This window comes from Comamonas sp. w2-DMI, assembly GCF_040187735.1.
GTDB lineage: Bacteria > Pseudomonadota > Gammaproteobacteria > Burkholderiales > Burkholderiaceae_C > Comamonas > Comamonas terrae.
In genome coordinates this window covers 1-113,252 of sequence record NZ_JBANEL010000012.1, presented here as the reverse complement: position 1 = coordinate 113,252, position 113,252 = coordinate 1, and the positions used below count along the sequence as shown (strand labels likewise).

At 67.2% G+C, this 113,252-nt stretch carries 93 protein-coding genes, 2 tRNA genes and 2 pseudogenes (1 of these 97 running past the window's edge); 37 read left to right on the top strand and 60 right to left on the bottom strand.

The window, feature by feature from the left end; genetic code table 11:
* The 3 genes in view from flhF to V8Z74_RS14210 are tightly spaced (at most 5 nt apart) and all read left to right on the top strand, a layout consistent with a single transcriptional unit that may run on beyond the window.
* Positions 1-560, top strand: the 3' portion of a protein-coding gene (gene flhF, locus V8Z74_RS14220; protein WP_349709700.1) for a flagellar biosynthesis GTPase FlhF. Its footprint begins 1,021 nt before the window's first position; 560 of the gene's 1,581 nt are visible here — the last part of the coding sequence; its start codon lies off the left edge, out of view; its stop codon occupies positions 558-560.
* On the top strand, positions 553-1,431 hold the full coding sequence (locus V8Z74_RS14215; protein ID WP_349709699.1) for a hypothetical protein: 879 nt from the start codon (positions 553-555) through the stop codon (positions 1,429-1,431). The genes flhF and V8Z74_RS14215 overlap by 8 nt, the downstream gene beginning before the upstream one ends.
* 5 nt (positions 1,432-1,436) lie before the next feature.
* Complete coding sequence (locus V8Z74_RS14210) at positions 1,437-2,153, top strand: RNA polymerase sigma factor FliA (RefSeq protein ID WP_066479924.1); 717 nt, start codon at positions 1,437-1,439, stop codon at positions 2,151-2,153.
* 235 nt (positions 2,154-2,388) lie between these two features.
* Here the strand turns inward: V8Z74_RS14210 and V8Z74_RS14205 are convergent, their stop codons facing one another.
* The 12 genes from V8Z74_RS14205 to flgB form a co-directional block, all read right to left on the bottom strand.
* The gene (locus V8Z74_RS14205; RefSeq protein WP_349709698.1) at positions 2,389-3,657 is read right to left on the bottom strand and encodes an HDOD domain-containing protein; all 1,269 of its coding nucleotides are present in this window, start codon (positions 3,655-3,657) and stop codon (positions 2,389-2,391) included.
* Between the two features lie 35 nt (positions 3,658-3,692).
* A complete protein-coding gene (flgL, locus tag V8Z74_RS14200) occupies positions 3,693-4,901 on the bottom strand; it encodes a flagellar hook-associated protein FlgL (RefSeq protein ID WP_066479930.1) in 1,209 nt (402 codons plus the stop codon).
* A gap of 80 nt (positions 4,902-4,981) precedes the next feature.
* Positions 4,982-6,943: a flagellar hook-associated protein FlgK gene (gene flgK / locus V8Z74_RS14195; protein WP_349709697.1), complete on the bottom strand. Its 1,962-nt coding sequence runs from the start codon at positions 6,941-6,943 to the stop codon at positions 4,982-4,984.
* Positions 6,940-7,971: a flagellar assembly peptidoglycan hydrolase FlgJ gene (gene flgJ / locus V8Z74_RS14190; protein WP_349709696.1), complete on the bottom strand. Its 1,032-nt coding sequence runs from the start codon at positions 7,969-7,971 to the stop codon at positions 6,940-6,942. Before flgJ ends, flgK begins: the two co-directional genes overlap by 4 nt.
* Positions 7,968-9,137 carry a flagellar basal body P-ring protein FlgI gene (locus tag V8Z74_RS14185; protein ID WP_066479948.1) on the bottom strand — a complete coding sequence of 390 codons (1,170 nt, stop codon included), beginning with the start codon at positions 9,135-9,137 and terminating at the stop codon, positions 7,968-7,970. Before V8Z74_RS14185 ends, flgJ begins: the two co-directional genes overlap by 4 nt.
* 20 nt (positions 9,138-9,157) lie before the next feature.
* On the bottom strand, positions 9,158-9,874 hold the full coding sequence (locus V8Z74_RS14180) for a flagellar basal body L-ring protein FlgH (protein ID WP_066479951.1): 717 nt from the start codon (positions 9,872-9,874) through the stop codon (positions 9,158-9,160).
* 167 nt (positions 9,875-10,041) lie between these two features.
* On the bottom strand, positions 10,042-10,824 hold the full coding sequence (gene flgG / locus V8Z74_RS14175) for a flagellar basal-body rod protein FlgG (RefSeq protein WP_066479953.1): 783 nt from the start codon (positions 10,822-10,824) through the stop codon (positions 10,042-10,044).
* Positions 10,825-10,956: 132 nt separating this feature from the next.
* Complete coding sequence (gene flgF / locus V8Z74_RS14170; protein WP_066479955.1) at positions 10,957-11,697, bottom strand: flagellar basal-body rod protein FlgF; 741 nt, start codon at positions 11,695-11,697, stop codon at positions 10,957-10,959.
* Between the two features lie 38 nt (positions 11,698-11,735).
* Complete coding sequence (gene flgE / locus V8Z74_RS14165) at positions 11,736-13,016, bottom strand: flagellar hook protein FlgE (protein ID WP_066479958.1); 1,281 nt, start codon at positions 13,014-13,016, stop codon at positions 11,736-11,738.
* Between the two features lie 31 nt (positions 13,017-13,047).
* Positions 13,048-13,710: a flagellar hook assembly protein FlgD gene (locus tag V8Z74_RS14160; protein WP_349709695.1), complete on the bottom strand. Its 663-nt coding sequence runs from the start codon at positions 13,708-13,710 to the stop codon at positions 13,048-13,050.
* Positions 13,711-13,726: 16 nt separating this feature from the next.
* Complete coding sequence (gene flgC, locus V8Z74_RS14155; protein WP_349709694.1) at positions 13,727-14,131, bottom strand: flagellar basal body rod protein FlgC; 405 nt, start codon at positions 14,129-14,131, stop codon at positions 13,727-13,729.
* A 27-nt stretch (positions 14,132-14,158) separates the two neighbouring features.
* Entirely contained in the window at positions 14,159-14,572 is a 414-nt protein-coding gene (flgB, locus tag V8Z74_RS14150) for a flagellar basal body rod protein FlgB (protein ID WP_066479971.1), read from the bottom strand.
* Between the two features lie 309 nt (positions 14,573-14,881).
* Between flgB and flgA the strand changes: the two genes are divergently transcribed.
* The 3 genes from flgA to V8Z74_RS14135 all read left to right on the top strand — a co-directional run bounded on the left by flgA (position 14,882) and on the right by V8Z74_RS14135 (position 16,429).
* Positions 14,882-15,607, top strand: a complete 726-nt coding sequence (flgA, locus tag V8Z74_RS14145) for a flagellar basal body P-ring formation chaperone FlgA (RefSeq protein ID WP_349709746.1) — start codon at positions 14,882-14,884, stop codon at positions 15,605-15,607.
* A gap of 97 nt (positions 15,608-15,704) precedes the next feature.
* Complete coding sequence (gene flgM, locus V8Z74_RS14140; protein ID WP_066479985.1) at positions 15,705-16,019, top strand: flagellar biosynthesis anti-sigma factor FlgM; 315 nt, start codon at positions 15,705-15,707, stop codon at positions 16,017-16,019.
* Between the two features lie 38 nt (positions 16,020-16,057).
* Entirely contained in the window at positions 16,058-16,429 is a 372-nt protein-coding gene (locus V8Z74_RS14135; protein ID WP_066480255.1) for a hypothetical protein, read from the top strand.
* Between the two features lie 141 nt (positions 16,430-16,570).
* On the opposite strand, the gene V8Z74_RS14130 is transcribed toward V8Z74_RS14135, so the two are convergent.
* The gene (locus V8Z74_RS14130) at positions 16,571-18,037 is read right to left on the bottom strand and encodes an aminotransferase-like domain-containing protein (protein WP_349709693.1); all 1,467 of its coding nucleotides are present in this window, start codon (positions 18,035-18,037) and stop codon (positions 16,571-16,573) included.
* Positions 18,038-18,435: 398 nt separating this feature from the next.
* On the opposite strand from V8Z74_RS14130, the gene V8Z74_RS14125 reads away from it, so the two are divergent.
* Positions 18,436-19,620, top strand: coding sequence for an aminotransferase-like domain-containing protein (locus tag V8Z74_RS14125; protein WP_066479995.1), 1,185 nt, complete (start codon positions 18,436-18,438; stop codon positions 19,618-19,620).
* Positions 19,621-19,694: 74 nt separating this feature from the next.
* Positions 19,695-20,663: a PhzF family phenazine biosynthesis protein gene (locus V8Z74_RS14120; RefSeq protein ID WP_349709692.1), complete on the top strand. Its 969-nt coding sequence runs from the start codon at positions 19,695-19,697 to the stop codon at positions 20,661-20,663.
* A gap of 699 nt (positions 20,664-21,362) precedes the next feature.
* On the opposite strand, the pseudogene V8Z74_RS14115 reads toward V8Z74_RS14120, so the two are convergent.
* The 3 genes and pseudogenes from V8Z74_RS14115 to V8Z74_RS14105 form a co-directional block, all read right to left on the bottom strand.
* Positions 21,363-21,935 (bottom strand): annotated as a pseudogene (locus V8Z74_RS14115) (ABC transporter ATP-binding protein); the annotation flags it as partial.
* A gap of 208 nt (positions 21,936-22,143) precedes the next feature.
* Positions 22,144-23,792: pseudogene (locus V8Z74_RS14110) on the bottom strand (ABC transporter permease).
* A gap of 190 nt (positions 23,793-23,982) precedes the next feature.
* Entirely contained in the window at positions 23,983-25,020 is a 1,038-nt protein-coding gene (locus V8Z74_RS14105; RefSeq protein WP_349709691.1) for an extracellular solute-binding protein, read from the bottom strand.
* 288 nt (positions 25,021-25,308) lie between these two features.
* Here V8Z74_RS14105 and V8Z74_RS14100 point away from each other — a divergent pair, with 288 nt between their 5' ends.
* The 3 genes from V8Z74_RS14100 to V8Z74_RS14090 all read left to right on the top strand — a co-directional run bounded on the left by V8Z74_RS14100 (position 25,309) and on the right by V8Z74_RS14090 (position 27,696).
* A complete protein-coding gene (locus V8Z74_RS14100; protein WP_349709690.1) occupies positions 25,309-25,983 on the top strand; it encodes a histidine phosphatase family protein in 675 nt (224 codons plus the stop codon).
* 97 nt (positions 25,984-26,080) lie between these two features.
* The gene (locus V8Z74_RS14095; RefSeq protein WP_349709689.1) at positions 26,081-26,590 is read left to right on the top strand and encodes a hypothetical protein; all 510 of its coding nucleotides are present in this window, start codon (positions 26,081-26,083) and stop codon (positions 26,588-26,590) included.
* A 107-nt stretch (positions 26,591-26,697) separates the two neighbouring features.
* Positions 26,698-27,696, top strand: a complete 999-nt coding sequence (locus V8Z74_RS14090) for a Bug family tripartite tricarboxylate transporter substrate binding protein (RefSeq protein WP_349709688.1) — start codon at positions 26,698-26,700, stop codon at positions 27,694-27,696.
* Positions 27,697-27,814: 118 nt separating this feature from the next.
* Here V8Z74_RS14090 and V8Z74_RS14085 read toward each other — a convergent pair whose 3' ends face one another.
* Positions 27,815-28,693 (bottom strand): creatininase family protein, encoded by an 879-nt coding sequence (locus tag V8Z74_RS14085; RefSeq protein WP_349709743.1) that lies wholly within the window; start codon positions 28,691-28,693, stop codon positions 27,815-27,817.
* A 95-nt stretch (positions 28,694-28,788) separates the two neighbouring features.
* Here V8Z74_RS14085 and V8Z74_RS14080 point away from each other — a divergent pair, with 95 nt between their 5' ends.
* Positions 28,789-30,444 carry an MATE family efflux transporter gene (locus V8Z74_RS14080; RefSeq protein WP_349709687.1) on the top strand — a complete coding sequence of 552 codons (1,656 nt, stop codon included), beginning with the start codon at positions 28,789-28,791 and terminating at the stop codon, positions 30,442-30,444.
* Here V8Z74_RS14080 and V8Z74_RS14075 read toward each other — a convergent pair.
* The gene (locus V8Z74_RS14075) at positions 30,431-31,405 is read right to left on the bottom strand and encodes a Bug family tripartite tricarboxylate transporter substrate binding protein (protein ID WP_349709740.1); all 975 of its coding nucleotides are present in this window, start codon (positions 31,403-31,405) and stop codon (positions 30,431-30,433) included. The genes V8Z74_RS14080 and V8Z74_RS14075 overlap by 14 nt on opposite strands.
* A 308-nt stretch (positions 31,406-31,713) precedes the next feature.
* Here V8Z74_RS14075 and V8Z74_RS14070 point away from each other — a divergent pair, with 308 nt between their 5' ends.
* Both V8Z74_RS14070 and V8Z74_RS14065 read left to right on the top strand, forming a co-directional pair.
* On the top strand, positions 31,714-33,969 hold the full coding sequence (locus V8Z74_RS14070) for a protein-disulfide reductase DsbD family protein (RefSeq protein WP_349709686.1): 2,256 nt from the start codon (positions 31,714-31,716) through the stop codon (positions 33,967-33,969).
* 240 nt (positions 33,970-34,209) lie between these two features.
* Positions 34,210-34,722 carry a hypothetical protein gene (locus V8Z74_RS14065; RefSeq protein WP_349709685.1) on the top strand — a complete coding sequence of 171 codons (513 nt, stop codon included), beginning with the start codon at positions 34,210-34,212 and terminating at the stop codon, positions 34,720-34,722.
* A gap of 54 nt (positions 34,723-34,776) precedes the next feature.
* Here V8Z74_RS14065 and V8Z74_RS14060 read toward each other — a convergent pair whose 3' ends face one another.
* Complete coding sequence (locus V8Z74_RS14060; RefSeq protein ID WP_349709684.1) at positions 34,777-35,637, bottom strand: GNAT family N-acetyltransferase; 861 nt, start codon at positions 35,635-35,637, stop codon at positions 34,777-34,779.
* 235 nt (positions 35,638-35,872) lie between these two features.
* Between V8Z74_RS14060 and hemE the strand changes: the two genes are divergently transcribed.
* The 3 genes from hemE to V8Z74_RS14045 all read left to right on the top strand — a co-directional run bounded on the left by hemE (position 35,873) and on the right by V8Z74_RS14045 (position 41,238).
* A complete protein-coding gene (gene hemE, locus V8Z74_RS14055; protein WP_349709683.1) occupies positions 35,873-36,973 on the top strand; it encodes a uroporphyrinogen decarboxylase in 1,101 nt (366 codons plus the stop codon).
* 764 nt (positions 36,974-37,737) lie between these two features.
* Positions 37,738-39,906 (top strand): replication restart helicase PriA, encoded by a 2,169-nt coding sequence (gene priA, locus V8Z74_RS14050; protein WP_349709682.1) that lies wholly within the window; start codon positions 37,738-37,740, stop codon positions 39,904-39,906.
* Positions 39,907-40,116: 210 nt separating this feature from the next.
* Positions 40,117-41,238, top strand: coding sequence for an asparaginase (locus V8Z74_RS14045; RefSeq protein WP_066480054.1), 1,122 nt, complete (start codon positions 40,117-40,119; stop codon positions 41,236-41,238).
* A gap of 570 nt (positions 41,239-41,808) precedes the next feature.
* Here V8Z74_RS14045 and V8Z74_RS14040 read toward each other — a convergent pair.
* Positions 41,809-42,759 (bottom strand): AEC family transporter, encoded by a 951-nt coding sequence (locus V8Z74_RS14040; protein WP_349709681.1) that lies wholly within the window; start codon positions 42,757-42,759, stop codon positions 41,809-41,811.
* A gap of 179 nt (positions 42,760-42,938) precedes the next feature.
* On the opposite strand from V8Z74_RS14040, the gene V8Z74_RS14035 reads away from it, so the two are divergent.
* Genes V8Z74_RS14035 through V8Z74_RS14025 form a run of 3 tightly spaced genes read left to right on the top strand, consistent with a single transcriptional unit; the run spans position 42,939 to position 46,761 of the window.
* Positions 42,939-45,011: an ATP-dependent helicase gene (locus V8Z74_RS14035; RefSeq protein ID WP_349709680.1), complete on the top strand. Its 2,073-nt coding sequence runs from the start codon at positions 42,939-42,941 to the stop codon at positions 45,009-45,011.
* A gap of 10 nt (positions 45,012-45,021) precedes the next feature.
* Entirely contained in the window at positions 45,022-45,543 is a 522-nt protein-coding gene (locus tag V8Z74_RS14030; RefSeq protein ID WP_349709679.1) for a hypothetical protein, read from the top strand.
* Between the two features lie 6 nt (positions 45,544-45,549).
* On the top strand, positions 45,550-46,761 hold the full coding sequence (locus V8Z74_RS14025) for a phospholipase A (protein ID WP_349709678.1): 1,212 nt from the start codon (positions 45,550-45,552) through the stop codon (positions 46,759-46,761).
* Between the two features lie 218 nt (positions 46,762-46,979).
* On the opposite strand, the gene V8Z74_RS14020 is transcribed toward V8Z74_RS14025, so the two are convergent.
* From V8Z74_RS14020 to V8Z74_RS13990, 7 genes are all read right to left on the bottom strand, one after another.
* Complete coding sequence (locus tag V8Z74_RS14020; RefSeq protein ID WP_066480263.1) at positions 46,980-47,372, bottom strand: RidA family protein; 393 nt, start codon at positions 47,370-47,372, stop codon at positions 46,980-46,982.
* 2 nt (positions 47,373-47,374) lie between these two features.
* The gene (locus V8Z74_RS14015) at positions 47,375-47,827 is read right to left on the bottom strand and encodes an acyl-CoA thioesterase (RefSeq protein WP_349709677.1); all 453 of its coding nucleotides are present in this window, start codon (positions 47,825-47,827) and stop codon (positions 47,375-47,377) included.
* 10 nt (positions 47,828-47,837) lie between these two features.
* Positions 47,838-49,454 (bottom strand): benzoate-CoA ligase family protein, encoded by a 1,617-nt coding sequence (locus V8Z74_RS14010; RefSeq protein ID WP_349709676.1) that lies wholly within the window; start codon positions 49,452-49,454, stop codon positions 47,838-47,840.
* Positions 49,455-49,469: 15 nt separating this feature from the next.
* The gene (locus V8Z74_RS14005) at positions 49,470-50,636 is read right to left on the bottom strand and encodes an acyl-CoA dehydrogenase family protein (protein WP_349709675.1); all 1,167 of its coding nucleotides are present in this window, start codon (positions 50,634-50,636) and stop codon (positions 49,470-49,472) included.
* Position 50,637: 1 nt separating this feature from the next.
* A complete protein-coding gene (locus tag V8Z74_RS14000; protein ID WP_349709674.1) occupies positions 50,638-51,492 on the bottom strand; it encodes an enoyl-CoA hydratase family protein in 855 nt (284 codons plus the stop codon).
* Between the two features lie 151 nt (positions 51,493-51,643).
* Positions 51,644-52,411: an SDR family NAD(P)-dependent oxidoreductase gene (locus V8Z74_RS13995; protein WP_349709673.1), complete on the bottom strand. Its 768-nt coding sequence runs from the start codon at positions 52,409-52,411 to the stop codon at positions 51,644-51,646.
* 135 nt (positions 52,412-52,546) lie between these two features.
* Positions 52,547-54,868, bottom strand: a complete 2,322-nt coding sequence (locus V8Z74_RS13990) for a bifunctional salicylyl-CoA 5-hydroxylase/oxidoreductase (protein WP_349709672.1) — start codon at positions 54,866-54,868, stop codon at positions 52,547-52,549.
* Positions 54,869-54,985: 117 nt separating this feature from the next.
* Between V8Z74_RS13990 and V8Z74_RS13985 the strand changes: the two genes are divergently transcribed.
* Both V8Z74_RS13985 and V8Z74_RS13980 read left to right on the top strand, forming a co-directional pair.
* The gene (locus tag V8Z74_RS13985) at positions 54,986-55,561 is read left to right on the top strand and encodes a MarR family winged helix-turn-helix transcriptional regulator (protein WP_349709671.1); all 576 of its coding nucleotides are present in this window, start codon (positions 54,986-54,988) and stop codon (positions 55,559-55,561) included.
* A 65-nt stretch (positions 55,562-55,626) separates the two neighbouring features.
* A complete protein-coding gene (locus V8Z74_RS13980) occupies positions 55,627-56,058 on the top strand; it encodes a hypothetical protein (protein ID WP_349709670.1) in 432 nt (143 codons plus the stop codon).
* 55 nt (positions 56,059-56,113) lie between these two features.
* On the opposite strand, the gene V8Z74_RS13975 is transcribed toward V8Z74_RS13980, so the two are convergent.
* Positions 56,114-56,626: a universal stress protein gene (locus tag V8Z74_RS13975; RefSeq protein ID WP_349709669.1), complete on the bottom strand. Its 513-nt coding sequence runs from the start codon at positions 56,624-56,626 to the stop codon at positions 56,114-56,116.
* A 121-nt stretch (positions 56,627-56,747) separates the two neighbouring features.
* Here V8Z74_RS13975 and tgt point away from each other — a divergent pair, with 121 nt between their 5' ends.
* Positions 56,748-57,920, top strand: coding sequence for a tRNA guanosine(34) transglycosylase Tgt (gene tgt, locus V8Z74_RS13970; protein WP_349709668.1), 1,173 nt, complete (start codon positions 56,748-56,750; stop codon positions 57,918-57,920).
* A gap of 63 nt (positions 57,921-57,983) precedes the next feature.
* Here tgt and V8Z74_RS13965 read toward each other — a convergent pair whose 3' ends face one another.
* Entirely contained in the window at positions 57,984-58,934 is a 951-nt protein-coding gene (locus tag V8Z74_RS13965) for a LysR family transcriptional regulator (protein ID WP_349709667.1), read from the bottom strand.
* 113 nt (positions 58,935-59,047) lie between these two features.
* Between V8Z74_RS13965 and V8Z74_RS13960 the strand changes: the two genes are divergently transcribed.
* Positions 59,048-60,163 (top strand): aryl-sulfate sulfotransferase, encoded by a 1,116-nt coding sequence (locus V8Z74_RS13960; RefSeq protein WP_349709666.1) that lies wholly within the window; start codon positions 59,048-59,050, stop codon positions 60,161-60,163.
* A 23-nt stretch (positions 60,164-60,186) separates the two neighbouring features.
* Entirely contained in the window at positions 60,187-61,191 is a 1,005-nt protein-coding gene (locus tag V8Z74_RS13955; protein WP_349709665.1) for a Bug family tripartite tricarboxylate transporter substrate binding protein, read from the top strand.
* 29 nt (positions 61,192-61,220) lie between these two features.
* Here the strand turns inward: V8Z74_RS13955 and V8Z74_RS13950 are convergent, their stop codons facing one another.
* From V8Z74_RS13950 to V8Z74_RS13940, 3 genes are read right to left on the bottom strand one after another with little or no spacing between them, the layout of a single operon-like run.
* Entirely contained in the window at positions 61,221-62,231 is a 1,011-nt protein-coding gene (locus V8Z74_RS13950; protein ID WP_349709664.1) for a Bug family tripartite tricarboxylate transporter substrate binding protein, read from the bottom strand.
* Between the two features lie 22 nt (positions 62,232-62,253).
* Positions 62,254-62,985, bottom strand: coding sequence for a hypothetical protein (locus V8Z74_RS13945; RefSeq protein ID WP_349709663.1), 732 nt, complete (start codon positions 62,983-62,985; stop codon positions 62,254-62,256).
* On the bottom strand, positions 62,982-64,013 hold the full coding sequence (locus tag V8Z74_RS13940) for a zinc-dependent alcohol dehydrogenase (RefSeq protein WP_349709662.1): 1,032 nt from the start codon (positions 64,011-64,013) through the stop codon (positions 62,982-62,984). The genes V8Z74_RS13945 and V8Z74_RS13940 overlap by 4 nt, the downstream gene beginning before the upstream one ends.
* A gap of 129 nt (positions 64,014-64,142) precedes the next feature.
* Here V8Z74_RS13940 and V8Z74_RS13935 point away from each other — a divergent pair, with 129 nt between their 5' ends.
* The gene (locus V8Z74_RS13935) at positions 64,143-65,063 is read left to right on the top strand and encodes a LysR substrate-binding domain-containing protein (protein ID WP_349709661.1); all 921 of its coding nucleotides are present in this window, start codon (positions 64,143-64,145) and stop codon (positions 65,061-65,063) included.
* Here V8Z74_RS13935 and V8Z74_RS13930 read toward each other — a convergent pair.
* From V8Z74_RS13930 to V8Z74_RS13920, 3 genes are all read right to left on the bottom strand, one after another.
* A complete protein-coding gene (locus tag V8Z74_RS13930; RefSeq protein ID WP_349709660.1) occupies positions 65,025-66,131 on the bottom strand; it encodes a serine endopeptidase in 1,107 nt (368 codons plus the stop codon). The genes V8Z74_RS13935 and V8Z74_RS13930 overlap by 39 nt on opposite strands.
* 69 nt (positions 66,132-66,200) lie before the next feature.
* A complete protein-coding gene (locus tag V8Z74_RS13925) occupies positions 66,201-66,983 on the bottom strand; it encodes a DUF2145 domain-containing protein (protein WP_349709659.1) in 783 nt (260 codons plus the stop codon).
* A gap of 37 nt (positions 66,984-67,020) precedes the next feature.
* Positions 67,021-67,443 (bottom strand): hypothetical protein, encoded by a 423-nt coding sequence (locus V8Z74_RS13920; RefSeq protein ID WP_349709658.1) that lies wholly within the window; start codon positions 67,441-67,443, stop codon positions 67,021-67,023.
* A 197-nt stretch (positions 67,444-67,640) separates the two neighbouring features.
* On the opposite strand from V8Z74_RS13920, the gene V8Z74_RS13915 reads away from it, so the two are divergent.
* Entirely contained in the window at positions 67,641-68,411 is a 771-nt protein-coding gene (locus V8Z74_RS13915) for a DUF3047 domain-containing protein (protein WP_349709657.1), read from the top strand.
* Between the two features lie 4 nt (positions 68,412-68,415).
* Here the strand turns inward: V8Z74_RS13915 and V8Z74_RS13910 are convergent, their stop codons facing one another.
* Positions 68,416-70,344, bottom strand: a complete 1,929-nt coding sequence (locus V8Z74_RS13910) for an MFS transporter (protein WP_349709656.1) — start codon at positions 70,342-70,344, stop codon at positions 68,416-68,418.
* A 116-nt stretch (positions 70,345-70,460) separates the two neighbouring features.
* On the opposite strand from V8Z74_RS13910, the gene V8Z74_RS13905 reads away from it, so the two are divergent.
* Both V8Z74_RS13905 and V8Z74_RS13900 read left to right on the top strand, forming a co-directional pair.
* Complete coding sequence (locus V8Z74_RS13905; protein WP_066480157.1) at positions 70,461-71,192, top strand: helix-turn-helix domain-containing protein; 732 nt, start codon at positions 70,461-70,463, stop codon at positions 71,190-71,192.
* A 271-nt stretch (positions 71,193-71,463) separates the two neighbouring features.
* The gene (locus tag V8Z74_RS13900) at positions 71,464-71,835 is read left to right on the top strand and encodes a YXWGXW repeat-containing protein (RefSeq protein ID WP_349709655.1); all 372 of its coding nucleotides are present in this window, start codon (positions 71,464-71,466) and stop codon (positions 71,833-71,835) included.
* A gap of 56 nt (positions 71,836-71,891) precedes the next feature.
* On the opposite strand, the gene V8Z74_RS13895 is transcribed toward V8Z74_RS13900, so the two are convergent.
* A complete protein-coding gene (locus V8Z74_RS13895; RefSeq protein ID WP_349709654.1) occupies positions 71,892-72,089 on the bottom strand; it encodes a hypothetical protein in 198 nt (65 codons plus the stop codon).
* 104 nt (positions 72,090-72,193) lie between these two features.
* Here V8Z74_RS13895 and V8Z74_RS13890 point away from each other — a divergent pair, with 104 nt between their 5' ends.
* The 3 genes from V8Z74_RS13890 to V8Z74_RS13880 all read left to right on the top strand — a co-directional run bounded on the left by V8Z74_RS13890 (position 72,194) and on the right by V8Z74_RS13880 (position 75,972).
* Positions 72,194-73,126, top strand: coding sequence for a Bug family tripartite tricarboxylate transporter substrate binding protein (locus tag V8Z74_RS13890; RefSeq protein ID WP_245633404.1), 933 nt, complete (start codon positions 72,194-72,196; stop codon positions 73,124-73,126).
* Between the two features lie 197 nt (positions 73,127-73,323).
* On the top strand, positions 73,324-74,796 hold the full coding sequence (locus V8Z74_RS13885; protein ID WP_349709653.1) for a SidA/IucD/PvdA family monooxygenase: 1,473 nt from the start codon (positions 73,324-73,326) through the stop codon (positions 74,794-74,796).
* A gap of 18 nt (positions 74,797-74,814) precedes the next feature.
* Positions 74,815-75,972, top strand: coding sequence for a CMD domain-containing protein (locus V8Z74_RS13880; RefSeq protein WP_083526695.1), 1,158 nt, complete (start codon positions 74,815-74,817; stop codon positions 75,970-75,972).
* 103 nt (positions 75,973-76,075) lie between these two features.
* Here the strand turns inward: V8Z74_RS13880 and V8Z74_RS13875 are convergent, their stop codons facing one another.
* From V8Z74_RS13875 to V8Z74_RS13860, 4 genes are all read right to left on the bottom strand, one after another.
* Positions 76,076-77,344: an FIST signal transduction protein gene (locus V8Z74_RS13875; RefSeq protein ID WP_066480169.1), complete on the bottom strand. Its 1,269-nt coding sequence runs from the start codon at positions 77,342-77,344 to the stop codon at positions 76,076-76,078.
* Between the two features lie 70 nt (positions 77,345-77,414).
* Positions 77,415-78,290 (bottom strand): PhaM family polyhydroxyalkanoate granule multifunctional regulatory protein, encoded by an 876-nt coding sequence (locus tag V8Z74_RS13870; protein ID WP_349709652.1) that lies wholly within the window; start codon positions 78,288-78,290, stop codon positions 77,415-77,417.
* A gap of 245 nt (positions 78,291-78,535) precedes the next feature.
* A complete protein-coding gene (locus V8Z74_RS13865) occupies positions 78,536-79,060 on the bottom strand; it encodes a copper chaperone PCu(A)C (protein WP_066480172.1) in 525 nt (174 codons plus the stop codon).
* Between the two features lie 77 nt (positions 79,061-79,137).
* Positions 79,138-79,563: a hypothetical protein gene (locus V8Z74_RS13860; protein WP_349709651.1), complete on the bottom strand. Its 426-nt coding sequence runs from the start codon at positions 79,561-79,563 to the stop codon at positions 79,138-79,140.
* 121 nt (positions 79,564-79,684) lie between these two features.
* Here V8Z74_RS13860 and V8Z74_RS13855 point away from each other — a divergent pair, with 121 nt between their 5' ends.
* The 5 genes from V8Z74_RS13855 (at position 79,685) to V8Z74_RS13835 (ending at position 84,569) form a co-directional block, all read left to right on the top strand.
* Positions 79,685-80,335 (top strand): glutathione S-transferase, encoded by a 651-nt coding sequence (locus V8Z74_RS13855; RefSeq protein WP_066480179.1) that lies wholly within the window; start codon positions 79,685-79,687, stop codon positions 80,333-80,335.
* A gap of 49 nt (positions 80,336-80,384) precedes the next feature.
* Positions 80,385-80,798, top strand: coding sequence for a VOC family protein (locus V8Z74_RS13850; protein WP_349709650.1), 414 nt, complete (start codon positions 80,385-80,387; stop codon positions 80,796-80,798).
* A gap of 227 nt (positions 80,799-81,025) precedes the next feature.
* Positions 81,026-83,191, top strand: coding sequence for a TonB-dependent siderophore receptor (locus tag V8Z74_RS13845; protein ID WP_349709649.1), 2,166 nt, complete (start codon positions 81,026-81,028; stop codon positions 83,189-83,191).
* 50 nt (positions 83,192-83,241) lie between these two features.
* Positions 83,242-84,381: a PepSY-associated TM helix domain-containing protein gene (locus V8Z74_RS13840; RefSeq protein WP_349709648.1), complete on the top strand. Its 1,140-nt coding sequence runs from the start codon at positions 83,242-83,244 to the stop codon at positions 84,379-84,381.
* Positions 84,378-84,569: a hypothetical protein gene (locus V8Z74_RS13835; protein ID WP_349709647.1), complete on the top strand. Its 192-nt coding sequence runs from the start codon at positions 84,378-84,380 to the stop codon at positions 84,567-84,569. Before V8Z74_RS13840 ends, V8Z74_RS13835 begins: the two co-directional genes overlap by 4 nt.
* Positions 84,570-84,653: 84 nt before the next feature.
* On the opposite strand, the gene recD is transcribed toward V8Z74_RS13835, so the two are convergent.
* The 19 genes from recD to V8Z74_RS13740 form a co-directional block, all read right to left on the bottom strand.
* Entirely contained in the window at positions 84,654-86,747 is a 2,094-nt protein-coding gene (gene recD, locus V8Z74_RS13830) for an exodeoxyribonuclease V subunit alpha (protein ID WP_349709646.1), read from the bottom strand.
* A gap of 407 nt (positions 86,748-87,154) precedes the next feature.
* Positions 87,155-90,949, bottom strand: a complete 3,795-nt coding sequence (recB, locus tag V8Z74_RS13825; RefSeq protein ID WP_349709645.1) for an exodeoxyribonuclease V subunit beta — start codon at positions 90,947-90,949, stop codon at positions 87,155-87,157.
* Entirely contained in the window at positions 90,946-94,509 is a 3,564-nt protein-coding gene (recC, locus tag V8Z74_RS13820) for an exodeoxyribonuclease V subunit gamma (RefSeq protein ID WP_349709644.1), read from the bottom strand. The genes recB and recC overlap by 4 nt, the downstream gene beginning before the upstream one ends.
* 268 nt (positions 94,510-94,777) lie before the next feature.
* Entirely contained in the window at positions 94,778-95,182 is a 405-nt protein-coding gene (locus tag V8Z74_RS13815) for a group III truncated hemoglobin (protein ID WP_349709643.1), read from the bottom strand.
* A 179-nt stretch (positions 95,183-95,361) separates the two neighbouring features.
* A tRNA-Phe gene (locus tag V8Z74_RS13810) sits at positions 95,362-95,437 on the bottom strand.
* 77 nt (positions 95,438-95,514) lie between these two features.
* Positions 95,515-96,183: a response regulator gene (locus tag V8Z74_RS13805; RefSeq protein ID WP_066480221.1), complete on the bottom strand. Its 669-nt coding sequence runs from the start codon at positions 96,181-96,183 to the stop codon at positions 95,515-95,517.
* A gap of 48 nt (positions 96,184-96,231) precedes the next feature.
* Complete coding sequence (locus V8Z74_RS13800; RefSeq protein WP_349709642.1) at positions 96,232-98,541, bottom strand: ATP-binding protein; 2,310 nt, start codon at positions 98,539-98,541, stop codon at positions 96,232-96,234.
* A complete protein-coding gene (locus V8Z74_RS13795) occupies positions 98,541-99,089 on the bottom strand; it encodes a DUF4390 domain-containing protein (RefSeq protein ID WP_349709641.1) in 549 nt (182 codons plus the stop codon). Before V8Z74_RS13795 ends, V8Z74_RS13800 begins: the two co-directional genes overlap by 1 nt.
* 64 nt (positions 99,090-99,153) lie before the next feature.
* Positions 99,154-100,536 (bottom strand): 16S rRNA (cytosine(967)-C(5))-methyltransferase RsmB, encoded by a 1,383-nt coding sequence (rsmB, locus tag V8Z74_RS13790; protein ID WP_349709640.1) that lies wholly within the window; start codon positions 100,534-100,536, stop codon positions 99,154-99,156.
* A gap of 221 nt (positions 100,537-100,757) precedes the next feature.
* Positions 100,758-104,984 carry a DNA-directed RNA polymerase subunit beta' gene (gene rpoC / locus V8Z74_RS13785; RefSeq protein ID WP_066480229.1) on the bottom strand — a complete coding sequence of 1,409 codons (4,227 nt, stop codon included), beginning with the start codon at positions 104,982-104,984 and terminating at the stop codon, positions 100,758-100,760.
* A 20-nt stretch (positions 104,985-105,004) separates the two neighbouring features.
* The gene (gene rpoB, locus V8Z74_RS13780; protein ID WP_349709639.1) at positions 105,005-109,117 is read right to left on the bottom strand and encodes a DNA-directed RNA polymerase subunit beta; all 4,113 of its coding nucleotides are present in this window, start codon (positions 109,115-109,117) and stop codon (positions 105,005-105,007) included.
* A gap of 276 nt (positions 109,118-109,393) precedes the next feature.
* On the bottom strand, positions 109,394-109,771 hold the full coding sequence (gene rplL, locus V8Z74_RS13775; protein ID WP_003065690.1) for a 50S ribosomal protein L7/L12: 378 nt from the start codon (positions 109,769-109,771) through the stop codon (positions 109,394-109,396).
* 37 nt (positions 109,772-109,808) lie between these two features.
* The gene (gene rplJ / locus V8Z74_RS13770) at positions 109,809-110,321 is read right to left on the bottom strand and encodes a 50S ribosomal protein L10 (RefSeq protein WP_066480243.1); all 513 of its coding nucleotides are present in this window, start codon (positions 110,319-110,321) and stop codon (positions 109,809-109,811) included.
* 230 nt (positions 110,322-110,551) lie between these two features.
* Positions 110,552-111,247, bottom strand: coding sequence for a 50S ribosomal protein L1 (gene rplA, locus V8Z74_RS13765; RefSeq protein WP_066480244.1), 696 nt, complete (start codon positions 111,245-111,247; stop codon positions 110,552-110,554).
* On the bottom strand, positions 111,248-111,679 hold the full coding sequence (gene rplK, locus V8Z74_RS13760; RefSeq protein ID WP_066480245.1) for a 50S ribosomal protein L11: 432 nt from the start codon (positions 111,677-111,679) through the stop codon (positions 111,248-111,250).
* 128 nt (positions 111,680-111,807) lie between these two features.
* Positions 111,808-112,395 (bottom strand): transcription termination/antitermination protein NusG, encoded by a 588-nt coding sequence (nusG, locus tag V8Z74_RS13755; RefSeq protein ID WP_066480250.1) that lies wholly within the window; start codon positions 112,393-112,395, stop codon positions 111,808-111,810.
* Entirely contained in the window at positions 112,395-112,778 is a 384-nt protein-coding gene (secE, locus tag V8Z74_RS13750; RefSeq protein ID WP_066480253.1) for a preprotein translocase subunit SecE, read from the bottom strand. Before secE ends, nusG begins: the two co-directional genes overlap by 1 nt.
* Before the next feature lie 88 nt (positions 112,779-112,866).
* Positions 112,867-112,942 (bottom strand) — tRNA-Trp (locus V8Z74_RS13745).
* Between the two features lie 9 nt (positions 112,943-112,951).
* The coding region (locus tag V8Z74_RS13740) for an EF-Tu C-terminal domain-related protein (RefSeq protein WP_502879543.1) at positions 112,952-113,252 on the bottom strand (301 nt) is incomplete at its 5' end.

Genomic DNA, 113,252 nt, shown 5'->3' with positions numbered 1-113,252 from the left:
TCACGCTGGACACCTACCGCATCGGCGGCCACGAGCAGCTGCGCGCCTATGCCCGCATGCTGGGCATGGTGGCCCACCAGGCCCATGACAAGGCCGCGCTGCAGGACCTGCTGGGCCTGCTCGAAGGCAAGAAGATGGTGCTGATCGACACCACGGGCGTGGCCCCGCGCGATCCGCGCAAGGACGAGATCATGGACGTGCTGGACCTGCCCGGCGTGCAGCAGTTGCTGGCCGTCAACGCGGCCGCCCAGGGCGATGCGCTGGACGACGTGATGCAGGCCTTCAAGGCCCGCGGCTCGCACCAGGCCGTGCTGACCAAGGTGGATGAGGCCGTCAAGCTAGGCCCCTCCATCGACACGCTGATCCGCCACCAGATCCAGCTGCGTGGCGTGACCAACGGCCAGCGCGTGCCCGAGGACTGGGAACGCGCCAGCGCCCAGGCCCTGGTCTCGACCTCCATGCGCGCCAGCGCCAAGTCAGCCTTCGACCCCAAGACCCTGGATCTGGACTTCTTCTTCACGCCGTCCGCATCGCACGCCGCCGAGGCCGCCCATGCTTGAGCACTACTCGCCACCCCACCAGGGCATGGGCCTGCACCTGCAGGCCGACAGCGCCGGCACGGCGGGGCTGCGCGTGCTGGCCATGGTGCACAGCGCCGACAGCGCCGCTGCCGAGCAGGCCGTGCTCTGGCCTCTGTGCGCCCAGTTGCAGCGCCTGGGCCAGACCGTATTGGTGCTGGACGGCAGCCAAAGCGAATCCTTCCAGACGCCGGGCATGGCCCAGCTGCTGGAGCGCTCGGCCTGGCATGCCCAGATGGGCCTGCGCAGCATGGCCGAGGCAGCCGAAACCCGTTCCATCGCCACCCTGCCCGCCCGCCAGGGACTGGCACGCCTGCGCGCGACGGCGCAGGAGCTGGGCATGGAGCCGCTGGTAGCCCTGCAGCGCTACGTGCGCGGCTACACCACGGTGCTGATCTATGCCGACGCCAAGGCTCTCACGCCCCTGCTGCAGGGCCAGAACCTGCAGCCGCTGCTGGTCGTTCCGCCCGATGCCGAACAGCTCGTCGACAGCTACCGCCAGCTCAAGACCCTGGCCGTCTACGCCGGAGTGGAGTGCACGCTGGCCGCGCTGGAAGCGCCGGCCGCCGCCGACGGTCCGGCGCGCTACGACTGGAGCCGCAAGCAAAGCAGCGTGCTCACCGATGCGCAGAAATCCCAGATCCGCCTGCAGCGCCTGAACGCGCTGCTGCAGTGCTCGCAGCGCCACCTGGGCGATGCGCCCGTGCTCATGCGCCTGCGCTGGCGCCAGACGCGCGACCTGCATCAGCTCACGCTGCACATGCTCAAGACCGCCTGCATTCTGCCTTTGCACGAGCATTCCGTGCCAAGGCTGGGTACGGGCGCCTGTGCCCCTCTTGCCTGGAGCCATTGAACCCCATGTACACCGCCAAAGGCCAACTCGACCGAGACGCACTGATCCGTCAGCACGCGCCGCTCGTGCGTCGGATTGCCCTGCACATGATTGCCAAGCTGCCTCCCAATGTGGAAGTGGATGATCTGATCCAGGTCGGCATGATTGGCCTGGCCGAAGCGCTGTCGCGCTTCGAAAGCGAGCAAGGCGTGCAATTCGAAACCTTCGCGAGCCAGCGCATCCGAGGCGCCATGCTGGACGAACTGCGCGAGGGCGACTGGATGAGCCGCAGCTCGCGCAAGAGCCAGAAGGAGATCGAGCAGGCGCTCAACCGGCTGGAGCAGCGCCTGTGCCGGCCGCCACTGGAATCCGAGATCGCGGCCGAACTCAAGATGAGCCTGGACGAATACCAGTCCCTGCTGGGCAAGGTGCGCGGCACCCAGCTCGTGTACCTGGAGGACATGGCACCCAGCGGCGAGGACGGCGACGACTATCTGGAGCGCCATGTGGCCGACAGCGGCGCCGATCCGTTCTCGCAGCTGCGCGACCAGCGCCTGCGCTCGGCCCTGGTGGATGCCATCAAGGCCCTGCCCGAGCGCGAGCAGTATGTGATGGGCATGTACTACGAGCACGACATGAACCTCAAGGAGATCGCCGCCGTCCTCGGTGTCACCGAGTCCCGCGTCTGCCAGCTGCACAGCCAGGCGATTGCGCGGCTGCGCACCAAGATGCGCGCGCATTGACATGGCTGGCAGCAGAAAGAAAAGGCACCCTCGGGTGCCTTTTCTTTGGGCGAGCCTGGTGGCGCGCCTTGTATCCGAATCTGTTGAGCGCTTGTTTTCAGACAGGCTGGGGCGGCCAACTGCGCCGGCTCTCGCACCCGGCTTCAGAGAAAGAATCTCCGCAGGCTTGAAAGAGAGCCATGGTCCCAGCCTAGCAATCGCTCAGGACCCGTTCCAGCCAGAAACATGCAGGCAGTCAGGCCGCCTTGGCCGCAGCCGGCATGCCCAGGCGCAGATCGCCGAGCATGCGCAGCAGGATGCGGTTGAGGTCCTCGGTTTCCCACTCATGCTCCTCGCGCAGCTGGCGGATGGGAGCCGCTTCGGGCGACTCCAGCGCCATGGCCATGGCCAGGGAGCCTGAGTAGGGGCCGGTGCGCGCAATGACGGCATCGAAGATGCGATCCGACAGCGGCATGCGGCGCAGCGTGGTGTTCAGGGGTTCGTGCAGCAGCAGGTCGAGCTGGGAGAACAGCGCGCACAGATACATCTCGCGCTGCAGCTCCAGGCCGACGCCGGCCTCGATCAAATGCTCGGCCAGGCGCGCACGCAGCACCATCTGGGTGCGCAGCGGCACCAGATCTTGCTCCGTGCAGGCGTGGGGCAGCTGGTCGGCCAGCCAGCGCTGCAGCGTGCCCAGGCCCAGCATGACCAGGCCGCGGCGCAGCGAGTCCACGCCGCGGCGCAGGCCCAGGGCCGCGGAGTTGGTGTAGAGCATGAAGCGGTAGGCCAGCACCGGGTCCTCGGCAAGGAGGTGTTCCAGCGTGTCCATGGACTGCTCTTTGTCGATGGCCTGCATCAGCTTGAGCAGGTTGTCACGCGCAGGCTGGGGCTGTTGCAGCCGGAAGGCCTGCACGGTATCGGCCACGGGCCAGCCGGCCACGGCGCCGGCTTCCTGCACGTCCAGGCAGATGCGGGCCAGAGCCAGGCTCTTGAGGCCCTCGTACATCTGGCCGCCGAGCAGCTGCAGCGGGCGAACGGACAGTTGCGTGGGCTCCTGCTGCGCCATGAACTGGGCCACCTGCGCGGATGGCATGTTGGGCACGCCCTCGGCGCCCTGCAGCGGCAGGCTCAGGAGACTGCTGGCGAAAAGTCGGGCCGCATCGGGCTCGGGCACCGCGTCCAGCGAGCCTCCCCAGACCAGCATCAGACCGCGAGCCCTGGCCTGCAGGACCAGCTCGTAAATGCCTTCGTCCTGCAGCAGCCAGTCGCCGCGCACCTCGATCCAGGGGCTGCCCTGGGGCGCATGGACCAGCAGGTCGCACAGCGTCTGGCGGGACTGGGGCGACAGCAGCAGCGGCGGCGCCTGCTCGCTCCACAACTCCTGGAGGATGCGCAGCAGATGCTGCATATCGGCCGGCTCGCCCGGATCTTCGTGCAGATAGAGCTGTACGCCAGCCAGACGCCGCTGGCGGTTCCACAAGGGCCGATAGCCAAGGGTCAGGGCGGACAGTGCAGACTGGGTCATGGAGATGCGGAAGAGACAGCTGGCTGATCGTAGCTTCAGCTGATGTAGTTGAACAGTGACAGCTTCTGGATGGAAGCGTAAGACTGTAGCGCAGCCTGCAGACCTGCCTGCTGAACCTGCGCATCGGAAATCGCCTGCACCATATCCATATCCTCTGCCTGGGAGCGTAGCCCTTCCTGGGTCAGCGCCTGGTCCTTCATATCAGACTCCAGTCGGTCGGCACGGTTGAGCTGGTCACCGGCAAAGCTGCGCACCGCCTGCATGCGGCTCATGCCGGCGTCCAGTTCACTCAAGCCACGCTTCAGTCCACTTTGCAGACGGCCGGGGTCGGACCGTCCGGCTTTCACGTCGGCAATGACCTGGTCCAGTACGCTGAACAAGTCGGTGGGATCATTCTGGTTGGGCGCCAGAGTGAAGCTGTCGCCGGTGGCCGGCTCGCCCGATATGGCAACAGACATGCCGCCCACAGTGATTGCCGCACCAGATGTATAGGGGCTGGGAGGACTGGTGACGTTGGTGGCCATATTGGTGGTCGTATACGTCACGGCGCCAGTAACAGGATCTTTGGTGAAGGCAATGGTGTAGTTGTCCTTGACCAGACTGGGATCCGTGACCGAACCAATATCGGCGCTCACGGAGCCTGGCGCGGCATTGCGGGTAATGCTGAATACGCCATTGCCCTTGGGGACACTGAACCAGGCCGCATGGCCATCCAGTGCAGTGGGCAAGCCATTTTCGCCGCCACTGCTCTGGCCCGGCTGAAGTTGCTCGACGGACCCAGGGCTGCCATTGGCAATAGGCACATCAAAGCTGCCCAGGCCACGAAAAAGAGGAAGGCCGCTGGCATCCTTCGTATTGGCATAACTGAAGACCTGATCGCGCAGGCTCGATAGCTGCTGCGCCAGTGCATTCAACGCATCCTGGTCGTATGAGCCATTGCCGGCCTGGATGATGCGCTCGCGGAAGTCTCCGAGCGTGTCATAGGCCTTGCCCAGAATGGACTCACCCTGGGCGATGATGTCGCGCTGTGCGCCAAGCATGCGCTGGTCCGTCTCCGAGCGGGTGATACGAGTGCGTGCGCGCTCGGCCTGCGCGGCTCCCACGGGGTCATCGCTGGGGCGCAGAACGCGCTTGCCAGCCGTTGCCTTGTTGATCAGATCCGCCAAATCGCTCTGGCGTGCCCCAATGTTGCGCAGGGTGCCGTCATACATGTTGGCGGTACCCAGACGGGCAATGGTATTCATACGGAAATCTCCTGAAAAAAGCGCCACGCTTGGCTTAGCCAGATTGCGGCCGTTGCCCCCAAGAGGGCCGCTAGCATGCCTCAGCGGCCTACGGTTTGCAGCACGCTGTCGAAAATGCCCTGGGCGACTTGCAGCATCTTGGCGGAAGCTTGGTACGCCTGCTGGAACTGCAACAGCTTGGCAGCCTCTTCGTCCAGGTTGACTCCCGACACGGCCGTGCGATCGGACTCCAGGTTCTTGGCGATGGTTTCCGAGAGTTGGGCCGTGTATTTGGCGCTCTGCGTACGCGTGCCGACCTGCGCCATGGCGATGGAGAAGCCATCGCTCAAAGTGGTGGAGCCATCGAACAGCTTGGCGTCACGCAGAGCCAGGAATGCGCCGGCATTACCCGTGTCGCGCTGCCAAGCCGTTCCGTACTGGGGATCGGTGGCCTTTCCCAGCGTGACCTTGTCGCTGCCTGTTCCATTCAGGTTTGGCGTGCCATTGAGGGTGACCATCAGCCCCGGGCCGACCTGTATAGGCTCGCCAGAGCGGAATTTGCCGGTAGCCGGTATGCCGGCGGGCGGCGGCGTGATGGTGTACTCCACCTCACCCGCAGCATTCTTGCCGAACGAAATCTCGGCTCCTGCAAAAGTGGAGAAGTCAAAGCCCGCACTGACCTGGATGCCTCCCATCTGCAAGGCAGCATCGCCCAAAGACGTGATGCGCGCCGCCACGGGATTGGCCGCGGCCAAGTCGTTGGGCGCAAACACGGCAGCCTGGATATCGTGGGCTGCCGCAGCCATGGGGCGAAACAACACGGACTGGCCTGCATTGCCATCCGCCTGCAAATCGAACCGCAAGCCGTCGATGGTCTTGCTGGAGAGGTCGGCCAGATCGTTGAACGCCGTCGTCTGCCCGTCGGACAGCCGGATCACGCGGCCTTTGGGAGCATCATTGCCAAAAACGATCTGATAGTCCGATGCCTTGAGCTGGCTGGCGTCAGTCACCGTGACCTGCGGAGTATTCGGTGCTGTCCACTGCGAGCCGGTCGTGTATCCCTGGCTGGTCAAGGGGAGCTTGAACAAATCGCTGCCTGGCTGGCCCGACATTGTCAGTCCCAGCCGGTTTTGCTCGTTCAGCGCGCCACCGATGGCTTGTGCCATGCGACCCAGCAGATTGCGGCCTTCCGTCAGATCGCTGTTCTGGAACTGCAGCAGTCCGGAAATCTCGCCGCCTCCGAGCATACTGGCGGTCAGCGCCACCGGCTGTCCGTTGGGCGATTGGAAGTACAGCCCCATCTTGCCGCTGCCCGGAAATTCGGGCGTCTCTTTGGCTGTCAGCTGACCCGCGTTGCTTCCCATCACAAGCGGCTGGCTATTGGCCACGAACAGGGAAATGCTCCCGTCCTCGGCGGAGATCTGCGTGGTCTGCACGAACTTGTTGATCTCACGAACCAGTTGGTCGCGCTGATCCAACAAATCGTTCGGTGTATTGCCTGTCGCCAAGGCCCGGCTGATCTGGCCGTTGAGTGCAGCGACTTGGCCCGCCAGGCTATTGACCTGGGAAACATCGCTCAGCATCTGCTGCTTGGCGTTGTAGTCCAGTTCATCAAGCTGGCTGGATGCCGAACGGAAACGTGCCGCCACTTCATTCATGCGGGTCAGAATGACCTGGCGCACCGAAATGTCGGTAGGCGTGTTCGCCACATCGCCAAAGGCGTTCATCATGTCGTTGATGGCGGCTCCCAGCCCGCTCTTACCGCCCGTGAAAATGTCCTGCATCTGCGCCAGCGACTGGTAGCGGATGGCATCGCCTGCGCTGACCGAGCCGGCCAAGGCAGCCTGGCGCGACAGCAGGTCGTTGTAGTTGCGAACGATGGTGGAGACATCCACGCCGTTGCCGATGTAGCCGGAGCCCCGGTCCTGGCCGTCCGAGGTCTTGAGGGCCACGGACTGGCGCGAGTAGCCGGCCGTGTTGACATTGGCGATGTTGTGGCCCGTGGTCTGCAGGGCAAGTTGGTTGGCCATCAGGGCGCGCGCGCCGACATTCAACAGGCTCATGATTGGTTCTCGTTGGGTTGGGACTTGGCCGCCAGGGCGGGCGAGGTGGCGGTGGGAGCGGCCGGCGCCGGGACGCCGGCCTGCGCCACGCTCAGGATGGCGCGGCTGAGCTTGCTGGCATAGGCCGGGTCTGTGGCGTAGCCGGCCTTTTGCAGCTCGCTGGCATAGGCCAGGGGCGAGCCCGTCTGGCCCATGGCCTTCTCGTAGCGCGGGTTGGTGCCGATCAGGCGCGCATAGTCGCGGAACGAGTCCTCGTAGGAGTCGTAGGCGCGGAACTTCGCCGTGACCTTGCGCGGCGTGCCGTTGATGTATTCGGTGGTGGTGACCTCGGCCACCTTGCCGGTCCAGCCTGCACCGGCCTTGATGCCGAACAGATTGAAGGAATTGCTGCCGTCCTTGTTGCGGATCTCGCTCTTGCCCCAGCCGGTCTCGTGGCCGGCCTGGCCCAGCATGAAATGGGCGGGAATACCGCTTTCCTTGGCCACGCGCGCGGCCGCCGGGGTGTGGTGGGCGACGAAGTTGTCGCGGCCCTTGGGCGCCGGCGCATAGGCATCGATGGACCGGGCTGCGCCGGGCCCGACGCCCGTGCGTGCGCCGCTGCGCACACCGCTGTAGGCACCGTCGCCGCTGAAGCTGCGCCAGGCATTGCGGCTCAGGCTCAGCGTGGAAGGCACGGACAGCTCCGCGTCGTCGGCAGCCTCGGTGCCCATGGTGCGCGCCAGCTGCTTGGTGATGGCGTCGGTCAGTCCGCCGGGCTGGCCGGACATGGCCACCGACAGCTGCTGGTCCAGCAGGTCGGTGCTCAGGTTGCCCTGGGCGCTGTCGAGCAGACCGGACTTCATGGTCGCCTCGCGCATGCTCTTGATCATCTCGCGCATGAACAGCGACTCGAGCTGCTTGGCTGTCTCGCGGGCGGCCTGCGGGCTGTTGTCGCCGGCGGCCGCCTTGAGCGCGTTGAGCGAACGCGCATCCGCCGCCAGCGCATTGCCGGCCGCCAGCGAGGATGTGTTGGGCAGGGCAATGCTCATATCACTTCCAGTTCGGCATTGAGGGCGCCTGCGGCCTTGATGGCCTGGAGGATGGCCAGCAGGTCCTGCGGCGTGGCGCCCAGGGTGTTGAGGGCACGCACCACGTCGGTGAGCTGCGGAGAGGACGGCATGTTGATGACCTTGCCGGGCTCCTGGCGCACCTGGATGTCGGATTTCTGCGCCACCACGGTCTGCCCCTGCGAGAAGGGACCGGGCTGGCTGATGACGGGCGTGGTGCTGATGGTGATGGACAGGTTGCCGTGGGCGATGGCGCAGGGGCCCAGCGTCACGGCCTGGTTGAGCACGATGGAGCCGGTGCGCGCATTGATGACCACCTTGGCGCCGGGCTTGGAAGTCTCGATGGGCATCTCCTCGATCTCGGCGATCATGCGCACGCGGGCGCCCGTCTCCTGCGGTGCCAGCACGCGCACGGTGCGGCCGTCCATGGCCGTGGCGGTGCCGGCGCCCATGCGCTGATTGATGGCGCGCACCACCCTGTCGGCAGTCTGGAAGTCGGTGGCATTGAGCCCCAGCGTGATGGTGTTGCCCTCGGCCAGCGGCGTGGGCACGGAGCGCTCGACCTGAGCGCCCTGGGGCACGCGGCCGGCGTTCAGATGGTTGACCTGGACCTTGGAGCCCCCGGCTGCAGCGCCGGCGCCGCCGACCACCACATTGCCCTGGGCCAGCGCATAGATCTCGCCGTCGGCGCCGCGCAGCGGCGTGGCCACCAGCGTGCCGCCCTTGAGCGACTTGGCATTGCCCATGGACGAGACATTCACGTCGATGGCCTGGCCGGGCTGGGCAAAGGCCGGCAGCTCGGCCGTGACGATGACGGCAGCCACATTCTTGAGCTGCAGCTGGCCCGCATTGCCCGTGGCCGGCAGGGCAATGCCCATTTGCTCGAGGTAGTTGGACAGCGCCTGCTTGGTGTAGGGCATCTGCGTGGTCTGGTCGCCGGTGCCGTCCAGGCCCACGACCAGGCCGTAGCCGGTCAGCTGGTTGCTGCGCACGCCCTGCACGGCAGCGACTTCCTTGATGCGGGTGGCATGCACGGGCAGGGTCGGCATGCCGGCGCCCAGGGCGGCTGCGATCCACACGGCGGTGCGGGCCGCACCGGCAAGTTTCGGTGCCGGGCGCATTTTCAGGAGCATGGACAGTACTTTCATACCGTCCATTCTCGGGAGAATCAGAACGGCATAACGTTCAAAAAGAACCGTGACAACCAGCCAATTGACTGGGCTTCGCCGGCCTGCCCGCGGCCGCGCGATTCCACGCGCAGATTGGCCACCTGGGTCGACGCCACGGTGCTGCCGGGACGCAGCGAACGCGGGTCCACGGTGCCCGTGAAGCGCAGCACATCCACGTTGTGGTTCACGCCAATCTGCTTCTCGCCGGCAATGACCAGATGGCCGTTGGGCAGCACGTCGACCACGGTGGTGGCGATGGAGCCCGTGAAGTTGTTGTTGCTGGTGGTGGCGCCCGAGCCCTTGAAGTCGGTATCGCTCTTGACGCCCAGCGTCAGCGCATCCTTGATGGTGTTTTCGGCACCGCCCTTGAACAGCGGCACGGCGCTAAGGCCGGTGCTCATGTCGTTGGTCCGGCCCACCTTGGAATCCGAGCTCTGGCTGGCAGAGACGCGCTCCACGATCTGCACGGTCACCGTGTCGCCGACCATGCGCGCGCGCTGGTCCTCGAAGATGGGACGATAGCGGCTGGCATTGAACAGGCTGCCCGTGGGCGTATGCGCCACCTGCTCGCGCGGCTGCAGCACGGGTGGCGCGGTGGATGGCATGTCCACGGGCGGCGGCGGATTGAGCGTGGCGCAGCCGGCGGTGACCAGCAAGGCACCGAGGGCCGCGGCGGTGCGCAGCGATGCCGGAAGCGAAGGGACGGAAAGGGTCATGGTGGCAAGTCCTTGGCAGCGGCAGGCCGCACCTGCCCGGGGATAGCGTGGATCGCTATCGATAAAAGAGCGTTCTGCGCCAGCAGCACGCCACTCCTGAAACCGAAACCTCTTGAAATGAAAAATCATTCGGCGCAGGCAGCTCATGGTTTCATAGCACCCGGCGATCAGAGCTGGGCCAGCTTGGCCAGCATCTGGTCACTGGTCTGGATGGCCTTGGAATTCATCTCGTAGGCGCGCTGGGTCTGGATCATGGTCACCAGCTCCTGCACCACGTTCACGTTCGAGGCTTCCAGGTAGCCCTGCTGGATGGTGCCCAGGCCGTTGAGGCCGGGCGTGCCCTGCTGGGGCTGGCCCGAGGCGGCAGTCTCCGTGTAGAGGTTCTGGCCGCGCGGCTCCAGGCCGGCCGGGTTGATGAACTGGCTCATGGCGATGTTGCCGACCTGCTGGGGCGCGGCCTGGCCCGGCATGGTCACGCTGACCACGCCGTCGGCGCTGATCGACACCTTGGTCGCGCCCTGGGGGATGGTGATGCCGTTGGCCACGGGATAGCCGCTCGATGTCACCAGCTGGCCCTGGGCGTTGACCTCGAACGAGCCGTCGCGCGTATAGGCGATGGTGCCGTCGGGCATGTTGACCTCGAAGAAACCGTTGCCGTTGATGGCCACGTCCAGCGCATTGTTGGACTGCTGCAGGCTGCCCTGCAGGAAGTTGCGCGAGGTGGCCACGGTGCGCACACCCAGGCCCAGGTGCAGGCCGGTAGGCAGCTGGTTCTGCTCGGTGGCCTGGGCGCCGGACTGGCGCAGGTTCTGGTAGATCAGGTCCTCGAACACGGCGTTGGCACGCTTGTAGCCCGTGGTCGAGACGTTGGCCAGGTTGTGCGAGATGACGTCCAGCTGGGTCTGCTGGGCTTCCATGCCGGTCTTGGAGATGAACAGCGAATTGATCATGATTCTTTCCTTTCGGTGGGCCGTAGGCAGTCTGGTAACTGGGCGCTTTCCAAGCCGGAGACGCCGAGCAAGAGCCGCCTCGCGGCGAGGGCGTCGTTCCCCTTGGGGGAAGGCGCGCAGCGACTCAGGGGGTCATCCATTCACGCTCAGCAGCTGGCTGGCGGTCTTGTCGTTGGTTTCGGCGGTCTGCATCAGCTTCATCTGCTGCTCGAACTGGCGCGAGGCGGCGATCATGCCGACCATGGTCTCCACGGAATTCACGTTGGAGCCTTCGATGGAGCCCGAGAGCAGGCGCGCGTTCTCGTCGTTGGGCAGGGCATCGCCCTGGGCCGCGCGGAACAGGCCGTCGTCGCCGCGGGTCAGCGGCGCATCCTCGGGCGGGGTGACCAGCTTGATGCGGCCCACGGCCACGGGCAGCTGGTTGCCGGTCTTGGCGGTGAGCGTGCCGTCCGAACCCAGGGAGATCGTGGACTCGGGCGGGATGTCGATGGGCGCACCGCCGTCCGACAGCACGGGCATGCCGTTGCTGTTGACCAGCTGGCCTTCGGGCGAGATTTCGAACACGCCGTTGCGCGTATAGGCCTCCTGGCCGTCCAGTCCCTGCACCGCGAACCAGGCGCGCCCCATGGCCATGGCGTCCAGCGCGCGGCCGGTGCGCTGGGCGGGGCCGGGCGTGTCCACGTAGCCGGAGGTGGCCTCCAGCGCGAACACGCGCGTGCCCGAGCCGCTGCCCTGCAGGGGCACCGAGCGGAACGTGGACATCTCGGCCCGGAAGCCGTTGGTGCCGGCGTTGGCCAGATTGTGGGCCAGCACGGCCTGCCGCTGGGCCGCCGCGTTGGCGCCCGTCATCGACGTATAAATAATGCGGTCCATGCTGGATCTCCTTGCTCTGCTCGGTCAGCGGTTCAGTCTTAGCGCAAGTTCACCAGGGTGGAGAACACCTGGTCCTGCGTCTTGATGGTCTGGGCATTGGCCTGGTAGGAACGCTGGGCGGTCATCATGTTGACCAGCTCGGCGGTCAGGTCCACGTTGGACTCCTCCAGCGCGCCGGCCTGCAGCGAACCGAAGGTGCCGCTTTGCGCGGAGCCGTTGAGGGCCGGACCGGAATCGGCCGTGGCCACCCATTTGTTGTCGCCCACCGAGGCCAGGCCCTGGGTGTTGGTGAAGGCTGCCAGGGCCAGCTGGGCCTCGGTGCGTGTCACGCCATTGGAATAGGTGGCCACGATGGAGCCGTCCTTGCTGACATTGACGCCGGTCATCACGCCCGCCGTGTAGCCGTCCTGCTTGAGGTTGCTGACCGCGAACTTGGTGCCGAACTGGGTCATGCCGCCCAGGTCGAAAGCCACCGGGAAGGGCGTGCTGCTGCCGCCGCTGCCTGCGACATTGAACGTCAATGCGGTTCCGGCTGCCGTGGCAGGCGCGTTGCCCGTCACGCCGGTGAGCTTGCCGCTGGTGTCGAAAACGGCGGTGCCGATGGGCGTGGCCGTGACCGGAGGTGTGGCCGTGGGGTCGTCCAGCTGGTTGTAGATGGTCCAGGTATTGGTTGCCGCATCCTTTTCGAAATACAGGTGGACGGGGATCGCGGTACCCAGGGAGTCGTAGACGTTGAGCGAGGTGCCGTAGGTGGCGCGCGGCGTCGCCTCGATGGGCGGCGTCGCCGTGGGGTCGCCGGCGGCGACCGTCGCGCGGGCATCCAGGTTCAGCTCCACATTCACCTTGCCGGTCTGCTTGGCCGGAATCGGCTGGCCGGTGGGGAAGCTCAGGGGCACGGGCGTGGCGCCGGCCATGGGCTTGCCCGTGGTCGGGTCCACCAGGTAGCCCATGACGTTGTCGCCGGACACGGTCTTGAGGTTGCCGGCCTTGTCCAGGCCGAAGTTGCCGGCGCGCGTATAGGCCGTGCTGCCGTCGGGCTGCCTGACGATGAAGAAGCCGTTGCCGTTGATCGCGATGTCCAGGCTGTTGCCCGTGGTGGAGATCGCGCCCTGGCGGAACTGCTGGGACACGCTGGCCACGTTCACGCCGATGCCGCTGGTCTGGCCGCTGGCCGAGCCGATGGCACTGGCCACCATTTCGGCGAAGTCTGCGCGCGAGGACTTGAAGCCCGTGGTGTTGGCGTTGGCGATGTTGTGGCCGATGACGTCCAGGTTCTTGCTGGCGGCATTCAGGCCGGAGAGGCCTTGTTGGAAACCCATGGTGTTCTCCTGAGAACGATTGGTCGGTGGTTCAGTAGACGGCCTTGACGCCGGAATAGGCCACGCTCTGGCCGTTGTCCAGTTCCAGCGTCAGGCTGCCGTTGGTCGCGCCGGTGGCGATCACGGCATGCGGCGCCAGCGTGGTGGAGCCCACGGCTGTCGTGCCGTTGGTGGCCGTCACGCTGTAGCGCAGCTGCGAGGTATCGCCGCTGTACTTGCCTTCGGCCTTCCAGGTGAAATAGTTGCGGCCGGACTGGCCCTCGCCCAGGTCGATGGTGTCCACCAGTTCGCCGGTGGCCGTGGTGATCTGGACCTTGACGCTGGCGGCTGCGCCGTCCAGGTCGAAGGCCGCGGTGTGCGTGCCGTTGGCGGCCACGCCCAGCGTGTTGCCCTCGGTCAGCACGGTGCGGCCGATCATGGACGTGCCCTGCAGCACCTGCATGGCCGTGAACTGGCCGGCCATGGTCTGCATGGTCTGGTTCAGCTGCTGGATGCCGGTCACGGTGTTGATCTGCGCCATCTGCGAGGTCATCTGCGCGTTGTCCATGGGATTCATGGGGTCCTGATTGCTCAGCTGGGCCACCAGCAGCTTCAGGAAGCGGTCCTGCGCCTCGTTGGGGTCGGTGACCGCGGACTTGCTGTTGCCCGTCGTGCTGGTGGAGGTGGTATCCACGCTGCCTGCGCCGTAAATCATGCTCTGGCTCCCGGGCTCACTGGCCCATCTGCAAAGTCTTGAGCAGCAGCGTCTTGGCCGTGTTCATGACTTCCACGTTGTTCTGATAGGAGCGCGAGGCCGAGATCATGTTGACCATCTCGTCCACGGCGCTCACGTTGGAATGGGTGACATAACCCTCGGCATCGGCCAGCGGATGGCTGGGGTCATGGATGCGGCGGCCGGGCGTGTTGTCCTCGCTGATGGCCTTGACCTGCACGCCGGCCGAGCCGTCGTTGCCCATGGGCACGGTCTGGAACACCACCTGGCGCGCCTTGTAGGCATTGCCGTCCGGCCCGGCCACGGCGTCGACGTTGGCCAGGTTGGAGGCCACCACGTTCAGGCGCTGGGACTGCGCGCTCACCGCGCTGCCGGAGATGTTGAAGATGGAGAACATGGACATGGAAAAACTCCTGGTTCGGGCAGCCGCTTACTGGCCCTGGATGGCGCTGAGCATGGTCTTGGCCTGGCCGTTGATGAAGCGCAGCGTGGCTTCGTAGCGCACGGCGTTGTCCACGAAGTTGGCGCGTTCGCGGTCCAGGTCCACCGTGTTGTTGTCCATGCTGGGCTGGGATTGCACCGAATAGCCCAGCTGGCTCTTGCCCAGTTCGCCCGTGGCGGCGGCCGGCAGCGGCATGTGGCCGGCGTGGGTCGCGCTGGCCAGGGTCAGCGGCGAAGGGCCGCTGGTGGCCGAAAGCAGGGCTTCGCGGAAATTGAAGTCGCGCGCCACATAGCCGGGCGTGTCTGCATTGGCAATATTGCTGGCAATCGTGCGCTGGCGCTCGGCGCGCAGCAGCAGCGCCTTGCTCTGGAAATCCAGTCGTTCGGTCATTTTGTTCAGCATGGTGGCCTCGCTTCGAAGTTCTGCATGCCAGGGCCCTGGTGTTGGCGCCTGCGCATGGTGGCAGCCCGCAGACTGCGGCATGCGTCGATTATGGAAATCGGACCGCGGCGCTAAAGCGCGAAGAAAGCGGTTTTGCTCGCCCACTTCCATCCATTGGCGCCGCGCCGCGCGCCTATATTTGCGGCACAGGCTGAGCAAGCTGCACCTCTCCGGAAGCCCTGCCTGCCCGCCGACGAATTTGCCTGCCGCAACCCGGCTATCCAGGAGTAACCGATGCCCGTTCCCAGCCCGTTCCTGCCCACCGCCGCCATGCAGCGCCTGCGCCGCATGGCCGTGGGCTGCGCGCTGGGCCTGCTGGCAGCGGCAGGCGCCTGGGCACAGCAGGACGGCATCACCCAGCTCAACCAGATCAGCCAGCGCTTCCTGGACGAAGCCCTGCACCAGGGACAGGAAACCCCGGCCGGCGGCGCCAGCATGCCGCTGCGCATGGAGGTGCAGCTGGGCCAGCTGGACTCGCGCCTGCGCCTGGCGGCCTGCGCCAGGGTGGAGCCTTATCTGCCGGCCGGCAGCCGCCTGTGGGGCCGGACCCGGCTGGGCCTGCGCTGCCTGCAGGGCGCCGTGCCCTGGAATGTGTTTTTGCCGATCACGGTCAAGGCCTGGGGCCCGGCCTGGGTGCTGCAGACGGCCGTGCCGGCCGGCAGGACCCTGACCGCCGAAGATGCCGTGCAGGGCGAGGTGGACTGGGCGGAAGACTCCGCGCCGGTCTTTGCCAATGCCCAGGACTGGGTGGGCATGGTGGCCGCGCGCCCCCTGGCCTCAGGCCAGGCGCTGCGCCAGAACATGCTGCGCCCGCCGCCGCTGTTTGCCGCCGGCGCACAGGTGCAGGTCATGGTCAACGGCGGCGGATTCGCCGTTTCCGCCTCGGGCAAGGCCATGGCCGCTGCCGGAGCAGGTCAGACCGTGCGGGTTCGCATGGATAATGGGCGCCTTGTTTCGGGGACCGTAAGCCCCGAAGGCGTCGTCCTGGTCCAATAAAAGCCCTTGCCGTGCAAAAAAGTCCTCAAGTTTCACGCGACGTGGTCGAAAGCAAGGCTACAGCGCCCTACGCCGCCAGGGCGATTGGAGAATCACCATGAAAATAGGTAACCAGACGGATTTGCTGCAGGCTGCGCAGATCGCCAAGCAAGCCCCCAAGTCCGCGACCACCGTCGCCACCGAGGAATCGAGCAAAGCCCTGCCCGAGCGTGCCGCCGGCGTGCCCGTGTCGTTTTCCTCCTCGGCCCGCGCGCTGGACACCCAGACCCGCAGCAATGCAGACTTCGACGCCGACCGCGTGAAGGCCATGCGCGAAGCGATCGCCAATGGCACGTTCCGCGTCAATGCCGACGCCGTGGCCGACAAGCTGCTGGCCAATTCCGAGGAATTCCTCGTCCACGGCCGCGCCTGAGGCGCAGCCTCTTCTTGTTCACCAGGACAGACCAGACCATGACCCTGCAAGAAATGCTCGACTCGCTGGACGCGGTGGTTCAGACGGCTTCGGCATCGCTGCAAGGCTCGGACGCGGCGGTCCTGGAGCAGGCCAGCACCCGCCTGCGCGATGCCATGGTGGCCTTTTCCCAGCTGGCGCGCCGTTTTTCCGCCCAGGACTGGACGCCGGAGTTGCGCGAGCGCGCCCGGCGCGTGGGCGACGAGCTGACGCTGATGCGCGACCAGATGGCCCGCCTGTCGGTCCTGGCCCAGCGCCGCGCCCAGGCCCTGGTGCCCATGGCCGGCGATGACACCACCTACGAAAGCAGCCTGCGCGCCAGACCCCAGGCAGGCCCGGGCCGGGCGCGCATCTACCACGCGGCCAGCTGAGCCGCCCGCGGCCTGACCCATGAGAAAGCCCTGCATTGCAGGGCTTTGTTTTTGATAGCTGCCAGCGCTTGGCCTGCAAGGGATTGGGTCACTTTTTTACGCAATTCCTGCATACCACCCCCTCGTGTCCGGCGGCCGCCCCTACTTGCCGCCCGCAGCGCCCATGTCCGCCACCACGCGCGCGAACACGCGCCAGAACCCCGCTTCCTGCGTGGTGGCGAAATTGATCCGCATGCAGGTGCTGGGGCTGCGGCTGGCATGGAACATGGCGCCCGGCGCGATCAGGTAGCCCTCGTCGAGCAGGCGCTGGGCCAGCGCCTCGGTATCCACGCCCGTATCCACCCAGCCGAACAGTCCGGCCGGCTCGGCCACGAAGCGGCAGCCCGCCTGCTGGGCCAGCGCCACGCTGCGCGTGCGCGCCTGGGCCAAGCGGCGGCGCAGGCGCTCGGCATGGCGGCGCAGCTGGCCCTGCTCCATGCACAGCGCCAGCGCCTGTTCCATGGGTGTGGGCGAGGACAGCGTGGACAGCAGCTTGGTGTCCAGTAGCCGCTCCATCAGCCCTGGCGGCGCGGCCAGATAGCCGATGCGCCAGTTGGGCACCAGCACCTTGGCGAAGCCGCCCACGTAGATGCTGTGCTGCAGACGGTCGAGCACGGTCACGCGCGGCGCGTGCTCGGGAGCGATATGGCTGTAGGTATCGTCCTCGACCACATAGAAGCCGTGGCGCTGCGCCAGCTGCAGCACCTCGTGCGCGCTGGCCGCCGAGAGGCTGTAGCCCGTCGGGTTGTGCAGCACGCTCACGCTCACATAGAGCTTGGGCGCCAGGGTCTCGCAATAGCGCTGCATCACGGCCAGGTCCGGCCCTTCGGGACCGCGCGGCACGGGCAGCACGCGCATGCCCATGGCGGCCAGGCGCGCGTATTCCACGGCCCAGCCCGGCTCCTCCACCATGACCGGATCGCCGGGCTGCAGCAGGGCGCGGCTCACGATGTCCAGCGCCTGGGTGGCGCCCATGGTGGTCATGATCTGGGCCGGCGATGCGGCAATGCCCAGGTTCAGCAGGCGGCGCGCCAGCGCCTCGCGCAGGCTGCTGTCGCCCATGGGCTCGCCATAGCGCACCAGGGAGCCGCGCAGGGCCTGGCCGCTGCTGACCTTGCGCATGGCCGCCGCCAGAAAGCCGGCGTCCAGCCATTCGGCCGGCAACACGCCGGCGCCCGGCTGGGGCTTGCCGTCCACACGCTCCACGAACATGCCGCGTATCAGCATGGAGGCGTTGATGCGCGTGCCCGGCGGTACGCCCATGGGCATGGCCGTCTTCCTGTCGGCGGCAGCTGGCGCCGCCCCTGCCGGGCCCGCCAGGGGCTTTTGCGCAAGATCCCGCACGAAAAAGCCGCGCTGCGGGCGCGCTTCCACCAGCCCTTGCGCCTGCAACAGGTCGTAGGCGGCCACCACCGTATACGGGCTCACGCCCTGCTGGCGTGCGCTTTCGCGCACCGAGGGCAGGCGCGTGCCGGCCGGCAGCAGGTGCATGCGTATGCGCTCGGCCAGGCGCTCGGCCAGCTGCTGAGTCAGGGTCTGCGAGGACTGGCGGGACAGGGAGACGGGCATGGCGACAGACAGACAGACAGATGTGGAAAAGAGCCCCCATGCCTGCTCACTGCGTGGGCGGCTATTCCCCGGGGGAATCGCTTCTTGCCGAGGGAGCGGCAGGGCGGCAACCGGCAGGAAACTGTACCGAAACAAATACCAATACAGAAGGCATGATTGTGAACCTGTCTGTATTGGAACTGTAATGGTCAAAGTTTTACATTGATCCGGACAAGTTGGATGCCGATCGCGCCAACCGCCGCCCGCCATCCATCTATTGGCCTACAGCCCCACAAAGGCAAGCCGCAGGCGACACAATAAGCTCCTTGAGCCTGCGCAATGCGCAGGCATGCAACACATACCGGCCGGCCCTGCCACCTCTGGCGGCAGGATGGCCGCACCCAAGTAGACAACTGTTTATGACGACATGGACGCTGGCAGAACGTGCTGCCAAGATGAACTCCTCCGCAATCCGCGAGATCCTGAAGCTGACGGACCGCCCCGGCATCATCAGCATGGCCGGCGGCCTGCCCTCGCCCAAGGCCTTTCCGCTGGAAGCCTTCACCGCCGCCTGCCAGGCCGTGATGCAGCGCGACGGAGCCGCCGCCCTGCAGTACTCCACCACCGAAGGCCTGCCGGCGCTGCGCCAGGCGATTGCCGACTTCCTGCCCTGGAACGTGGACCCCGAGCAGATCCTGATCACCACCGGCAGCCAGCAGGCTCTGGACCTGATCGGCAAGGTGTTCCTGGACAAGGGCAGCCGCATGCTGGTGGAAAAGCCCACCTACCTGGGCGCGCTGCAGGCCTTCACGCCCATGGAACCCGTGGCCGTGGGCGTGGACAGCGATGACGAGGGCATGCTGATCGAGGACTTCGCCAAGCAGGTCGGCACGGGCGCCGGCAAGGCCCGCCTGGCCTATGTGCTGCCCAACTTCCAGAATCCCACGGGCCGCACCATGAGCGATGCGCGCCGCCAGGCCCTGGTCGAGAAGGCCCGCGAGCTGAACATTCCGCTGATCGAGGACAACCCCTACGGCGACCTCTGGTACGAAGAGCAGCCGCCGCTGCCCCTGGCCGCGCGCAACCCCGAGGGCGTGATCTACATGGGCTCGTTCTCCAAGGTGCTGGCCCCGGGCCTGCGCATCGGCTTCATCGTCGCGCCCAAGTCGGTCTACGGCAAGCTCACCCAGGCCAAGCAGGCCGCCGACCTGCACACCCCCAGCTTCAACCAGCGCGTGGTGGCCGAGGTCATCAAGGACGGCTTCCTTGACCGCCATGTGCCCACCATCCGCGCCATGTACAAGGTGCAGCGCGACGCCATGCTGGCCGCGCTGGAGCGCGAGATGAGCGGCCTGAATGTCAGCTGGACGCGCCCCGTGGGCGGCATGTTCCTGTGGGTGAGGCTGCCCCAGGGCATGGATGCGCAGACGCTGCTGGCCGCTGCCGTGGAGCGCGGCATGGCCTTCGTGCCCGGTGCCCCCTTCTTCGCGGGCGATGCCCAGGGCAACACGCTGCGCCTGTCCTACGTGACCGTGACGCCCGAGCAGATCGACAAGGGCATTGCGGCATTGGCTTCGGCCATTCGCAGCCAGCACGCCGCATAAGATCCGGGCAACGCCTATCCTGCAAGCCGGCTCTGCCGGCTTTTTCGTCTCCACCTTCCTATCGCTTGACGGCCATGACCTCTGCCACCTCCCCTGCCCTGCGCCAGCGCCCCTTCATGACCGTGGACGTTTTCACGGCCGTTCCCTACCGCGGCGCGCCGCTGGCCGTGGTGCTGGATGCCGAAGGCCTGAGCGATGCGCAGATGCAGGACTTCGCCAGCTGGACCCAGCTGTCGGAAACCACCTTCCTGCTGCCGCCCACGCCGGCCGGCCGCGCCCAGGGGGCCGACTATCGCGTGCGCATCTTCACGCCCATGGGCGAGCTGCCGTTTGCCGGCCATCCCACGCTGGGCAGCTGCCATGCCTGGCTCGCGCACGGCGGCACGCCGCAGTCGGAGGCGTTCATCGTGCAGGAATGCGCCAAGGGACTGATCGCCATCCGCCGTACCCACGCGAGCACCCGCAGCGGCCTGGCCTTTGCCGCCCCCTCCCTGCAGGCCCTGCCCCTGCCCGCCAGCCTGCCCCATATCTACACCGCCCTGGGCCTGGAGCCCGCGCAGGTGCTGGATGCCGCCCTGCTGGACAACGGCCCGCAATGGCTGTGCCTGCTGCTGGACAGCACGGACACCGTGCTGTCGCTGCAGCCCGACATGGCCCGCCTACATGCGCTGGGCTGCAAGATCGGCGTGGCTGCGCTGTACCAGGAGGACGACGCCACCCCGCTGATCGGCCGCGCCTGCCGCGAGGCCGAGGCCTTCTCCACCGGCCTGCGCGCCGGCCTGGACAGCAGCCTGCCCCGGCAGGCCCAGCTGGAAGTGCGCGCCTTCATCCCGCCCAGCGTGGAAGACCCGGTGACGGGCAGCCTCAATGCCTGCCTGGGCCAGTGGCTGACGGCCCAGGGCCGGCTGCAGACGCCCTACATGGCCAACCAGGGCGCCTGCCTGGGGCGCGACGGCTGGATTTCGGTGCAGCATGACGATGAAGGACAGCTGTGGGTGGGAGGGGATGTGGTGAGCTGTGTGCAGGGGAGTGTTCTGCTGTAGCCGGATTCACTGCTGGCGGCATGCCAATGTTTTGGACAGGGGCCGGGTCTCGCCCCGGCAGGCGAGGTACTTTCTTGTCGCACGACAAGCAAGTACCCAAAGAAACGTGCCCCATTGCCTGCGACCCTGCGCTTCGCTCCGGGCAAACCTGCGTCACCCGATTCAGTCTGCGGTGCGCCCCAACTCACTGCGCGCTACGCGCTTCGTTCAGACAAACGGGCGCAAGCCAGATGACGATGCAACGCTGTCCTTCGGCAGCGTTGCCCGCAGCCTGAACCGGGTGCCGCAGGCGCAGCCAAAGGGGAAATGCGAACGGCCTGCAAGAGCCGTGACGGCGAGGCGCGCAGCGGCGGCCAGGCCGAGCGCAGCGATGGCTCGCATGGATGTCCGCCCTTTTTGGCTGCGCCTGTGGCGCCCGGTACTTGCTGCGGGTGGCTGTGCCGCAGGACACAGCCACTTCGTGCTCTGGCTTGCGGCCGCTTGTCTGAGTGGCGCGCCACAGGCGCAAAACGAGTTGGGCCGCACCGCAGCAAGTGCCGGGCGACACAGGTTGCCCGCAGGCGCAACCGGAGGGTCGCAGACAGCAGGGCCGGTGCTTTGCCTACTTTCTCACAAGAAAGTAGATCGCCTGCCGGGGCGAGTCCCGGCCTCTGTCTTTAAAACCGGCAAAAAGGGCTGATTTGGATACATTGGCCCTGCTCAATGCACCGGCGTCATCACGCAAATCTGGTCCGCCATCGCCTCGGCCTCCGCCGCATGGTGCGTCACCAGCACCGCCGTCTGCCCCGCAGCGCGCAGGATGTCGCGCACCTCCACGGTGAGGCGTTCGCGCGTGGCGGCGTCGAGGTTGGAAAACGGCTCGTCCAGCAGCAGCAATGCCGGCGACGGTGCCAGCGCGCGGGCCAGGGCGATGCGCTGCTGCTGGCCGCCGGAGAGCTCGTGCGGAAACTTGGCGCCCGACTGGGCCAGGCCCACCACGGCCAGCAGCTCCTGAACGCGGGCCGACTGCGCGGCGCGGTCCAGGCGGCGCAGGCCGAAGGCCACGTTCTGCGCGGCCGTCAGGTGAGGGAACAGCCCGTACTCCTGGAACATCATGCCCACGCGGCGCCGCTCGGGCGGCAGGTGGGCGCCGGGCCCGGACAGCAGCGCCTGGCCCAGCCGTATGCTGCCCGAGACCACGGGCTCGAAGCCGGCGATGGCGCGCAGCACCGAGGTCTTGCCGCAGCCCGAAGGGCCGAGCAGGCTGGCGATATGGCCGGCCGGCACATCCAGGGCGAAATCACGCACCACGCTGTGCGGGCCCTGGGGCGTGGCATAGGCCAGGTGCAGCTGTTCGATATGCAGGGAGGCGTTCATGGAAAGTTCGGCAGTTTCAACAAATGGATAGCAGGCAGCGCACGTCAAATAAAGATTTCCAGGTTGATTCGCAAAGAAACCATTGCTCTTCAGGCGCTCAAAGCTATCAAGAACAAAGCATTCTCTACCGGCGCATGCGCAACTGCGAACGCGCCAGCAGCACCACGGGCACAAGGCCCGCGACAACGATGCACAGCGCGGCAATCGCGCCTTCCTCATAGGTGCCGCGCGCGCCTCGGCGTACAGCCAGGTGGCCAGGGTATCGAAGTCGGCGGGGCGCAGCAGCAAGGTGGCCGGCAGTTCCTTCATCGCATCCACGAAGACCAGCAGCGCACTGGTGGCGATGGCGGGGCGCAGCAGCGGCAGGTGCACGCGGCGCAGCGTGCCGGCGGTGTTTTCGCCCAGCAGGCGCGAGGCCTGCTCCAGCGTGGGCGGAATGCGCGCCAGGCCTGCCTCGATGCCGCCCACGGGCATGACCAGGAAGCGGATCACGCAGGCGGCCACCAGCACCATGCCCTGGCCCATGAGCGGCAGGCCGTCCATGCCGAACAGGCGGGCAAAGCCGGCATCGAGCGCCAGCGCGGGCGTCAGCAGCCCGATCGCCAGCACCGTGCCGGGCACGGCATAGCCCAGGGCCGCCACGCGCGCGGGCCAGCGCGCCGGCGAGCGCGTGCTGATGCCGGTGCGCGTGGCCCAGGCCACGACCAAGCCTGCGGCCACCGACAGCAGCGTCACGCCCAGCGCCAGGCCCAGCGTGTTGCCCAGGCTGGCCCACAGGCCGGCGGAAATGCCCGCGCCCTGGCGCAGGCGCTTGAAGGTCTCCCAGGTCAGATAGGCCGCGGGCGCGGCAAAGCCGATCAGCACCGGCAGCGCGGCCGCGGCCGTGGCGCCCCAGGCCAGCGGCCCGTGCAGGCGGCGCGGCTGAATGGCGCGCATGCGCTGGGCCGAGGCAAAGCGCTGGCGGCTGCGGCCCTGGCGCTCCAGCCAGACCAGCAGCACCACGGCCAGCAGCATGGAACAGGCGATCTGCGCGGCGCCGGCCAGGTCGGAACGCGTGATCCAGGTGGTGTAGACCGAGACCGTGAGCGTGTTCACGCCCAGGAATTCGGAGGCGCCGATGTCGTTGAGCGTCTCCAGCAGCGCCAGGCTCAGGCCCACGGCCAGCGCGGGCCGCGCCATGGGCAAAGCCACGCGGCAAAACGCCCCCCAGCGCGTCTCGCCCAGCGAGCGCGCGGCCTCCATCAGATGGGCGGGCTGGGTCATGAACATGGCGCGCGCCGTCATGTACACATAGGGATAGAGCACAAAGCCCAGCACGAAGATGGCGCCGCCCATGGAACGCAGGTCGGGCAGGCGCCACTGGCGCGGGCTGTCGTAGCCCAGCAGCCAGCGCAATGCACCCTGCACCGGTCCGATCGGATGCAGCAGGTCCAGATAGGCGAAGGCCACGATATAGGCGGGCATGGCCAGCGGTAGCAGCAGCGCCCAGTGCAGCAGTCCGCGCCCCGGAAACTCGCAGGCCGTGACCAGCCAGGCGCAGCCGGTGCCGACCACCAGCACCAGCAGCCCCACGCCGGCCAGCAGCAGGCCGGTGTTGAGCGCGGCATCGGGCAGCACATGGCGGGCCAGGTGCTGCCAGTGCGCAAAATCGGCGCCCAGCGCCAGCCAGCCCAGCGAGACCATGGGCGCCAGCACGCCCAGGGCGATCAGCCAGGTGGCGCCCTGCCATACAGGCCCAACGGGCCTGAGCCCTGAACGAAGAAAAGAAACCATCAACTGCGAAAGAAAAACCGCCGCATCCAAAAACCAAAAAGCTGCGCTCATACAGAACGCAGCACTCGACCAAGCACACCCCACATCAGGGACAGCGAGCAAGGGCCGCCCCGCAGCGAGGCGGTCGTCCCCCTCCCCTAGCGCAAAGCGCGTAGAGAGAGGGGGAAGGCGCACAGCGACTCAGGGGGAGTTACTTGTCAAACCCGACCTTGTCGACCAGCGCGCTGGCCTGCTTGCGGTACCTGGCGATCTCGGGCAGCGGCAGCGCATCGACCTTCAGCTCGCCGATGTGCCGGGCCACGACGGGGTCCAGCGCCACGCCCTTGCGCACCGGGTGCTCGTAGTTGGCCTGGGCATAGAGGTTCTGCGCGGGCTCGGAGACCAGGAACTCCAGCAGCTTGACCGCGCTGTCCTTGTGCGGCGCATGCCGGGCGACCGAGGCGCCGCTGATGTTCACATGCGTGCCGCCGTCCTTGCTGCCCGCAAACGTGGGCTTGATGACCTTGATGGCATCGCCCCACTTGCGCGCGTCCGTGCCTTCCCTGGCCGCCTTCATATGGCCCACGTAGTAGGTATTGGCCAGGCCGATGTCGCAGATGCCGCCCAGGATGTCGCGCGCCACATCGCGGTCGCCGCCCGTGGCCTTGCGCGCCAGATTGGCCTTGACGCCGCGCAGCCACTGCTCGGTGCGGCCCTCGCCGTCATGCGCGATCATGGCCGCGATCAGGGCCGTGTTGTAGGGATGCTGGCCCGCGCGGATGCAGACCTTGCCCTTCCACCGGGGATCGGCCAGGTCTTCGTAGCGGAAGCTGTTGAGCGGCAAGTCCTTTTCCGCATAGAGCACGCGGGCGCGCATGGACAGCGCGAACCACTGGCCGTCGGCACCGCGCAGCTGGGCGGGAATGGCTGCCTCCAGCGCTCGGGAGTGAACGGGCTGGGTCACGCCGCCATCCACCAGGTCCAGCTGGTTGCCGATGTCCGCGGTCATCAGCACGTCGGCCGGGGAACGCTCGCCCTCGGCCTTCACGCGCTCGAGCAGGCCGTCCTTGACGAACACGGTCTTCACGCCGATCTGGGTCTTGGCCGTGAACGCGGCCAGCAGCGGCTGGACCAGTGCGGGCTCGCGCGTGGTGTAGAGCGTGAGCTCCTCCTGCGCGGCATGGGCGAAGGCCAGGGGCGCGCACAGGCCGGCAACGGCGGCCAGTGCAGACAGGGGTCGTCGGAACATTCGGTTCTCCAGGAAAGCGCAAAGGTCAGCGCACAAGAAAGAACACGCCCCGCCTCGGACGGGCGCGGCAGCACGGGCTGCGGGGCAGCAGCCCGTGCCGTGGCCGGTCGTGAAAGCGGAGCGTGTTGTTATGTTTTTGAGAATGGCTCTCAGTTATCTTAACCTGTCGCCTGCCCCGGGCCCGGCATCCGGCCGGAAAACCCATGCGGGATAGCCCCTGTCGCCCGCGCGCCAGCCGGTCGCCCGCATGACAGCGCGGCCCGCGGGCCGCGCAACACAATCCGCGCCATGGGAACCCTCTATCTTGTGCGCCACGGCCAGGCCTCGTTTGGCGCCGATGACTACGATCAGCTCAGTGCGCGCGGCCGCGAGCAATCCGTGCGGCTGGGCGAGTACTGGCGCGAACGGGGCCTGACATTCGACACCGTCTTCACGGGCACCCTCAAGCGCCACCGGCAGACGCTGGAAGGCATCGTCCAGGGCCTGGGCGGCCTGGACACCCCCGTGCAGGCCGTGCCGGGGCTCAACGAATACGACAGCGATGCGCTGCTCAAGGCCATCCATCCCATGCCCCTGCCCAAGGCCGATACGCCCGAGCTGTTCCGCCACCATTTCCGCCTGCTGTGCGATGCGCTGGCCCAGTGGATGGGCGGCACCATCAGCCCCCAGGGCATGCCCGACTGGGACACCTTCTCGGGTGGTGTGCACCAGGTGCTGGAGCAGGTGCGCCACCAGTATTCGGGCGGCAATGTGCTCATCGTCAGCAGCGGCGGCCCCATTTCCACGGCCGTGGGCCAGGTGCTGGGCACTTCGCCCGAGGTGACGATCGCGCTGAACATGCGCCTGCGCAACAGCGCCGTGACCGAATTCAGCACCAGCCCCAAGCGGCTGATGCTGCAGACCTTCAACACGCTCAACCACCTGGATACCGCCGAGCACCGCAGCTGGGCCACGCATGCCTGAGCGCCGGGCCCTGTAAGCATGGCCTGGGCGCCCGCCCTGGCCGCCTGATTACCCACGCGCGGATTGTTGCCGCACGCGTTGCGCTACAACGGACGGCATGACCGCCGCCCTTGCCATCGATGCCGGACAGCCCTGCGTGGAGCTGGACCTGGGCGCGCTGCAGCTGCAGCTGCAGCTGCGCATACACCATGGGCGGGGCCGCAGCACCGAACAGCACGGCCTGCCCATAGGGCTGGAGACGCTGGCCCATGCCTTCGGCGACCGTATGCCCGACGCGCTGGCGCTGGAAAACGGGATTGCCGAGGTGGAGGACGCCATCATGTCCGCCGCCCAATGGCTGCCGGCCCAGGTGCAGACGCTGTGCACGGCCGATCCCCTGCTGCGCCAGCTGGTGCTGAGTGCCACGGGCGCTCCCGTGCATCCGGGCCCGCAACGGGCCGCGCGCGAAGCCATCGAGCATCTGTTTGCCGTGCTGGCGGGCCAGGCCGAACAGGGCCTGCATACCGGCCAGGCCCAGCCGCAGGACGTGCAGGCCGCCGCGGCGCTGCTGATCCTGCGCGAATGCCTGCACCACTGGGGCATGCTGCAGGTGCAGCTGCTGGACTAGCCTCGCGCTATCCGCTATCGGCATAGCAGCCAGAACGGGCGCGCACTGGGCCGGTGCGGCTTTTTGCGCCACACTGGCCGGATAAAGAGCCCTATGCAGAGACAAGCATGAAACGACGTTCCTTCACCCGCACCCTGGCGCATGCCGCCGCCGGCGCCGCCCTGTTCTCCACGCTGGCCCTGTCGGCCGCAGGGGCCCAGGCCCAGCAGGGGCTGTCCAGCCGCCCCATCCGCATCGTCGTGCCCTTTGGCGCCGGCGGCGTGGCCGATGTGACGGCGCGCGTGGTGGCCCAGCAGCTGGCCACCCAGCTGGGCCAGCCCGTGGTGATCGACAACAAGCCCAGCGCCGGCGGCATCGTGGCCGCCGATACCGTGGCCAAGTCCGCGCCCGACGGGCATACCCTCTTTCTGATGTCCAACGGCAGCGCCGTGACCGTGAGCCTGTTCAACCAGCTGCCCTTCGACATGGTCAAGGACTTCACGCCGATCTCCACGCTGGGCTATTTCGACATCGGCGTGATCACCGATGCCAAGTCGCCCTTCCGCAATCTCGGCGAACTGGTGAGCTACGCCAAGGCCCACCCCGGCAAGCTCAACCTGGGCAGCATCAACGTGGGCAGCACCCAGCACCTGGCGGCCGAGCTGTTCAAGACCACGGCCGGCATCGACGTGCAGATCGTGCCCTTCAACGGCACGCCCGCCGTGGTCACCGCGCTGCGCGGCAAGCAGATCGATGCGGCCGTGGAAATCCTCACGCCCATCATGGGCCAGATCCATTCCAAGGCCGTGAACCTGCTGGCCGTCACGGGCGAAAAGCGCTCGCCGCTGCTGCCCGGCGTGCCCACGGCCCAGGAGTCCGGCGTGAAGGGCTTCGTGGCCTCGTCCTGGAATGCGCTGGCCGCGCCGTCCAAGACGCCGCCGGCCGTGATCGAGCGCCTGAACAAGGAAATCCACGCCGCCGTGAACCACCCCGAAGTCGCCAAAAAGCTGCGCGAACTCAACGTCCAGGCCCAGGCCAGCACGCCCGAGCAGACGGCCAGGCTGCTGCAGTCCGAAATCAAGCGCTGGGGCGATGTGATCGTCCAGGCCCGAATCCCCAAGCAGTGACTATGCTTTTCGTAGCTGCTAGCGCCTGATATTTCTTGATTTCCAATAAAAACAGCCTGCAATTGCAGGCTGTTTGTGCGAAAGAAGCTCCCGAAAAAAGAGCGATACCGATACGGCGCTATGCCTTGTCCGCGGGCAGCGCCAGCGGCGTGGGCGTCTGCCCCCAGGCCTGCGGCGGCAGCGCATGGATCTCGCCCAGCAGCTTGGCCAGGCCCCGGGCCGAGGACGCGACCATGGCCGCGCCGCGCTCGGCCGTGGCGGCCGCCGCATTGCCGACGGCGCCGGCCGGGTTGTAGTCCTCGATGGCCCAGCCCATCTTGGCGCTTTTGCCGTTGCCGATCAGCTCGTAGTGGCGCGAGCGGTGTTCCGAGGTGGAGGCGAAGTTCTGCGCCCGCTCCATGTGCACGGCCTGCGGCGCCAGGTGCAGCATCATCGAGCTTTCGACCTCGCCGCCGTGGATGCCGAAGCGGTGCTCGTGCGCGCAGAACTGCGCGTTGGCCGCATCGTCCGCCAGCGAGAACCAGCTGCTGCTGTAGACCAGCATGCCGTGGCGCTGGCGCAGCTCGCGCGCCACCACGTCCATCACGCTGACCTGGCCGCCATGGCCATTGAGCAGCAGCAGCTTCCTCACCCCGGCGCGCGCCACGCAGGCGCCCAGCTCGGTCCACAGCGCGATCAGCGTGGCCGGCGTGAGCGTGAGCGTGCCCGCATAGGACTGGTGCTCCACGCTGAAGCCGATGTTCTGCGGCGGCAGGAAGAGCACGGGCAGCTCGGCGGGCAGCAGCGGCAGCGCCGCGTCGATCACGCCCTGCAGCAGGCGCGCGTCGACGGAGAGCGGCAGATGCGGACCGTGCTGCTCGACCGCTGCCACCGGCAGCACGGCCACGGTGTCGGCGGCCAGGCCGCTGGTCTGCGCCAGCGCGAAATCGTAGGCCGAGACCTCGGCCCACCAGCGGGCAGGCCATCGGGTCGAGGCGGTTGAGGCGGATGCGTTCATGCCGCCATCGTAGCGGGCTGCGGCGGCCTGCGACTGCAAACACATGCGCCCCGCTCCGGCAAGGCGTGGCCGCCCCCCTCCCGCACAATGCAGGCATGAGTTCCAGCACGAAAAGCACTGCCCCGCCCGGCACGCCCTCTTCCGGCGCTCCCACCCGGGATCTCACCCGGGGCCCCATCGCCCGCACGCTGCTGGTGTTCTCGCTGCCCATCCTGGCGGGCAATGTGCTGCAGTCGCTCAACGGCTCGGTCAACGCCGTCTGGGTCGGCGGCCACCTGGGCGAGGCCGCGCTGACGGCCACGGCCAATGCCAACAACGTGATGTTCGCGCTGATCGGCGCCATCTTCGGCATCAGCATGGCCACCAACATCCTGGTGGCCCAGGCCATGGGCGCCAGGCGGCTGGGGCAGGCCAAGCGCGTGCTGGGTTCCAGCGCCACCTTCTTCGGTGCCGTCTCGCTGCTGATCGCGAGCCTGGGCGTGCCGTTGTCGCGCACGCTCATGCAATGGATGAACACGCCCGAGGAGGCCCTGCACCTGGCCGAGGCCTATCTGCAGATCATCTTCCTGGCCATTCCGCTGCTGTTCATGTTCACCTTCGTCACCGCCGTGCTGCGCGGCGCGGGCGACACGCGCACGCCGTTCTGGTTCCTGCTCGTGGTGGTGGTGCTGGACATGTCGCTCAATCCGCTGTTCATCTTCGGCCTGGGGCCGGTGCCGGCGCTGGGCATCAAGGGCTCGGCCCTGGCCACGCTGATCGCCAATGCACTGAGTTTCGCCGCCCTGCTCACCTGGCTGCGCAAGCGCCGCCATCCGCTGTGGATAGGACGGCGCCAGCTGGGCCTGTTCAAGCCCGACCTGCGCATCGTGCGCACCCTGATCACCAAGGGCCTGCCCATGGGCGTGCAGCTGGTGATGATCTCCCTGGCCATGATCGCCATGATCTCCCTGGTCAACGCCTACGGCGTGGTCACCTCCTCGGCCTACAGTGCCGCGCTGCAGCTGTGGACCTATGTGCAGATGCCGGCCATGGCCATCGGCGCGGCCTGCTCCACCATGGCCGCGCAGAACGTGGGCGCCGGCCTGTGGCCGCGCGTGAACGCCACGGCCCGCGCAGGCATGCTGGCCAACATCGTGATGACGGGCGGGTTGATCGCGCTCATCGTGCTGCTGGACCGCATCGTGCTCGGCTGGTTCCTTCCCACGGGCAGCCCTTCGCTGGAGGTGGCGCGCCACCTCAACCACATCGCCATCGGCTCCTTTCTGTTCTTCGGCGTGACCTTCGTGCTGGCCGGCGTGGTGCGCTCCACGGGCGCAGTGATGCCCCCGCTCGTCATCCTGGCCATTGCCATGTGGGGCATCCGCGTGCCCGTGGCCAAGTGGCTGCAGGGCAGCCTGGGCGTGGACGCCATCTGGTGGAGCTTTCCGGTCAGCGCGTTCTGCTCCATGGCCATGATGCTGGCCTACTACCGCTGGGGCCACTGGCGCCAGGCGCGCATGCTGCCATCTGGCGCCCAGGCTCCGGCAGCTGCCGCGCCCGGCCGGGACAAGGAGCCGGTCCAGGAGGATGCGGACGCCATGGTCCCCGTGGACAGCGACGCGCTGCTGGACCAGTCCGGCCCTTGCGAGCGCATTGCCATACCGGCCGAAGTGGCGGGCCTGCCGCCCAGCCCCGTGGCCACCCAGGCCACGGATCTGGAGCGGACCGCCCGGATGAAGGAGGCGGCTTCGGGCAGGCCTAGCCCAGGGTGATGCCCGTTTCCTTGACGATGCGCTTCCAGCGCTCGTGGTCGGCGGCGATGAGCCGCCCGAACTCCTGGGGCGTGCTGCGCCGCGGCACATAGTTGTAGCCGGCCAGCTTGGCCAGCACGTCGGGCATCTGCATGATCCTGTCCATCTGCTGGGCCAGGTAGTTCACGATTTCCTGCGGAGTGCCCTTGGGCGCGAGCAGCCCCGACCAGGAGCTGAAATCCATGCCCGGGACGCCCAGCTCCCGCACGGTGGGCACCTGGGGGAAAGCCGGTGCGCGCTGAGGCAGCAGCACGGCCAGCGCCTTGACCTTGCCCGAGCGGATCATCTCGACCGAGGTGAAGGAGTCGAACGAGAAATCCACCTCGCCCGCGACCACGGCCTGCATCTGCGGGCCCGTGCCCTTGTACTGGGCATTGACGATGCCCGGAGCCGCAACCACCTTCTTGAACTGCTCGGTGATCAGCGAAATCATGCTGCTGCCCGAGGAGGCACTCAGCGGCTTGCCCTGCCGGGCCATGGCGATCAGCTCCTGCAGGCTGCCGGCCGGCAGGTCCGTGCGCGCAATCACCACAAAGCCCACGTCGCACAGGTGGCTGACGGGCTCGAAGCTGCCCAGCGCCTCGTAGCTGGTCTTGTAGAGCACGGGGCTCAGCGTCTGGGCGCCGGCCGTGTTCATCAGCAGCGTATAGCCGTCGGGCGCGGCGCGGGCCGCCAGTTCGGTGCCGATGACGCCGTTGGCGCCGCCCTTGTTGTCCACCACGAAGGACTGGCCCGTGAGCTCGCCGAGCTTTTGCATGGCCAGCCGCGCCACCACGTCCGTGGTGCCTCCGGCCGGGAAGGGCACGATGACGCGCACCGGCTTGTCCGGATAGCTGGGCGCTGCCACGGCATGCAAGGGCAGTTCGCAGGCGGCTGCAGCGGCAGCGGCCGCCAGGAAGCGGCGGCGGCAAGGGTTCACCATCATGCTTGTCTCCTGTGGTAGCCGGCCGGAGCTCCCTTGCGGGCATGCTGCAGGCCTATTCAGGCCTACCGGGGCTTATGAAGGCCCTCTTGGCGGGCTTGTTGCTTTGCCGGGCCATGATGGCGTTCGGCCATGCGCGTTGTCCAATACCATGCGCCTATCCAAGCATAGATTTTGCCAATCGTCGCCCGCCTGCCGCCGGGGAACCAAAATACCGCCACCGACTCCCACAGTCCGCCATGCCTTCTCAACCGCTCTTCCGTTTCTCCGGACTGCCGCCTCGCCACACGCATTTTCATTCGCGCTTCATGGAACGCTTTGCGCTCTGGCTCGCGCTGGCCTTTGCGCTGGCCGCCTGCGCGTTCTCCGGCAGCGCCCATGCGCAAATCGTGCTCAAGGGCATGGCGGCCCAGGGAGCCGTGGTGCAGACGCCGCGCGTGCGCGCCGAACTGGTGGCCCAGGCGCCCGACGGCATCGTGGCGGGCCAGACCTTCTGGCTGGGCCTGCGGCTGGAGCACCAGAGCGGCTGGCATACCTATTGGAAGAATGCGGGCGACTCCGGCCTGCCCACGGAATTCAGCTGGCAGCTGCCCGCCGGCCTTTCGGCCGGCTCCATCGCCTGGCCCGCACCCCATGCGCTGCGCGTGGGCCCGCTGGTCAACTACGGCTACGAGGACACGGTGCTGCTGCCGGTTCCGGTCCGGGTGGCAAACGACTTCAAGGCCCCGGCATCGGGCCAAGTCAATGTGCACCTGTCGGCCAACTGGCTGATCTGCCGCGTCGAATGCATTCCCGAGAGCGGTGAATTCCAGCTGCAGATTCCCGTGCAGGGCACGACGGCCAGCCACAGCCAGGATTTTGCCCAGGCGCAGGCCCTGCAGCCTGCCGCGCTGGCCGCAGCCGGCCAGGCCACGGTCATGCCCGGCGCGCAGCCCAGCGAAGCCAAGCTCGTGGACGACCGCATCCGCCTGCGGATACCGGGCCTGCCCGCTGCCGTGCGCGGCAAGCCGCTGGATTTCTACCCCGAGAACGCCGAGACCTTCCACCACGCCGCCGAGCCGGGCAAGGACTGGCAGCAGCGCTGGGAAGGCGATACCTGGATCGGTGAAAACCTGCCGCTGTCCGATCTGCGCGGCCAGACACCGGGACAGCTGGCCGTGGTGCTGGCCCTGCCGCAGCAGGAGCGCGCCGCCGCGCTGGCCCAGGGACGGCCCGTGGCATGGCGCAGCGAACTGGCCGTTCAGGGCCAGTGGACGCCGGCCACGCTGGCCAGCGTCTCCCCGGCCCTGGCTGCGGCGCTGGAAGCCAACCGGGCGGCGGCCGACTCCCCGGCGCCTGCGGGCAGCGGCGCCACCGGTTCTGCCAGCCTGTGGGCGGCCCTGCTGGGCGGACTGGTCGGCGGCCTGATCCTGAACCTCATGCCCTGCGTGTTCCCGGTGCTGGCCATCAAGGTGATCGGCTTTGCCCGCCACGGGAGCAACGGCCGCGCCCAGCGCCTGGGCGGGCTGGCCTATGCGGCCGGCGTCATCCTGTCCTTCCTGGCCCTGGGCGCGCTGCTGCTGGCACTGCGCGCTGCGGGCCAGCAACTGGGCTGGGGCTTTCAGCTGCAATCCCCGGCCGTCGTGGCGCTGCTGGCCGCGCTGTTCACGCTGCTGGGCTTGAATCTGGCAGGCCTGTTCGAGTTCGGCAATCTGCTGCCGGGGCGCCTGGCCTCGGTGCAGGCGCGCCATCCGGTCGCCGACTCCTTTCTTTCGGGCGTGCTGGCCGTGGCCATTGCCTCGCCCTGCACGGCGCCATTCATGGGTGCCTCCCTGGGCTTCGCGATCGACATGCCGGCCCTGCAGGCGCTGACGGTGTTTGCCGCCCTGGGCGTGGGCATGGCCCTGCCCTATCTGCTGGCCTGCTTCGTGCCTGCCGTGGTGCGCTGGCTGCCCCGGCCCGGTGCCTGGATGCAGACCTTCCGCCATGCCATGGCCTTTCCCATGTTCGCCACCGTGGTCTGGCTGGTGTGGGTGCTGGGCCAGCAAAGCGGCGTGGACGGCGCGGCGGCCCTGCTGGCCCTGCTGCTGGCCATGAGCGCGCTGATCTGGGCGCTGCACCTGCAGGGCCGCACGCGCTGGGTATTGTCCGCCGCCGTGCTGCTGCTGTCGGCCGGACTGCTGTGGCATGCGGTGCCGCTGATCGCCGCCGAAGCGCCCGCTGCCAGCGCCCGGACCGATGACAAATCACTCTGGCAGCCCTGGTCGGCCGAGCGCGTGCAGGCCGCCCGGTCCCAGGGCCGGCCGGTGTTCGTGGATTTCACCGCCGCATGGTGCGTGACCTGCCAGGTCAACAAGCGCACCACGCTCAGCCATCCCGACGTGATGGCCGCCTTCGAGAAGAACCAGGTGCAGTTGCTGCGCGCCGACTGGACGCGCCAGGACCCGGCCATCACCCAGGCGCTGCATGCGCTGGGCCGCAGCGGCGTGCCGGTGTACGTGCTCTACGCGCCAGGCAAGCAGCCCGTGGTGATGACCGAGCTGCTGACGCGCGGCGAAGTCATGGAGGCACTGGGCACGCTATAGGCTGCGGGCGCCGGCCGCTGTGCATTTTGATACCGTGCTGACGGCAGCTTGACGGTCGACAATCCGCCTACGACGGCCCAGGCTTGCGCCCTATGTCGCCCCCGGAGCAAAAGGACTAGACTGGGCTCGTCCGGGGGATCTGCATTCCAGACACCAGGCGCCGCAGCGGCCGCGCCTTCGGACACCGCCCTTTCCATGCATGCGGCCACTGCCAGTCCTGCACCGCACAGGAGGTGGGCCATGCATGTACTTCACTCCCTTTCTCATCCCTCCAGGCGCAGCAAGAACCTGTTGCGTGCACTGGCGCTGGCCAGCCTGGCGGTCGCCGGCTTTGCACTGCCCTTCGTCTGGGATGTGCTGGCCGCCATCAACGAGCTGCCCAAGATGGCCTGGCTGCAGTCGCTGCTGGCCCAGGTGCCGTTGCTGAGCTGGCTGATGATGTTCGTCTGGGGCGCCGCAATCCCCGTGGTGCTGATCATGTGCATGCAGGTCTCGCCCGCCCACCGACTGCGCAATGCCGCCATGGTGCTGGTGCTGATGCTGGTCTCCGTGACCTGGTATGTGCACATGCCGGCCTCCAGCCGCTGCATGGCCATCTACCCCCACACCACCTGGGCCTGCGACGTTCTGCAGTGGGGCTACAGCCTGAGCCTGGGCATTGCCACGGCCACCTATGTGTTCACCATGCTGGCCATGGGGTTCTCGGCCCTGGGACTGCTGGCCGAAAACCTCGGCGATCCGGTGCAAGCCTGAGCCTGAACGGCGGGGACTTTGCTTGAGCTGTAGGGGTCGCCTGCAGCAGGCCGCTCAGCCCCTGCGTCCGAACAGGCGGCGGTAGCGCGCCGGCAGGTCCTGCATGCGCATCATGATGGGCAGGTCGGCCGTATTGAAGTCGCTGTCCCATGCCGGTGCGCCCAGCACCTTGGCGCCAGCGCGCAGATAACCCTGGATGAGCGCCGGCGGCTCCACCGGTGCGGCGCTGGTGCCCACGTGGGCCAGCTGCTCGGGCAGTGCCACGCGGGGACGGACCTGCAGCGCGGGCTCGGCCAGATGGCTGCAGCGCAACTGCTGCCATACGCGCGCCGGGCCCTCTCCGTGGGCCAGGCCCGGGTATTGCATGGGAATGCTGGCGCATCCCACCATGGCTTCGAGCCGGTTGCGCTGCATGAATTCGGCCAGTGCGCCCCACAGCGCCAGGATCACGCCCCCCTGGCGGTGCCCGGCATGCACGCAGCTGCGGCCCAGCTCCACCATGTGCGGACGCCAGGCATGGAGGGGAGAAAGGTCGAATTCCTGATCGCTGTACAGGCCGCCCGCGCGCTGCGCCTGGGCGGGCGTGAGCAGCCGATAGGTGCCGATCGCGGCTTCGTGCTCGGTGTCGTAGACCACCAGGTGTTCGCAGAAGTCGTCGAAGGCGTCGATGTCGTGGCCGGCCAGCGGCGTCTGCAGCAGTGCTCCCATTTCCTCGGCAAAGACCTGGTAACGCAGCCGCTGGGCCTGGCGGACCTCGTCGAGATGGCGGGCCCAGCGCACCTCCAGCTTCGGCGCCGCTGCCTTGGCCGGAGCGTGGGAAACCAGAGGGTTGAGCGAGGAAAGCGGAACGAATGGCGACTGGGGCGAGGTGTTCGGCTGGGTGTCCAGCACATCAAGAACGTCGGGGTGCCTCATATCTGCTTTCCTCTGATGTTGGACGCAGTTGGCGGCCTGCCTGTGCCACACGGTATGCCTGCGTGCCGCCATTGTTGAAAACGCGCGTGAAGCCTGCACGACAGTTGCATGACGGTTGCATGACAGGCTTTCCGTCGTCTCACCGGGCGGCCGCCGGACTGCTGCAGATTTGTGGGAACTGCCCTGCTCGGGAATGCACGCAATGGCTGCGCCGGAGTGGGCGACAATCACGGCCATGAGTTTCGCCCCCCTGACCAATGACACCTTCCTGCGCGCCTGCCGGCGCCAGGCGACCGAGTACACGCCGCTGTGGCTGATGCGCCAGGCGGGCCGCTACCTGCCCGAATACAAGGCCACGCGCGCCAAGGCGGGCAGCTTCATGGGACTGGCGACGAACGTGGATTACGCCACCGAGGTCACGCTGCAGCCGCTGGAGCGCTTTCCGCTGGATGCGGCCATCCTGTTCTCCGACATCCTGACCGTGCCCGACGCCATGGGCCTGGGCCTGTCGTTCGCCGAGGGCGAAGGCCCGCGCTTTGCCAAGGTGGTGCGCGACGAAGCCGCCGTGGCACAGCTGGCCGTGCCCGACATGGACAAGCTGCGCTATGTGTTCGATGCCGTCACCAGCATCCGCCAGGCCCTGAACGGCCGCGTGCCGCTGATCGGCTTCTCGGGCAGCCCCTGGACCCTGGCCTGCTATATGGTCGAAGGCAAGGGCAGCGACGACTACCGCCTCGTCAAGAGCCTGATGTACAGCCGTCCGGACCTGATGCACCGCATCCTGGCCGTCAATGCCGACAGCGTGGCCGCCTATCTGAATGCCCAGATCGACGCAGGCGCCCAGGCCGTGATGGTGTTCGACAGCTGGGGCGGCGTGCTGGCCGATGGCGCCTTCCAGGAATTCAGCCTCGCCTACACCCGGCGCGTGCTGGCCCAGCTCAAGCGCACCGGCGTGGACGGCACCGACGTGCCGCGCATCGTCTTCACCAAGGGCGGCGGCATCTGGCTGCCCGACATGAAGGACATGGACTGCGAGGTGCTGGGCCTGGACTGGACGGCCAACCTGGGCCATGCGCGCGCCATCGTGGGCGACACCAAGGCACTGCAGGGCAATATCGACCCGAACGTGCTGTTCGCACCGCCCGAGCGCATCGCCGGGCAGGTCCGCGCCGTGCTCGACAGCTTCGGTACGCCACACACGGACTACACCACCTCCGGCCCGACCCATATCTTCAACCTGGGCCACGGCATCAGCCAGTTCACCCCGCCCGAGCATGTGGCGGCGCTGGTCGAGGCCGTGCATGGCTACTCGCGCCAGCAGCGCGCCGGCCGCTGAGAGCGCGATCCACAGGGACCAGCACGTTTCATATCTGCAACAAGGACCTTCGGGTCCTTTTTGCTTGCCGCACCGGTCCTAATGTCGGAAATCCTACTGTTTCAAATGGTTATAGGGCGACTATCGCGGGGCCGCGACAGCCTTGATCCGGTCCGCAAGTCATTGATCCGTAAGTAGAAAATTCCGCACTTCCCCCATTCGGCCCGCCGCTTCGCGCACCGCGCGGCTTCTGCAGGAAACCGCAAGCAGGGCGTGTAGGAAAAAGTTATCCACACCTCTGTATTCCACAGCGCCCGGACCGCGCAGCCTCCATGCATTCATGCTATTTTTTTAGCGACTTTTGCGCTTTGCTGGCGGATTTACCGGCATTTTGGTCTAGGGAAGAGCGCGCTTGACAGCCCGCCCATGGCTGATTTATGCACAGATGTGCACAAGCGGCGAATGCGCTTCCAAAGGCTCAGGCACGACGGAGCGCGGCGTTTTTATTTCATATAAGTTGTTGTTTTATATAAATTTAAACTTCTTCCAATGGACCTTGGCGGTAGCGATAGAAAGTATTGAAGATCCGTTGGCCAGACCCGCAGCCGGCTTTTCCTCACAAAGTTATCCACAGGCCCGGAAGCCATGCAGGGCCTCAAAACCTGCTATAGAGCCTGCCGAAAGGGTTCACGCGTATGCTCTGAGCCCTGCCCGCCGGGCGGCCTTTGCATCCCGGATGCACCTTTTTCGCGGGGCCTTTGCTCGCCGCCCACTGTTTCTGCCCCATGCCCCATATCGCCCATATCGCCGTTCAAACCCCCGCGCACAGCGCCGTGGGAGAACTGCTCAGCTACGCCAGCGAGGAAGTCCTGCCTCCCGGCACGCTGGTGCGGGTTCCGCTGGGCAGGCGCGAACTGCTGGGCGTGGTGTGGGAGCCGCCGGCCGCGCCTGCCCCGCTGCCCGAAGGGCTGGAACTGCGCAGCGTGGCCTGCGTGCTGCCGGGCATTGCGCCCCTGGACGCGGGCTGGCGCCGGCTCGTGGCCTTTGCCGCGCATTACTACCAGCGCAGCGTGGGCGAGATTGCCGTCACCGCCCTGCCGCCGCAGTTGCGCGACATGACGGCCGAGCAGCTGGCGCGCCGGCTCGCCCCGCCGAAACCGGCCAGGAAGTCCCGCAAGAGCAAGGCGGAGACGGAAACCGAGCCGCAAGCCTGCGAACCGGTCCGGCCGCAGCAGCCAGCCGCTATCCCATCCATAGCACTGAGCGCAGAACAGGCCAGCGTTTTTTCGCAAATCGAGCAAAACCCCGGTCCCTTTCTGCTCTACGGCAGTACGGGCAGCGGCAAGACCGAGGTCTATCTGCGCGCCGTACAGGCCGTGCTGGAGGCGAATCCGCAGGCCCAGGCGCTGGTGATGGTGCCCGAGATCAACCTCACGCCCCAGCTCGAAGAGCGCTTCACGGCCCGCTTTGCGCCACTATACGGCGCGGAGGCTGTGGTCAGCATGCACAGCGGCATGACCAACCCGCAGCGCCTCAAGAGCTGGCTGGCCGCTCACACGGGCCGCGCGCGCATCGTGCTGGGCACGCGCATGGCGATCTTCGCCAGCCTGCCGCGGCTGGCGCTGATCGTGGTCGACGAGGAGCACGACGCCAGCTACAAACAGCAGGAAGGTGCGCGCTACTCGGCCCGCGACCTGGCCGTCTGGCGCGGGCGCGACGCGGGCGCCAAGGTCATCCTGGGTAGCGCCACGCCTTCGCTGGAAAGCTGGCATGCCAGCAGCCCCACTGCAGAGGGAGGCGCTGGCCGCTACCTGCGCCTCGCCATGCCCGGCCGTATCGGGGCCGCCGCCCTGCCCCGGGTCCGACTGGTGGATATGACCCAGCAGCCGCGCAAGGCCGTGTTCTCGCCCCCGCTGCTCGAAGCCATCACCGCGCGCGTGCAGCGCGGCGAGCAAAGCCTGGTCCTGCTCAACCGCCGCGGCTTCGCGCCCGTGCTGTTCTGCGCCGACTGCGGCTGGAAGAGCGACTGCCCGCACTGCAGCGCGCACCAGGTCTTCCACAAGGGCGACCGCACGCTGCGCTGCCACCACTGCGGCTTCACCCAGCGCGTGCCTTTTGCCTGCCCCTCCTGTGGCAACCCCGACATCCTGCCGCTGGGCAAGGGCACGGAGCAGCTGGAGGAAGAGCTGGAGCGCGTGCTGCGCAATGTGCAGCGCCCCGACGGCAATCCGGCGCGCGTGGCGCGCATCGACGCCGACACCACGCGCGCCAAGGGGGCGCTGCAGGAGCAGCTGGCCGCCATGCATGCGGGCGACATCGACGTGCTGGTCGGCACGCAGATGGTCGCCAAGGGCCATGATTTCCGGCGCATCACCCTGGTGGCCGCCGTGCAGCCCGACAGTGCGCTGTATTCGAGCGACTACCGCGCTCCCGAGCGCCTGTTCTGCCTGCTCATGCAGGCCGCGGGCCGCGCCGGGCGCGATGCCGGCTACGTGGCCGCCCAGGGCAGCCGGGCCGAGATGTGGATACAGACCCACGACCCCGCCAACCCGGTCTATGCGGCGCTGCAAAAGCACGACTACGAAGCCTTTGCCGCGCGCCAGCTCCAGGAGCGCCAGGATGCCGGCATGCCGCCCTATGCCTTCCAGGCCATCGTGCGCGCCGACGCCAGGACGCAGGAAGCCGCCCAGGCCTTCCTGAACGCGGCCACGCAGGCCGCGCGCGACGCACAGCTGCCCTGGCTGGACGAAGTCTTCATCTATCCGCCGATTCCCATGGCCGTGCAGCGCGTGGCCAATGTGGAACGGGCGCAGATGCTGCTGGAAGCCACCAGCCGCGGCGCGCTGCTGCGTTTTCTGAACCACTGGCAGCCCTGGCTGCACTGGCTGCGCGGCCAGGGCGAGCACCGCGCCATCGTGCGTTGGCTGGTGGATGTGGACCCGCTTTCCATCTGAAGGCCGATTGCGCATGACCCCATGCGGACCACAGCATAAATTGCACTGAAAGCACCTGCAGTCATACGCATTCCGCTTTCTTTTCGATAGCACTTTTAGCCATTTCGCTGCAACGCTCCTATCGGTGTTTGTTCCAATGCCAAGCCCGCCGCGCTCGTGCATCGTGCGTGCCTCGGTCCACAAGGCCGTTTTTCACCCAACGGAGCACACATGGCTTTCCAATCGTTTCGCATGTCCGTGATGGCCGCAGCCATCGCTTTTGCCGGCTTTGCAGGCGCACCCGCGCTGAGCTTGGCACAGGACGCCTCCCCCGCCGCCAATGCCGCGGCCGCCCAGACTGCCGCCAAGCCCCAGGTGGTGGTGCTGGCCACCGGCGGCACCATTGCCGGTGCCGGCGCCTCCACCGTCAACAGCGCCACCTATACCGCTGCCAAGGTGCCGGTGGACAAGCTGCTGGCCGGCCTGCCCGAGCTGGCCCAGGTTGCCAACGTGCGCGGCGAGCAGGTGTTCCAGATCGCCTCCGAGAGCTTCACCAACGACAACCTGCTGACGCTGGCCAAGCGCGTGTCGCAGCTGGCCAAGCAGTCCGACGTGGACGGCATCGTCGTCACCCACGGTACCGACACCCTGGCCGAGACCGCCTACTTCCTGAGCCTGACCGTGCACACGGACAAGCCCATCGTCGTCGTGGGCAGCATGCGCCCCGGCACGGCCCTGTCGGCCGACGGCGCGCTCAACTTGGTCAATGCCGTCAGCGTGGCCGGCTCCAAGGATGCCAAGGGCAAGGGTGTTTTCGTCACCATGAACGACGAAATCAACACCGCGCGCGACGTGAACAAGGACATCAACATCCAGACCGGCGCCTTCAAGAGCCAGTGGGGCCCGCTGGGCATGGTCGTGGAAGGCAGGAACTACTGGTTCCGCGCACCCGTCAAGCGCCACACCAACAACTCCGAATTCAACATCGACAGCATCGACAAGCTGCCCCAGGTGGACATCGTCTATGCCTACGGCAGCGTCCAGCCCACGGCCGTGAACGCCCTGGTGGACAGCGGCGCCAAGGCCATCGTCCATGCCGGCACGGGCAACGGCTCGGTGGCCGACCGCATGGTCAAGCCGCTGCAGGACGCGCGCTCCAAGGGCGTGCTCATCGTGCGCTCCTCGCGCGTGCCCTACGGCTTCGTGCTGCGCAATGCCGAGCAGCCCGACGACAAGTACGACTGGGTCGTGGCCCACGACATGCGCCCCGAGAAGGCCCGCATCCTGACCATGCTGGCGCTGACCAAGGGTGCCAGCACCAAGGAACTGCAGCGGATGTTCTGGGAGTATTGATCGCTCCCCCTGAGGCGCCGGCGCGCCTTCCCCCTCTCAGCTTCTCGGAGGGGGACGATGCCTTCGCTGCGAGGCGGCTCTTGCTCGGCATCCCTTGCGAAAGGGGCGATGCGAGCGTCAGGGTGGGTGAGGTATTGAAAACGCCTTGCGCGGGTCTTGCCTGTGCAGGGTAATCTCATCCAATAAGTTGCGCTGCAATCAGCTTCCAACGCTTATCCAACAAGCGTTGACAGCTATCAGATCCGAAAGAAGCTATCCCGTATCCGGTATTGCCCCTTGTGACCACGCCTGCGACGGCGGCCTCTTGGGGCGCGCGGCTGCACCGCAGAGTGCAGACGCTTCGTGCTCTGACTTGCGGCCGTTTGTCTGGACGTAGCGCCACAGGCGCGCGGTGAGTTGGGCCGCACAGCCCCAAGAGGTTGACGGCGCAGGTTGCCCCGTAGCACAGCGAAGGGGTCGTGGGCAGTAGGGGCTGTGCTCTTTGCCTACTTTCTTGCACAAGAAAGCAGGTCGCCTGCCGGGGCGAAATCCCGGCCTCTGTACGCCAATCAGGCATGCCGCCAAATTGGGTCAGGTCATCAGCGCCACGGCGGCCGAAAAGCTCAGGAAGGCCAGGGCCGTACTCACCAGGATGATGCGGGCCACGCGGCCGCTGTGGGCGCCGAAGCGCTCGGTCAGCAGCGAGACATTGCTGGCCGAGGGCAGCGCGGCCAGCAGCACCAGGGTGACGAAGGCCTCGCGGCCCAGGGGCAGGCCCAGGGCCATGGCGCCGCTGCCCACGGCCCAGACCAGCAGCGGATGGATGATGAGCTTGGCCAGCGCGATCGGCACATACTCGCGCGCGGCCACGCGCTCGTGGCTGTTCATCTGCGAGCGCGCCAGCACCGCGCCTATGGTGAACAGCGCCACGGGGGAGGCCGCGGCGGCCAGCATGGCCACGGTCTTGTCCAGCGGGGCGGGCAGTGCCCAGCCCCGGGCGGAGGCCACGCCACCCAGGACGATGGACCAGGGCATGGGGTTGGACGCCATGCCCCTGAACGCGCCCCGAAGCGCCACGGCCACGCCGTGGCCGCCCGACAGGTCCAGCCGCGACAGCGCAATGCACAGCGAGGTGGTGATCACCATGTCGACGGCCATGGTCACGATGACCGTGCCCGCGCTCTGCGCCCCCAGCAGCGCCACCAGCATGGGCACGCCCATGAAGCCGGTATTGGGAAAGGCCGCCACCAGCGCGCCGAAGGCCGCGTCGTTCCAGCCCAGGCGCCGGCGCGTGAGAGCCACCGTCGCGCCCACCATGAGCAGCGCGCACAGCAGGTAGACGGTCGTCACGTTGGCGTCGAGCAGCTGGGCTATCGGCGTCTGCGCGCCGAAGCGAAACAGCATGCAGGGCAGCGCGAAATACAGCACGAAGGCATTGAGCCCCGGTATCGCCGCCTGGGGCAGCACGCCGCGCCAGGTGGCCGCAAAGCCGCAGGCCACGAGCGCGAAGAAGGGAAAGGTGATGAGGAGGACGGACAGCACCGGCAAATTCTCACCGCATTGCGGCCATGCCGGCGGAGCGTGCCTGCGTGAAATTTCTTCCATGCATGCCACCCTGCTATTCCCGCGCCTGTCGTCAGTTGTCACAGTCCTGCGAAAGCAGGATCACGGCAAAGCGGTATGCTCCCTGCTCTCCCCTCCCGATCGAATTTCTCCGCTTCATGTCCGCAGGTCTCAATCTCGCCCAGCTCCAAGCCGTGCATTACACCGAAGGGCCATGCCTTGTGCTGGCCGGCGCCGGCTCAGGCAAGACGCGCGTGATCACGCACAAGATCGGGCGGCTGATCGAGAACGGACTGGCGCCGCGGCGCATCGCGGCCATCACCTTCACCAACAAGGCCGCCGCCGAGATGCGCGAGCGCGCCGCCGGCCTCATCGGCCGCCAGGCCAAGGACGTGCTGGTCTGCACCTTCCATGCCCTGGGCGTGCGCATGGTGCGCGAGGACGGCCATGTGCTGGGCCTCAAGCCCCAGTTCAGCATCCTCGACCAGGACGACGTGACCGGCATCCTCAAGGACTGCGCGGGCGGCACCACCGACGTGGCCACGGCACGCCAGTGGCAGTGGACCATCAGCAACTGGAAGAACCAGGGCTGGGACAGCCGCAAGGCCCTGGCCATGGCCCAGGACGACAACGAGCGCACCATCGCGCTCATCATGCAGCGCTACGAAGAGCGCCTGACCGCCTACCAGAGCGTGGACTTCGACGACCTGATCGGCATGCCCATGCGCCTGCTCCGCGGCCATGCCGAGGTGCGCGAGAAATGGCAGCGCCTGCTGGGCCACGTGCTGGTGGACGAATACCAGGACACCAACGCCACCCAGTACGAGCTGCTCAAGCTGCTGGTGGGCAGCCGGGCCCATTTCACGGCCGTGGGCGACGACGACCAGAGCATCTACGGCTGGCGCGGCGCGACGCTGGACAACCTCAAGAAGCTGCCCCTCGATTTTCCGCAGCTCAAGATCATCAAGCTGGAGCAGAACTACCGCTCCACCAGCGCCATCCTGCGCGCGGCCAACAATGTCATCGGCCCCAACCCCAAGCTGTTTCCCAAGACGCTGTTCTCGGAGCTGGGCGAGGGCGATCCCGTGCGCATCGTGGACTGCGACACCGAGGAACACGAGGCCGAGCGCGCCGTGGCGCGCATCCAGAGCCTGCGTGCCAGCATGAACCCGCAGCCGGCCTGGAAGGATTTCGCCATCCTCTACCGCGCCAACCATCAGGCCAAGCCCTTCGAGAAGGCGCTGCGCAAGGCCAGCATTCCCTACAAGGTCTCGGGCGGCACCAGCTTCTTCGACCGCGCGGAGATCAAGGACCTGTGCGCCTGGTTCCGCCTCTGGATCAACAACGACGACGACCCGGCCTTTCTGCGCGCCATCACCACGCCGCGCCGCGGCATAGGCCACACCACCCTGGCCAAGCTGGGCGAATTCTCGGCGGCCCACAAGACCAGCATGTTCGGCGCGTTGTTCAATGCCATGCTGGAAGACGCCCTGCCCCGCAAGGCGCATGACGGCCTGCTGGAGTTCGGCCGCGCCGTCAACGAGCTCGAATACCGGGCGCGCCACACGCTGGGCTTCGAGGCCGCGCGCGGCTTCCTGGTCGACTGGCTCAAGGAGATCGGCTACGAGCAGCATCTCTACGACAGCGAGGACAGCGAATCCGTGGCCGCCGCGCGCTGGAGCAATGTGCTGGAGTTCTGCGACTGGATGGCCCAGCGCGCGGGCGGCAAGATCGAGGATGCGGCCGGCACCACCACGCAGACCGAAATCAAGAGCCTGCTCGAGGTGGCGCAGAACGTGGCCCTGCTGTCCACCATCAGCGAGCGCGAGCAGGAACAGGACATGGTGGTGCTCTCCACCCTGCATGCCTCCAAGGGTTTGGAGTGGCCGCATGTGATGCTGGTCGGCGCCACCGAGGGCATGCTGCCCTTCAAGCTCGATGACGACAACGGCCGCCAGCAGCAGGTCAGCAGCGAGACCGCCGCCCGCCTGCAGGAAGAGCGCCGCCTGATGTACGTGGGCATCACGCGCGCCCAGCGCACGCTGGCCGTGAGCTGGACCAAGCGCCGCAAGAAAGGCCGCGAGATGGTGGCCTGCCAGCCCAGCCGCTTCATCAAGGAGATGGGGCTGGATGCCGCCACCGCCAAGGAAGATCCGCGCGAGAAGCTGCGCCAGCTGCGCGCCGAATTCGCCGCGCGCAAGGCCCAGCCCGGTGCCGGCGCCGCCCCCTGAACGATTGCCTATGACAGTTTCCGCCTTGTTCCGTGCGCGCGCCCCGATGCTTTCGCGCACCCTGATCTGCGCAGCCGGCATCGCCCTGCTGGCCAGCGCCTGTGCCCAGAATCCCTCACCGGCCACGCCGCAGCCCGCCGGAGCCTGCCCTGCGGACAGCGACATGTCCGACACCCAATTGCTGGGCCAGTGGTCGGGCAGCATCGAAGGCCAGCCCGGCAGCGTGCGCATAGAGCTCGGCCCGCACTCTGAGTGGAAGGGTACGGCCAAGGGCCATGTGCTGCGCGGCGATGCGCGCCTGCCCATGGTCGGCGATGTGGACAATGGCAGCGTCACGCTGGAGGAAAGCGCCGACGGCGTGCACATCACCGGCACCTGGCTGGGCCAGGTGGTCGACGGCAGCTGCGGCCGTGAGATACGCGGCGACTACCTGCCGGGCGAAGAAGCCCGGCCCCAGCCCTTCGTGCTGCGCAAGCTGGCACCGGCCCTCTATTCCAACCCAGCGCCGGCCACCGCCCCCATCCGCCACTGAAGCACCATGCAACGAACTTTTCGCACCCCCGCCGCGGCATTGGCAACCCTGGCCTGCGGCGCCTGGACACTGCCGGCGCAAGCCCAGGCGCCGGCCCCCGGCATCCTGGACCCCGAGGCCTGGCGCCAGTGCGCGGCCACCACCGACAACTCGGCGCGCCTGGCCTGCTTCGATGCCTGGGCCCGGAGCCAGCAGCCGCTCACCGCACCGCCCGCCACCGGCTGGAGCGCCCCGGCCGCACTTGCCAGCAGCGCCAGCAGTGCCGCCAGCACGCCGGCACAGGCCTCCGAAGCGGCGGCCGTAACTACGGCCGCAGGCGACGCCGGCCAGGGACTGGCCCTGCCCGTCGCTCCGACCAACGGCGGCTGCCGCGATCCGCGCTACAGCGAAATCTCGCGCTTTTACGAGCTGGAGCCCGGTTCGGACTGCGGCACCTTCAGCTTCCGCGGCTACCGGCCCATGTCGGTGTCCGCCGTGCTGGGCAGCCGCGTCGACGACCAGCCCCACTCGCCCAGCCGCGGCTCGCCCGACTCCGAGACCTACCAGAAGCACGAGATGCGCATCCAGCTGTCGGCGCGCACCAAGATCGCCTCGGGCCTGCTGACCGGGCCGGCCTCCGGCGGCAAGGACTCGCTGTGGTTCGGCTATACCCAGCAGTCGTACTGGCAGCTGTTCAACGGCGCCATCTCGCGCCCCTTCCGCACCACGGACCACGAGCCCGAGGTGTTCTACGTCTATCCCACCGATGCGCAGCTGCCCTTCGGCTGGCGCTGGCGCTATTCGGGCGTGGGCCTGGTGCACCAGTCCAACGGCCAGAGCAACCCGCTGTCGCGCAGCTGGAACCGCTGGTATCTGATGACCGGCGCCGAACTCGGCAACCGCTGGCAGCTGCACCTCAAGGCCTGGAAGCGCATCCACGAAAGCACGCTGGAAGACGACAATCCGCACATCCAGGACTACATAGGCCGCGGCGAAATCAAGCTGGGCTGGAACGTCAACGACCAGAACTACCTGGGCTTCACGGCCCGCGGCTCGCTGGGCCAGGGCAGGGGCTCGGGCCGCATCGAATGGCTGCGCACCCTGGGCGAAGGCTGGAACGGCGGCAAGAGCAATCTGCGCCTGCATGTGCAGCTGTTCAGCGGCTATGGCGACAGCCTGGTGGACTACAACTACAAGCGCACGGTGCTGAGCGTGGGCCTGAGCCTGCTGGACTTCTAGGCGCCTTCCATCCCGGCAGACGGCACCGCCGCCGCGGCGTATCCGGCCCACGCCCTTGCCCGCAGCCGCCGGCCTGGACACTCCTGTCTTGCGGACCGCGGCCATCTCCTGCCGCGCACTCATATTCCATAGCTGGCAACACTTGCTCCTTATTGATTTCAAGCCTTTCGAGCATTGAAATCCAATGGATACAAGCGCTGCCAGCTATCAAAAAGGAATCACTCCGGCACCACGGCCGTGACCTCGATCTCCACCTTGGCACGGTCCTCGATCAGCGCCGCCACCTGCACGGCCGTCATGGCCACGCTGAACGAGCCTATGAGTTCGCGGTAGGCCTGGCCGATCTCGGCCTGGCGCGCCAGGTACTCCTTCTTGTCGGTGATGTACCAGGTCATGCGCACGATGTGCTCGGGCCCGGCGCCGCCTTCCTTGAGCACGTCCACCACGTTCTGCAGCGCCTGGCGCACCTGGCCGGCCAGATCGTCGGTGTGGAAGCGGCCCTGGCCGTCCCAGCCGATCATGCCGGCCACATAGATCTGGCGGCCGCTCACGGCCACGCCGTTGGCATAGCCTTTGGGGCGGGGCCAGCCCGCAGGCAGCAATACTTGCATGGTCATTCCTTTTCTTGTGACGGGATGGCGAGCCACTGCGCAATCGCCGCGCGGATGTGGGCGGGAACGGCAATGGCCTGATGGGTCTGCAGATCGGTGAACACCAGCACCTTGGTGGCGGCCACGCGCAGTCCGCCGTCGGGCCCCGTGCAGTCCACGGCCAGCGTCAGCGAACGGTTGCCCAGCCTGGCCACGCGCAGGCCGAAATCCACGGTCTCGCCCATGCGCGTGATGGCGCGGAAGTCGCACTCCAGGTGCACGATGGGCAGGCCGGTGCGGTCCTGCGCCACCATGTCGGCATAGGGCACGCCCAGGGCGCGGTTGAACCAGTCCTCGACCAGGCCGTTGAACAGCACCAGGTACTGCGGAAAGAAGATGATGCCCGCGGGGTCGCAGTGCGCGAAGCGTATGGGCACCTGGCTGACGAAGCGCGGCGCGGCGGATGTCTGTGTCATGGCCGCCCCTTCACTGCCCGTGCAGCCTGAAGCGCTGCAGCTTGCCCGTGGGCGTGCGCGGCAGCTGGTCGACAAAGGCCACGGCGCGCGGATATTTGTAGGGCGCCACGGTGCTTTTCACGAAATCCTGCAGCTCCCTGGCCATGGCATCGCCTGCCGCATGCCCGGCACGCAGCACGACAAAGGCCTTGACGATCTGGCCGCGCTCCGCGTCGGGCACGCCTATCACCGCGCACTCGGCCACGACCGGGTGCTGCATCAGGGCCTCCTCCACCTCGGGCGCCGCGATGTTGTAGCCGGCCGAAATGATCATGTCGTCGGTGCGCGCCTGGTAGACGAAGTAGCCGTCGGCATCCATCAGATAGGCGTCGCCCGTGAGGTTCCAGCCATGCTGCACGTAGTTGCGCTGGCGCGCGTCGTTCAGGTAGCGGCAGCCCGTGGGGCCCTGCACGGCCAGTTTGCCCACCGTGCCCGGCGGCAGCTCGTTGCCGTCGTCGTCCACCACGCGCGCGCGGTAGCCGGGCACGGCCTTGCCGGTGGCGCCGGGGCGGGCTTCGTCCTCGCGGTGCGAGATGAAGATGTGCAGCATCTCGGTGGAGCCGATGCCGTCGATGATCTCGATGCCGGTGGCGTCCTTCCACAGCGCGCGCGTGGAGGCCGTGAGCGCCTCGCCGGCCGACACGCATTTGCGCAGCCGCGTGCGGCGTATGCGCTCGCCCTGCTGGGCCATGACGCGATACGACGTGGGCGCCGTGAACACCACGGTGGCGCCGAAGCGCTCCATGCCGTCCACCAGCTGGTTGGGTCCGGCCTTTTCCAGCAGCGCCATGGAGGCGCCTATGGACATGGGGAACAGCACCTGCCCGCCCAGGCCGAAGGTGAAGGCCAGGGGAGGGCTGCCGATGAACACGTCATCGGCATGGGCGCGCAGCACGCTCTGCGGCCAGCAGGCGCAGACGGCCATCACGTCGCGGTGGAAATGCATGGTGGCCTTGGGCACGCCCGTGGTGCCAGACGTAAAGCCCAGCAGGCAGGTATCGGTGGCGGCCGTGTCCACGGTATCAAAGTGCGGCGAGGCCTGTGCCATGAGGGCTTCGAGCGTGCCGGCATCCTCGGCGCGCGCATTGAAAAAGCGCACGGATTTCAGCACCGGGCTTTTCTGCTGCGCGCCCAGCACCTCGGCGCGCAGCGCGTCGTCGCAAAGCGCATGGCCGACCCGGGCGATGTCGACGATGGTGGACAGCTCCTTGGCGCGCAGCAGCGGCATGGCCGCCACGGCAATGCCGCCGGCCTTGACCACGCCGAACCAGCTGGCCACCAGCATGGGGTTGTTGGGGCCGCACAGCAGCACGCGGTTGCCCGGCACCAGCCCCATGTCCCGCGTCAGCACATGGGCGATGCGGTTGGCCTTTTCCTGCAGCTCGGCATAGGTCCAGCGCACGCCGTCGGCCTGCACGCACAGCCGGTCGCCGCGCCCTTCCTGCACATGGCGGTCCAGCAGCTCGGCCGCGCAGTTCAGGCGCTCGGGAAACTGCAGCTCGGGCAGCTCGAACAGGTAGTCGGGCTGCAGCTCGGCGGGCGGCAGGTTGTCGGCAGCAAAGGTGTCGATATGGGCGGTATAGGTCATGGTCAGCCTCGCTATCTAGGCACTCGCGCCCTTGAGCAATTCGCGCGCGATGATGAGCTGCTGCACCTCGGTCGCGCCCTCGTAGATGCGCAGCGCGCGGATCTCGCGGTACAGCCGCTCCACGGGCTGTTCGCTGACCACGCCCAGCCCGCCCCAGATCTGCACGGCGGCGTCGATGACCTGCTGGGCGTTCTCGGTGGCCGTCATCTTGGCCATGGCGGCCTCGCGCGTCACGCTCCCGCCCTGGTCGCGCTGCCAGGCCGCGCGGTAGGTGAGCAGGGCCGCGCTGTCGATCTGCGTGGCCATCTGCGCGAGCCTGGCCTGGGTGAGCTGGAAGTCGGCCAGCACGCCGCCGAACATCCTGCGCGTGGTGGCGCGCTGCAGCGCCTCGTCGAGCGCGCGGCGCGCAAAGCCCAGGGCCGCGGCGGCCACCGAGGTGCGGAACACGTCCAGCGTGCGCATGGCTACCTTGAAGCCTTCGGCCGCAGCGCCCACGCGCTGGCTGGCGGGAATGCGGCAGTTCGTGAACTTCAGCCGCGCCAGCGGGTGCGGCGCGATCACGTCGATGCGCTCGGCGATCTCGAAGCCCGGCGTGCCGGCATCCACTATCAGCGCCGAGATGCCGCGCGCGCCCGGCGCCTCGCCCGTGCGCACGAAGACCACGTAGAAGTCGGCGATGCCGCCGTTGGAGATCCAGGTCTTCTCGCCGTTGACCACATAGTGGTCGCCTTCCAGCCGGGCCTCGCAGGCCATGGCCGCCACGTCCGAGCCCGCCTCGGGTTCGGACAGCGCAAAGGCCGCGATGGCCTCGCCCGCCGCCACCTTGCCCAGGTAGCGCTGCTTCTGCTCGGGCGTGCCGGCCAGGCTGATGGCGCCCGAGCCCAGACCCTGCATCGCAAACGCAAAGTCGGCCAGGCCGTTGTGGCGTGCCAGGGTCTCGCGGATCAGGCAGATGGCGCGGGTGTCGATCTGCGCGCCCGCGCCGCCATTCTCGGCGCCGGCCACCGCATGGCGCAGCCAGCCACCCTGGCCCAGGGCCTTGACGAGCTGGCGGCAGTCGCCATCGGTATCGCCGGTATGCACATGCGCGGCATGCTGCGCGGCCCAGGCGTCGAGCTCCTGTGCCAGCTGCGCATGGCGGGCCTCGAAGAACGGCCACTTCAGATAGCTGCTGTCGGCCATGTCAGTTTCCTTGGAATTGAGGCTTCTGCTTGGCCACGAACGCGTGGTAGGCGCGGGCGAAGTCTTCGGTCAGCATGCAGATGGCCTGGGCCTGGGCCTCGGCCTCGATGGCCTGCTCCACGGTCATGGCCCATTCCTGGTGCAGCATGGTCTTGGTGATGCCGTTGGCGAACGTCGGGCCGGCGGCCAGGTCGGCCGCGAGCTTGCGCGCCTGCTCCAGCAGGGCCTCGGGTTCGCACAGGCGGTTGAAGAAGCCCCAGCGCTCGCCCTCCTCGCCGCCCAGGCTGCGGCCGGTGTAGAGTAGCTCGCTGGCGCGGCCCTGGCCGATGATGCGCGGCAGGATGGCGCAGGCGCCCATGTCGCAGCCCGCCAGGCCCACGCGGTTGAACAAAAAGGCCGTCTTGCTGCGCGCCGTGCCCAGGCGCATGTCCGAGGCCATGGCCATGATGGCGCCCGCGCCGGCGCAGACGCCGTCGATGGCCGCGATGATGGGCTGGGGGCAGGCGCGCATGGTCTTGACCAGTTCGCCCGTCATGCGCGTGAACATCAGCAGCTCGGGCGCCTTGAGCTGCACCAGCGGGCCGATGATCTCGTGCACGTCGCCGCCCGAGCAGAAGTTGCCGCCCGCACCCACCAGCACCACGGCCTTCACGTCTTGCGCCCACTTGAGCTTGTGGAACAGGTCGCGCAGCTCGGCGTAGGACTCGAAGGTCAGCGGGTTCTTGCGCTCGGCGCGGTTGAGCGTGATCGTGGCCACGCCGCCGTCGACCTGCCACAGGAAGTGCTGCGCCCGGTAGCCGGCCAGCTGCTGGTGGTTGCCCGCCACCAGGGCGGGATCGATTGCGTATTCACTCATCTTGGTCTCGCTCTCCATTGAATAAGTCATCCAAGGCACTGTCTCTCAAGCCACCCCAGCCCAAGCCAGTGGCTCCGAGCAAGGGCCGCCCCGCTGCGAAGGCGCCGTCCCCCTTCCAGGGGGGAAGCCGCGTAGCGGCTCAGGGGGCGCATCACACTTCGCCGCCGGCCACCGCAATGGCCTGGCCGGTGACGGCGCCGGCGCCCGGGCCGCACAGCCAGAGCACGGCGTCGGCCACCTCCTGCGGCTGCACCAGCCGGCCCTGCGGGTTGCCCTTGACGAACTCGGCCAGGGCCTGCTCGGGCGTGCGGCCGGTCTTTTCGACCACGCGCGCAATGCTCTCGCGCACGATCTCGGTTTCGGTGTAGCCGGGGCAGACGGCATTGATGGTGACGCCCTTCTTCGCAAACTCCAGCGCCAGCGAGCGGGTCAATCCCACCACGCCATGCTTGGCCGCCACATAGGCGGCGACATAGGCATAGCCCTTGAGCCCCGCCGTGCTGGCCACGTTGACGATGCGCCCGTAGCCCGCCGCCGCCATGGCCGGCAGCACCTGCTGCATGCACAGCATGGTGCCGGTGAGGTTGACGGCCAGCATGTTCTGCCACTGCGCCGCGTCCATCTTGAGGAACGGCGCGCTCTGCGCCTGGCCGGCGTTGTTGATCAGAATATTGATAGCACCCTGCGCTTGCTGTGCCTGGTCAAAAGCCGTTTTTACCTCTGATTCTTTCGCCACATCGGCCAGTTCCATGCGGCACTGGCCGGGGAAGGCGTCCATCAGCTTTTGCAGCGGCTCGGCTCGGCGCCCCAGCACCGTGACCCTGGCGCCGCGCGCCAGCAGCTGGCGGGCGATGGCCTCGCCTATGCCCTGGCCCGCGCCGGTCACCAACGCATGTTGGTTATTCAAATCGCGCGTCATCGAGTTCTCCATAGCGCATGAAACTGGCGCGCTCCAAGCCAGAGATACCGAGCAAGAGCCGCCTCGCAGCGAAGGTATCGTCCCCCTCCCGCGAAGCGAGAGAGGGGGAAGGCGCGCAGCGACTCAGGGGGTGTTTCATTTCACGGCCTGTTGAGCTTTTTCACGCTCGAACAGGGTTTCCATCTGGCGCTTGCCCTGGAACAGCTGTTTGGGCCAGGCGATGGGCGTATAGCCGATCTTGGCGGCTTCGGTCAGCGTCCAGTTCGGGTTGGCCAGATGCGGGCGCGCCACGGCGCACAGGTCGGCGCGGCCGGCCGCGATGATGGAGTTGGCATGGTCGGCCTCGCTGATCGCGCCCACGGCCATGGTGGCGATGCCGGCCTCCTGGCGTATGCGGTCGGCAAACGGTGTCTGGAACATGCGGCCGTAGACCGGCTTTTCCTGCTTGCTGACCTGGCCCGACGAGCAGTCGATCAGGTCGGCGCCCGCGGCCTTGAAGGCCCTGGCGATCTGCACCGCGTCTTCCGGCGTGATGCCGCCCGGCACCCAGTCGTGGGCCGAGATACGCACGGACATGGGCTTGTCCTCGGGCCAGGCGGCGCGCACGGCCCGGAACACTTCCAGCGGGTAGCGCAGGCGGTTTTCCAGGCTGCCGCCGTATTCGTCGTCGCGGTGGTTGGTCAGCGGCGAGATGAAGCCCGACAGCAGATAGCCGTGGGCGCAATGCAGCTCCAGCCAGTCGGCGCCGATCTCGGCCGCCATCCGCGCGCCATGCACGAACTGGGCCAAGACCAGGTCCATGTCGGCGCGCGTCATCTGCCTGGAGATCTGGCTCACGCCCTCCAGGTATTGCTGGGGCGAGGCCGAGATGATGGGCCAGTTGCCCTCCTCCAGCGGCAGGTCGGTGCCCTCCCAGGCCACGCGCGTCGAGGCCTTGGCGCCCGCATGGCCGATCTGCATGGCGAACTTGGCGTCGGTGTGGGCGTGGATCCAGTCGGCGATGCGCTTCCAGGCCGCCTTCTGCGCCTCGCTGTAGGTGCCCGGGCAGCCGGGGGTGATGCGGCCCTCGGGGCTGACGCAGGCCATCTCGGCGAACACCAGGCCCGCGCCGCCCAGGGCGCGGGCACCCAGGTGCACCAGGTGGTAGTCGCCGGGCACGCCGTCCACGGCCGAGTACTGGGCCATGGGCGAGACCACGATGCGGTTCTTGAGGGTGAGGCCGCGCAGCCGGTAGGGCAGGAACATGGGCGGCGGCGCCTGGCCCTCGACCTGCACGCCGTTCCTCTCGGCCAGCCAGCGCTCGTAGCCGCCCAGCCAGGCCGCGTCGCGCAGGCGCAGGTTCTCGTGGCTGATGCGCTGGCTGCGCGTGAGCATGGAGTACATGAACTGCTCGGGCTCGAACTGGTCGCAATAGCGCCGGCCGCAGGCCTCGAACCATTCCATGGCGTTCCAGGCCGCGTTCTGGATGCGCAGCGTCTCCACGCGACGCGCTTCCTGGTAGGCGGCCAGCACCTCGGGAATGTGTTCCTGGCTGTCGCCCAGAAGCTTGAACTGGCGCGCCAGCTCGATAGCATCCTCGATGGCCAGCTTGGTGCCCGAGCCAATCGCGAAATGCGCGGTGTGCACGGCGTCGCCCATCAGCACCACATGGCTGTCCTGGGCGTTCCTGAGCCACCATTGTTCGCAGACCACGCGCTGGAAGTTGATCCAGGCCGAGCCGCGCAGGTGGCGCGCATTGGTCATGAGCTTCTCGCCCTGCAGGTTGCCCGCGAAGAGCTTTTCGCAGAAGTCTATGGACTGCTGCGGGTCGGCCGTGTCCAGGCCGTGGGCCTTCCAGGTGTCCTCGGTGGTCTCGACGATGAAGGTCGAGGTCTTGTCGTCGAACTTGTAGATGTGCGCCTGGAACCAGCCGTGCTCGGTGCGCACGAAGTCGAAGGTGAAGGCGTCGTAGACCTTGTTCGTGCCCAGCCAGATGAAGCGGTTGGGCCGCGTGACGATGTCGGGCCTGAAGGTGTCGGCATACTTGGTGCGGATGCGAGAGTTCACGCCGTCGCTGGCGACGACGAGGTCGGCTTCGGCGTAGTCCTCGTCGGACTGGACCTCGGTCTCGAACACCAGCTTCACGCCGAGCTGCTCGCAGCGCGCCTGCAGGATGTTGAGCAGGTGCTTGCGGCCTATGCCCACGAAGCCGTGGCCGCCCGAGCGGATCCTGCGGCCCTTGAACAGCAGCTCGATGTCGTCCCAGTGGTTGAAGGCCTCCTCGATCTGCGCGGCCGTCACCGGGTCCCACTCGCGCATGTTGTCCATGGTCGCGTCGGAGAACACCACGCCCCAGCCGAAGGTGTCGTAGGGCTTGTTGCGTTCGACGACGGTGACGTCGTGCGCCGCGTTCAGCTGCTTCATCAGCAGCGCGAAATACAGACCGGCGGGGCCGCCACCGATGCAGACGATTTTCATGGCCAGGATCCGTCCTGAAAATTACTTTATATCTAAATTATTAATGCTTGAATTTTTCACTAGAATCGGAACTAACCCTGAACCCATGTCCGCCGTGCGCCTGCACGATGCACACCTATGGCAGCCAAAGACAACACTCCCGCCACCGCAGCCACGGACCTGCCCGGCCGCGAAGCCGGCCTCTCGCATGACGACCACCAGGCCGTGCGCCTGTGGCTGCGCCTGCTGACCTGCAGCACCCAGATCGAGCAGGTCATACGCACCCAGCTGCGCACCCAGTTCGGCACCACGCTGCCGCGTTTCGACTACCTGGCCCAGCTCAGCCGCTTTCCGCAGGGGCTGCGCATGAAGACGCTGTCCGAGTACCTGATGGTGACGGGCGGCAATGTGACGGGCCTGACCGACCAGCTCGTGGCCGAAGGCTGGGTGGAGCGCATCGTGGACGACGAGGACCGCCGCTCCATGATCGTGCGCCTGACGCGCAGCGGCAAAAAACAGTTCGGCGCCATGGCCGAGGCACACGAGCAATGGCTGGAGCAGCTGCTGGCCCCCCTGGGGATCAAGCAGTCGCGCGAGCTGTATGACCGGCTGGGACTGCTGCGCCAGGTTCTCTCGGACGCAAATGGCAAAATGCCCCGGGAAAGCGGCGCATATAGGCCGATCGAGGCCGAACCGCGCCAGCGCTTTTCATAGAGAATCCTCCAACATCGTCCTGTGCGGCGAGAAGAGGTCGCAGGCATGCGCCAGGGAGCACACTCATGGATTCACAACATCTGCGGTATCAGCTCAAGGCCGGGCACTACTACCTCTATGACATGCGGGACGAGCCTAGCGCCATCACGGGGGAGCGGCGCTTTCGCCTGAAGACGGAGCTGGTCGCCATTGCCTTCGACCTCGCCACGGGCCTGGTCTGCCAGCACGGCCATCCCACACGCATCCATGCCTGGGCGCTGGGCGTGCGGCGCAAGCTGCGCACGGCCGGCGACTGGGAAGCCGCCGACAGCTTGATCGTGGTCTCCGGCCCCCTGCCCGAGGACGAGATCAACAAGTGCCTGCGCATACGCGGTTACTGCCGCTGGATGTTCCAGCGCCTGGCCACGCTGCCCCACGGCAAGCTCCATGCACACCAGGGGCGTTCCGCCTGGCAGCGCGCCCATGGCGATACGGCCCGCCAGCGCCGGGCTGCCTGAAAAACGCCAGAACGGCCGCCTGCGCTTTCACCGCCTGCGCCGGCCGCCGTCAAAACTAGGCCAGGGTCTCCGTGCTGTCGGGGTCTTCCGCGGCGCTGTCCTTTTCCGGAGCTTCATCGGGATCGGCCATCTCGGGCATGTCCGGCAGCTTGACAATGGTGACCGGCAGGCGGCTGTGCCGCGCCACCTCGCGCGAGACGGAGCCGATCAGGATGCTGCCCAGCGCGCTCTGGCCCGTGGCGCCGATCAGGATTTGGTCGCACTCCGTGCTTTCCGCGATGTCGATCAGTGTGCTCGATGCCTCTCCCAGGCTGATCTCCACCTCATAGGTCAGGTTCGCCGCCTTGAGCAGCTCCTGCGCCGCCGCCACCAGATCCATGCCGGCCTCGATGCTGGCATTGGCGATCAGGTCCGAGTCCTGTGTCGCCAGCTCCAGCAGCGTGGCTTCTTTCTGCACATGGGCGATGACGAAGTGCGCCTTCAGTCCATGCTCCACCAACCGGATGCCGTGCCGCACCGCTTCCAGGGATGCCTGGGATCCATCCACGGCGATCATGATCTTGAGCATTTGAACCTCCTTGTCTGACTGTGCTTGCAGTGTAGAGCCCCCATGCAAAAACGGACAGCCATCCAGGCCAAGCAGGGCCGCCCCGGCAGGCCGCGGCGGGTATCTGGGACAATGGAGGGCTATGCTGCAATTCGACCTGCTCAAGACCGATCCGACCAGCCACGCCCGCCGTGGCACGCTCACGCTCAACCACGGCGTGGTGCAGACTCCCATCTTCATGCCCGTGGGCACCTACGGCACCGTCAAGGGCGTGATGCCGCGCAGCCTGCACGAGATGGGCGCGCAGATCATCCTGGGCAACACCTTCCACCTGTGGATGCGCCCGGGCCTGGACATCATGAAGAGCTTCGGCGGCCTGCACGGCTTCGAGAAGTGGGACAAGCCCATCCTGACCGACTCGGGCGGTTTCCAGGTCTGGAGCCTGGGCGCCATGCGCAAGATCACCGAGGAAGGCGTGCACTTCGCCAGCCCCGTCAACGGCGACAAGCTGTTCATGTCGCCCGAGGTCAGCATGCAGATCCAGACGATCCTGAACTCGGACATCGTCATGCAGCTCGACGAATGCACGCCCTACGAGACCAACGGCAAGAAGACCACCGAGGCCGAGGCGCGCAAGAGCATGGAGATGAGCCGCCGCTGGGCCCGGCGCTCCAAGGACGAATTCGAGCGCCTGGAAAATCCCAACGCCCTCTTCGGCATCGTGCAGGGCGGCATGTTCAAGAACCTGCGCGAGGAGTCGCTGCAGGCCCTGGTCGAGATGGATTTCCCCGGCTACGCCGTGGGCGGCGTTTCCGTGGGCGAGCCCAAGGACGAGATGCTGGACATCATGGCCCACACGCCCCATCTGCTGCCGGCCAACAAGCCTCGCTACCTGATGGGTGTGGGCACTCCGGAGGACCTGGTGCAGGGCGTGGCCGACGGCGTGGACATGTTCGACTGCGTGATGCCCACACGCAATGCGCGCAACGGCACCATCTTCACGCGCTACGGCGACCTCAAGATCCGCAACGCGCGCCACAAGGTGGACCACCAGCCCATAGACACCACCTGCACATGCCACGCCTGTGCGGGCAAGAGCGGTGTGAGCTGGGACGATGGCGGCCGCGACGGTTTCAGCCGCGCCTACCTGCACCACCTGGACCGCTGCGGCGAGATGCTGGGCCCCATGCTGACCACCATCCACAACCTGCATTACTACCTGAACCTGATGCAGGAAATCCGCGACGCGCTGGATGCCGGCACCTTCACCGAATTCCGCGCCCGCTTCAAGGCGGACCGGGCTCGCGGCGTATGAGGCAGCGGCCTGCAAGGGCCGCTCGCCCTGCCCTGGGGCTACGCCCCCGGGAGTCGCTGATGGTCAGACAGCCAGATCGCCCAGCGACCACGAGACCCCGGTTTCAAAGCGCGCCTTCAGCTCGTCCGCCGCACGCTCCAGTTCCGCCAGGAACATCTCCATGGCTGCAGCCATGGCATAGCCCGTGCGCTGGTAGGCGCAGCTGTGCAGCTGCGCGCCCGCGTCGTGCAGCGCGCGCCAGACCAGGCGGCCGGCCGCCACATCCTCGGCCACGTTGTCCGGCACCATGAAGCCCAGCGCCGCGCTGCGCGCCACCAGCCGGCGCGCCATGGGCACGGAGCTGGTCTCCACCAGCGGCCGCGTCTGCCCCAGCGCACCGCCATCCAGGCGCTCCAGCATGCTGCGCAGCTCCATGTCGGGCGCCATCAGGATCAGCGGATAGGCTAGGCAGTCGCGCAGGCGCAGCAGGCGCGGTCGCGTGCGCAGCGGATGGTCTGGCGCCATCACCACGCCCAGCGGCAGCGGCCAGGAGCGCATCTCCTCCACGCCCGCCGGCGGCGTACGCCGCAGGCAGTAGGCCACGTCGATCTCGCCCTGGGCCACGCCACGCAGCAGCTCCTCGCCTATGCCCGCGCGCACGCTGAAGCTGATGTCCGGATAGCGGCCGTGCATGGCCGCGATCACCTGGGGCACGAGGTATTCGGCCGTGGCATGGGAGACGCCCACGCTTACATGGCCGCGGCGCAGGGCCTGCAGGTCCTCGACCTGGGCCAGCGCATTGTCGAAGTCACGCTGGCTGCGGCGCACGGCCGCCAGCACGATCTCGCCCGCTGCAGTCAGCTGCATGCCCCGCGGCAGGCGGTCAAACAGCGGCAGGCCCACTTGCGCCTCCAGATTCAGGATCTGCTGGTTGACAGCCGCCGCCGTCAGATGCAGCGTGGCCGAGGCCTTGCGCACCGAGCCGCGGCGCGCCACCTCGTCAAAGCACCGAAAGGCCTGGGAAATTGCGGGCATGGGCCGAGTGTAAATTTTTTCTTTACGCCTCTTCAAAAACAAACAGCTATTCCTGACGCTAGCGAACTTCTAGAGTGGCGCCTGTCACCGTTTCCTGTCCCAGAAAGAACTGCATGGCCACCACTGTCGACCAAGTCACCCAGCGCCGCCGCGGCACCGGTCTCATCGCGCACGATCCCGCCCTCAGCGCCGGCGGCTATACGCTGATCGCCCCCCAGACCGCCAACGGCCGTGTCTACCTGATCGACATCGAGGGCCGCGTGGCCCATGAATGGCAGCTGCCCGTGCGCGCTGGCCGCCATGCGGTCATCCTGCCCAACGGCAACCTGGGCTACAACGGAAACCATCCCGACTCTCCCGATCTCTATGCGCCCTGGTCCATGTGGCATGGCGGTGATTTCTACGAGGTCACGCCCGGCGGCGAAGTGGTCTGGCGCTACCAGGACCCGGCCCACCACCACGATGCGCAGTGGCTGCCCAACGGCCATCTGCTGTACGCGGCCTGCGCGCCCGTGCCGCCCGGCTTTGCCGAGCGCGTGCCCGGGGGCACGGCCCACGGCCCCGATGAAGTGATGTATGCGGACGTGATCCGCGAGGTGGACCGCTCGGGCCGCCTGGTCTGGGAATGGAAGGCCTGGGAACACCTCGATCCCGAGGACTTTCCCATCCATCCGGGCTTCGGCCGCTACCACTGGCCGCTGGTCAACGGCCTGGCCGTGGCGGGCGACGGCAGCGTGCTCATGAGCCTGCGCACCACCTCGGGCATCATCGGCGTGGACAAGGCCAGCGGCGCCGTGACACTGCACATCCCGCCCTCGGTGGTCTCGCACCAGCACGCGCCCGTGCCGCTTCCCAACGGCCGCATCCTGACCTTCGACAACGGCAACTTCCGCGAAGGCGCCCATGTGGCCTTCTCGCGGGTGCTGGAGATCGACCCGGCCACGCACGAAGTGGCCTGGAGCTACCAGGACGAGATGGTCAATGCCTTCTACACCGCCTTCATGGGCAATGCCCAGCGGCTGTGGAACGGCAACACCCACATCACCGAATCGGCCACCGGCCGCCTGTTCGAAGTCACGCCCCAGGGCGAGGTGGTCTGGGAGTTCATCCTGCCCTGGTTCGGCGAATACCCCGACGCCGCCGCGCGCCGCACCGGGCCCGGGCGCCTGAACACCGTGTTCCAGACTTGGCGCTACAGTGCCGGACAACTGCCCTGGCTGGCCCGTTGAAACACCACAGAGCAGGAGCCATCATGCCTTTACGACGCAGACAATTCACCGCGCTGGCGCTGGGCGCTCCGCTGCTGACGACCGCGCCGGTCGTGGTCCGGGCAGCCGGAGCGGCCGCACCGGCCTGGCCGGCACAGCCCCTGACCGTGGTCGTGCCCTTTGCGCCCGGCGGCAGCGTGGACGTGGCCGCCCGCCTGGTGATGCCGCGCCTGGCCGAGCGCCTGGGCCAGCCCGTGGTCATCGAGAACACCGTCGGCGCCTCGGGCACCATCGCCACGCAGCGTGTGATCAGGGCCAGGCCCGACGGCTACACGCTGCTGTTCGGCGTGGCCAGCCCGGTGACCATCGCGCCGCTGGTATCGCCGGGCAGGTTCCGCTACGACGGCCTGCGCGAGCTGCTGCCCGTGGCGCCCGTGGCCTCCTCGGTCTTTGCCCTGGTCGCACGCCCCGGCCTCGCGGCCGGCAGCGCGGACGATCTGCTGCAGCTGGCTCGCCAGCATCCGGGGCGGCTGACCTTCGGCACCGACGGCATCGGCACCAGCCTGCACCTGACCGGCGAGCTGATCCAGCAACTGGCCGGCATCGAACTGGTGCATGTGCCCTACAAGTCCGGCCCCCAGGTGCTCACCGAGCTGGCCGGCGGCCAGATCGACCTGGCCGTGCTGCCCGTGGCCCTGGTCCAGCCCTTTGTCCTGGAGGGCAAGGTCAGGGGCCTGGGCGTGACCTCGCGCCAGCGCGTGGCCACGCTGCCGCAGACACCCAGCCTGTCGGAGACGCCGGCGCTGCAGGCGCTGGACGTCGAAGCCTGGCAGGGCCTGCTGGTGCCGGCCCATACCGATGCCCGCATCGTCGAGCGCCTGGCCCGGGAAACCACCGCCGTGCTGGCCGAGGCGGACATGGGCAGAAAGCTGGCTGAAGCCGGCTTCAAGCCCCTGCGCATGACCCAGCCGCAGTTCGCCGCCTACCTGGAGCAGGAGAAGACAGTGCTCGAGAGCACCATCCGCAAGGCGCGCATACGCATGGACTGAGTCGCAGGCTGGCCCGGCTTCGATTCACATCATTCGATCCGGATGTGCTTTTGCGCGATGAGGTCGCCGTAGACCTTGGAATCGCTCCGGATGCGCCGCTCCAGGGACGCGGCGCTGGTATCGTCGATGCGCCAGCCCTGGGCCAGCAGCTTGCTGCGGATTTCGGGCGAATGAAGAATTTTCTCCAGCGCCTGCGCCAGCCTGGCGCGGTGGTCGGCGGGCATGGAAGCCGGCGCCATGACGGCATTCCACACCTCGATATCCACCTGACCGGCGCCCACCTCGGGCATGGCCGGCACACCGGGCGCCAGCGGGCTGCGCTTGCTGGAGCTGACAGCCAGCGCGGCCAGCTTGCCCGACTGCACCAGCGGCATCACGGTGGATGCCGGCAGCAGCGCCATCTGCACCTGCCCGCCGAGCAGCGCATTCACCACGGCCGGGCCGCCGTTGTAGGGCACGTGGAGCATGTCCAGCCCCATGGCCTCCTTGATCAGCTCCACGCCCAGATGGCCGCCCGAGCCCGTGCCCACCGAGCCATAGTTGCCCTGGCCGCCGCCCCCACCACCCTTGAGCGCCTTGAAATAGCCCGGCACATCGGCAGCCGCCGCATGCGGCGCCACCAGCACCAGCGGCGCCGAGCCGATCATGGCCAGAGGCGCCAGGTCCTTGATCGGGTCGTAGGGCAGCTTGGGATAGAGGTATTTGGAGCTGGTCAGCGGACCGTTGCCGATCACCCCGATGGTGTGGCCGTCCGTGGCCTTGGCCACGGCATCCGCGCCGATGTTGCCGCTGGCACCGCCCTTGTTCTCCACCACCACGGGCTGGCCCAGCGCCTTGCCCAGGGGCTCGGCCAGCAGCCGCGCCTGCACGTCTGGCGAGGAACCGCTGGCATAGCCCACGATCAGGCGCAGCGGGCGCGTGGGCCAGTCGCCCTTGCTGTCGCTCCTGGCTTGCGCCATCGCGCCCCAAGGCAAGGCCGCTGCCGCGCACAGCAGCAAGGCCGTGCGGCGCAGCAAAGGGGATGCGGGTTTTGTTTTCATTGCAATGTCTCCGGAAAAATCTTCATCGAATAGCGTAGCGTGCCATCAAATCCGGCAGCGGTGCCCTGCGCCCGGCTGCTGGCACCGGCAGTTGCGCGCGCTCCACATGGCTCTGCAGCCGGAACAAGGCCTTGCGGGGTTCGCCCAGATGCAGGCCCTGCATGCGCCCGGACCACCATTGCCCCCCCTGCGTGCAAGCCTCTTCATCGATGTGCTCGGCCAGCAGGACCACCGTGGTCTCGCCGGCCACGGGCTCGGCAATGCGCTCCCCGCCCACGGGGTAGCGCAGCGAACGCTCGGCAGGCACCAGGCCGGCCATGGCGCGCAGCAGCCGCCCTTGCTGCACGGCCTGCTCCAGCGCCTGCGCGGCAAGCAGACTCCAGGCTTCGGGGTCGGCCGTGGTGGCCATCATCGTGGTCAGTGCCGTGCCCCAGGACGAGCCGGCCTGCGCCTGCAGCACGCAGGGCCGGCGCACAAAGGCGCTGAGCCGGGGCCGCATGCGCTCGGACCAGGGCGTGGGATTGGCAATCACATCGGCATAGGCCGGCGAATCCAGCGCGGCCAGGGACTGGAGCCCGTACAGCGTGAAATAGCCATCCTCCCCCGCATAGCGGCGGCCGTAGACAAAGCCGGGCAGGCCCACGCGCTCCGGCACATGCTCGAAGGTGTGCCAGGCTTCGTATTCGGCACGCACCTCTCCATGGTCTATGCCGTTCCACAGGGCCAGAAAGGCGCTGCCCCTGTCCGCACTCATGGCTGCACCAGCACCTTGCTGGCCTGGCGCGCGCGCGCGAGCGCAAAGCCGTCCGCGGCGCGGTCCAGCGGCACGCGGTGGGTAATCATGCGGCGCAGCTGCTCCTGGTGGGTCTGCATGAAGGCCACCACCTCGCCCCAGCAGCGTTCGGGAGCGCGATACGAGCCGCGCAGCTGCTGATGGCGGCGCACCAGGGCGGTGAGGTCTATGGGTACGGGCGCGGCATGGATGCCGGCGATCACCAGCACGCCATGGGTCTTGAGCACCCGCATGGCCGGCGCCAGCACCGCCGCGGCGCCCGTGGCTTCGATCACTACATCAAAGAGAGCACTCTTCGCATGTGCATCAAGGGTTTCATCGATGTTTTTCCCCTCAAGATCGAGCACCTCGTCAAAGCCCATGGAGCGCAGCACATCGAGCCGCGCCGCATCGCCATGGCCGGCCACCACCACCCGGGCGGCGCCGGCGGCGCGTGCGAACAGGGCAATGCCCTGGCCGATATTGCCCGGCCCCAGCACCAGCACCCTGTCGCCGGGCGCCACGCCACCCGTGCGCACGGCCTCGTAGCTCACCGTCAGCGGTTCGGCCAGCGCCGCGACCTCGGCGTCCACCCCTTGCGGAATCGCCACGCAGTTGCGCAGCGGCACGGCCACATATTCGGCAAAGCCGCCGTCGCGCATGACGCCGATGCCGCGGCGCGTGGTGCAGGCATCGAAATCGCCAGCCCGGCAGCGGTCGCAGCGTCCGCAGGTCACCGAAGGACGCACGGCCACCAGCTGGCCCACGGGCAGGCTGTCGGCGCCTTCGCCCTGCGCCACGACCGTGCCGCTGAACTCATGCCCCACGGTGACGGGCAGCGCCGCCGCGAGGAAGTGGTAGCTGGCCGTCCACGCATCGATGTGCAGGTCCGTGCCGCACACCCCGGTGGAATGCACGCGCACCAGCACTTCGCCCGCACCGGGTTCGGGCATTGGCACGTCGTTGAGATGCAGGCCCTGGCCGGCCTCGGTTTTCTGCAGAGCTTGCATGGTGCACGGCGCATGTCCTGCATGCGCATCCATAAGAACAGGGGTTGCAGTGTGCGTCCGGCCTATCCATACGTCCAACACCGAATTAATATCGATTCCATATCTCTTGAATATGGAAATATCCGCATCGTGGAACTCCGGCATCTGCGCTATTTCGTGGCCGTGGCCGAGCAAGGCAATGTCAGCCGGGCCGCGCGCAAGCTCTTCATCGCCCAGCCCCCGCTGTCGCAGCAGCTCAAGCAGCTGGAGGACGAGGTCGGCACCCCGCTGTTCACGCGCCTGCCGCGCGGCATGCAGCTGACCGCGGCGGGCGAATCGCTGCTGGAGGACGCACGCGCTATCCTGGCCCGCGCCCAGCAAGCGCCGCTGCGCGCCCGCGAGCGCAAGCGCCACGGCCAGGCCGTGCTGCGCCTGGGTCTGGTGCCATCGGCCATGCAGTCGCTGCTGCCGGGCCTGCTGCGGGCCGTTGAGCAGGCCGGGTGGGAGGTGCAGATCGAGGCACGGGAAATGATTTCGTCGCGCCAGCAGCAGGCCCTGCGCCAGGGCGAGCTGGAACTAGGGTTTGCCCGCCCCGGCAACCAGGATGCCGACGCGCTGGAGGTCGCCAGCATCGAGGACCCCTACTGCCTGGCCGTGCCGCCATCGCATGCGCTGGCCTCGGGCGATGAGCCTCTCGACCTGCAGGCCGCCGCCCGCCTGCCCTTTGTGGGCTTTGCCCGCTACCAGGACGCCGACTACTTCGACCGCACGGTGGCGCTGTGCGCGGAAGCCGGGTTCACGCCGCTGATACGCCACGAGGCCGGCCAGCTCGTCAATGTGCTGGCCCTGGTGGCCTGCGGCCTGGGCGTGGCCATCGTGCCTTCATCGTTTGCCACGCTGTACCGGGGGCAGTTGGTGTTCAGGCCGCTGCAGGCAGCGCGCCACAGCAGCCGGCTGGCCGTGCTGGCCGCGCCGCAGGCCCTGCAGGGCAACCCGGTCCTGGCCAGCGTGGCCCGGGCTGCGGCCCGCGAACTACACGGCCTGGCCGGGCGGCTCCATCTGGCCCGCTGAGGCATCGACGGCGGCGGGGCCCGTGTGCACCGCCTTGCCGGCCGGCGTGCCGCAGGCATGGCAAAAGCGCGAGAAGGCGCTCTTGCGCGTATGGCAATGGCCGCAGCGGTCGAACAGGCCGATGCCGCAGTGCGGGCAGAAGTCGATCTCGGTGTTCTTGAGGTCCACGGGACGCTCGCAGCCCGGGCACACGCTCTTGGACAGCCGCTCCAGCGCCACGTCGTAGCTCAGCTCCTCGCGGCGCTGCACCTCGGGCAGGGCTTCCTGCAGCTTCTGCCGCTCCAGGTAGCGGTTCAGCGCCAGGATGGCATAGCGCCCCAGCAGCACCGTGACCACGATGCCCACGATGTAGCGCACATAGCCGCCGTAGTCGGGCAGATAGGGCACGAGCTCCACGAAGAAGGCAAACAGCGCAAAGAAGATGAAGCCCCAGACAAAAGGCCACCAGGTGCTCCTGCGCTTTCTGGCGAACAGCCAGCCCGCCACCACCAGCAGGGGCAGCGTGATGGCCAGGCGGTAGAGGAAGACGCGCAGCTCGATGGCGCGCATGGCCGACTGCCACTGGGGTTGGGCCGCATCGCGCAGCGCACTTTGCTCGGCTTCGGCATGGGCCACGGCCTGCGAAGCCGCCAGGCTGGCCTGTTCCTGCGCCTCCAGTGCCTGGCGGGCCTGGTTCTCCGCCTGCTTGAGCGCGTCCAGCGCCTGGGTGCGCGCCATCAGCTCCGCATCCTGTTCGGGGCGCGCGGTGGCGCGGCGCGTGGCCACCCAGTTGTCGAAGGTCTCGCGCGCCGACTGGTAGCGCGCCCTTTGCGCATCGAACTGCAGCTGCGCCGTGTCGCGGGCCTTGTCGGCCTGGCGCTGCGCGGCCTGCGCCTGCGCCCGCTGCGCCTTGACGCGCTGGGCATCGGCCGCAGGAATGAAGTCCTCCACGCTTTGCGTATGCTCCACCCGGGGCAGGTTGCCCACCACCAGGCCGCCCAGGCCGATGAGGAAAAAGGCAAAGGCCACGGCCACCAGCCAGAGGCCGCGGCGGAACCATTTTTCCGGCAGACGCAGGGATTTGCTCATACCCAGAACTCCTTTTGTGATAGCTGCTGGCGCTTGACGGACAAGCGCTCGATCCTTTTTTTTATAGGATTACTGCAGCACGCGCACCGGCTGCGCCATCTGCGTGCGCTCCAGCCACTGGGTGACGGAATCCACGGTCACGGTCTCGATGCGGCTGGCATAGCGCTTGTCGTTGGGATGGTCGTCGAAAGCGATGTTGGCCGCCGTCATTCGCCCGCCCAGGCGCGTCAGGGCCCGGATGGTGAGCGTGCTCGGCTCATAGCCCTTGAACTGCAGCCAGGCCTGGGCCTGGTCGCGGCGCTGCACGGTAGCGGGCTCCATGGCGGCCGCCAGCGTTTCCGTGGCCCACTGGTTGGACTGCTGGTAGCGCTGGCCCCAGGCATAGCTGACCATGCTGTAGGGCTCGCTCTGCATGCGCAGCACGGTCTGCGGACGGGTCAGGAACTGCAGCAGCGCCTGCTGCACGGCCGGCGCGGGAATCTGCAGGCCGGCCTCGTAACGCCACAGGTCGTCCAGGAAGAACTCGCCCAGGCCCTGGCGGTACACATGGCCGCCGGCCGTGCCGCATTCATTGAGCTTGTGGACCACGCGCCAGGGGCCCTCGGGCGTGCGGTACACCCAGCCGTAGTGCGAATACACGAGGTTGTAGTTGCTCAGGTCCTGGCCCTTGCGTGCCAGCAGCACCACCTGGGTGCCGTTCCTGCGGTATTCGGCGTCCAGCGCCTGGGCCGTGCGCTGCGCCAGATCCAGGCCCCTGGCCATGGTTTCCGGCGTCAGGGGCTTGTTCTCGCAGCTGCGGCCCGCATGGGCCAGGCCCGCGCAGGCCAGCAGCGCGGCGGCAACTGTCGTCATCCATGGGTGATGCATGGTGTCGTTTCCCTCTGAAGTGTTACAGGCGCTCGCTGTGCAGCAAGGCCTTGCCGATCTCGTTGGGGATGAAGGCCAGCACCTTGCCGGCCGTCGACAGGATCACGCCGGCACCGATGGCGCTGGTCTCCACCACGGTGCCCACGCCGACAGACAGGGCGCCGGCGGCATTGCCCGAAACTTCCACCACGGCGGAGACGCCGTCGGCCGTGTTCTTGAGCACGTATTTCACGCCCTTGGCACTGGCCTCCACGCCCGCCACGACCAGCGACACGCCGCCTGCGGCCAGGAACAGCGGCACGGCGGCCGCCTCCTGCGAGTTGCCTCCCGAGGCCGCTACCGTCACCACTGAGGCCACGGGCAGGGCCGACAGCGCCAGCGAGGTCTCGCTCTGGGCCTGTGCGGAACCGGCCCCCCCCCAAAGCGCAAGCCATGCCCAGGGCACACAAACTGTTGCGAAAAGAACGGGTGAAAGCCGAGGCGTTGATCACAAAAATGCTCCTGTTGTTGAAATTTGCCGCGGCGCCATGGCTGCGGTGCTGCGAATCATCGCGTTGCCGCGCCCGATCCCGGCGAAGATTGTCTCAGTTGGCTTGCCAATCCTCCTTGGGTATCGGTTTTTGATACTTTCCTGTCCTGACCATGCCGAACATCCTGCCCGCCTGGAAGCTCCTGCCCGGCCATGCCGCTCTTGCACTGCTGCTGGCCGGCGCCCCGGCATGGGCCGAAAGCCAGCGCCCGCAAAGCGCCGGCCAGATCGCGTTTTCGCAGTTGCCCGAGGGGCCGTTGCCGGCGCCCTGGCACTTTGCCACGCTGCCCGGCAAGTCGCCCACGCAGTTCGGCATCGCCAGTCTCGACGGCGAGCATGTGCTGCGCGTGAGCACTTCGGATGCCTACGGCAACCTGGTCTATCCTCTGCCCGCGGCCGTGAATGGCGCGGCGGCTGCCTTGCGGCTGAGCTGGCGCTGGCGCGTGGATCAGCTGGTCGCCAAGGCCGACATCCGCAGCCGCTCCGGCGACGATGCAGCGCTCAAGCTGTGCGTGTCCTTCGACTTCGACCGCTCCCGGCTGGGCTTTGGCGAGCGCGCCAGGCTGCGCCTGGGCCAGATCCATACCGGCGAGCGCATTCCCGCCGAAACCCTGTGCTACGTCTGGGACAACCAGCTGCCCGTGGGCACGCAGCTGCACAACGCCTTCACCCACCGCATGCGCTTCATCGTGCTGCAAAGCGGCAGCACGCATCTGGGCCGATGGATGTCCGAAAGCCGGGACCTGGCCGCCGACTATGCCCAGGCCTTTGGCGACGAATCCGCCGGCATGCCGGCCGTCATCGACATCACCGTCTCGGCCGATTCGGACAACACCCATGGCAGCGGCCTGGCCTACATGGGCGATATCCACCTCGGCCCGTAAAAGCTCACTGCGGCTGCTGCAGCAGACCGGCCACGCGCTGCTGCAGCAGCTCGGGCGAGACCTGCGGGGCCGGCACGGCGGTGCCCACCTCCAGCCCCACGGGGTTGAGCCAGCCGCGGCGCAGCGGCTTGACCATGGCCACGTTGCGGCCGCCGCGCACTTCGATGCGGCTGAAGAACGAGCCCCAGAGGTTGGTCAGCGCCATGGGGACCACGGGCACGGCCAGGCCGTCGCGCTGCGCCTGCTCCAGGATCTTCATGATGCCGGCCCTGAACGGCTGCAGCCGGCCGTCGCTGGTGATCGCCCCCTCGGGGAAGATGGCCAGCAGGTCGCCCTCGCGCAGCACTTCGGCCGAGCGCGCAAAGGCCGCCTCGTAGGTCGCAGGATCTTCCTTGTGGGGGGCGATGGGAATGGCCTTGGCCAGCCTGAACAGCCAGCCCAGCACCGGGCGCTGGAAGATGCGGTAGTCCATCACGAAATGGATGGGCCGCGGGCTGGCGGCCATGAGCAGGATGGCATCGACAAAGCTCACGTGGTTGCAGACCAGCACCGCCGGGCCGTCGGCGGGAATGTTCTCGTCGCCGCGCACCCTGAAGCGGTAGATGAAGTGGGTGGCAACCCAGGCCACGAAGCGCAGCAGGTATTCGGGCACCAGCAGGAACACGTACAGCGCCACCACGGCGTTGGCGATGCCGGTGGCCAGGAACACCTGCGGAATGCTCAGGCCGGCGGACAGCAGCGCGCCGGCCAGCACGCTGGAGGCGATCATGAACAAGGCGTTGAGGATGTTGTTGGCCGCGATGATGCGCGCGCGGTGCGTGGGCTGGCTGCGCATCTGGATCAGCGCGTACATGGGCACGCTGTAGATGCCGGCCGACAGCGCCAGCAGCCCCAGGTCCAGCATCACGCGCCAGTGGCGGTGCTGCGCGAAGAAGGCGCCCACGCCCATGAGATCGGAGGCCGGCAGCGCCCGCGCGGCAAAGTACAGGTCGATGGCGAACACGCTCATACCGATGGCGCCCAGCGGCACCAGGCCGATCTCCACGTGGCGGCGGCTGAATACCTCGCACAGCAGCGAGCCGATGCCGATGCCGATCGAAAAAATCACCAGCAGCAGCGAGGCCACATGCTCGTCGCCATGCAGCACTTCCTTGGCAAAGCTCGGGAACTGGGCCAGGAACACGGCGCCGAAGAACCACATCCAGCTGATGCCCAGCAGCGAGCGGAACACCACGGGCTTCTCGCGCGCCAGCTGCAGATTGCGCCAGGTCTCGGTGAACGGATTCCAGTTGATGACCAGGCCCGGATCGGTGGCCGGCGCGTGGGTGATGAACTGCGCGCACAGCCGCCCGACCAGGGCCAGCCCCACGCAGGCCAGCGCCACCTGGGCATGGCCGACCTCGGGCACGGCCACCAGCAGGCCGCCGGCCACATTGCCCAGCAAAATGGCCACGAAGGTGCCCATCTCCACCATGCCGTTGCCGCCCGTGAGTTCGCGCTCGTTGAGCACCTGGGGCAGGTAGGCGAACTTGACCGGGCCGAACAGCGTGGAATGCAGGCCCATCAGGAACACGCAGCCCAGCAGCACGGGCACGTTGGCCGAGACAAAGCCCCAGGCCGCCAGCAGCATGATGGCGATTTCCAGGTTCTTCACGAGGCGGAACATGCGCGTCTTGTCCCATTTGTCCGTCAGCTGGCCCGAAGTGGCCGAGAACAGCAGGAACGGCAGGATGAACAGCGCGCCGATCACCAGCCCGGCCATGGAGGGCGGCAGCCAGGACACGCCGAGCTGGTAGGTCACCATCACCGTGAAGGCGAACTTGAACAGGTTGTCGTTGGCCGCACCGCAGAACTGGGTCCAGAAGAACGGCGCAAAGCGCCGCTGGCCCAGCAAGGCAAACTGGTTGGGGTGGGTCGATGCCGGCTCGCTCATGCCTGGGTCCTTGGAGTGGGTGAATGACCGCGATTGTGCCAAGACCTTTGCCACAGGTATCGCCTCCACCCGCAAGCTGCGCGGAGCGCGCCGGCCAGTATTCATAATCGATACCCATGAGCACTACCGCCGACCTCGTCACCGCCCTCAAGAAGGAACTCAAGGCCGCCCAGATGACCTATGCCGATCTGGCCCAGGCCATCGGCATGGCCGAGTCCAGCGTCAAACGCATGCTGGCTAAGGGGGACATGCCGCTGTCGCGCGTGGACGAGATCTGCCGCGCCCTGCATCTGGACTTTGCCGACCTGGCGCGCAGCGTGGCCGACAGCCGCCCGCTGCTGCAGCAGATGACGCGCGAGCAGGAAGCCGCCGTGGTGGCGGACCGCAAGCTGCTGCTGACCGCGATCTGCGTGCTCAGCCAGTGGACGCTGGAGCAGATCGTCAGCACCTACCGCATCTCCGAGACCGAGGGCATAGGCTACCTGGCCCAGCTGGACCGCATCGGCATCATCGAGCTGCGCCCCGGCAACCGCTACCGGCTGCGCCTGGCCAAGACCTTCCGCTGGCAGGCGCGCGGCCCGGTGATGGAGTATTTCCGCGAGAACGCCGTGCTCGACTATTTCGGCGGCAGCTTCGACGGCGACGACGAGACCATGCTGCTGGTGCACGGCTCCATCGCCCCGCACCTGGCGCCCAGCTTCGTGGAGCGCATCCAGCGCGTCGCCCACGACTTCTCGCAGCAGCACCTGCAGGACCAGCGCCTGGCCGCCAAGAAGCTCGAAGGCTATACGCTGGTGCTGGGCATGCGCAAATGGGAGTTCTCGACCTTTGCTGCGCTGCGAAGGTAGCCCGCTGTGCCGCGGCGCGGCTGGCCTGCTGGAAGCGGCGCCCGTCTCACTCATTTATCCATAGCTGCCAGCGCCTATTGCACGCCGCATACAGCCATATTTAACGCTGGTTAGCAGCTCGCAACCGGTCTTCACCAACGCGACACATAACATTGCATGACTTCGCCTTGCGGCAACCATGTGTTGACGCATCCCCTGCACCATGAAAGCCATGGACCGGCCCGCTTGCAGTGCGCCGATCCCCGACCGACATAGAAACAGGAGGACTGCCATGATGTCGCTTCGCACCGCTTTCCATACCGCCCTGGGCGCAGGCGCTCTGTCGCTGCTGACCATGGCCGGAACCGCCCAGGCCCAGCCGATGCCGGCCCATGCCCAACCCGCAGGCGCCTACGTGAGCGTGCAATTCGGCGCTCCCCCGCCCATGCGCCGCGAAATGGTGCCGGCCCCGCGCCACGGCTATGTATGGGTGTCCGGCTACTGGGAGCCGCGCGGCCATCGCCATGTGTGGCGCCCGGGCCACTGGGTCAGGGCCCGCCCCGGCTATGTCTACCGCCAGCCCCAATGGGTGCAGCATGGCGGCCGATGGGACTGGAGGCCCGGCCGCTGGGACTACGGCCCCGGTCGCCCGTACCGCCATTGAGCAAACCGACCCCTCTCTGCTCCGGCTGCTGGTTTTCTATCGCCCGCCAGCAGCCTTCAAGCCCTGCGCCCTGCGGCGCAGGGCTTTTTTACGCTTCGCCACCCCGCCTCGAAACGAAGTGCGCCCGATGAAGAACCGGCACGCGGCAGGCTGCGCATATGCGCGGCAATCGGCTCTTTATATGGAATAAGCATATAGAACAAAGAAATCAAATTGTGTTCAAAATAACGCCTATTCATTTTTCTGTTGGACACGTCATTCCATGCGTCTGCTGCCCCGCCTCACCTCCGGTTACCGCGCCCTGGCGCTTTCGGCCCTGACTCTCACGGCTGCCACGGGTACCTTCGCGCCGCCGGCCATGGCAGCCGACGCGGCGGCCAGCTATCCCCACCAGCCCATCACGCTGATCATGGGCTTCAATGCGGGCTCCGGCGTGGACGTGATCGGCCGCGTGGTGCAGGAACCGCTGGGCCAGCGCCTGGGCCAACCCATCATCATCGACTACAAGACCGGCGCGGCCGGCAACATCGGCAGCGAGTTCGTGGCCCGCGCCAAGCCCGACGGCTACACGCTGTACTTCGGCACGGCCGCCACCCATGGCAGCAATGCCGCGCTGTACAAGAAGCTGCCCTTCGACGTGGAAGCCGACTTCGTGCCCGTGGCGCCGCTGGTGGACGTGGCCAACGTGCTGACCATCAACCCCAATGTGATCAACGTCAGGAACCTCAAGGAGTTCGTCGACGAGGTCAAGGCCCACCCCGGCAAGTACAACTACGCCTCCACCGGCAACGGCGCCGGCACCCACATGGCCTTTGCCGAGTTCAACTCCCGCCTGGGCCTGGACATGGTCCACGTGCCCTACAAGGGCGGCCCCGAGGCCATCACCTCGGTGCTGCGCGGCGAGACCTGCTGCATCATGAACCAGGTGCAGACCGTGCTGTCCCACTACAAGGCCGGCAAGGTGCGCCTGCTGGGCGTGACCACGGCCAAGCCCGTGGATGCCGTCAAGGAAGTGCCGACCATCGCCGCCAGCGGCCTGCCCGGCACCAAGGGCTTCAACAGCGCCATCTGGTTCGGCATCTTCGCGCCCAAGGGCACGGACCCGGCCATCGTCAAGAAGCTCAACCAGGCGGTCAATGAGGTGCTGGAACTGCCCGAGATCCGCGAACGCTTTGTCTCCCAGGGCAATACCATCCGCATCGAAACGCCGGAGCAATTCAGGAAGACCGTGCATGAAGACCGCCTGAAATGGGCCAAGGTCGTCAAGGATGCCAAGATAAGTATTGACTGATCCCCTGAGCGGCTACGCCGCCTCCCCCACGCCGGCGCTGCGGGGCGGCGCGGCCGGCTTAGGCCCTTGCCTGGCGGCCCCGGCCCAGGCAGCGCCCGCTTTCATGGAGCACGGACGGTGGGAGAATGGGCTTTTCGCGCTCCGATTTTTCCTTGCGCCTGCCAGCGATCTGCTGCAGGCGCTTTTGTGGTTTGCTTATGTCTCTGATTGAACAGCCCTCTGCCGGCCTGGCTGCCCTTGAAGAACGCCTGCGTGACGATTTCGTCACCCTGGGCTGGCCCGCCAAGGCCTGGATTCCCCCCACCTCCCGCGACGGCCGGCCCGTGCACGACGTGCTGGTCATCGGCGCGGGCCAGGCGGGCCTGGCCCTGCATGTGGCGCTGGGCATGGTCGGCATCCAGCCCGTGCTGCTGGACAAGGCGCCGCAGGACTTCGAAGGCCCCTGGGCCACCACCGCGCGCATGGAGACCCTGCGCTCGCCCAAGGAGCTCACGGGCCCGGCCATGGGCATTGCCTCGCTGAGCTTTCGCGCCTGGTTCATCGCCCAGTTCGGCCTCGATGCCTGGACGGCGCTGGACAAGATTCCCCGCCTGCAATGGATGGACTATCTGCGCTGGTACCGCCGCGTGACCGGTGCCGACGTGCGCAACGGCCACGAGGTGGTGGCCGTGCGCCCGCAGGCCGACGGCGTGGTGCAGGTCGATGTCAGGGCCGACGGCCGGATCTCCACCTGGCTGGCCCGCCGCCTGGTGCTGGCCACGGGCCGCGACGGACTGGGCGGCGCGCAGATTCCGGACTTTCTGCAAGGCGTGGACCGCGCCCTGTGGGCCCACTCCTCGGACGAGATGGACTACGGCCGATTGGCCGGCAAGCACGTGGGCGTGGTGGGCGCCGGCGCCTCGGCCATGGACAGCGCGGCCACGGCGCTGGAAAGCGGCGCGGCCAGCGTGGACCTGCTGGTGCGCCGCAAGGAACTGCCGCGCATCAACAAGTCCAAGGGTTCGGGCGTGCCCGGCCTCACCCATGGCCAGTACCTGCTGCCCGATGCCTGGAAATGGCGCATCCGCCACTACATCAACGCCCAGCAGGTGCCGCCGCCGCACGGCAGCACGCTGCGCGTGTCGCGCCATGCCAATGCCTTCTTCAACCTGGGCTGCGCGGTGCAGAAGGTCGAGCAGCAGGGCCGCAAACTGCATGTACATACCAGCGCCGGCATGTTCGTGCTCGATTTTCTGATCGTCTCCACGGGCTTTGCCATCGACTGGAGCCTGCGCCCCGAATTCGCCGACATCGCGCCCCATGTGCGGCTGTGGAACCAGCGCTTCACGCCCGCCGCCGGCCAGGAGGATGCCGAACTGTCGGCCTCGCCCGACCTGGGGCCGCTGTTCGAATTCCAGGAAAAGACGCCGGGCGAGCAGCCGGGCCTGGACCACATCCACTGCTTCTGCTATCCGGCAGCGCTCTCGCACGGCACGGTGTCGGGCGACATCCCGGCCATCAGCGACGGCGCGCGCAAGCTGGCCCAGGGCTTGGCCTCGCTGTTCTACCGCGACGACATCGAGCAGCATTTCGCCAGGCTGCAGTCCTATGCCGAGCCCGAACTCGACGGCACGGAATGGACCCATGCCGATTCCGCCGCGCGCGTGAAGGCGCTGGGCAATGCCATCTGAGACTCCGAGAGACAAGACATGACCGATACCATCGACCGCCTGGCCGGCCTGCAGGCCCAAACGCCCACCTTCGCCACCCGCCACGAGCGCGAGAAAGTGGCCGTCGCCACCCAGGCCTGCGAAGACCTGCTGCTGGGCAATACGCTGGACAGCGCCCTGACCCAGGCCGAGCGCCTGGTACTGGCCGCCGAACAGGCCCGCGTGAGCGGCGTGGCCGCGCTGGAGGCCGAATACCGCGCGCGCGCCGCCACACTGGGCGACGGCATCACGGCCGAGCTGCGCACCGTCCTCGACCAGAGCGGCGCCCGGACCGGCAATGCACGCATGGACGCCATGCTGCACTTCGTGCGCACGCTGGCGCTGCACCCCGCCGAGAGCGACCAGAAGGCCCTGCTCGCCATACCCGCCGCCGGCCTGTCGCTAGACGACACCGTGCTGCTGGCCCAGCTGATCGGCTTCGTCGCCTACCAGGCCCGCCTGCTGGTGGGCGTCAAAGCCATGGCCGACATGGGCGGCAAGGCGGATGCGCCGGCTGCCGAGCCCGTGGCGGCGGCACCGTTTGTGCACCCGGCGAACCTGCCCGCGCCTGGCGAGCCGCTGCGCCGCAACGGCTTCACCAGCGAAACCCTGGACTGGAAGTCCTGGCTGCCCGTGCTCGACCCCGAAACCGCCACGCCCGAACAGCAGAAGGTGCTGGAGGTCAGCCATCCCAAGGCCAAGACCATGGACTTCTACCTGCTGCTGGGCCGCCAGCCCGAGGTGCTGCTGGAGCGCTCCCAGGCCTTCAACGCCATCATGTACGCGCCGGGCGGCCTGTCGCGTGCCGAGCGCGAAGTCGCGGCCACGGCCGTTTCGCGCTCCAACGGCTGCGTGTACTGCGCCTCGGTCCATGCCCAGCGCTTCGAGCAGCTGGCCAAGCGCAACGACGTGATGGCGCAGATGTTCGACGATCCCGACACCGCCGGCACCAACGAGCGCGAGCGCGCCATCATCCAGTCCTCCCTGGCCCTGACGCGCACGCCCGGCAGCTTCGGCGCGCAGCACGTGCAGCCGCTGCGCGACGCAGGCCTGTCGGACCTGGAAATCCTGGACATGCTGCACTCGGCTGCCCTGTTCGGCTGGGCCAACCGGCTGATGCTCAACCTGGGCGTGGAGATCTGGCCCGAGCGCGCCTGAGCGGCAAGCCGGCCCTCCGCGGTCAAAGCAAAGCGGCCCAGGCCGCTTCTTTTTTGAGAGCTGCCTGCGCAATCTGCATCTGCGCAAACAGCCTTAAACACCCTCAATTGGCCGTCGCCGGCTCCGTGAAGACGGTCAGCACGCCGGCCAGGTGGTGCAGGCGCGCATCCATGATCTCGGCTTCGCCCATGAGGCCGATCAGCGGCACCGAGCCCAGCGCGTGGCGCAGTATCCGGAGTTCGGTGTCCGGTGCGCCGAACAGCTCGCTGCCGCGGCCCTTGCAGCTCACATAGATGGCCCCGCGGATCTGCGGCGCCGCGGGCTCGCCGCCCGCAGCCCCCGCGCCGTCGGCAAAGTCGGGCAGCAGCGCATCCTGCAGGGCCGCCCCCATCTGCATGAGCTCGTGCCGCGCCGCATGTTCCTGGCGCTGGCAGAAGATCACGGTATGCCCGGCCTCCACCGGCGAGGACAGGGCCACGCCCTGGCGCAGCGGGTCTAGCCCCACCAGGTTGAGCACCTGGGCCTCGGGGGTCAGCGCCCCGCGCTCCAGCCCGCGGCCCAGGGGCGCAATCGCCGCCTGGGTGTTGCGCAGCGCCCCCAGCGCCGCCTGCCAGCCGCCGCCCTGGTCGGGGCTGGCCTGCACGTCCAGCAGCTGCAGCAGCTGGGGCAGGGCCGGCTGGCCGCGCAGCGACAGCAGCACGGAGCCGCTGGTTTCGGTGATCTCCAGGCCTTCGCCCAGCGGCGCGCAGCCATGGGCCATGCGCGAGATGCAGGGCACTTCGGACGCAAAGGCCACGCCCGAGAAGCCGCCACGAAAGACGCCGACCGCGCCGCCGGTGCGCAGCAGCGGCAGATCCTCGGCCCGGCAGGCGAACTGCACGCCCTCGCCCTGCTGCCCGCCCAGAGCGCCGAACAGATGGCCGGTCTGCGTGCGCTCCGACAGCTCCTGCAGCAGCTCGGCCAGCTCGGGCTGGCCCGCGTCGGAGTGCACCAGGGCGGCATCGGCCTCGAAGCCGGCCTCGCCGCCGCCCATGGCCAGCGGGGCAATGCCCGAATACACGCGGTAATGCGCGGCCGGCACGTCCAGCAGCATCACGGCCAGACCCGGCGCATCGGTGTACTCATGCGCCATGGCCAGCACGCCGCTGGCCGTGCAGCCCACCCAGTCGGTGACGCGCGGCAGCGACTGGGCCAGCAGCATCAGCATGTCCTGCGCGTGACGCGCATAGGCGTGGGAGGCATAGATCAGGCCCAGGCGCGGACGGCCGGCATGGCCGGGCTGCTCCATCTGCATGAACAGCTGCCGCACCACGGACTGCACGGCCTCGCGCCAATCCGGGTGGCTGGCATGGCCTATGGGAAACAACGACATGGACACCCCTTTCGTGTTGTGCGGAACGTGCCGCGCCGGCGCACGGCGCAGCAGCGCGGGCCGGGGCCTGTCAGCGGGCGCGCGAACCGCCGGTCTTGGCCGCAGCCTTCTTGGCCGCCGGCGCGGCCGGAGCCTTCTTCGCCGCAGGCTTGGCGGGGCTCTTGGCGGCTGCCGCCCTGGAAGAAGCTGCGGATGGGGCCTTGGCCGGCTTGGCGGATGCGGCGGCGGATTGGGCCGCGCCTTCTGCAGAGGCCTTGCCGAAGGACATGACCTGGTCCATCGTGGCCTTGGCCAAGCCGCTGGCCATCTCGGTCGCGCGCTGCGCAGCCATCAGCGTCTCGGGCGGCACGGGCTCGGCCAGCGCCTTGGCCGCGATCTGCTGGAATTGCTGGGTCAGCGATCCCCACCACTGCATGGCCTGGTTCAGTGCGGCCTGCGCGGGCTCCGCAGCCTGCTCGCCGCCCTCGGCCGTGGCTTCGGCCGCGGTGCCGGCGCTCCCGGCGGCAGGTTTGCGGGGCTCGGCGGGGGCCGCGGCCTCCTGCGCCTGGCCGCCCGCAGCCGCCGCGTTCGCGGCCGCATTCATGGGCCACTCGGAAAAATCCTGGGCCTTGGCGCCCCCAGCCTCCCCTCCGCCAGGGAACTGGAAAGCCTTGGCCAGCTCGCCCATGCTGACATTCATGCCCTTGAGGGTGGACAGCGTCATGCGCTGCACTTCCAGCGCCTGGATGGTGGCGGCCAGCGCGCGGCCGTTCTGCTCCAGCCAGAACTGCACGGCCTTGAGTTCGGTGATGCGCTTTTCCACTTCCTCGATGCTGACCGTGGGCGCCACCCATTGCGGCATGCCGCCCAGCGGCTTGGCCGCGGAGCCTGCGCTCTGGGCCAGGCCCTGCAGGAAATCGAAGCCGGGAATGAACTTGCCAAAGCCGAAGGAGGATGCGTCGCTCATGGTTGGTCTCGCAGTAGGTGATGTGCACCAGGCCCGCGCCTTGCTCTCGAAAGCATCCAGGCCCACCGTTGCAGCACAGCTTAACCCAGAGCATCCCCGCGCCCAACCGGGATGCAGGGCCATCAGTGCAAATCCCAGTCAGCTTCCGGCCACTTTTCCTGGCCGGCCCTCCATGAAAAAAGGCCTTCGATCTCGGATCGAAAGCCTTGCAAGCAAGCGTAATGCGGCCGCCCGGCCGCCGTGCTTCAGTGCATATGCCCATGGTGGGCGGCCGCGGCATCGCCGCCGGCCGGCGGCGCCGTGCGCACCGGCACCTGCAGATGCAGGCGCGAGAGTTCGCCCTTGGCATCCTTGAACACCAGGGTGATGGGCACCTGGGTGTCCTTGACCAGCGGCGCCTTGAGCTGCTGCAGCATTACGTGATAGCCGCCGGGCTTGAGGTCCACGGGCACGCCCTGGGGCAGGTCCAGCGCGTCGATGGCGCGCATGCGCATCACGTCGCCCTCCATCTTCATCTCGTGCACCTCGGCCACGCCGGCCACGGGCGTTTCCACGCCCACGAGCTTCAGCGGCTCCTTGGCCGTCAGGCGCATGAAGGCGCCCGAGGCCTGCTGGCCCGGCACGCTGGCGCGCGCCCAGGCGTTCTGCGCCTCCACATGGGCCGCATCGGGATGGGCCAGCGCGGCCCCTGCAAACAGCGCAGAGCACATGGCAATCGCGGGGATGCACACGGACATGCGCATGGCGGTGGTGAAACGTTGCAAGTTCATGAAATCTTCTCCAGACAACCGGCCAGGGGCCGGACTCACTCATCGAAAACGCCTGAAACCCTGGTGTTCAAGCGCCATCAGCCATGTTTGTTGAAGACTTCGAGGGGCGGAGCGCGCGGCTGGGGCAGGACCTGGGCCGTGCGGTTCCAGGGCCCCACATAGCCGGCAACGACGAAGGCCATCTCGGGCGCCGCCCGGCATGCGTTGTGCGTACCGGCCGGAGGCGGGGCCAGCAGCGGCAGGCACAGCGGGCAGTCGATACCGTGCACGGCAGGCACGGCATCGTCCTGCGCCACCGGGCTCGGCACCCAGCGGATCTCTCCCGAGGCGCTGCATGCGGGCTCCAGACGCCCCATGGCGGCGGCCCGCGCCCAGGGTGCCGCCACGCCGGTGAGCATCACGCAAACCCATGCCAGCAGCACCCAGCGCGCCAGCGGACCGGGCGCGGGAAGCTGCAGACGAGGGGACGGCATGGGCATGCCGGCCATTGTAGGAGCAGCCACGCGCTATCCGGTCGGCGACGCCCCGCATCCTCCAGCGGCCCTACCATGCAGGTCTCGGGAGGGACGGCCAAGGCCGGCGCCCGCTGCCGACCCTCGAGCCCATCACAACCAGGAGACAAGAATGCTTTCTTTGTGCGGATTCTCGGCCAGCAACTACTACAACAAGGTCAAGCTGGCCCTGATGGAGAAGAACCTGCCCTTCGAGGAAGAGCTGGCATGGATAGGCGAGACCAACACCGACGAATCGCCGCTGGGCAAGGTGCCGTATCTGCGCACGGCGCATGGCGCCATCAGCGAGTCGGATGCCATCATCGAATACGTGGAGGCGCTGCCCTCCGAGGTGCGGCTGCTGCCGGCCGACCCGTTTGCCGCCGCCAAGGTGCGCGAGCTGTGCGTGTACCTGAACCTGCACCTGGAGCTGGTGGCGCGCAATCTCTATCCGCAGGCCTTCTTCGGCGGCAAGGTCAGCGATGCCGCGCGCGACAAGGCGCTGGCCCAGCTGGAGAAGAACGTGGCGGCCTTCGCGAGGATCGCGCGCTTCGATGCGCCCTTCATCGCAGGCGACAGCTTCACGCTGGCCGACTGCAGCGCCATCGTCCACCTGCCGCTGGTCAGCGCCGCGACCAAGAGCGTCTGCGGCAAGGACGTGCTGGCCGAGCTGCCGGTGCGCGACTACCTGGCGCGCATGGGCGAGCGGCCCACGGTGCAGAAGGTCAATGCCGACCGCAAGGCCAGCACCGTGGCCATGATGGCGCGCTACCAGACCAAGTGAGCGCTGCGGCGGCGGAAGGCCGTGCCTGCGGTGTTATCGTCGAGCCACTATGCAAAGCCTGTTCCATCTTGCCTACCATGTGACCGACCTCGACGAGGCGCGCCGCTTCTACGGCGGCGTGCTTGGCTGCCGCGAAGGCCGCAGCACCGAGACCTGGGTCGACTTCGACTTCTTCGGCCACCAGATCTCGCTGCACCTGGGCCAGCCCTTCGCCGTGGCCAACACCGGCAAGGTGGGCAACCACATGGTGCCCATGCCCCACCTGGGCGTGATCCTGCTCAAGCCCGACTGGCTGGCGCTGGCCGAGCGCCTGAAGGCCGCCGGCACCCGCTTCGTGCTGGAACCCCAGGTGCGCTTCGAGGGCGAGCCCGGCGAGCAATGGACCATGTTCTTCCACGACCCCAGCGGCAACCCGATCGAGGTCAAGGGTTTTACCAGCTGGGAAGCGGTGTACGAGCACTGACAGCCGCCCTGCGCCAGCCCTGACAAACTGTCCGCAGCCATTCGCCTATGCTCCGCAGCGCTGGAGCTTGGGACTTGCTTCCTGCCACAGCACGGCCCGCCAGCTGCGGCTCGAAGCAGCCCATCATCCGTTTCGACAGCGCGGCTGCATCACTTCGTCGTATCGATGCCTTGCCTGGATTCATGCCGCAATGAATATAATTAAGAATCATTCTCATAAATATTCATATGAAATCCCGTCATTCCGCGGCATGCCCTCTTCGCACCGCCGCGCCCAGGCCGCTCCATACTCCTTTGCTGCTGGCGTGCAGCCTGGCCTGCGGTGCGGTCCAGGCCCAGACCGAACGGACCGACGCTCCCACGCTGGGCGAGGTGCAGGTCCAGGCATCGAGCATGGCCGACCTGCCCGGCCTGGCGCTGGACCGGCCTGTCAACAACGGCGCCCTGGGCCAGCGCACGGCGCTGGAGACACCTTTTTCCAGCGCCAATATCTCGGCCGACATCATCGAGCAGACTGCGCCGGGCAAGCTGGGCGACCTGTTCTTTGCCGATGCCTCGGTGTCCGACAACAGCTCCACCTCGGGCGGCTGGGCCAGCTATCTGTCCGTGCGCGGCCTGGACATGGACTGGCAGAACTCCTTCCGCATCGACGGCCATCCCTTCATCAGCTATGCCACGCTGCTGCCCTATGAGCACATGGAGCAGGTGGACCTGCTCAAGGGCGCGACCGGCTTTCTCTACGGCTTCGGCAGCCCCGGCGGCCTGATCAACTACGTTACCAAGAAACCCACCGGCGAACCCGTGCGCAATGTGGGCCTGGGCTTTTCCGGCAAGAGCCTGTGGCGCGCGAATGCCGACATCGGCGGCCGCGCCGGCGAGGACGGCCGCTTCGGCTACCGCCTCAACCTCAGCCATGAAAGCGGCGAAGCGGCCAACACCAGTCGCCAACGCCGCAACGCGGTATCGCTGGCGCTCGACGCCAAGCTGACCAGCGACCTGAGCTGGGAGCTGCAATCGCTGTTCCAGAAGCGCCGCGTCAGCGACATGGAACCCACCATCACCACCAGCAGCCTGGCCGGGCGCCATCTGCCGCAGCCTGTCGCCAACGACGACGGCCGCATGGTCGGCCCGGGCAATTTCTCGGACAACGAATTCAAGTACGTCTCCACGGGAATCAAGTACCGGCTTGCGCAGGACTGGCAGCTCAGCGGCAGCTACAGCCACAGCAGCACACGCACGCAGCGCAACGAATCCGTGATCAGCCTGCTGGACTCCGCGGGCAACTACCGCAATTTCCGCTCCGACTACGGCGAGGCCTACCAGACCAACCAGTTCGAGGCACTGCTGCAGGGCAGGCTGCAAACGGGCGCGGTGCGGCACCAGATCGTGGTCGGCGCTTCCTGGCAGCAGCAGCGCAACGACTACAGCGCCGCGGGCACCTATGAGGAAGTGGGCCTGGGCAATCTGAACCAGGCCAACCGCTACGCCTACTACAGCCCCACGGGCCTGGACGGCCTGGGCCTGTACCGTGCGGCCGACATCACGCAGCGCGCCATCTTTGCCAGCGACACGCTGGAGTTTTCGCAGCAGTGGTCGGTGCTGGCCGGCATCCGCTACAACAGCTACCAGCAGCGCCAGTACGACACCACGGGAGCCGAGACCTCGCGCTACGAGAAATCCGGCGCCGCCACGCCCACACTGGCGCTGATGTACAGGTTCGCCCCGCAGAGCATGGCCTATGCCAGCTACATGGAAGCGCTGGTGCCGGGCTCCATCGTCGCCGACCGAAGCCTGAGCAACTACCGCGCCCTGCTCAATCCGCTCAAGACCCGCCAGTACGAAATGGGCGTCAAGACCGTGCAGCCCAACTGGTCGGCCACGGCGGCGCTGTTCCGCATCGAGAAGCCGTCCGAATATTCGGACGGCACAACTATGCGCCAGGACGGCCAGTCCACCTACCAGGGCCTGGAGCTGGCGGGCGCCGTGAAGCTGGCCCGGCAGTGGAGCCTGGGCGGCAACCTGATGCTGCTGGACAGCGAATACGGCCGCGGCAATGCGGCCATCGACGGCAACCGCATTGCCGGCGCGCCGCGCTACGTGGCCACGGCCCAACTGGGCTACCACGTGCCTCAGCTGCCTGGCCTGCAGCTGACGGCAGGCATCAAGCACACGGGAAACACCATGCTGGATGCGGCCAACCAGCTGCAGGTGGCCGGCTACAGCCTGCTGAACCTGGGCGCCAACTACGAGACCGTGATTGCCGGCAAATCCACCACGCTGCGCGTGATGCTGAGCAATGCCACGAACCGCAAATACTGGGCCTACCAGTACGCGGACTACATCAAGGCGGGCGATCCGCGCAGCATCAACCTCAGCGCCACCGTGCGCTTCTGACGCGGCCGCGGCGGCCCGGCAACTGCCCTGACCGCTGCACCGCCCTGGCCATGACAAACACTTCCCTTCGGCGCTGGTCGTGGATACACAAGTGGAGCAGCCTGGTCTGCACCACGTTCATGCTGCTGCTGTGCCTGACCGGCCTGCCGCTGATCTTCCACCATGAGATCCAGGAGCTCACGGGCACGGCCGTGCCCGCGCGCCCTCATCCGCCCGGTGCGCAGCGCGCCAGCCTGGATACCGTGCTGGCCACGGCCCAGGCACGCCATCCGGGGCTGTTTCCGATGTATGTCAGCCGCGAGGAGGACGACGACAGCTTCTGGTATGTGAGCCTGGCTCCACGCCTCGAAGAGACCGAGAAGTTCGAGGTGCTGGCCATAGACGCCTATACGGCGCAAGTCCTGCCTTCGCCAGATTTCTATTCGGGCTTCATGTACTGGATGACACGGCTGCACGTGGACCTGTTCGCCGGCCTGCCCGGCATGCTGTTCCTGGGCGCCATGGGCCTGCTGCTGCTCGCGGCCCTGGTCTCGGGCGTGGTGCTCTACGCGCCCTTTATGGGCAAGCTGCCCTTCGGGGCCGTGCGGCGCGGCCGCTCCGCGCGCCTGCGCTGGCTGGACCTGCACAACGCCCTGGGCATCTGCACGCTGACCTGGCTGTTCGTGGTGGGCGCCACGGGCGTGGTTAACACCCTGGCCCAGCCCGCGCTCAATTACTGGCAGGAGCATCACCTCAAGCCCTGGCTGTCGCGGCATGCCGGAGGCCGGCCGCCCACGGCCGCCGAGCGCAGCCCGCTGGACGCCGCCGTGCGCGCCGCCATGGCCACCGAACCCGGCATGACGCTCAGCTACCTGGCCTTTCCGGGCGTGCTGGCCGGCACGCCCATGCATTACACCATCTACATGCGCGGCAGCAGCGCGCTCACGGCCAAGCTCTACCAGCCCGTGCTGGTGAATGCGCGCAGCGGCGCGGTCGAAGGCTCGGTGGCAGCGCCCTGGTATCTCAAGACCCTGTACCTGTCCCAGCCGCTGCACTTCGGCGACTACGCAGGCATGCCGCTCAAGCTGCTATGGGCCGTGCTCGACGTGCTGTGCATCGCGGTGCTGGGCAGCGGGCTCTACCTGTGGCTGCGCAAGCCCGCCATGCGGCCGGCCGCCATTGCGGCAGCCGCCCGGAAGACCGCCGCATGAGCGCCTCCAGGCCATACCCTGTCTGGCGCATGCCGCTGCTGCTGGCGGCGCTGACCGCTGCCGGCCTGCTGGCAGGGCTGCTGGGCCAAGGCTGGCTCAAGCCCGCCTGCTGGCTGGGCCTGGGCCTGGGCCTGCCCGCGGCCGTCTCGCTGTGGGCCCTGTTCTGGAGCCGGCACGGCAAGGGCTAGTGCCGCAGGGCCGGCTTGTCTATCTGGAATCCATAGCTGCCAGCGCATGCAAATCCGTCGTTTCACTGTCGTTTGGCTCGGAAATCATGCACTGCGGCGCACACTATGCTCCAGAAATCGCAGCAAACCGCTGGAACGCTGCGTGGGGCTGGCAATGGCCGAGGCCAGCAGCCCCGGCACCTCGGCCCACAGCGTGAAGGCCTGGCGCGCGCGCGTGATGCCGGTATAGACCAGTTCGCGGTTGAGCACATTGCCGCCCTGGGCCGAGAGCACCAGCGCCGTGTGCTCGAATTCCGAGCCCTGGCTCTTGTGCACGGTCATGGCGAAGGCCGTCTCCACCTGGGCCAGGCGCGCGGTGCTCACGGCATGCAGTTTCTCGCCCTGCAGGAAGTACACGCGCAGCCGCGACGGATCGGCAAAGCCGGGCAGGGCAATGCCGATGTCGCCGTTGAACACATTGAGCTGCGCATCGTTGCGCGTGACCATCACGGGCCGGCCCGCATACCACTCGCCTTCCTTGCGGATCGCGCCTTGCGCCTGCAGCACGGCCTCCACGGCGCGGTTGAGCCCGGCCACGCCCCAGTCGCCCTCGCGCACCGCGCACAGCAGCCGAAAGCGCTCGAAGGCATTGAGCACGCCGCAGACCCAGTCCTCGTGCTCCTGCGGCGTCTGCGGGCGGTCGCTGCGCCACAGCCCCAGCTGCCTGGCATAGGCCGCATAGCTGGCCTGGCGGCCGCGGCCGTGCACGGCGTCCTCGGCAATGCGCTGCGCCGCACCGCCCTGCCGGGCCCACAGCACGGCATCTACGCCCAGGCGCGTGTGCTCGGCCAGCAGCGCCTGGGCAGCCGGCGCATCGCCGCGGTTGACCGCCAGCGCCAGCTGGCCTATGGGGCCGCCAAAGCGCCGGCTTTCGCGCAGCATGACGGTGTGCTGGGCCAGCGGCAGCGCGGCGCCGGCAGCCATGAATTCGGCCGGAATGCGCTGGCCCGCGGCGCTTTCGGCATAGGCGCAGGTGGCCGGCAGATAGCAGCCGGCCTGCGCGTCGCGGCACAGATCGCCGAGCACGGCGCCGGCCTCCACCGAGGCCAGCTGGTCCTTGTCGCCCAGCAGGACCAGCCGCGCCGTGGGCGGCAGCGCCTGCAGCAGCGCGGCCATCATCTCCAGGTGGATCATCGAGGCCTCGTCCACGATGAGCACGTCCACGTCCAGCGGGTTGCCTGCATGGTGGCGGAAGTAGCGCGTATCGGGCCGCGCGCCCAGCAGCGAATGCAGCGTGCGCGCCGCGCCCATGCGCTGCACCAGCGCCTCCAGGTCGAGTTCGCCCTGCACGCTGTCCTTGAGGTCCAGCAGCGAGGCATCGATGGCCTGTTTGAGCCGCGCCGCCGCCTTGCCCGTGGGCGCAGCCAGGGCCACTCGCAGCTGCTGCACATCGGGCGCCATGGCGAACAGAAGGGCCAGCAGGCGCGCGGCCGTATAGGTCTTGCCCGTGCCGGGCCCGCCCGTGATCACCGACAGCCGTCCGCGCAACGCCAGCGCGCAGGCCAGCTTCTGCCAGTCCGGTTTATCGGCGCCGGACGGGCCGAACAGCCTGTCCAGCCAGCCGCGCACCCGGTCCGTGTCAGGCTCGGCATCGACCTCCGTGCGCCGGGCGATATGCGCCGCCACGCCGCGCTCGTAGTCCCAATAGCGGCGCAGGTACAGCAGCGGTCCGGCGCCCGTGCGCAAAACCAAGGGGCACCCGTCATCCACAGCGTTATCAACACCGTTGCACACGGCCTTTCCAGACCCGTCCTGCACCGTGCGCACCACGGGGCTGCGCTGCAGGGCGGCCAGCCAGTCCTCCAGTCGCGGCGGCAGCCGGTCCCAGAGAGCGGCCAGCAGCGGCTGGGCCTCCCTGGGCCAGGCCAGCACATCGTTGGGCCGGGCCACCAGCGCGGCCAGCGGCAGGCAGCTATGGCCGCGCCCTTCCATCTGCGCCAGCACCGCAGCAGCCACCAGCAGCGCGGGCTCGGCGCCCGGGTCCTGGCCGTGCACGAAGGCCGCCAAGGCGCTGTCCAGCCGGCGCAACAGGCCCGCATCGCTCAGGCGCGCCAGTGCCCCCAGCGTGTCCTGGGCGGACAGCTGGGGCTGGGCGAACAGGTCCAGCGTCTGCAAATCGATCTTGCGGCGCCCTCTCATGGCTTTGCGTTCCTTCGCTTGCGCGCGGCGTGCTTGTTTTTTGGACAGAGGCCGAGCATGGCGATGGCCCGTATGGCTCCCCCTCTCCCCCCCCCTTTTGGCTGCGCCTGCGGCACCCGGTTCAGACTGCGGGCAACGCTGCCGCAGGACAGCGTTGCTTCGTGATCTGACTTGCGCCCGTTTGTTCGAACGAAGCGCGCAACGCGCAGTGAGTTGGGGCGCACCGCAGACTGAATCGGGTGACGCAGGTTTGCCCGTAGCGCAGCGAAGGGACGCAGACAGTGGGGCGCATTTCTTTGGTTCCTTTCTTGTTGCGAAACAAGAAAGGAACTCGCCTGCCGGGACGAAACCCGGCTCCTGCCGACAGGAAAAGCATGCATCGGACAAAAACCACAACCCACCAGTTCTCATGCCAACGCCTCCGACTCATTCAACAGCGCATCAAGCGCCTCCAGCAGCGCCAGCATCTGCTGCGAAGAAGGCAGCTCCAGCATGCCCCGCGCCTCGCCATCCAGGCCGCGCACAAAGAAATACAGCGCCCCGCCCAGGTGCTGCGCTGGTTCATAGGCCTCGCCCAGCCGGCTTTTCAGCAGCCGGTGCAGCGCCAGCAGGTACAGCGCCGCCTGCACGTCGTAGCGGTGGTGCAGCATGGCCGCGGCCAGCGCCTCGGCCGTGTAGGCGCCGCCGTCCGAGCCCAGGTGGTTGGTCTTGTAATCGAGCACCCAGTAGCGGCCCGCATGGCAGAACACCAGGTCGGCAAAGCCCATGAGCATGCCGTGCAGCTCGCGCTGCGGCAGCACCGGGCGCTCCTGCCCCGGCAGCAGGTACTGGCGGCACAGCGCATCGATGCGAGGCGCCGACAGCTTTTGCGCGGGCAGCCAGAACTCCATCTCGGCCAGCAGCGCAGCGCGCTCGCCCAGCTGCGCCAGGCTCACGTCCAGCGGCGGCAGCGGCTGGTGCACCACGGCGCGCAGCCAGCGCAGCACGTCGCCGGCCTGCTCCTTGCGGCCCGCGCGCTCGCAGCGGCGCAGCAGCCGCGCTTCCAGGCCCGTGGGCTCGCCGGACTCCTGTTCCGGCAGGGCAAAGCCTTCGCCCGACAGCCATTCCAGCTGGTCGTGCAGGAAATTGCCCACCACCGGCCCGCGCATGAAGCGGTGCCAGACCGGACCGGCAGCACCGGCCGGCAGGGAAAGCATGTCCGGCAGGGCAGGCGGCCCCGGGTTTGCCGGCAGGGCCGCCTGGACTTCGTCGCCGGCCGGCCACAGCGCCGCCACGGGCAGCACCGGCAGGCTGGGCGCGGCCATGGCCCGCGTCAGCGAGGAAAAGCTGCCTATGCCCCAGCGCCGGTCGAAGTCGGCCGCATAGCCGGGTGCCGGCCCCAAGGCGGGCGGCGCCTCGGAGGCCGTCCACAGCCGCAATTCGGGCAGCTCGGCCGGCAGGTCCTTCACATGGATATGGGCGCAGCCCGCCGCCAGCGCCGCCACGCTGGCACGCCACTGGGCGGCAGACTGCTTCTCGGGCCCGGCCAGCAGATAGCCGGCCGCGCCCTGCTCGTTCACGCAGGCCTTGCTGTTGCCGCGCTTCATGGGCGCCAGTGCCATCCACAGCGCATGGCGCGCGCGGGTGAGGGCCACATAGAACAGGCGCAGGTCCTCGCGCAGGCGCTCGCGGTCGGCCTGCTCCAGCTGCGCGTTGTCATAGTCCAGCAGCAGTTCGCGCCCCTCCGCCAGGCCTTCGCCCGCATGGGCCGGCAGCGACAGATAGGCCGTCGTGCGCCGCTCCAGGGCGCGGAAGCTGCCCGCGAACGGCAGGCAGACCACCGGATATTCCAGGCCCTTGCTCTTGTGCACGGTCACGACCTTGACCAGGTCGGCATCGGACTCCAGCCGCACGATCTGCGCCTCGCCGCCGCCGCTGCCGCCTCCCGGCGCCTCGATCTGCATGGCCAGCCAGCGGATCAGCGCCTGCTCGCCTTCGACCTGGGCGCTGGCCGTCTGCAGCAGCTCGGCCAGGTGCAGATAGTTGGTCAGCCGGCGCTCGCCGCCGATCCCGGCCAGCCAGCGCGTGGGCAGGTTGAAGCGGTACAGCGTCTGGCGCAGCATGGCCAGCACGCCCTGGCGCAGCCAGATGCCGTGCAGCTCGCGCAGCTGCTCGCTGCGGGCATCGAACGCCTCCTCGTCGCTGGCCAGCCAGGCCAGCTCGTCGAACGACAGGCCCATGAGCCGCGTCGCCAGCCCCGCGCGCACGGCCAGCGCATCCAGCGGCGCGGCCACGGCGCGCAGCCAGTACAGCAGGTCCTGCGCCTCGGCGCTGGCAAACACCGAATCCTGGTCGGACAGATACACCGAAGCCACGGCGCGCCGGGCCAGCGCCTGGCGCACGGCCGCGGCCTCCCTGCCCGTGCGCACCAGCACGGCAATGTCGGCCGGGCGCAGGCGCTGCAGCGGTCCGCCCGCGCTGGCAAAGCCGGTGCCTTCGTCCATCAGCCATTGCACGATCTGGCTTGCGCAGTGCTCGGCACAGCGGCTGCGGATCACCTCGCTGCTCAGCGGCTCGTCGCCGCCCTCTGCACCCCAGCTCCCATCCCAGGCAATGGTCAGCGCCGGCATGGCCGCGCCGCCGTCCATCAGCACCTCGCTGCGGCCCTGGGCGGCCACGGGCTCGAACGGCAGCGGGTTGCCCGAGCCCTGGCGGAACATGAAGGCCCCCTCGCCCGGCCGCTTTTCGGCCGTGTCGAACCAGTGGTTGACGGCGCTCACCAGCGCTCCGGTGGAGCGGTAATTGGTGCCCAGCACATAGTGGCGCCCCTCGGTGGCCGCGCGCGCCTGCAGATAACTGTAGATGTCGGCGCCGCGGAAACCGTAGATGGACTGCTTGGGGTCGCCGATCAGCAGCAGGGCGCTGTCCGCGGCGTTGTCGGCCGTGCGGTAGATCCGGTCGAACAGGCGGTACTGCAGCGGCGAGGTGTCCTGGAACTCGTCGATCAGCGCCACCGGGTACTGGGCCAGGATGCTGGCGCGCAGCGCCTCGCTGTTCTCGCCGGCCAGCGCGGCATCCAGGCGCTGCAGCATGTCGGCAAAGCCGAAGGTGCCGGCCTGGCGCTTGAGCCACTGCAGGCGCTGCTGCACCCGGGCCGCCGCATGCAAACGCAGCCGGCTCGCAAAGCTGGGCAGCTGCGCCAGCTGCTGCAGCACGCCCTCCAGCGCCTGCGATTCGGGCGGCAGCGCCACCGGAACATCGCCCTTGCGCGCATCGTCCAGCCCCGCGGGCGTCAAGCGGGTGGCGCCGGTCTTGAGCATGGCCGCCAGGTCGGGGTGCGGAGCGGCCGCCCATCCGCGCAGGGCCGCCAGCCAGCTCTTGTAATGGGCCGGCTTGAGCTTGGCGCCGTTCCACGCGGACTTGTTGTGGGCCAGTTGCCCGTCCAGCCAGTCTTCCAGGCGCTGCGCCTTGTCCAGCCAGCCCCGGGCCAGGCCTTTCAGCATGCCGGCCTGCTGCTGCAGCGCCTGCTGCACGCATTCGCCCAGCGTGCCTTCCCCGGCCGCGGCCGGCACGCTTTCGCGCAGCAGCGACTGCATGTCGGCCACCAGCGCGCCCACATGGGGCCAGATGCCCAGCACCTGCTCCAGCACCTCGCCCGACAGCGGGTAGCACTGCTGGCGCCAGTAATCCTGCGCGGCCTCGATCTGGCGCTGGCTTTCGTCGGGCTCCAGGGTTTCGTCGAACAGGTTGCCGCTGTCGAACGCATGCTCGCGCAGCATGCGCTGGCACCAGGCGTCGATGGTGTGGATGGCCGCGTCGTCCATGCACTGCGCCGCCATGTCCAGCCGCCATGCGGCCTGCTCGCGCGCCGCGCCTTCGGGATAGGCATCGCGCAGCGCGCGCAGAAAGCCGTCGTGCGCCGCGGGCTCGGCCTCGCCGCGAAAGCACTGCCTGGCCTCGATGAGCCGCGCGCGAATGCGGTCCGACAGCTCGCGCGTGGCGGCGCGCGTGAAGGTCATGACCAGGATGTCGGGCGGCATCAGGGGCCGCGCGAAGCCTTCTTCGCCGCCATGGCCGAGCACCAGGCGCAGGTACAGGGCCGCGATCGTCCAGGTCTTGCCCGTGCCGGCGCTGGCCTCGATCAGGCGCGAGCCCCACAGCGGGAAATGCAGCGCGTCCAGCACATGGCTGGCAGCGGAAGTTCCTGGCAGCGCTGCCGTCATTCGTTCACCTCTTGCAGGGCCGGCAGGGACTCGGGCCGCAGGTAATGGTTCTTCCAGTCCAGCAAGGGCCCGTACACGGACTGTGCCCAGCGCTCGAAATGGCCGCCGGCCACCAGGGCATTCCAGTCCGGATAGCAGCGCGCCCAGCTGGCATCCTCGCATTCGCCGGAGCGCAGATGCCCGCCTTCATAGGCCGTCACCGCCGCGCGCAGGTCGCCCTCGGCCGCGGCCACCGCGGTGCACAGCGGCACGGGCAGCGGCGCATCCTGCCCCGCCAGCCAGCCCCGCATCAGCACCTGCAGGCGCTCCCTTGCCTCGGCCTGCGCCATGGGCAGGACCCAGAGCTGGATGTCGCGCGCCACCACGCAGCCCAGGGCCCGGGCACCCGTGGCCGACAGCGCCAGGCTGCGCACATAGGCGGACAGCAGCTTGTCGGCCCGCAGCTGCCCTTCGCGGTCCAGCAGCGTGCGCGGGTCCATGGCGAACCAGCTGCGCGTGTAGCGGCCGGCTCCCTCGCCTTCGTCACTCTCGCCAACCGTCACGGCATCGAAGCGCTCGCGCAGCCCGTCGATCCAGTCGTCCAGCAGCAACGCGCCGCTTGTCAGCAGCAGGCGCTCGCGCGGCGCGCTCTGCGGCCAGTCCTGCATCAGCTGCTGCCAGGCCAGCAGCGAAGGCGCCACCTGGCGCTGCAGGCCCTGCGCCTCGCGCCGGCCCAGTCCGGCCAGCGGCAGCATGCCCGCGCGCGCCAGGCGGCGCACCTGCTGGTCCACCTGCTGCGCCACACCGGCCGTGGCGGACTGCGCCAGCCGCGCGGCTACATCCAGCTGCAGCTGCTGCACCAGGCCGTAGGCCACCAGGCCGTCGACCTGGAACAGCTCGTCGTCGGCCAGGATCTCGCGATCCTGCTCGAGGCGCACCAGCAGCCGGTTGCGCAGATAGGCGCGCGCCGGATGGCGCCAGAAATCGGTGAGCCGCGCCAGCGTCAGCGGCGCGGCGGGATCGGGTTCGAAGGGCGCGGCGGCAGGCACGGCCGGCAGGCCGGCCGCCTCCTCATGGGCCGCACGCCATTCGCGCGCATAGGTGTGCAGCCCGGACTGCGGCTCGAAATAGCGCCGGCTGAAGGGCTGCAGCGGATGCTGCTGCGTGCGCTGGGCCAGCAGGTCTGCGCCATCCTCGCCCATCCAGCCTGCCGCCAGATAGTCGCGCAGCTGCGAGACCAGCACCGAGGGCGGCTGCTCGCTGTTGTCGCGCACATGGCGGCCCGCCCAGCTGATGTAGAGCTGGCGCCGGGCTGACAGCAGGGCATCGAGCATGAGCTGGCGGTCGTCGTCGCGGCGCGCGCGGTCGCCCGGGCGCTGCTGGCCGGGCCATGCCATCAGATCGAAGTCGGAGCGGCTGGCGCGGCGCGGATAGTCGCCGTCGTTCATGCCCAGCAGGCACACCACCTCGAACGGAATCGCGCGCATGGGCATGAGCGTGCAGAAGGTCACGCCGCCCGCGCGAAAGCGCTGGTTCAGCGCCGGCTCGCTGAGCGCCTGCAGCCAGGCCTCCTGCGCCACCTCCAGCGGCAGGCTGGCGGCGAAACCGGCCTGTTCGCAGGCGCTTTGCCACAGGTCCAGCGCCGCGTCGAGCGCCGACAGCAGCGCCTGGTCCTCGTCGCCCTGGCTGGCGAAGAAATCATCGAGCAGTCCGCGAAAGCGCTGGGCCCACACATCGGGCGTGGCCGGGTCGTTGGCGGTCTGCCACCACTGCAGCATGCGCTGCAGCAGGCAGGCCAGGCAGCCGGCCAGCTCGGCGCCCAGGCCGCCCACTTCGTCGTAGGGTTCGATGTCGGCAAACGCGCGCGCATCGGCATGCAGGTCGGACAGGGGTCCGCTGGCATAGCCGAGCAGCATGCGCTGCAGGCCGAACCAGGCGCTGTTGGGGTCGCCGCAGGCCGCCAGTCCCAGCTGGGCGCGCTGCGCGCCGCTCAGGCCCCAGCGTATGCCGGCGCCCGCCATCCAGCGCGTGAGCTGGGGCAGGTCCTCGGCCGCCAGCCCCACGCGCGCGGCCACGGCCGGCACGTCGAGCAGGTCGCACAGCTCGCTGAGCCGGCAGCGCTGCTGCGGCAGCTTGAGCAGCCATTGCAGCGCGGCCACCAGCGGACTGCTGGTGCGCGCGCCCAGGTCGGCAATGTCGAACGGGATGTGGCGCGCATCATGGCGGCCGTACTGGCCGAACACGGCGCGTATCGATGGCGCAGCCTCCTCGATGGCCGGCAGCATGACCACGATGTCGCGCGGCGCCAGTGCCGCCTCGCCGGGCGCCGCGGGCTGGGCCAGCAGCTGCAGCAGCTGGTCGTGCAGCACTTCGAGCTCGCGCACCAGGCTGTGCGCCTTGTGGAAAACGATGGAGCGGTCGCGGGCCGGCACCTGCAGCCGCGGATGCTCGGCCAGCGGCACCAGGTCGCGGATGCGCTGCTGGACCTGCGCCAGCAGCGGTGCCTGGGCCAGCTCCCCGGCATCGGCTTCCTCGTACACATCGACACGCGGCCAGCGCCACTGGGCCGCCGTCTCGTCCGTGGTGTCGAAGGCATCGAGCTGGCGCACATAGTCGCGGCTTTGCCGGCCCCAGGCCGCCAGCAGCGGATGGGCATGGGCATGCATGGCTTCGAGCGGAATCTGCGCCAGGTCCCGCCCGCCCTTGAGCGGATGGCGGCGGCGCTGCTGGCGCAGCAGCTCGCGCCCGTCGATGGCATCGGCCCAGTGGAAGCGGCAGGGGTTGGGCACGGCGATCAGCACCTGGCTGTGGCGTGCAATGCCGCTCAGAAACTGCATCAGCGACAGCGGCATCTGGCTCATGCCGAACACCACCACGCGGCGCGCCAGCGGGCTCACGGGCGGCTGGCCCGACTGCAGCGCCGCCAGCACGCGCTCCAGCAGCGCCGGGCGCGTGGCCGCGCGCTCCTGTTCATCGAGCTCGGCCAGCACCTGGCGCCACAGCGCGGGCTGCCACAGCTGCCCTTCGGGCACGGGCACATCGGGCCGGCCTGGCGTGCGCAGCACATCCTCGCCGCGCTCCCAGGCCCCCAGCCAGTCGGCGCGGTAGATCTGGTACTGGTCGAACAGGTCGGCCAGGCGCTCGGCCAGTTGCAGCAGACGCTGAGGCTCACCGGGGCGCAGAAAGCTGGCGATCGGCGCGAACCGCTGCGCCAGCGCGGGCTCGGCCAGGCACTGCGGCAGCAGGCGCATGAGGCGCCAGATCATGGGCGTCTTGTCCAGCGGCGATGCGCGCGGCACCTCGCTCTTGCCGAGGATCTGGCGGTAGCTGCGCCAGACGAAGCGCGCCGGCAGTTCCACGCGCGCGGCCGCACAAACGCCCTGGCGCTCGGCCATGCGCATCTTGAACCACTCGGCCATGCCGTTGCTTTGCACGAGCACGGTCTCGGGCTCCAGCGCATCCAGCGGGTGCGCGGCCAGCCAGGCCAGCACCGTATCGGCCAGCACTTCCGTGCGGTTTCCGTGCAGGGCGATCAGCCCCGGTTGCCAATGCGCAGCCACCCGCGCCCTCCTGTATTGCATGCCACGCCAGCGGCGAGCTTAACGCGACTCGGGCGCGCGGCTGCGCAAACCCTGTCGCTTCCATATTGGTAGCTTTCAGCGCCTTCCAGACAATGGATTCAAAAAGGAAAGCCATCAAAACCACCATCCTTCAAGCGCATGAAGCTATGAACTCTGCAGCATGCAGCAGAACATGGCCTTGGGCGCCGGCCGGCACATGGAGGAACACGCGCAGGTGCAGCGTGATCCGCTGGCCATGACCCGTGTCCGTGCTCGTGTCTGCGGCAGCTCAGGCACGCCCCACCAGCGGCGGCAGCGCCTTCGGGTCCCGGCTCATCTGGTAGCCCGACCACAAGCTTTGCGCAATGCGGCGGGCAGCCCGCCCCGCCTGCTCGGCCAGGGCGCGGTTGGGCTGATCGGCCAGCGTGGCCTCGAACAGGCCCAGCCAGCGCTCGAACAATTCCATGCTCAGCCCCGGCAGTGCCGCATGCCTGGGCATGGGCGCACCCGAAAAGCGCGCCGTGCGCCGCAAGATGGCCGACCAGAAATCCACCAGCCTGGCCAGATGGCGGTCCCAATCGTCGATGTGCGCATCGAAGATGGGCCCCAGGATCTCGTCCTGGCGCACACGCGCATAGAACGCATGCACCAGGCGGACCACTTCTTTCTCGGTACATAGTTCATCGGTGCCCATCGCGACTCCTTCCTGCGCCAGCTTCCGCCCAGGATGTATCTGGCGAGCATCCCATGAAACACAAGGGGGCATGAGCCGAGGCCCGTGGCAGTGGCAATGCCACGCCACCACCAGCGGCCACATGAGCCGGCAGGCAAAACAAAAAACCCCGGCACCTTGCAGTGCTGGGGTTTTGAATCTGGTGGCCTGGGACGGAATCGAACCGCCGACACAAGGATTTTCAATCCTCTGCTCTACCGACTGAGCTACCGGGCCTAGCGTTGTTGCGCTGAAGCCGTGATTATAGGCATACTTTTCGACCTCAAATGGAAATTCGCAAATTTTTTGCGAAATCAGCCGCGGCGATTGCGTCCGAGGTCCACGCCCAGCTGGCGCAGCTTGCGGTACAGGTGGGTGCGCTCCAGACCGGTCTTCTCGGCCACGCGGGTCATGGAACCGCCTTCGCGGGCCAGGTGGAATTCGAAATAGGCTTTCTCGAAGCCGTCGCGCGCCTCGCGCAGCGGACGGTCCAGGTCGAAGCCCTGGTGCGAATGCGGCAGGCTGTCTTCGGCCGATTGCGCGGTGATGCTTGCGGCAGGCGCGGGGGCGGAGCCGCCTTCCGCAGCGGCAGCCGGCGACTCGGACGAGGAGCTGGAGGCGTTGCGGCTCAGGCCCTGTTCCACGGCCTTGAGCAGCTTCTGCATGGTGATGGGCTTTTCGAGAAAGGACAGCGCGCCGATGCGCGTGGCCTCCACCGCGGTCTCGATGGTGGCATGGCCGCTCATCATGATGACGGGCATGGTCAGCTGCCCGGCCGAGGCCCATTCCTTGAGCAGGGTCACGCCGTCGGTGTCGGGCATCCAGATGTCCAGCAGCACCAGGTCGTAGTTGCTGGAGCCACGGGCAATACGTGCCTGGTTGGCGTTCTCGGCCAGGTCCACACTATGACCTTCGTCGTTGAGGATTTCCGACAACAGATCCCTGATCCCCAGTTCGTCGTCGACCACCAGTATGTTTGCCATGTGTCTAAAAGCCTATTGCTGTACTGAGTGCAAAACGTTGCCAGGCCGTTATGCACGGTCATTAGGCGCAAATGATAGCGACACTTGCGCGCCTTGAACCACCCCGTCTTCCTCTCGATTGCCCAGATCAACCCGAGCATGGTGCTCGTCGGCAATCTTTTTCACCACGGCCAGCCCCAATCCCGTGCCTCGGGCCTTGGTGGTGACATAGGGCTCGAACGCCCGTTGCAGGATATTGGGGGCAAAGCCCGTGCCGCTGTCGCAGATGTTCATGCGCACGCGCTGCGCTGCGGCATTCCAGCGGGTTTCGATGAATACCGGCCCCGGAGTCTGCCCTGTTTCCTGGGCCTTCTGGGCCGTGGCGTCCTGGGCATTTTGCAAAAGATTGTGGATGACCTGGCGCAGCTGCTGACTGTCGCCGCGGATCTGCGGGCACTCGGGGTCCAGCGAGGCGTTGACGACCACGGTCGCGTTCTCCTCGCCATACAGCTGCAGCACTTCGGTGATCAGGGCATTGAGATCCAGCGGCTGCAGATTGGCCGCCGGCAGGCGCGCATATTCGCGGAACTCTTCGACCAGGCGCTTCATGGCGCCGACCTGGTCGACGATGGTCTTGACCGATTTGGCCAGCAGCGCCTGTTCCGTGGGCTGCAGCTTGTCGGTCAGCTTCATGGCCAGGCGCTCGGCCGAGAGCTGGATGGGGGTGAGCGGATTCTTGATCTCGTGGGCCACGCGCCGCGCCACCTCGCCCCAGGCCTGGGCACGCTGGGCCGAGACGATCTCGGAAATATCGTCGAACACCAGCAGCCGCTGGGCGTCGGGCAGCTCCGCACCGCGCATGACGAGGCTGGTGGTGTTTTGCACCACGCCGCCGTCGCCGGCATCGAGCTCGTATACCTGCTGCCAGCGGTCGCGCCCCTGGGTGGCCGCCTGGTCGCCGAGGAACAGCTCGAACTGCTCCTGCACCACGCGACCGAAATCCTGCAGGCCCGAGACATCGGCCAGCTTCTTGCCGCGGAACACCGCCATGGGCGCGCGCAGAATGCGCGTCGCGCCCGGGTTGCTGAGCACGATGCGGCCGTTCTTGTCGAGCACGATCACGCCCGAGGTCAGGTTGTCCAGGATGGTCTGCAGATTGCCGCGGGCCGCATCGAGCTGCAGCAGGTTGCGGTTGGCATCGGCGCGCGCATCGGCCAGCTGCTGGGTCATGAGGGCGAAGGAGCGCGTGAGGCCGCCGATCTCGTCCTTGCTCTGCAGGGCCGGCTTGGGCCGCAGGTCGCCGCGCGCCACATCGCGCATGCCCTGCGCCAGCAGCAGCAGGGGCTTGGCCAGCTGGTTGCCCAGCACCACGGCCAGTACCACGGCGCCGAAGACGGCGAGGAACAGCGCCAGCGTCAGCGTGCCGATGTACATGCGCTGCAGGCCACCGCGCGCCAGCGCCCGCTCCTGGTATTCGCGGTTGGCGGCCTGCACTGCCAGCGCATTGGTCACCAGGGTGGTCGGCAGCGGAATCGTGACCTGCAGGTAGCGCGGCTCTGCCAGCAGCCCCACCGTGGGATTCGGTATCAGCGCGAGTATGCGCACACGTGCATTGGCGGCGGCATCGCCAGGCTGGGCATCGCTGCTGTCGTCATCCAGCCCTTCGATGCTGGCCACGGCCCGCGGCTCGCCCTGTTCGCGCAGGTTGCGCAGCATCTGGGCACCGGGCTTTTCGGGCTTGAGGTCGAACTGGGATTTGCCCACGCTGGCAATGGCACGCCCGGCAGCGCTCCACAGCACGGCATCGGTGGCCCCGAGCTGGTCGCGTATGCGCTCCAGCATCAGCGCCGCGCCGGCTTCGGAAACCTGGGACAGCTGCGCCCCGGCCGTGCGCGTGTTGTTGGCCATGTCGTTGGCCACGGTGTCCAGCGTGGCGCTGGCCAGGCTCACGCCGGCCGACAGCGCGCCCTCCACCTTGACGTCGAACCAGCTCTCGATCGAGCGCGAGACGAACTGGTAGGACACCACGTAGATCAGCAGCCCCGGCACCAGGCCCACCAGCGTGAAGATGCCGGCCAGCTTGAGCAGCAGCTTGCTGCCGAAGCGCCCGCGCTTGAGGCGCAGCGCCAAACGCAGCCCGCCCCAGACCAGAACGCACAGCAGCATGCCCGAAACCAGGATGTTGGCCGCCAGCAGCCAGTTGTAGTTGCGTTCATAGGCCAGGCGGTTGTTGGTGGCCAGCGTGAGCATGAACAGCAGCAGCACGCCGACCACGGCCATCAGCGCCACGCCGGTGCCCACGGCCCAGCGCGTGGACCGCGACCAGCGCTCCGCGCTGGGAATCGAGGCTTCGCCGTCCAGGTCCTTGAATTCGGGCATCAGGGCGCAGGCTCCAGGTTCTGGGTGCGCGACAGCTGCAGGTTCCAGCCCGAGCGCCCCAGCGCGCCGATCTGCAGGGGCCGGGGCAGCGCGGACAGGTCCATGCGAAAGCGCAGTTGCACCGAGACACCCGAGGCCGAGCTCAGCTGGCCGGGCTCCAGGATCTTCCAGCGCGATATGCGCTGGATGGCGGCCATCGCGTCCTCCAGGTGCTCATAGGTCTGGCCCAGGGCCAGGCCCAGCCCGGCACTGGTGAAGGAGGTGTTGGAAATATGCAGGCGCCAGCGCCGCGTCAAGGGCTGGTGGCTCAGGCGGTAATAACGGCTGGCCGTGCCCAGATGCTGGTCGGACCAGTACCAGCGCTCGCGCTGCACCTGGGCCTCGGCCACGAAATACATGGGAATGCCCTGGCGCAGGGCGTCGTCGACCTGCGCAGGCAGCTCGAACTGCAGGTTGGCCGAGAGAAAGACGCCCTCGTCCGTGCGCTCCACCTGCATGCTGCTGATATCGGGCGGCGCGATATCGGCATGGGCCGGCATGGGGAGCATGCCGCACAAGCCCGACACCAGGCCCCACAGCAGAACCACACGCCACAGGCCCGACGCCAGGGCGTTAGCGCGTTTTTTCCAGCAGAGCGTAAAAAAAGCCGTCGTGGTCACCCAGAGCATTGTCGGCCACGCAACCCGGTTTATCGGCTTTGCCGGGAATTAAATGGCCTGGTGCGGGCAAGCTTCGGGCCGTAGTGTTGCGTGCAAGAAACGCTTGCACCTGGGCATCGCCCTCGGCCTTGAAGACCGAGCAGGTGCAATACACCATGCGGCCGCCGGGCTTGAGCAGCGGCCACAGCGTGTCGAGCAGGCGCGACTGGATCCCGGCCAGCTGGGCCACATCGCTTTCGCGGCGCAGCCAGCGCACATCGGGCTGGCGCCGCACAATGCCCGAAGCCGTGCAGGGCGCATCGAGCAAGATGGCGTCGAACGGCTGCCCGCCGCATTGCTGCGCGAACCAGTCCTCGGGCCGGGACGCATCGGCCACCAGCACCTGGGCCTGCAGGCCCAGGCGGCCCAGCGTGTCCTTGATGCGCTCCGCGCGCTCGGCATCGATCTCCAGCGCCGTGACCTGCAGCGCACCCGGCTGCGCGTATTCGAGCAGATGAGCCGTCTTGCCGCCCGGTGCCGCGCAGGCGTCCAGCACGCGCAAGGGCTGCGTGGCCGGCGCCAACCCGTCCAGCAGCAGCGGCGCCGCGGCCTGCGCTGCGGCATCCTGCACCGAGGCCCAGCCCTGCCCGAAATGCGGCAAGGCCTGTACCGCCACGGCCCGCTCCAGCTGCAAGCCCATGTCGGCCACCGTCTGGGAATTCAATTCGATAGCAGCCAGCGCCGATTGATATTGGCTCTGCGTCGCTTTTTGCCGATTCACGCGCAAGGTCATGGGCGGCTGGGCATTGTTGGCCGCGAGAATGCGCTGCCAGTCCTGCGGATGATCCTTCTTCAGGCGCTCAATCCACCAGGCCGGATGGTTCCAGACGGCCACGGGGTCGGCTTCGGTGGCGGCCACCAATGCATCGCGCTCGCGCAGAAAGCGGCGCAGGCAGGCATTGATGAAGCCGGACTGGGCTCGTGCCGCGCCGCGCTTGGCGGCCTCCACGGCCTGGTTGACCAAGGTGAAAGGCGGGTAAGGCGCCTGCGCCTCGTCCCAGGCCAGCGCCAGCGCCGTGCACAGCAAGGCACTGACCCTGGGCGCAGGCGCACGCGGCGCCAGCTGCTTTTGCAGCGCCTGCGCGCGCCCCAACTGGCGCAGCACCTGGAACAGCAGGGCCTGTACGCCGGGGCGCAGGCGCTGCGGCACCTGGGCCAGCACCGCCTTGCTGGACTGTCCGCCCAGGATGCCGTGCAAGGCCTGGGCCGCGGCCTCCAGCTGCTGCCACAGGGCAGGCGCGGCAGCGGAATGCGCAGCGGCGGCTGGCGACGATTTTTTCTCGGACGGTTGGCTCATGGGCGGCAGGCCTCTGGAATAAAGGCGATCTCGAAAAAACAGAAACAGGACGGACGCGAACAGGGAAGTGCCAAGAGCCTTGGCGAAGGGCAAGGGCTATGCCCGAACCGGTTTGCGCAAGTCGCAGGAAAAGAAAAACGCTCCCGTCTGCGCTGGGCAGAGCGGGAGCGTGGCGCTGTTTTCGCTCCGGAGCGGTCATCTGCCCCAGAAGAATGTGCAGCTTAGTCGGCAGAAGCGTCGCCGGCAGCGGCTTCGACTTCGTCGTCGGCAGTCACGCCGGCCAGCTCGGCAGCTTCGGCCTCGGCAATGGCGCGGCGCTCGGCCTCGTCCATCGCATCCTTGGCCTTGCGCGCCTGGTGGTAGGCCAGACCGGTACCGGCGGGGATCAGGCGACCCACGATCACGTTCTCCTTCAGGCCGCGCAGCTCGTCGCGCTTGCCCATGATGGCAGCCTCGGTCAGCACGCGGGTCGTTTCCTGGAAGGAAGCGGCCGAGATGAAGGAGTCGGTCGACAGCGAAGCCTTGGTGATGCCCAGCAGCACGTTCGAGTAGGTGGCAGGAATCTTGCCTTCCTTCTGCACGGCTTCGTTGGTGTTGAGGATCTCCGAACGCTCCACCTGCTCGCCCTGGATGTAGGTGGTATCGCCAGGGTTCTCGACCACGACGCGGCGCAGCATCTGGCGAACGATCACCTCGATGTGCTTGTCGTTGATCTTCACGCCCTGCAGGCGGTAAACGTCCTGCACTTCATCGACGATGTAGCGCGACAGTTCCTCGATGCCCAGCAGGCGCAGGATGTCCTGCGGGTCGGCCGGGCCGTCGACGATCAGTTCGCCCTTGTTCACCACCTGGCCTTCGTGCACCAGGATGTTGCGCTCCTTGGGCACCAGCTCTTCCCAGACCTTGCCTTCCAGATCGGTGATCTGCAGGCGCACCTTGCCCTTGGTTTCCTTGCCGAAGGAGATGGTGCCGGTCATCTCGGCCAGCGTGCCCTTGTCCTTGGGCGTACGGGCTTCGAACAGCTCGGCCACACGCGGCAGACCGCCGGTAATGTCGCGGGTCTTCTGGCCTTCCACGGGGATACGGGCCAGCACTTCGCCGGGGCCCACGTCCTGGCCGTCGCGCACCTGGATCAGCGCGCCCACCTGGAAGCCGATGGTCACCGAGTGGTCGGTGCCGGGGATCTTGACTTCCTGGTTGTTGGCATCGATCAGCTTGACCTGCGGGCGCACGACCTTGGCGGAACCGCGGCGCTTGGGGTCGATCACCACCAGCGTGGACAGGCCGGTCACTTCGTCGACCTGCTTGGCCACCGTCAGGCCCTCTTCCACGTTCTCGAACGACACCCGGCCGGCGTATTCGGTAATGATGGGTCGGGTCAGCGGGTCCCAGTTGGCCAGGATCTTGCCGGCCTTGATGGCTTCGTCGGGCTTGATCGTCAGCACGGCGCCGTAAGGCACCTTGTGGCGCTCGCGCTCGCGGCCGTTGTCGCTGATGATGATTTCGCCGGAACGGGAAATCACGACCAGCTCGCCCTTGGTGTTGGTCACATAGCGCATCGTGCTGTTGAAGCTGATGCTGCCGTTGGACTTGGCTTCCACGCTCGAGGCCACGGCGGCGCGCGAAGCGGCGCCACCGATGTGGAAGGTACGCATGGTCAGCTGCGTGCCGGGTTCGCCGATGGACTGGGCGGCGATCACACCCACGGCCTCGCCGAGGTTGATCAGGCCGCCGCGGCCCAGGTCGCGGCCGTAGCACTTGGCGCACAGGCCGAAGCGGGTTTCGCAGGTCAGGGCCGTACGCACCTTGATCTCGTCCACGCCCTGGGCTTCCAGCTCTTCGATCGTGTCTTCGTTGAGCAGGGCACCGGCTTCGAGCAGCACGTCGCGGGTTTCGGGATGCAGCACTTCCTCGGCGGTCGTGCGGCCCAGCACGCGGTCGCGCAGGGACTCGATCACTTCACCGCCTTCGACGATGGCGCGCATCACCGTGCCGTTGGAGGTGCCGCAGTCTTCCTCGTTCACCACGAGGTCCTGCGTCACGTCCACCAGACGACGGGTCAGGTAACCCGAGTTGGCCGTCTTCAGCGCCGTGTCGGCCAGACCCTTTCGGGCACCGTGCGTGGAGATGAAGTACTGCAGCACGTTGAGGCCTTCGCGGAAGTTCGCGGTGATGGGCGTCTCGATGATGGAGCCGTCGGGCTTGGCCATCAGGCCGCGCATGCCGGCCAGCTGGCGGATCTGGGCTGCGGAGCCGCGGGCGCCGGAGTCGGCCATCATGTAAATCGCGTTGAACGATTCCTGCTCGACTTCCTTGCCGTGGCGGTCGACGACCTTTTCCTTGGCCAGCTGGGCCATCATGACCTTGGAGACTTCGTCACCGGCCTTGCCCCAGATGTCCACCACCTTGTTGTAGCGCTCGCCAGCCGTCACCAGACCGGAGACGTACTGCTGCTCGATCTCCTTCACTTCGGCTTCGGCACGGCCGATGATCTCGGCCTTCTGCGGCGGCACCAGCATGTCGCCGATGGCGATGGAGATACCGGCGTGCGTGGACAGGCGGAAGCCGTTCTGCAGCAGCTTGTCGGCAAACACCACGGTGGCCTTGAGGCCGCAGCGGCGGAACGAGGCATTGATCAGCTTGGAGATTTCCTTCTTCTTCAGCGCCTTGTTCATGTTGCTGAACGGCAGGCCCTTGGGCAGGATCTCGGACAGCAGCGCACGGCCGACGGTGGTTTCCACGAGCTTGGTCTCGGGCTCGAATTCACCCGTTTCCTTGTTCTTGTTCCACTCGGTCAGGCGCACGCTGATCTTGGCTTGCAGCTCGGCCTCGCCGGCGTCCAGTGCGCGCTGCACTTCCGCCAGGTCGGCAAACACCATGCCTTCGCCCTTGCCGTTGATGCGCTCGCGGGTCGCATGGTACAGACCCAGCACCACGTCCTGCGAAGGCACGATGGAGGGTTCGCCCGATGCCGGGAACAGCACGTTGTTGGAGGCCAGCATCAGCGTGCGGGCTTCCATCTGCGCTTCCACGGACAGAGGCACGTGAACGGCCATCTGGTCACCGTCGAAGTCGGCGTTGAAGGCCGCGCAGACCAGCGGGTGCAGCTGCAGCGCCTTGCCTTCGATCAGGATGGGCTCGAAGGCCTGGATGCCCAGACGGTGCAGCGTAGGCGCACGGTTGAGCATGATCGGGTGTTCCTTGATCACCTCTTCCAGGATGTCCCACACCACGGGCGTGCCGGATTCCACTTCCTTCTTGGCCGCCTTGATGGTCGTGGCAATGCCGCGCTGCTCGAGCTGCGCGAAGATGAAGGGCTTGAACAGCTCCAGCGCCATCAGCTTGGGCAGGCCGCACTGGTGCAGCTTGAGGTAAGGACCCACGGTAATCACGGAACGACCGGAGTAGTCCACGCGCTTGCCCAGCAGGTTCTGGCGGAAGCGGCCGCTCTTGCCCTTGATCATGTCGGCCAGCGACTTCAGCGCGCGCTTGTTGGCGCCGGTCATGGCCTTGCCGCGGCGGCCGTTGTCCAGCAGCGAGTCCACGGCTTCCTGCAGCATGCGCTTTTCGTTGCGCGCGATGATCTCGGGAGCCTTCAGCTCCAGCAGGCGGCGCAGGCGCGAGTTGCGGTTGATGACGCGGCGGTACAGGTCGTTGAGGTCGGAGGTCGCGAAGCGGCCGCCGTCCAGGGGCACCAGGGGACGCAGGTCCGGAGGCAGCACGGGCAGCACTTCCATGACCATCCACTCGGGCTTGATGCCCGACTTCTTGAACGCTTCCAGCAGCTTCAGGCGCTTGGCGTTCTTCTTGACCTTGACTTCGGAGCCGGTCAGATCGTTGCGCAGGCGCTCGATCTCGACATCGATGTCGATGCCTTCCAGCAGGTCCTTGATGCCTTCGGCGCCCATCTTGGCCGTGAACTCGTCATAGCCGTATTCGGCGCACTTGGCGTCGTAGTCGTCCTCGCTCATGATGCTGAACTTCTTCAGCGGAGTCATGCCGGGATCGGTCACCACATAGGCTTCGAAGTACAGCACGCGCTCGATGTCGCGCAGCGTCATGTCCAGCACCAGGCCCAGGCGCGAAGGCAGGGACTTCAGGAACCAGATGTGGGCGCAGGGCGCGGCCAGGTCGATGTGGCCCATGCGCTCGCGGCGCACCTTGGTCTGCGTGACTTCGACGCCGCACTTCTCGCAGATCACGCCGCGGTGCTTGAGGCGCTTGTACTTGCCGCACAGGCACTCGTAGTCCTTGATCGGACCGAAGATCTTGGCGCAGAACAGGCCGTCGCGCTCGGGCTTGAACGTGCGGTAGTTGATGGTTTCGGGCTTCTTGACCTCACCAAAAGACCACGAACGGATCTTTTCGGGAGAGGCCAGACCGATCTTGATGGCATCGAAATGCTCATCAGGCGTAAATTGCTTGAACAGGTCGAGTAGCGATTTCATGGACTCTTTCCCTTTTCAAATTAAGAACGTTCGAGTTCGATGTCCAGGCCCAGGGAACGGATTTCCTTGACCAGCACGTTGAACGACTCGGGCATGCCTGCCTCGATGGAATGCTCGCCCTTGACGATGGACTCGTACACCTTGGTACGGCCCTGCACGTCGTCGGACTTCACAGTCAGCATTTCCTGCAGCACGTAGGCGGCGCCATAGGCTTCCAGCGCCCACACTTCCATCTCGCCGAAACGCTGGCCGCCGAACTGGGCCTTGCCGCCCAGCGGCTGCTGCGTCACCAGCGAGTACGGACCGGTGGAGCGGGCGTGCATCTTGTCGTCGACCAGGTGGTGCAGCTTCAGGTAGTGCATGTAGCCGATGGTGGTCGGGCGCTCGAAGCGCTCGCCGGTACGGCCGTCATACAGGTAGGCCTGCGTGCGGCTTTCGGTCAGGCCCTTGGCCTGGGCGACCTCGTCCGGATAGGCCAGCTTCAGCATGTCCTTGATCTCGGCTTCGGAAGCGCCGTCGAACACGGGCGTTGCAAAAGGCACGCCGGTGGTCAGCTCCTTGGCCATGGACATGACTTCGCTGTCGTCCAGCTGCTGCAGATCCTCCTTGCGGCCACGCGAGTTGTAGATCTCCTCCAGGAAGGCGCGCACTTCGGCAGCACGGGCTTCCTTTTGCAGCATGTCGCCGATGCGCTGGCCCAGGCCCTTGCCGGCCCAGCCCAGGTGGACTTCCAGCACCTGGCCGATGTTCATGCGCGAAGGCACGCCCAGCGGGTTCAGCACGATGTCGGCAGTGGTGCCGTCGGCCAGGAAAGGCATGTCTTCCACGGGCGTGATCTTGGAGACCACGCCCTTGTTGCCGTGGCGGCCGGCCATCTTGTCGCCGGGCTGCAGGCGGCGCTTGACGGCCAGGTAGACCTTGACCATCTTGAGCACGCCGGCGGGCAGCTCGTCGCCCTGCGTGAGCTTCTTGCGCTTTTCCTCGAACGCCAGATCGAAGTTGTGGCGCTGCTGCTCGATGGAGTTCTTGATGGACTCCAGCTGCGCTGCCACGTCGTCTTCGGCGGGACGGATATCGAACCAGTGGAACTTCTCCACGCCGTCCAGATAGGCCTTGTCGATCTTGGCGCCCTTGGCGAGCTTTTGCGGGCCGCCGTTGGCCACGCGGCCGGTCAGCAGCTTCTCGATACGGTCGAAGGCGTCGGCCTCCACAATGCGCAGCTGGTCGTTCAGGTCCAGGCGGAAGCGCTTGAGCTCGTCGTCGATGATCTGCTGGGCGCGCTTGTCGCGCTGGATGCCTTCGCGCGTGAAGACCTGCACGTCGATCACGGTACCTTGCGAGCCCTGATCCACGCGCAGCGAGGTGTCCTTCACGTCGGAAGCCTTCTCGCCGAAGATGGCGCGCAGCAGCTTCTCTTCCGGTGTCAGCGTGGTCTCGCCCTTGGGCGTGACCTTGCCCACCAGCACGTCGCCGGGTTGCACTTCGGCGCCCACGTAGATGATGCCGGATTCGTCCAGGCGGTTGAGCTGCTGCTCGGACAGGTTCGGGATGTCGCGCGTGATTTCCTCGGGGCCCAGCTTGGTGTCGCGGGCCATGACCACGAGTTCCTCGATGTGGATCGAGGTGTAGCGGTCTTCGGCCACCACACGTTCGTTGATCAGGATCGAGTCCTCGAAGTTGTAGCCGTTCCAGGGCATGAACGCGATCAGCATGTTCTGGCCGATGGCGATTTCACCCAGGTCGGTCGACGCACCGTCGGCCACCACGTCACCCTTGGCCAGCTTGTCGCCGCGCTTGACGATGGGACGCTGGTGGATGTTGGTGTTCTGGTTGGAACGCTGGTACTTGATGAGGTTGTAGATGTCCACGCCGACTTCGCCGGCCACGGCCTCGTCGTCGTTCACGCGCACCACGATGCGGGTCGCGTCGACATAGTCGACGATACCGCCGCGCTTGGCCGTCACCACGGTGCCGGAGTCGACGGCGGCCACGCGCTCGATGCCGGTACCGACCATGGGCTTTTCAGGACGCAGCACAGGCACGGCCTGGCGCGACATGTTGGCGCCCATCAGCGCGCGGTTCGCGTCGTCGTGTTCCAGGAACGGAATCAGCGAAGCGGCCACCGACACGATCTGCGCAGGCGACACGTCCATGTACTGGATGCGCTCGGCCGACACCAGGGTCGATTCACCGGCTTCACGGGCCGACACCAGATCGCCGGTCAGGCGGCCTTCGGCATCCAGCTCGGCGTTGGCCTGGGCGATCACGTACTTGCCTTCCTCGATGGCGGACAGGTAGTCGATCTGGTCGGTCACCTTGCCGTCCACCACGCGGCGGTACGGGGTTTCGATGAAGCCGTACTCGTTCAGGCGGGCATACAGGGCCAGCGAGTTGATCAGGCCGATGTTCGGGCCTTCAGGCGTTTCGATGGGGCAGACACGGCCGTAGTGGGTCACGTGCACGTCGCGCACTTCGAAGCCGGCGCGTTCGCGGGTCAGACCGCCCGGGCCCAGGGCCGAAACGCGGCGCTTGTGCGTGATTTCGGCCAGGGGGTTGGTCTGGTCCATGAACTGCGACAGCTGCGAGGCACCGAAGAACTCCTTCAGGGCAGCCGAGATCGGCTTGGAGTTGATCAGGTCATGGGGCATCAGCGGCTCTTGCTCGGCCTGGCCCAGGCGCTCCTTCACAGCCTTTTCGATACGCGCCAGACCGGTGCGGTACTGGTTCTCGGCCAGCTCGCCCACGCAGCGCACGCGGCGGTTGCCCAGGTGGTCGATGTCGTCCACCTCGCCCTTGCCGTTGCGCAGGTCCACGAGGATCTTGACCACGGCCAGGATGTCTTCGTTGGACAGCACCATCGGGCCGGTAGGCTCGTCGCGGCCGACCTTGGCGTTGAACTTCATGCGGCCCACGCGCGACAGGTCGTACGTGTCCGGGTTGTAGAACAGGCGCTGGAACAGGGCCTGCACGGCATCTTCGGTCGGCGGCTCGCCGGGGCGCATCATGCGGTAGATGGCCACGCGGGCGGCGAACTCGTCCACGGTTTCATCGGTGCGCAGGGTCTGCGAGATATAGGCGCCCTGGTCGAGCTCGTTGGTGTAGATGCACTGCAGCTCTTGCACGCCGGCGCTACGCAGCTTCTTGAGCAGGGCTTCGGTCAGTTCGTCGTTGGCCTTGGCGATGATTTCGCCGGTGTCGGGATCAACGATGTTCTTGGCCACCACGCGGCCGATCAGGAAGTCCTCCGGCACGCTGATGTACTTGGTGCCCGATTGCTCGAGTTCGCGGGTGTGGCGGGCCGTGACGCGCTTGTCCTTGGCCACGACCACCTTGCCAGCCTTGTCGGTGATGTCGAAGCGTGCCACTTCGCCCTTCAGGCGCTCGCCCACGAATTCCATCTGGGCGCCGCTGTCCATCAGGCGGAAATTGTCGTTGACGAAGAAGTTGGCCAGGATGGACTCGGGCGTCAGGCCGATGGCCTTCAGCAGAATCGTGACCGGCATCTTGCGGCGGCGGTCGACACGGAAGAACAGCAGGTCCTTGGGGTCGAACTCGAAGTCCAGCCAGGAGCCGCGGTAGGGAATGATGCGCGCCGAGAAAAGCAGCTTGCCCGAGCTGTGGGTCTTGCCCTTGTCGTGCTCGAAGAACACGCCGGGCGAACGGTGCAGCTGAGACACGATCACGCGCTCGGTACCGTTGATGATGAACGAGCCCTTGTCGGTCATCAGGGGCACTTCGCCCATGTAGACCTCTTGCTCCTTGACTTCCTTGACCACCTTGGACTGCGCCGTGGACGATTCACGGTCGTAGATGATCAGTTGGACCTTGGCGCGCACGGCCGAGGCAAAAGTCAGGCCACGGGTCTGGCATTCACGGACGTCGAAAGCAGGCTTGGCGAGGTTGTACTCGACAAACTTCATCTCCACAAAGCCATTGTGCGAGACGATGGGGAAAGCGGAATTGAAGGCCGCTTGCAGGCCGTCATTGGTGCGTTTTTTGGGGGGTACATCTGCCTGCAAGAATGCTGTGTAGGCATCTTTTTGCATCTGCAGCAGATAAGGCACTTCGAGCACGCTTTCGCGGCTCCCGAAGCTTTTGCGGATTCGCTTGCGTTCGGTGTAAGAATAGGCCATGAGATCTCCGGGCAAAGACATGAGTCCTGGGTCTGCGACGACTGCCCCACATGGGAAGCTCCCTGCGGGCTTGGCGGTTGGCCACTACCAACCATGGCTGACGGCGATGCGTTGCACATCGCCCGAACCAAGGCATCTTCTGCTGTCGGATTGTCAGAAGACACTAAAAAGCAGACTCCCTTGGAAACCTGCTTTTTGGTGTGTTCTTTCAGCGCGTCCCACAAGCGCCAAAGGCTGGAGACCCCGAAAGAGTCTCCAGCCCTTGAAACAACTGAATTACTTCAGTTCAGCCTTGGCACCGGCTTCGACCAGCTTCTTCACAGCGGCTTCAGCGTCAGCCTTGGGAGCGGCTTCCTTCACGGTCTTGGGAGCGCCGTCCACCAGATCCTTGGCTTCCTTCAGGCCCAGGCCGGTGATTTCACGCACGGCCTTGATGACGGACACCTTGTTGGCGCCAGCGTCGGTCAGAACCACGTTGAACTCGGTCTTCTCTTCAGCAGCAGCAGCACCGCCGGCAGCACCGCCAGCAGCGGGAGCAGCCATAGCGGCAGCGCTCACGCCGAACTTCTCTTCAATAGCCTTGACCAGGTCGTTCAGTTCCAGAACAGTCATGCTGTCCAGGGCGGTCAGGAATGCGTCTTTATCGAATGCCATTTTGATTTCCTAAATTGGTTGGTTTGTTTTGCCGCTATCAAGCAGCAGCTGCCTCGGCAGAGCCTTCGCCCTTCTTGGCCGCCAGGGCGCCCAGCACCACGGCTGTACGCGAGATAGGCGACATGAGCAAGCCGCACAGTTGTGCGAGCAGGACTTCCTTGGAGGGGATGTTTGCCAGTTGCTTAACGCCGTTGACGTCCAGGGCCTTGCCTGCAAACGCGCCACCGCGAATCACCAGCTTGTCGTTGGTCTTCGCGAAATCGGCCACCACCTTGGCGGCAGCCACTGCGTCTTCAGAGAAGCCATAGACCAGCGGACCGGTCATCTGGTCGGCGACCACGTCAAACTGGCTGCCAGCCACAGCACGGCGGGCCAGCGTGTTCTTCAACACGCTCAGGCTCACACCCTTGCTGCGGGCGTCGGCACGCAGTTTGGTCATGTCGGCGACCGTGATGCCGCGGTATTCCGCGATCACAAGCGTTTGAGCTTTAGCGGCGAGGCTGGTCACTTCATTGATGACCGCTTCTTTCTCACTGCGATTAAGACTCAAGGTCTACTCCTTCAAATGCACAATCGGGGCAAGCCCCTCATGCGCGCTCTTGTTGCAGCGACCAACTGTTTTTTGGAAATAAATCCATCTGCAGCGGGATCGCCATCTGCGTTGGCCATCGTGATTAAGTGATCAGAATCACACCAACGGTCTTGGATGGCCTGCCAAGACACTCCTGGCAGCCCACCACACCAGGCGGGCATGACTGCTCGCCTGACGATTTCTAGCAATTACGCCGAGATGGTTTGCGTGTCGACGCGAACGCCCACACCCATGGTCGACGAAACAGCAACCTTGCGCAGGTACAGGCCCTTGCTCGAAGCGGGCTTGGCCTTGTTCAGGGCATCGATCAGGGCAGCCAGGTTGCCCTGCAGCTTTTCGGTGTCGAACGAACGACGGCCGATCGTGCCGTGGATGATGCCGGCCTTGTCGACGCGGAACTGGACTTGACCAGCCTTGGCGTTCTTCACGGCGGTGGCGACATCGGGCGTCACGGTGCCAACCTTGGGGTTGGGCATCAGGCCGCGGGGGCCCAGGATCTGGCCCAGCTGGCCCACGACACGCATTGCGTCGGGCGCAGCGATCACCACGTCGAAGGGCATGTCGCCGGCCTTGACTTGAGCAGCCAAGTCGTCCATGCCGACCACGTCTGCACCAGCAGCCTTGGCTTCTTCGGCCTTGGCGCCTTGTGCGAACACGGCCACGCGGGCGGTCTTGCCGGTGCCGTGAGGCAGAACCACGGCGCCACGCACCACTTGGTCCGACTTCTTGGCGTCCACGCCCAGTTGCACGGCCACGTCGATGGATTCATCGAACTTGGCGGTGGCAGCTTCCTTCACCAGAGAGATGGCGTCGGTCAGAGCGTACAGCTTGTTGCTGTCAACCTTGCCCTGGAGAGCTTTTTGCTTCTTGGTCAGCTTGGCCATTTACACACCCTCCACGATCACGCCCATCGAACGGGCAGAACCAGCCAGCGTACGCACGGCGGCGTCGACGTCGGCAGCGTTCATGTCCTTCAGCTTGGTCTTGGCGATTTCTTCCAGCTGCGCACGAGTGATCTTGCCAACCTTGGTCTTCAGGGGGTTGGAAGAGCCCTTGTCCAGCTTCACAGCCTTCTTGATCAGAACGGTTGCGGGCGGCGTCTTGATGATGAACGTGAAGCTCTTGTCAGCAAAAGCCGTGATCACCACAGGCAGAGGCAGGCCGGGCTCGACACCTTGGGTCTGGGCGTTGAACGCCTTGCAGAATTCCATGATGTTGAGGCCGCGCTGACCCAGCGCAGGACCGATCGGAGGAGAGGGGTTGGCCTTACCAGCTGGCACTTGCAGCTTGATGAAGCCGACGATTTTCTTCGCCATTGAAAGCTCCTTACGGGTATAGCGCCATCCGCATCAACCGTGCAGACAGCTCCCCGGGGGTTACTGACTCTTGTTCAAAGCTTCGCATCGAGTCAAAAAACGCGAAGCCGACTATTGTATTTCGTCTCTCAAGTTTTTTCAACTTGGGAGAATTCCAACTCCACAGGAGTGGCTCGGCCAAAGATGGTGACCGAGACGCGCAGACGGTTCTTTTCGTAGTTGACTTCCTCGACGGAGCCGTTGAAGTCGGTGAAAGGGCCTTCCTTGACACGGACCAGCTCGCCCACCATGAACTCGATCTTGTGGCGCGGCTTTTCCGTGCCCTCCTGCATCTGGTCGACGATCTTGCGAACCTCTTCTTCAGAGATCGGAGCCGGCCGGTTCTTGGCACCGCCCACGAAGCCCGTCACCTTGCTGGTGTGCTTGACCAGGTGCCAGGTATCGTCGTCCATCACCATCTCGACGAACACATAGCCCGGAAACAGGCGGCGCTCGGTGGTACGGCGCTGGCCGTTGCGCATCTCGACCACTTCTTCGGAGGGCACCAGGATGCGGCCGAACTTGGACTGCATGCCCGAGCGCGCAATGCGCTCGGCGATATTGCGCTCCACGGCCTTTTCCATGCCCGAATATGCATGGACGATATACCAGCGCAGATCTGGATTGCTGGGCGCTGCCGCCCCGCCATTCACATCCGTTTCGACAGCGTCTGCCATTACTTCCTCCAGCCCAAAATCAGGTCATACAAGACCCACTCCAGAGTCTTGTCGGTGAACCACAAGAACAAAGCCATGACCACCACGAAGCCAAAGACATACAAGGTCATTTGCAATGTCTCTTTGCGAGTCGGCCAGACGACCTTCTTCACCTCAAGCCAGGCCGCACGGGCAAAGCCGATGAAGCGCTTGCCGGGTTCGGAAATCAGGAACACACCGGCAGCCACCAGCAAGCCGACGATCAGGGCAGCCCATTGCGCCACCTGACCCTGCTTGCTCAGCAAATAAAAACCGGCAATCGAAGCAACGACTAAAGCCGCGACTGCGGCTAGCTTTGCTTTGTCAGCTCCGGAGCTGACTGTTTCAACCTGAGTAGTGGCCATATTTCATTTCAAATGCACAAAGTTTGTGCAATTTCAAGACGCCGAAGCCCGCCAAAGGCGGGCTCTCGTTGATTCCACCGTTAGAAGGTGGCAGGGGCAGTAGGAATCGAACCTACAACCTTCGGTTTTGGAGACCGACGCTCTGCCAATTGAGCTATACCCCTACAAACCAATTACTCAATGATCTTGGCAACCACGCCGGCGCCCACGGTACGGCCGCCTTCACGGATAGCGAAACGCAGACCTTCTTCCATGGCGATGGGGGCGATCAGCTTCACGGTAATCGACACGTTGTCACCAGGCATCACCATTTCCTTGTCGGCGGGCAGCTCGATGGAGCCGGTCACGTCGGTCGTGCGGAAGTAGAACTGGGGACGGTAGTTGTTGAAGAAGGGCGTGTGGCGGCCGCCTTCGTCCTTCGACAGCACGTACACCTCGGCGGTGAAGTGGGTGTGGGGCTTGATGGAGCCGGGC

What these genes read in the sequence shown, in the direction of transcription:
- hemE (WP_349709683.1), top strand. Translation starts at nt 35,873, where the DNA reads ATGAGTTTCGCCCCCCTGACCAATGACACCTTCCTGCGCGCCTGCCGG.
- V8Z74_RS14090 (WP_349709688.1), top strand. Translation starts at nt 26,698, where the DNA reads ATGAAACGACGTTCCTTCACCCGCACCCTGGCGCATGCCGCCGCCGGC.
- V8Z74_RS14085 (WP_349709743.1), bottom strand. Translation starts at nt 28,693, where the DNA reads ATGAACGCATCCGCCTCAACCGCCTCGACCCGATGGCCTGCCCGCTGG.
- V8Z74_RS14075 (WP_349709740.1), bottom strand. Translation starts at nt 31,405, where the DNA reads ATGGTGAACCCTTGCCGCCGCCGCTTCCTGGCGGCCGCTGCCGCTGCA.
- V8Z74_RS13855 (WP_066480179.1), top strand. Translation starts at nt 79,685, where the DNA reads ATGCTTTCTTTGTGCGGATTCTCGGCCAGCAACTACTACAACAAGGTC.
- V8Z74_RS13995 (WP_349709673.1), bottom strand. Translation starts at nt 52,411, where the DNA reads ATGACGCGCGATTTGAATAACCAACATGCGTTGGTGACCGGCGCGGGC.
- V8Z74_RS13885 (WP_349709653.1), top strand. Translation starts at nt 73,324, where the DNA reads ATGTCTCTGATTGAACAGCCCTCTGCCGGCCTGGCTGCCCTTGAAGAA.
- V8Z74_RS13955 (WP_349709665.1), top strand. Translation starts at nt 60,187, where the DNA reads ATGCCTTTACGACGCAGACAATTCACCGCGCTGGCGCTGGGCGCTCCG.
- V8Z74_RS14080 (WP_349709687.1), top strand. Translation starts at nt 28,789, where the DNA reads ATGAGTTCCAGCACGAAAAGCACTGCCCCGCCCGGCACGCCCTCTTCC.
- V8Z74_RS14060 (WP_349709684.1), bottom strand. Translation starts at nt 35,637, where the DNA reads ATGAGGCACCCCGACGTTCTTGATGTGCTGGACACCCAGCCGAACACC.
- V8Z74_RS13900 (WP_349709655.1), top strand. Translation starts at nt 71,464, where the DNA reads ATGATGTCGCTTCGCACCGCTTTCCATACCGCCCTGGGCGCAGGCGCT.
- flgJ (WP_349709696.1), bottom strand. Translation starts at nt 7,971, where the DNA reads ATGAGCATTGCCCTGCCCAACACATCCTCGCTGGCGGCCGGCAATGCG.
- V8Z74_RS14215 (WP_349709699.1), top strand. Translation starts at nt 553, where the DNA reads ATGCTTGAGCACTACTCGCCACCCCACCAGGGCATGGGCCTGCACCTG.
- flgF (WP_066479955.1), bottom strand. Translation starts at nt 11,697, where the DNA reads ATGGACCGCATTATTTATACGTCGATGACGGGCGCCAACGCGGCGGCC.
- V8Z74_RS13870 (WP_349709652.1), bottom strand. Translation starts at nt 78,290, where the DNA reads ATGAGCGACGCATCCTCCTTCGGCTTTGGCAAGTTCATTCCCGGCTTC.
- V8Z74_RS14105 (WP_349709691.1), bottom strand. Translation starts at nt 25,020, where the DNA reads ATGTTCCGACGACCCCTGTCTGCACTGGCCGCCGTTGCCGGCCTGTGC.
- V8Z74_RS14035 (WP_349709680.1), top strand. Translation starts at nt 42,939, where the DNA reads ATGTCCGCAGGTCTCAATCTCGCCCAGCTCCAAGCCGTGCATTACACC.
- V8Z74_RS13915 (WP_349709657.1), top strand. Translation starts at nt 67,641, where the DNA reads ATGCCGAACATCCTGCCCGCCTGGAAGCTCCTGCCCGGCCATGCCGCT.
- rplL (WP_003065690.1), bottom strand. Translation starts at nt 109,771, where the DNA reads ATGGCATTCGATAAAGACGCATTCCTGACCGCCCTGGACAGCATGACT.
- V8Z74_RS14015 (WP_349709677.1), bottom strand. Translation starts at nt 47,827, where the DNA reads ATGACACAGACATCCGCCGCGCCGCGCTTCGTCAGCCAGGTGCCCATA.
- V8Z74_RS14100 (WP_349709690.1), top strand. Translation starts at nt 25,309, where the DNA reads ATGGGAACCCTCTATCTTGTGCGCCACGGCCAGGCCTCGTTTGGCGCC.
- V8Z74_RS14185 (WP_066479948.1), bottom strand. Translation starts at nt 9,137, where the DNA reads ATGAAAGTACTGTCCATGCTCCTGAAAATGCGCCCGGCACCGAAACTT.
- nusG (WP_066480250.1), bottom strand. Translation starts at nt 112,395, where the DNA reads ATGGCAGACGCTGTCGAAACGGATGTGAATGGCGGGGCGGCAGCGCCC.
- V8Z74_RS13925 (WP_349709659.1), bottom strand. Translation starts at nt 66,983, where the DNA reads ATGACGACAGTTGCCGCCGCGCTGCTGGCCTGCGCGGGCCTGGCCCAT.
- V8Z74_RS14000 (WP_349709674.1), bottom strand. Translation starts at nt 51,492, where the DNA reads ATGAGTGAATACGCAATCGATCCCGCCCTGGTGGCGGGCAACCACCAG.
- V8Z74_RS13890 (WP_245633404.1), top strand. Translation starts at nt 72,194, where the DNA reads ATGGCAGCCGACGCGGCGGCCAGCTATCCCCACCAGCCCATCACGCTG.
- flgC (WP_349709694.1), bottom strand. Translation starts at nt 14,131, where the DNA reads ATGTCCATGTTCTCCATCTTCAACATCTCCGGCAGCGCGGTGAGCGCG.
- V8Z74_RS14210 (WP_066479924.1), top strand. Translation starts at nt 1,437, where the DNA reads ATGTACACCGCCAAAGGCCAACTCGACCGAGACGCACTGATCCGTCAG.
- V8Z74_RS14070 (WP_349709686.1), top strand. Translation starts at nt 31,714, where the DNA reads ATGGAACGCTTTGCGCTCTGGCTCGCGCTGGCCTTTGCGCTGGCCGCC.
- V8Z74_RS13950 (WP_349709664.1), bottom strand. Translation starts at nt 62,231, where the DNA reads ATGAAAACAAAACCCGCATCCCCTTTGCTGCGCCGCACGGCCTTGCTG.
- V8Z74_RS14205 (WP_349709698.1), bottom strand. Translation starts at nt 3,657, where the DNA reads ATGACCCAGTCTGCACTGTCCGCCCTGACCCTTGGCTATCGGCCCTTG.
- V8Z74_RS13940 (WP_349709662.1), bottom strand. Translation starts at nt 64,013, where the DNA reads ATGCAAGCTCTGCAGAAAACCGAGGCCGGCCAGGGCCTGCATCTCAAC.
- recB (WP_349709645.1), bottom strand. Translation starts at nt 90,949, where the DNA reads ATGACGGCAGCGCTGCCAGGAACTTCCGCTGCCAGCCATGTGCTGGAC.
- V8Z74_RS13975 (WP_349709669.1), bottom strand. Translation starts at nt 56,626, where the DNA reads ATGCTCAAGATCATGATCGCCGTGGATGGATCCCAGGCATCCCTGGAA.
- V8Z74_RS14120 (WP_349709692.1), top strand. Translation starts at nt 19,695, where the DNA reads ATGACCTCTGCCACCTCCCCTGCCCTGCGCCAGCGCCCCTTCATGACC.
- V8Z74_RS14020 (WP_066480263.1), bottom strand. Translation starts at nt 47,372, where the DNA reads ATGCAAGTATTGCTGCCTGCGGGCTGGCCCCGCCCCAAAGGCTATGCC.
- V8Z74_RS14005 (WP_349709675.1), bottom strand. Translation starts at nt 50,636, where the DNA reads ATGGCCGACAGCAGCTATCTGAAGTGGCCGTTCTTCGAGGCCCGCCAT.
- V8Z74_RS13965 (WP_349709667.1), bottom strand. Translation starts at nt 58,934, where the DNA reads ATGCCCGCAATTTCCCAGGCCTTTCGGTGCTTTGACGAGGTGGCGCGC.
- V8Z74_RS14030 (WP_349709679.1), top strand. Translation starts at nt 45,022, where the DNA reads ATGACAGTTTCCGCCTTGTTCCGTGCGCGCGCCCCGATGCTTTCGCGC.
- V8Z74_RS14095 (WP_349709689.1), top strand. Translation starts at nt 26,081, where the DNA reads ATGACCGCCGCCCTTGCCATCGATGCCGGACAGCCCTGCGTGGAGCTG.
- flgG (WP_066479953.1), bottom strand. Translation starts at nt 10,824, where the DNA reads ATGATCAATTCGCTGTTCATCTCCAAGACCGGCATGGAAGCCCAGCAG.
- V8Z74_RS13835 (WP_349709647.1), top strand. Translation starts at nt 84,378, where the DNA reads ATGAGCGCCTCCAGGCCATACCCTGTCTGGCGCATGCCGCTGCTGCTG.
- V8Z74_RS13850 (WP_349709650.1), top strand. Translation starts at nt 80,385, where the DNA reads ATGCAAAGCCTGTTCCATCTTGCCTACCATGTGACCGACCTCGACGAG.
- V8Z74_RS13910 (WP_349709656.1), bottom strand. Translation starts at nt 70,344, where the DNA reads ATGAGCGAGCCGGCATCGACCCACCCCAACCAGTTTGCCTTGCTGGGC.
- V8Z74_RS13875 (WP_066480169.1), bottom strand. Translation starts at nt 77,344, where the DNA reads ATGTCGTTGTTTCCCATAGGCCATGCCAGCCACCCGGATTGGCGCGAG.
- V8Z74_RS13945 (WP_349709663.1), bottom strand. Translation starts at nt 62,985, where the DNA reads ATGAGTGCGGACAGGGGCAGCGCCTTTCTGGCCCTGTGGAACGGCATA.
- V8Z74_RS13980 (WP_349709670.1), top strand. Translation starts at nt 55,627, where the DNA reads ATGGATTCACAACATCTGCGGTATCAGCTCAAGGCCGGGCACTACTAC.
- recD (WP_349709646.1), bottom strand. Translation starts at nt 86,747, where the DNA reads ATGAGAGGGCGCCGCAAGATCGATTTGCAGACGCTGGACCTGTTCGCC.
- V8Z74_RS13880 (WP_083526695.1), top strand. Translation starts at nt 74,815, where the DNA reads ATGACCGATACCATCGACCGCCTGGCCGGCCTGCAGGCCCAAACGCCC.
- flgE (WP_066479958.1), bottom strand. Translation starts at nt 13,016, where the DNA reads ATGGGTTTCCAACAAGGCCTCTCCGGCCTGAATGCCGCCAGCAAGAAC.
- V8Z74_RS14045 (WP_066480054.1), top strand. Translation starts at nt 40,117, where the DNA reads ATGGCTTTCCAATCGTTTCGCATGTCCGTGATGGCCGCAGCCATCGCT.
- rplK (WP_066480245.1), bottom strand. Translation starts at nt 111,679, where the DNA reads ATGGCGAAGAAAATCGTCGGCTTCATCAAGCTGCAAGTGCCAGCTGGT.
- recC (WP_349709644.1), bottom strand. Translation starts at nt 94,509, where the DNA reads ATGCAATACAGGAGGGCGCGGGTGGCTGCGCATTGGCAACCGGGGCTG.
- V8Z74_RS14130 (WP_349709693.1), bottom strand. Translation starts at nt 18,037, where the DNA reads ATGCCCGTCTCCCTGTCCCGCCAGTCCTCGCAGACCCTGACTCAGCAG.
- V8Z74_RS13805 (WP_066480221.1), bottom strand. Translation starts at nt 96,183, where the DNA reads ATGGCAAACATACTGGTGGTCGACGACGAACTGGGGATCAGGGATCTG.
- V8Z74_RS13960 (WP_349709666.1), top strand. Translation starts at nt 59,048, where the DNA reads ATGGCCACCACTGTCGACCAAGTCACCCAGCGCCGCCGCGGCACCGGT.
- V8Z74_RS13800 (WP_349709642.1), bottom strand. Translation starts at nt 98,541, where the DNA reads ATGCCCGAATTCAAGGACCTGGACGGCGAAGCCTCGATTCCCAGCGCG.
- V8Z74_RS13845 (WP_349709649.1), top strand. Translation starts at nt 81,026, where the DNA reads ATGAAATCCCGTCATTCCGCGGCATGCCCTCTTCGCACCGCCGCGCCC.
- tgt (WP_349709668.1), top strand. Translation starts at nt 56,748, where the DNA reads ATGCTGCAATTCGACCTGCTCAAGACCGATCCGACCAGCCACGCCCGC.
- V8Z74_RS14125 (WP_066479995.1), top strand. Translation starts at nt 18,436, where the DNA reads ATGACGACATGGACGCTGGCAGAACGTGCTGCCAAGATGAACTCCTCC.
- V8Z74_RS13985 (WP_349709671.1), top strand. Translation starts at nt 54,986, where the DNA reads ATGGCAGCCAAAGACAACACTCCCGCCACCGCAGCCACGGACCTGCCC.
- flgM (WP_066479985.1), top strand. Translation starts at nt 15,705, where the DNA reads ATGAAAATAGGTAACCAGACGGATTTGCTGCAGGCTGCGCAGATCGCC.
- V8Z74_RS14065 (WP_349709685.1), top strand. Translation starts at nt 34,210, where the DNA reads ATGCATGTACTTCACTCCCTTTCTCATCCCTCCAGGCGCAGCAAGAAC.
- V8Z74_RS14025 (WP_349709678.1), top strand. Translation starts at nt 45,550, where the DNA reads ATGCAACGAACTTTTCGCACCCCCGCCGCGGCATTGGCAACCCTGGCC.
- V8Z74_RS13815 (WP_349709643.1), bottom strand. Translation starts at nt 95,182, where the DNA reads ATGGGCACCGATGAACTATGTACCGAGAAAGAAGTGGTCCGCCTGGTG.
- flgK (WP_349709697.1), bottom strand. Translation starts at nt 6,943, where the DNA reads ATGAGCCTGTTGAATGTCGGCGCGCGCGCCCTGATGGCCAACCAACTT.
- rpoB (WP_349709639.1), bottom strand. Translation starts at nt 109,117, where the DNA reads ATGGCCTATTCTTACACCGAACGCAAGCGAATCCGCAAAAGCTTCGGG.
- rpoC (WP_066480229.1), bottom strand. Translation starts at nt 104,984, where the DNA reads ATGAAATCGCTACTCGACCTGTTCAAGCAATTTACGCCTGATGAGCAT.
- V8Z74_RS14160 (WP_349709695.1), bottom strand. Translation starts at nt 13,710, where the DNA reads ATGATTTACGGCGCAGGCAGCGTGGATACCACCTCCACCAGCACGACG.
- V8Z74_RS14180 (WP_066479951.1), bottom strand. Translation starts at nt 9,874, where the DNA reads ATGACCCTTTCCGTCCCTTCGCTTCCGGCATCGCTGCGCACCGCCGCG.
- flgB (WP_066479971.1), bottom strand. Translation starts at nt 14,572, where the DNA reads ATGCTGAACAAAATGACCGAACGACTGGATTTCCAGAGCAAGGCGCTG.
- V8Z74_RS13990 (WP_349709672.1), bottom strand. Translation starts at nt 54,868, where the DNA reads ATGAAAATCGTCTGCATCGGTGGCGGCCCCGCCGGTCTGTATTTCGCG.
- V8Z74_RS13795 (WP_349709641.1), bottom strand. Translation starts at nt 99,089, where the DNA reads ATGCTCCCCATGCCGGCCCATGCCGATATCGCGCCGCCCGATATCAGC.
- flgL (WP_066479930.1), bottom strand. Translation starts at nt 4,901, where the DNA reads ATGAATACCATTGCCCGTCTGGGTACCGCCAACATGTATGACGGCACC.
- V8Z74_RS13865 (WP_066480172.1), bottom strand. Translation starts at nt 79,060, where the DNA reads ATGAACTTGCAACGTTTCACCACCGCCATGCGCATGTCCGTGTGCATC.
- rplA (WP_066480244.1), bottom strand. Translation starts at nt 111,247, where the DNA reads ATGGCCAAGCTGACCAAGAAGCAAAAAGCTCTCCAGGGCAAGGTTGAC.
- secE (WP_066480253.1), bottom strand. Translation starts at nt 112,778, where the DNA reads ATGGCCACTACTCAGGTTGAAACAGTCAGCTCCGGAGCTGACAAAGCA.
- rsmB (WP_349709640.1), bottom strand. Translation starts at nt 100,536, where the DNA reads ATGAGCCAACCGTCCGAGAAAAAATCGTCGCCAGCCGCCGCTGCGCAT.
- V8Z74_RS13930 (WP_349709660.1), bottom strand. Translation starts at nt 66,131, where the DNA reads ATGAGCAAATCCCTGCGTCTGCCGGAAAAATGGTTCCGCCGCGGCCTC.
- V8Z74_RS13840 (WP_349709648.1), top strand. Translation starts at nt 83,242, where the DNA reads ATGACAAACACTTCCCTTCGGCGCTGGTCGTGGATACACAAGTGGAGC.
- priA (WP_349709682.1), top strand. Translation starts at nt 37,738, where the DNA reads ATGCCCCATATCGCCCATATCGCCGTTCAAACCCCCGCGCACAGCGCC.
- flgA (WP_349709746.1), top strand. Translation starts at nt 14,882, where the DNA reads ATGCAGCGCCTGCGCCGCATGGCCGTGGGCTGCGCGCTGGGCCTGCTG.
- V8Z74_RS13905 (WP_066480157.1), top strand. Translation starts at nt 70,461, where the DNA reads ATGAGCACTACCGCCGACCTCGTCACCGCCCTCAAGAAGGAACTCAAG.
- V8Z74_RS14135 (WP_066480255.1), top strand. Translation starts at nt 16,058, where the DNA reads ATGACCCTGCAAGAAATGCTCGACTCGCTGGACGCGGTGGTTCAGACG.
- V8Z74_RS14010 (WP_349709676.1), bottom strand. Translation starts at nt 49,454, where the DNA reads ATGACCTATACCGCCCATATCGACACCTTTGCTGCCGACAACCTGCCG.